107 protein-coding genes, 2 tRNA genes, 1 pseudogene and 1 riboswitch (1 of these 111 running past the window's edge) are annotated in these 113,522 nt (G+C 70.3%); of the genes and pseudogenes, 47 read left to right on the forward strand and 63 right to left on the reverse strand.

Translation table 11 applies throughout. The features are described 5' to 3' along the window. Positions 1-337: 337 nt before the first annotated feature. From ABTZ59_RS06710 to ABTZ59_RS06725, 4 genes are all read right to left on the reverse strand, one after another. Complete coding sequence (locus ABTZ59_RS06710) at positions 338-667, reverse strand: hypothetical protein (protein ID WP_351391769.1); 330 nt, start codon at positions 665-667, stop codon at positions 338-340. A 69-nt stretch (positions 668-736) separates the two neighbouring features. Next, positions 737-1,498: a metallophosphoesterase family protein gene (locus ABTZ59_RS06715; protein ID WP_351391772.1), complete on the reverse strand. Its 762-nt coding sequence runs from the start codon at positions 1,496-1,498 to the stop codon at positions 737-739. A gap of 160 nt (positions 1,499-1,658) precedes the next feature. Next, the gene (locus ABTZ59_RS06720) at positions 1,659-2,057 is read right to left on the reverse strand and encodes a RidA family protein (RefSeq protein ID WP_351391775.1); all 399 of its coding nucleotides are present in this window, start codon (positions 2,055-2,057) and stop codon (positions 1,659-1,661) included. Positions 2,058-2,207: 150 nt separating this feature from the next. Next, the gene (locus ABTZ59_RS06725; RefSeq protein ID WP_351391778.1) at positions 2,208-3,254 is read right to left on the reverse strand and encodes a LysR family transcriptional regulator; all 1,047 of its coding nucleotides are present in this window, start codon (positions 3,252-3,254) and stop codon (positions 2,208-2,210) included. Between the two features lie 190 nt (positions 3,255-3,444). On the opposite strand from ABTZ59_RS06725, the gene snpA reads away from it, so the two are divergent. After that, positions 3,445-4,101 (forward strand): snapalysin, encoded by a 657-nt coding sequence (snpA, locus tag ABTZ59_RS06730; RefSeq protein WP_351391781.1) that lies wholly within the window; start codon positions 3,445-3,447, stop codon positions 4,099-4,101. A gap of 106 nt (positions 4,102-4,207) precedes the next feature. Beyond that, positions 4,208-4,894 carry a hypothetical protein gene (locus tag ABTZ59_RS06735; RefSeq protein ID WP_351391783.1) on the forward strand — a complete coding sequence of 229 codons (687 nt, stop codon included), beginning with the start codon at positions 4,208-4,210 and terminating at the stop codon, positions 4,892-4,894. A gap of 21 nt (positions 4,895-4,915) precedes the next feature. On the opposite strand, the gene ABTZ59_RS06740 is transcribed toward ABTZ59_RS06735, so the two are convergent. The 3 genes from ABTZ59_RS06740 to ABTZ59_RS06750 all read right to left on the reverse strand — a co-directional run bounded on the left by ABTZ59_RS06740 (position 4,916) and on the right by ABTZ59_RS06750 (position 8,168). Beyond that, on the reverse strand, positions 4,916-5,359 hold the full coding sequence (locus tag ABTZ59_RS06740; protein WP_351391786.1) for a DUF6304 family protein: 444 nt from the start codon (positions 5,357-5,359) through the stop codon (positions 4,916-4,918). Between the two features lie 244 nt (positions 5,360-5,603). After that, positions 5,604-6,644 (reverse strand): family 2 encapsulin nanocompartment cargo protein polyprenyl transferase, encoded by a 1,041-nt coding sequence (locus tag ABTZ59_RS06745; protein WP_351391789.1) that lies wholly within the window; start codon positions 6,642-6,644, stop codon positions 5,604-5,606. Positions 6,645-6,761: 117 nt separating this feature from the next. Then, entirely contained in the window at positions 6,762-8,168 is a 1,407-nt protein-coding gene (locus ABTZ59_RS06750; RefSeq protein ID WP_351391794.1) for a family 2B encapsulin nanocompartment shell protein, read from the reverse strand. A gap of 247 nt (positions 8,169-8,415) precedes the next feature. Between ABTZ59_RS06750 and ABTZ59_RS06755 the strand changes: the two genes are divergently transcribed. Beyond that, entirely contained in the window at positions 8,416-9,444 is a 1,029-nt protein-coding gene (locus tag ABTZ59_RS06755) for a 1-aminocyclopropane-1-carboxylate deaminase/D-cysteine desulfhydrase (protein ID WP_351391798.1), read from the forward strand. Here ABTZ59_RS06755 and ABTZ59_RS06760 read toward each other — a convergent pair. Next, positions 9,426-11,021, reverse strand: coding sequence for a Na+/H+ antiporter (locus ABTZ59_RS06760; RefSeq protein WP_351391800.1), 1,596 nt, complete (start codon positions 11,019-11,021; stop codon positions 9,426-9,428). The genes ABTZ59_RS06755 and ABTZ59_RS06760 overlap by 19 nt on opposite strands. 35 nt (positions 11,022-11,056) lie before the next feature. Here ABTZ59_RS06760 and ABTZ59_RS06765 point away from each other — a divergent pair, with 35 nt between their 5' ends. The 3 genes from ABTZ59_RS06765 (at position 11,057) to ABTZ59_RS06775 (ending at position 12,970) form a co-directional block, all read left to right on the forward strand. Continuing rightward, on the forward strand, positions 11,057-11,317 hold the full coding sequence (locus ABTZ59_RS06765) for a UBP-type zinc finger domain-containing protein (protein ID WP_351391803.1): 261 nt from the start codon (positions 11,057-11,059) through the stop codon (positions 11,315-11,317). Between the two features lie 259 nt (positions 11,318-11,576). Further along, entirely contained in the window at positions 11,577-11,990 is a 414-nt protein-coding gene (locus tag ABTZ59_RS06770; protein WP_249953912.1) for an ATP-binding protein, read from the forward strand. After that, positions 11,987-12,970, forward strand: coding sequence for an RNA polymerase sigma factor SigF (locus ABTZ59_RS06775; protein WP_030352799.1), 984 nt, complete (start codon positions 11,987-11,989; stop codon positions 12,968-12,970). Before ABTZ59_RS06770 ends, ABTZ59_RS06775 begins: the two co-directional genes overlap by 4 nt. Before the next feature lie 138 nt (positions 12,971-13,108). Here the strand turns inward: ABTZ59_RS06775 and ABTZ59_RS06780 are convergent, their stop codons facing one another. Continuing rightward, positions 13,109-13,546, reverse strand: a complete 438-nt coding sequence (locus ABTZ59_RS06780) for a hypothetical protein (protein ID WP_351391807.1) — start codon at positions 13,544-13,546, stop codon at positions 13,109-13,111. Between the two features lie 103 nt (positions 13,547-13,649). Between ABTZ59_RS06780 and ABTZ59_RS06785 the strand changes: the two genes are divergently transcribed. Both ABTZ59_RS06785 and ABTZ59_RS06790 read left to right on the forward strand, forming a co-directional pair. Beyond that, positions 13,650-14,618 carry a diacylglycerol/lipid kinase family protein gene (locus ABTZ59_RS06785; RefSeq protein WP_351391810.1) on the forward strand — a complete coding sequence of 323 codons (969 nt, stop codon included), beginning with the start codon at positions 13,650-13,652 and terminating at the stop codon, positions 14,616-14,618. A gap of 317 nt (positions 14,619-14,935) precedes the next feature. Next, a complete protein-coding gene (locus ABTZ59_RS06790; protein WP_004937597.1) occupies positions 14,936-15,193 on the forward strand; it encodes a WhiB family transcriptional regulator in 258 nt (85 codons plus the stop codon). A 236-nt stretch (positions 15,194-15,429) separates the two neighbouring features. On the opposite strand, the gene ABTZ59_RS06795 is transcribed toward ABTZ59_RS06790, so the two are convergent. Further along, positions 15,430-16,926, reverse strand: coding sequence for a sensor histidine kinase (locus tag ABTZ59_RS06795; protein WP_351392303.1), 1,497 nt, complete (start codon positions 16,924-16,926; stop codon positions 15,430-15,432). Positions 16,927-17,254: 328 nt separating this feature from the next. Beyond that, a complete protein-coding gene (locus ABTZ59_RS06800; RefSeq protein ID WP_351391813.1) occupies positions 17,255-18,325 on the reverse strand; it encodes an SIS domain-containing protein in 1,071 nt (356 codons plus the stop codon). A gap of 212 nt (positions 18,326-18,537) precedes the next feature. Here ABTZ59_RS06800 and nagB point away from each other — a divergent pair, with 212 nt between their 5' ends. Next, positions 18,538-19,320: a glucosamine-6-phosphate deaminase gene (nagB, locus tag ABTZ59_RS06805; protein WP_351391816.1), complete on the forward strand. Its 783-nt coding sequence runs from the start codon at positions 18,538-18,540 to the stop codon at positions 19,318-19,320. 131 nt (positions 19,321-19,451) lie between these two features. Here the strand turns inward: nagB and ABTZ59_RS06810 are convergent, their stop codons facing one another. The 4 genes from ABTZ59_RS06810 to ABTZ59_RS06825 all read right to left on the reverse strand — a co-directional run bounded on the left by ABTZ59_RS06810 (position 19,452) and on the right by ABTZ59_RS06825 (position 24,374). Beyond that, positions 19,452-21,032: a glycoside hydrolase family 3 protein gene (locus tag ABTZ59_RS06810; RefSeq protein ID WP_351391819.1), complete on the reverse strand. Its 1,581-nt coding sequence runs from the start codon at positions 21,030-21,032 to the stop codon at positions 19,452-19,454. An 8-nt stretch (positions 21,033-21,040) separates the two neighbouring features. Continuing rightward, the gene (locus ABTZ59_RS06815) at positions 21,041-21,952 is read right to left on the reverse strand and encodes a carbohydrate ABC transporter permease (protein WP_351391822.1); all 912 of its coding nucleotides are present in this window, start codon (positions 21,950-21,952) and stop codon (positions 21,041-21,043) included. Then, the gene (locus tag ABTZ59_RS06820; protein ID WP_351391825.1) at positions 21,949-22,944 is read right to left on the reverse strand and encodes a carbohydrate ABC transporter permease; all 996 of its coding nucleotides are present in this window, start codon (positions 22,942-22,944) and stop codon (positions 21,949-21,951) included. The genes ABTZ59_RS06815 and ABTZ59_RS06820 overlap by 4 nt, the downstream gene beginning before the upstream one ends. A 131-nt stretch (positions 22,945-23,075) precedes the next feature. Beyond that, a complete protein-coding gene (locus tag ABTZ59_RS06825) occupies positions 23,076-24,374 on the reverse strand; it encodes a sugar ABC transporter substrate-binding protein (protein WP_351391828.1) in 1,299 nt (432 codons plus the stop codon). A 289-nt stretch (positions 24,375-24,663) separates the two neighbouring features. On the opposite strand from ABTZ59_RS06825, the gene ABTZ59_RS06830 reads away from it, so the two are divergent. From ABTZ59_RS06830 to ABTZ59_RS06850, 5 genes are all read left to right on the forward strand, one after another. Further along, a complete protein-coding gene (locus ABTZ59_RS06830) occupies positions 24,664-25,428 on the forward strand; it encodes a GntR family transcriptional regulator (RefSeq protein WP_351392309.1) in 765 nt (254 codons plus the stop codon). Positions 25,429-25,611: 183 nt separating this feature from the next. Further along, positions 25,612-25,869, forward strand: coding sequence for a DUF3311 domain-containing protein (locus ABTZ59_RS06835; RefSeq protein WP_351391831.1), 258 nt, complete (start codon positions 25,612-25,614; stop codon positions 25,867-25,869). Continuing rightward, complete coding sequence (gene mctP / locus ABTZ59_RS06840) at positions 25,866-27,500, forward strand: monocarboxylate uptake permease MctP (RefSeq protein ID WP_351391834.1); 1,635 nt, start codon at positions 25,866-25,868, stop codon at positions 27,498-27,500. The genes ABTZ59_RS06835 and mctP overlap by 4 nt, the downstream gene beginning before the upstream one ends. Positions 27,501-27,643: 143 nt before the next feature. Next, a riboswitch (cobalamin riboswitch) is annotated at positions 27,644-27,768 on the forward strand. A 152-nt stretch (positions 27,769-27,920) separates the two neighbouring features. Continuing rightward, positions 27,921-30,293, forward strand: a complete 2,373-nt coding sequence (locus tag ABTZ59_RS06845; RefSeq protein WP_351391838.1) for a ribonucleoside-diphosphate reductase subunit alpha — start codon at positions 27,921-27,923, stop codon at positions 30,291-30,293. Next, the gene (locus ABTZ59_RS06850) at positions 30,284-31,306 is read left to right on the forward strand and encodes a ribonucleotide-diphosphate reductase subunit beta (protein WP_503002241.1); all 1,023 of its coding nucleotides are present in this window, start codon (positions 30,284-30,286) and stop codon (positions 31,304-31,306) included. Before ABTZ59_RS06845 ends, ABTZ59_RS06850 begins: the two co-directional genes overlap by 10 nt. On the opposite strand, the gene ABTZ59_RS06855 is transcribed toward ABTZ59_RS06850, so the two are convergent. Then, complete coding sequence (locus ABTZ59_RS06855) at positions 31,303-31,806, reverse strand: ATP-binding protein (protein ID WP_351391846.1); 504 nt, start codon at positions 31,804-31,806, stop codon at positions 31,303-31,305. The two genes, ABTZ59_RS06850 and ABTZ59_RS06855, sit on opposite strands and share 4 nt — an antisense overlap. 130 nt (positions 31,807-31,936) lie before the next feature. Between ABTZ59_RS06855 and ABTZ59_RS06860 the strand changes: the two genes are divergently transcribed. Both ABTZ59_RS06860 and ABTZ59_RS06865 read left to right on the forward strand, forming a co-directional pair. Continuing rightward, on the forward strand, positions 31,937-32,818 hold the full coding sequence (locus tag ABTZ59_RS06860; RefSeq protein WP_351391849.1) for a helix-turn-helix domain-containing protein: 882 nt from the start codon (positions 31,937-31,939) through the stop codon (positions 32,816-32,818). After that, entirely contained in the window at positions 32,815-33,012 is a 198-nt protein-coding gene (locus tag ABTZ59_RS06865) for a DUF397 domain-containing protein (RefSeq protein ID WP_503002244.1), read from the forward strand. The genes ABTZ59_RS06860 and ABTZ59_RS06865 overlap by 4 nt, the downstream gene beginning before the upstream one ends. A gap of 60 nt (positions 33,013-33,072) precedes the next feature. On the opposite strand, the gene ABTZ59_RS06870 is transcribed toward ABTZ59_RS06865, so the two are convergent. The 3 genes from ABTZ59_RS06870 to ABTZ59_RS06880 all read right to left on the reverse strand — a co-directional run bounded on the left by ABTZ59_RS06870 (position 33,073) and on the right by ABTZ59_RS06880 (position 34,312). Then, entirely contained in the window at positions 33,073-33,243 is a 171-nt protein-coding gene (locus ABTZ59_RS06870) for a Scr1 family TA system antitoxin-like transcriptional regulator (RefSeq protein WP_351391852.1), read from the reverse strand. A 165-nt stretch (positions 33,244-33,408) separates the two neighbouring features. Further along, positions 33,409-33,933, reverse strand: coding sequence for a DUF6879 family protein (locus tag ABTZ59_RS06875; RefSeq protein WP_351391855.1), 525 nt, complete (start codon positions 33,931-33,933; stop codon positions 33,409-33,411). Then, on the reverse strand, positions 33,902-34,312 hold the full coding sequence (locus ABTZ59_RS06880; protein WP_351391858.1) for a hypothetical protein: 411 nt from the start codon (positions 34,310-34,312) through the stop codon (positions 33,902-33,904). Before ABTZ59_RS06880 ends, ABTZ59_RS06875 begins: the two co-directional genes overlap by 32 nt. A gap of 215 nt (positions 34,313-34,527) precedes the next feature. Between ABTZ59_RS06880 and ABTZ59_RS06885 the strand changes: the two genes are divergently transcribed. Continuing rightward, positions 34,528-34,740, forward strand: coding sequence for a hypothetical protein (locus ABTZ59_RS06885; protein WP_351391861.1), 213 nt, complete (start codon positions 34,528-34,530; stop codon positions 34,738-34,740). Between the two features lie 19 nt (positions 34,741-34,759). Here ABTZ59_RS06885 and ABTZ59_RS06890 read toward each other — a convergent pair whose 3' ends face one another. Further along, positions 34,760-34,975 carry a hypothetical protein gene (locus ABTZ59_RS06890; RefSeq protein WP_351391864.1) on the reverse strand — a complete coding sequence of 72 codons (216 nt, stop codon included), beginning with the start codon at positions 34,973-34,975 and terminating at the stop codon, positions 34,760-34,762. A gap of 100 nt (positions 34,976-35,075) precedes the next feature. On the opposite strand from ABTZ59_RS06890, the gene ABTZ59_RS06895 reads away from it, so the two are divergent. The 4 genes from ABTZ59_RS06895 (at position 35,076) to ABTZ59_RS06915 (ending at position 37,421) form a co-directional block, all read left to right on the forward strand. After that, on the forward strand, positions 35,076-35,309 hold the full coding sequence (locus ABTZ59_RS06895; protein ID WP_351391867.1) for a hypothetical protein: 234 nt from the start codon (positions 35,076-35,078) through the stop codon (positions 35,307-35,309). Further along, positions 35,290-35,811, forward strand: a complete 522-nt coding sequence (locus tag ABTZ59_RS06900) for a DUF6879 family protein (protein WP_351391869.1) — start codon at positions 35,290-35,292, stop codon at positions 35,809-35,811. Before ABTZ59_RS06895 ends, ABTZ59_RS06900 begins: the two co-directional genes overlap by 20 nt. Positions 35,812-35,844: 33 nt before the next feature. Further along, positions 35,845-36,693 (forward strand): helix-turn-helix domain-containing protein, encoded by an 849-nt coding sequence (locus ABTZ59_RS06910; protein WP_503002322.1) that lies wholly within the window; start codon positions 35,845-35,847, stop codon positions 36,691-36,693. A 65-nt stretch (positions 36,694-36,758) separates the two neighbouring features. After that, entirely contained in the window at positions 36,759-37,421 is a 663-nt protein-coding gene (locus tag ABTZ59_RS06915; RefSeq protein WP_351391872.1) for a DUF5753 domain-containing protein, read from the forward strand. Positions 37,422-37,692: 271 nt separating this feature from the next. Here the strand turns inward: ABTZ59_RS06915 and ABTZ59_RS06920 are convergent, their stop codons facing one another. Continuing rightward, positions 37,693-38,721: an aldo/keto reductase gene (locus tag ABTZ59_RS06920; protein ID WP_351391875.1), complete on the reverse strand. Its 1,029-nt coding sequence runs from the start codon at positions 38,719-38,721 to the stop codon at positions 37,693-37,695. A gap of 113 nt (positions 38,722-38,834) precedes the next feature. On the opposite strand from ABTZ59_RS06920, the gene ABTZ59_RS06925 reads away from it, so the two are divergent. The 3 genes from ABTZ59_RS06925 (at position 38,835) to ABTZ59_RS06935 (ending at position 41,110) form a co-directional block, all read left to right on the forward strand. Further along, positions 38,835-39,458, forward strand: a complete 624-nt coding sequence (locus tag ABTZ59_RS06925) for a TetR/AcrR family transcriptional regulator (protein ID WP_351391878.1) — start codon at positions 38,835-38,837, stop codon at positions 39,456-39,458. A gap of 22 nt (positions 39,459-39,480) precedes the next feature. Next, entirely contained in the window at positions 39,481-39,987 is a 507-nt protein-coding gene (locus ABTZ59_RS06930) for a ribosomal maturation YjgA family protein (protein WP_503002249.1), read from the forward strand. Positions 39,988-40,144: 157 nt separating this feature from the next. Continuing rightward, entirely contained in the window at positions 40,145-41,110 is a 966-nt protein-coding gene (locus tag ABTZ59_RS06935; protein WP_351391881.1) for a helix-turn-helix domain-containing protein, read from the forward strand. Between the two features lie 75 nt (positions 41,111-41,185). Here the strand turns inward: ABTZ59_RS06935 and ABTZ59_RS06940 are convergent, their stop codons facing one another. The 10 genes from ABTZ59_RS06940 to ABTZ59_RS06985 all read right to left on the reverse strand — a co-directional run bounded on the left by ABTZ59_RS06940 (position 41,186) and on the right by ABTZ59_RS06985 (position 50,788). Then, positions 41,186-41,923: a D-Ala-D-Ala carboxypeptidase family metallohydrolase gene (locus tag ABTZ59_RS06940; protein WP_351391884.1), complete on the reverse strand. Its 738-nt coding sequence runs from the start codon at positions 41,921-41,923 to the stop codon at positions 41,186-41,188. 199 nt (positions 41,924-42,122) lie between these two features. Then, a complete protein-coding gene (gene def, locus ABTZ59_RS06945) occupies positions 42,123-42,782 on the reverse strand; it encodes a peptide deformylase (protein ID WP_249953935.1) in 660 nt (219 codons plus the stop codon). A gap of 176 nt (positions 42,783-42,958) precedes the next feature. Then, a complete protein-coding gene (locus tag ABTZ59_RS06950) occupies positions 42,959-43,963 on the reverse strand; it encodes a tetratricopeptide repeat protein (protein WP_030352828.1) in 1,005 nt (334 codons plus the stop codon). Between the two features lie 93 nt (positions 43,964-44,056). Further along, positions 44,057-45,358 (reverse strand): HD-GYP domain-containing protein, encoded by a 1,302-nt coding sequence (locus ABTZ59_RS06955; protein ID WP_351391888.1) that lies wholly within the window; start codon positions 45,356-45,358, stop codon positions 44,057-44,059. After that, positions 45,355-46,896, reverse strand: a complete 1,542-nt coding sequence (locus ABTZ59_RS06960) for an HD-GYP domain-containing protein (RefSeq protein WP_351391891.1) — start codon at positions 46,894-46,896, stop codon at positions 45,355-45,357. The genes ABTZ59_RS06955 and ABTZ59_RS06960 overlap by 4 nt, the downstream gene beginning before the upstream one ends. Positions 46,897-47,135: 239 nt before the next feature. Then, entirely contained in the window at positions 47,136-47,456 is a 321-nt protein-coding gene (rsrA, locus tag ABTZ59_RS06965) for a mycothiol system anti-sigma-R factor (RefSeq protein WP_351391894.1), read from the reverse strand. Then, positions 47,453-48,112, reverse strand: a complete 660-nt coding sequence (locus ABTZ59_RS06970) for a sigma-70 family RNA polymerase sigma factor (protein WP_249953940.1) — start codon at positions 48,110-48,112, stop codon at positions 47,453-47,455. The genes rsrA and ABTZ59_RS06970 overlap by 4 nt, the downstream gene beginning before the upstream one ends. A 264-nt stretch (positions 48,113-48,376) precedes the next feature. Then, positions 48,377-49,060, reverse strand: coding sequence for an alpha/beta hydrolase family protein (locus ABTZ59_RS06975; protein ID WP_351391899.1), 684 nt, complete (start codon positions 49,058-49,060; stop codon positions 48,377-48,379). A 114-nt stretch (positions 49,061-49,174) separates the two neighbouring features. Next, on the reverse strand, positions 49,175-49,990 hold the full coding sequence (locus ABTZ59_RS06980; RefSeq protein WP_351391902.1) for an SOS response-associated peptidase: 816 nt from the start codon (positions 49,988-49,990) through the stop codon (positions 49,175-49,177). 150 nt (positions 49,991-50,140) lie between these two features. Next, positions 50,141-50,788, reverse strand: a complete 648-nt coding sequence (locus ABTZ59_RS06985; RefSeq protein WP_351391904.1) for a class I SAM-dependent methyltransferase — start codon at positions 50,786-50,788, stop codon at positions 50,141-50,143. A gap of 220 nt (positions 50,789-51,008) precedes the next feature. On the opposite strand from ABTZ59_RS06985, the gene ABTZ59_RS06990 reads away from it, so the two are divergent. The 4 genes from ABTZ59_RS06990 (at position 51,009) to ABTZ59_RS07005 (ending at position 54,657) form a co-directional block, all read left to right on the forward strand. Further along, the gene (locus tag ABTZ59_RS06990) at positions 51,009-51,731 is read left to right on the forward strand and encodes a M50 family metallopeptidase (protein ID WP_351391906.1); all 723 of its coding nucleotides are present in this window, start codon (positions 51,009-51,011) and stop codon (positions 51,729-51,731) included. A 124-nt stretch (positions 51,732-51,855) separates the two neighbouring features. Continuing rightward, positions 51,856-53,220 carry a 3-phosphoshikimate 1-carboxyvinyltransferase gene (gene aroA, locus ABTZ59_RS06995; RefSeq protein ID WP_351391910.1) on the forward strand — a complete coding sequence of 455 codons (1,365 nt, stop codon included), beginning with the start codon at positions 51,856-51,858 and terminating at the stop codon, positions 53,218-53,220. Between the two features lie 4 nt (positions 53,221-53,224). Further along, a complete protein-coding gene (gene rsgA, locus ABTZ59_RS07000; RefSeq protein ID WP_351391913.1) occupies positions 53,225-54,235 on the forward strand; it encodes a ribosome small subunit-dependent GTPase A in 1,011 nt (336 codons plus the stop codon). Between the two features lie 98 nt (positions 54,236-54,333). Continuing rightward, positions 54,334-54,657 (forward strand): DMT family transporter, encoded by a 324-nt coding sequence (locus tag ABTZ59_RS07005; RefSeq protein WP_351391916.1) that lies wholly within the window; start codon positions 54,334-54,336, stop codon positions 54,655-54,657. Here ABTZ59_RS07005 and ABTZ59_RS07010 read toward each other — a convergent pair. Then, the gene (locus tag ABTZ59_RS07010; RefSeq protein WP_351391920.1) at positions 54,623-55,312 is read right to left on the reverse strand and encodes a TetR/AcrR family transcriptional regulator; all 690 of its coding nucleotides are present in this window, start codon (positions 55,310-55,312) and stop codon (positions 54,623-54,625) included. The genes ABTZ59_RS07005 and ABTZ59_RS07010 overlap by 35 nt on opposite strands. 132 nt (positions 55,313-55,444) lie before the next feature. On the opposite strand from ABTZ59_RS07010, the gene hisN reads away from it, so the two are divergent. Both hisN and ABTZ59_RS07020 read left to right on the forward strand, forming a co-directional pair. After that, positions 55,445-56,245, forward strand: coding sequence for a histidinol-phosphatase (gene hisN, locus ABTZ59_RS07015; RefSeq protein WP_351391924.1), 801 nt, complete (start codon positions 55,445-55,447; stop codon positions 56,243-56,245). Positions 56,246-56,435: 190 nt separating this feature from the next. Further along, complete coding sequence (locus ABTZ59_RS07020; RefSeq protein WP_351391928.1) at positions 56,436-56,840, forward strand: CBS domain-containing protein; 405 nt, start codon at positions 56,436-56,438, stop codon at positions 56,838-56,840. Between the two features lie 111 nt (positions 56,841-56,951). Here the strand turns inward: ABTZ59_RS07020 and ABTZ59_RS07025 are convergent, their stop codons facing one another. Then, positions 56,952-58,421, reverse strand: coding sequence for a catalase (locus tag ABTZ59_RS07025; protein ID WP_351391931.1), 1,470 nt, complete (start codon positions 58,419-58,421; stop codon positions 56,952-56,954). Positions 58,422-58,548: 127 nt separating this feature from the next. Here ABTZ59_RS07025 and ABTZ59_RS07030 point away from each other — a divergent pair, with 127 nt between their 5' ends. Then, a complete protein-coding gene (locus ABTZ59_RS07030) occupies positions 58,549-58,965 on the forward strand; it encodes a Fur family transcriptional regulator (RefSeq protein ID WP_351391934.1) in 417 nt (138 codons plus the stop codon). Positions 58,966-59,090: 125 nt separating this feature from the next. Here the strand turns inward: ABTZ59_RS07030 and ABTZ59_RS07035 are convergent. From ABTZ59_RS07035 to ABTZ59_RS07050, 4 genes are all read right to left on the reverse strand, one after another. Further along, positions 59,091-59,164: transfer RNA gene (locus ABTZ59_RS07035), tRNA-Met, on the reverse strand. An 88-nt stretch (positions 59,165-59,252) separates the two neighbouring features. Continuing rightward, positions 59,253-61,220 carry a tetratricopeptide repeat protein gene (locus tag ABTZ59_RS07040; RefSeq protein ID WP_351391937.1) on the reverse strand — a complete coding sequence of 656 codons (1,968 nt, stop codon included), beginning with the start codon at positions 61,218-61,220 and terminating at the stop codon, positions 59,253-59,255. 201 nt (positions 61,221-61,421) lie between these two features. Further along, positions 61,422-61,495 (reverse strand) — tRNA-Met (locus ABTZ59_RS07045). Positions 61,496-61,537: 42 nt separating this feature from the next. After that, the gene (locus ABTZ59_RS07050) at positions 61,538-64,456 is read right to left on the reverse strand and encodes a UPF0182 family membrane protein (RefSeq protein ID WP_351392320.1); all 2,919 of its coding nucleotides are present in this window, start codon (positions 64,454-64,456) and stop codon (positions 61,538-61,540) included. Positions 64,457-64,606: 150 nt separating this feature from the next. On the opposite strand from ABTZ59_RS07050, the gene ABTZ59_RS07055 reads away from it, so the two are divergent. Then, complete coding sequence (locus ABTZ59_RS07055; protein WP_351391939.1) at positions 64,607-65,164, forward strand: PPA1309 family protein; 558 nt, start codon at positions 64,607-64,609, stop codon at positions 65,162-65,164. Positions 65,165-65,242: 78 nt separating this feature from the next. On the opposite strand, the gene ABTZ59_RS07060 is transcribed toward ABTZ59_RS07055, so the two are convergent. From ABTZ59_RS07060 to ABTZ59_RS07075, 4 genes are all read right to left on the reverse strand, one after another. Next, positions 65,243-66,331 (reverse strand): YlbL family protein, encoded by a 1,089-nt coding sequence (locus ABTZ59_RS07060; RefSeq protein ID WP_351391942.1) that lies wholly within the window; start codon positions 66,329-66,331, stop codon positions 65,243-65,245. Positions 66,332-66,504: 173 nt separating this feature from the next. After that, positions 66,505-66,693, reverse strand: a complete 189-nt coding sequence (locus ABTZ59_RS07065) for a hypothetical protein (RefSeq protein WP_351391945.1) — start codon at positions 66,691-66,693, stop codon at positions 66,505-66,507. Between the two features lie 165 nt (positions 66,694-66,858). Next, positions 66,859-67,317, reverse strand: a complete 459-nt coding sequence (locus tag ABTZ59_RS07070) for a molybdenum cofactor biosynthesis protein MoaE (RefSeq protein WP_351391948.1) — start codon at positions 67,315-67,317, stop codon at positions 66,859-66,861. A gap of 77 nt (positions 67,318-67,394) precedes the next feature. After that, positions 67,395-68,507: an SDR family oxidoreductase gene (locus ABTZ59_RS07075; RefSeq protein ID WP_351391951.1), complete on the reverse strand. Its 1,113-nt coding sequence runs from the start codon at positions 68,505-68,507 to the stop codon at positions 67,395-67,397. A gap of 309 nt (positions 68,508-68,816) precedes the next feature. On the opposite strand from ABTZ59_RS07075, the gene ABTZ59_RS07080 reads away from it, so the two are divergent. Then, the gene (locus ABTZ59_RS07080) at positions 68,817-70,286 is read left to right on the forward strand and encodes a zinc-dependent metalloprotease (RefSeq protein ID WP_351391955.1); all 1,470 of its coding nucleotides are present in this window, start codon (positions 68,817-68,819) and stop codon (positions 70,284-70,286) included. Beyond that, positions 70,283-70,810, forward strand: coding sequence for an NUDIX hydrolase (locus tag ABTZ59_RS07085; protein WP_351391958.1), 528 nt, complete (start codon positions 70,283-70,285; stop codon positions 70,808-70,810). Before ABTZ59_RS07080 ends, ABTZ59_RS07085 begins: the two co-directional genes overlap by 4 nt. Before the next feature lie 150 nt (positions 70,811-70,960). On the opposite strand, the gene ABTZ59_RS07090 is transcribed toward ABTZ59_RS07085, so the two are convergent. From ABTZ59_RS07090 to ABTZ59_RS07105, 4 genes are all read right to left on the reverse strand, one after another. Further along, on the reverse strand, positions 70,961-71,719 hold the full coding sequence (locus ABTZ59_RS07090) for an AIM24 family protein (RefSeq protein WP_351391961.1): 759 nt from the start codon (positions 71,717-71,719) through the stop codon (positions 70,961-70,963). 16 nt (positions 71,720-71,735) lie between these two features. Next, positions 71,736-72,416, reverse strand: coding sequence for an AIM24 family protein (locus ABTZ59_RS07095; RefSeq protein ID WP_351391964.1), 681 nt, complete (start codon positions 72,414-72,416; stop codon positions 71,736-71,738). A 13-nt stretch (positions 72,417-72,429) separates the two neighbouring features. After that, positions 72,430-74,079, reverse strand: coding sequence for a TerD family protein (locus ABTZ59_RS07100; RefSeq protein WP_351391967.1), 1,650 nt, complete (start codon positions 74,077-74,079; stop codon positions 72,430-72,432). A gap of 135 nt (positions 74,080-74,214) precedes the next feature. Next, positions 74,215-74,838, reverse strand: a complete 624-nt coding sequence (locus ABTZ59_RS07105; RefSeq protein ID WP_351391969.1) for a M48 metallopeptidase family protein — start codon at positions 74,836-74,838, stop codon at positions 74,215-74,217. A gap of 226 nt (positions 74,839-75,064) precedes the next feature. On the opposite strand from ABTZ59_RS07105, the gene ABTZ59_RS07110 reads away from it, so the two are divergent. Then, positions 75,065-76,213 (forward strand): TOMM precursor leader peptide-binding protein, encoded by a 1,149-nt coding sequence (locus tag ABTZ59_RS07110; protein WP_351391972.1) that lies wholly within the window; start codon positions 75,065-75,067, stop codon positions 76,211-76,213. Positions 76,214-76,255: 42 nt separating this feature from the next. Beyond that, positions 76,256-77,677, forward strand: coding sequence for an ABC1 kinase family protein (locus ABTZ59_RS07115; RefSeq protein WP_351391975.1), 1,422 nt, complete (start codon positions 76,256-76,258; stop codon positions 77,675-77,677). Between the two features lie 292 nt (positions 77,678-77,969). Here ABTZ59_RS07115 and ABTZ59_RS07120 read toward each other — a convergent pair whose 3' ends face one another. The 4 genes from ABTZ59_RS07120 to ABTZ59_RS07135 form a co-directional block, all read right to left on the reverse strand. Beyond that, positions 77,970-78,293: a putative WhiB-interacting protein gene (locus ABTZ59_RS07120; protein WP_249954279.1), complete on the reverse strand. Its 324-nt coding sequence runs from the start codon at positions 78,291-78,293 to the stop codon at positions 77,970-77,972. Next, entirely contained in the window at positions 78,290-78,658 is a 369-nt protein-coding gene (locus ABTZ59_RS07125; RefSeq protein WP_351391977.1) for a WhiB family transcriptional regulator, read from the reverse strand. Before ABTZ59_RS07125 ends, ABTZ59_RS07120 begins: the two co-directional genes overlap by 4 nt. A gap of 172 nt (positions 78,659-78,830) precedes the next feature. After that, entirely contained in the window at positions 78,831-79,175 is a 345-nt protein-coding gene (locus ABTZ59_RS07130; RefSeq protein ID WP_351391981.1) for a hypothetical protein, read from the reverse strand. Between the two features lie 167 nt (positions 79,176-79,342). Further along, on the reverse strand, positions 79,343-81,562 hold the full coding sequence (locus ABTZ59_RS07135) for an ATP-dependent DNA helicase UvrD2 (protein WP_503002265.1): 2,220 nt from the start codon (positions 81,560-81,562) through the stop codon (positions 79,343-79,345). Positions 81,563-81,804: 242 nt separating this feature from the next. Here ABTZ59_RS07135 and ABTZ59_RS07140 point away from each other — a divergent pair, with 242 nt between their 5' ends. Continuing rightward, positions 81,805-82,047 carry a mycoredoxin gene (locus ABTZ59_RS07140; RefSeq protein WP_249954276.1) on the forward strand — a complete coding sequence of 81 codons (243 nt, stop codon included), beginning with the start codon at positions 81,805-81,807 and terminating at the stop codon, positions 82,045-82,047. 125 nt (positions 82,048-82,172) lie between these two features. Here the strand turns inward: ABTZ59_RS07140 and nudC are convergent, their stop codons facing one another. From nudC to ABTZ59_RS07165, 5 genes are all read right to left on the reverse strand, one after another. Next, positions 82,173-83,135: an NAD(+) diphosphatase gene (nudC, locus tag ABTZ59_RS07145; protein WP_351391985.1), complete on the reverse strand. Its 963-nt coding sequence runs from the start codon at positions 83,133-83,135 to the stop codon at positions 82,173-82,175. Between the two features lie 59 nt (positions 83,136-83,194). Beyond that, a complete protein-coding gene (locus tag ABTZ59_RS07150) occupies positions 83,195-84,598 on the reverse strand; it encodes a dipeptidase (protein ID WP_351391989.1) in 1,404 nt (467 codons plus the stop codon). Positions 84,599-84,617: 19 nt separating this feature from the next. Next, the gene (locus ABTZ59_RS07155) at positions 84,618-88,274 is read right to left on the reverse strand and encodes an ATP-dependent helicase (protein WP_351391992.1); all 3,657 of its coding nucleotides are present in this window, start codon (positions 88,272-88,274) and stop codon (positions 84,618-84,620) included. Between the two features lie 142 nt (positions 88,275-88,416). Further along, positions 88,417-91,911, reverse strand: a complete 3,495-nt coding sequence (locus ABTZ59_RS07160; protein ID WP_351391995.1) for an ATP-dependent helicase — start codon at positions 91,909-91,911, stop codon at positions 88,417-88,419. A gap of 206 nt (positions 91,912-92,117) precedes the next feature. Further along, positions 92,118-92,555, reverse strand: coding sequence for an MGMT family protein (locus tag ABTZ59_RS07165; RefSeq protein ID WP_351391998.1), 438 nt, complete (start codon positions 92,553-92,555; stop codon positions 92,118-92,120). 251 nt (positions 92,556-92,806) lie between these two features. On the opposite strand from ABTZ59_RS07165, the gene ABTZ59_RS07170 reads away from it, so the two are divergent. The 3 genes from ABTZ59_RS07170 to ABTZ59_RS07180 all read left to right on the forward strand — a co-directional run bounded on the left by ABTZ59_RS07170 (position 92,807) and on the right by ABTZ59_RS07180 (position 98,893). Then, positions 92,807-95,539: a lysylphosphatidylglycerol synthase domain-containing protein gene (locus tag ABTZ59_RS07170; RefSeq protein WP_351392001.1), complete on the forward strand. Its 2,733-nt coding sequence runs from the start codon at positions 92,807-92,809 to the stop codon at positions 95,537-95,539. A 98-nt stretch (positions 95,540-95,637) separates the two neighbouring features. Next, a complete protein-coding gene (locus tag ABTZ59_RS07175; RefSeq protein ID WP_351392004.1) occupies positions 95,638-97,257 on the forward strand; it encodes an alpha/beta hydrolase in 1,620 nt (539 codons plus the stop codon). Positions 97,258-97,303: 46 nt separating this feature from the next. After that, positions 97,304-98,893, forward strand: a complete 1,590-nt coding sequence (locus tag ABTZ59_RS07180) for an alpha/beta hydrolase (protein ID WP_351392007.1) — start codon at positions 97,304-97,306, stop codon at positions 98,891-98,893. 126 nt (positions 98,894-99,019) lie between these two features. Here the strand turns inward: ABTZ59_RS07180 and moeZ are convergent, their stop codons facing one another. The 6 genes and pseudogenes from moeZ to ABTZ59_RS07210 form a co-directional block, all read right to left on the reverse strand. Then, positions 99,020-100,198, reverse strand: coding sequence for an adenylyltransferase/sulfurtransferase MoeZ (moeZ, locus tag ABTZ59_RS07185; protein ID WP_351392009.1), 1,179 nt, complete (start codon positions 100,196-100,198; stop codon positions 99,020-99,022). A gap of 320 nt (positions 100,199-100,518) precedes the next feature. Beyond that, a pseudogene (locus tag ABTZ59_RS07190) lies at positions 100,519-101,184 on the reverse strand (spherulation-specific family 4 protein); the annotation flags it as partial. Beyond that, complete coding sequence (locus ABTZ59_RS07195) at positions 101,172-102,146, reverse strand: NAD-dependent epimerase/dehydratase family protein (protein WP_351392326.1); 975 nt, start codon at positions 102,144-102,146, stop codon at positions 101,172-101,174. The gene ABTZ59_RS07195 and the pseudogene ABTZ59_RS07190, both read right to left, overlap by 13 nt. Positions 102,147-102,235: 89 nt before the next feature. Next, entirely contained in the window at positions 102,236-102,382 is a 147-nt protein-coding gene (locus ABTZ59_RS07200) for a hypothetical protein (RefSeq protein ID WP_351392012.1), read from the reverse strand. A 754-nt stretch (positions 102,383-103,136) separates the two neighbouring features. Further along, positions 103,137-104,510: a DUF3152 domain-containing protein gene (locus tag ABTZ59_RS07205; RefSeq protein WP_351392015.1), complete on the reverse strand. Its 1,374-nt coding sequence runs from the start codon at positions 104,508-104,510 to the stop codon at positions 103,137-103,139. 8 nt (positions 104,511-104,518) lie between these two features. Continuing rightward, on the reverse strand, positions 104,519-105,478 hold the full coding sequence (locus tag ABTZ59_RS07210) for an alpha/beta fold hydrolase (protein WP_351392018.1): 960 nt from the start codon (positions 105,476-105,478) through the stop codon (positions 104,519-104,521). A gap of 111 nt (positions 105,479-105,589) precedes the next feature. On the opposite strand from ABTZ59_RS07210, the gene ABTZ59_RS07215 reads away from it, so the two are divergent. The 4 genes from ABTZ59_RS07215 (at position 105,590) to ABTZ59_RS07230 (ending at position 107,473) form a co-directional block, all read left to right on the forward strand. Next, positions 105,590-105,814: an Rv3202a family protein gene (locus ABTZ59_RS07215; RefSeq protein ID WP_351392021.1), complete on the forward strand. Its 225-nt coding sequence runs from the start codon at positions 105,590-105,592 to the stop codon at positions 105,812-105,814. 156 nt (positions 105,815-105,970) lie between these two features. Next, a complete protein-coding gene (locus tag ABTZ59_RS07220; protein ID WP_351392024.1) occupies positions 105,971-106,612 on the forward strand; it encodes a TetR/AcrR family transcriptional regulator in 642 nt (213 codons plus the stop codon). Between the two features lie 121 nt (positions 106,613-106,733). After that, entirely contained in the window at positions 106,734-106,961 is a 228-nt protein-coding gene (locus ABTZ59_RS07225) for a DUF3107 domain-containing protein (protein ID WP_030352887.1), read from the forward strand. 239 nt (positions 106,962-107,200) lie between these two features. After that, positions 107,201-107,473, forward strand: a complete 273-nt coding sequence (locus ABTZ59_RS07230; RefSeq protein ID WP_351392027.1) for a hypothetical protein — start codon at positions 107,201-107,203, stop codon at positions 107,471-107,473. Between the two features lie 74 nt (positions 107,474-107,547). On the opposite strand, the gene ABTZ59_RS07235 is transcribed toward ABTZ59_RS07230, so the two are convergent. Further along, positions 107,548-108,294 carry a ferritin-like fold-containing protein gene (locus tag ABTZ59_RS07235; protein ID WP_030352889.1) on the reverse strand — a complete coding sequence of 249 codons (747 nt, stop codon included), beginning with the start codon at positions 108,292-108,294 and terminating at the stop codon, positions 107,548-107,550. A 516-nt stretch (positions 108,295-108,810) separates the two neighbouring features. Between ABTZ59_RS07235 and ABTZ59_RS07240 the strand changes: the two genes are divergently transcribed. Together ABTZ59_RS07240 and ABTZ59_RS07245 are read left to right on the forward strand one after the other, a co-directional pair. Then, positions 108,811-110,799, forward strand: a complete 1,989-nt coding sequence (locus ABTZ59_RS07240) for a DEAD/DEAH box helicase (protein WP_351392031.1) — start codon at positions 108,811-108,813, stop codon at positions 110,797-110,799. Between the two features lie 138 nt (positions 110,800-110,937). Beyond that, positions 110,938-111,780 (forward strand): alpha/beta fold hydrolase, encoded by an 843-nt coding sequence (locus tag ABTZ59_RS07245; RefSeq protein WP_351392034.1) that lies wholly within the window; start codon positions 110,938-110,940, stop codon positions 111,778-111,780. Positions 111,781-111,837: 57 nt separating this feature from the next. Here ABTZ59_RS07245 and ABTZ59_RS07250 read toward each other — a convergent pair whose 3' ends face one another. Next, positions 111,838-112,761 (reverse strand): NYN domain-containing protein, encoded by a 924-nt coding sequence (locus tag ABTZ59_RS07250; protein ID WP_351392037.1) that lies wholly within the window; start codon positions 112,759-112,761, stop codon positions 111,838-111,840. Positions 112,762-112,951: 190 nt separating this feature from the next. Between ABTZ59_RS07250 and ABTZ59_RS07255 the strand changes: the two genes are divergently transcribed. Further along, positions 112,952-113,104: a DUF8834 family protein gene (locus ABTZ59_RS07255; RefSeq protein ID WP_165840668.1), complete on the forward strand. Its 153-nt coding sequence runs from the start codon at positions 112,952-112,954 to the stop codon at positions 113,102-113,104. Positions 113,105-113,197: 93 nt separating this feature from the next. On the opposite strand, the gene ABTZ59_RS07260 is transcribed toward ABTZ59_RS07255, so the two are convergent. Then, a protein-coding gene (locus ABTZ59_RS07260) for a MarC family protein (protein WP_351392041.1) crosses the window boundary here: on the reverse strand, positions 113,198-113,522 show its 3' portion. 281 nt of this gene lie beyond the right edge of the window; the window shows 325 of its 606 coding nt (coding positions 282-606); the start codon falls outside the window, past its right edge; its stop codon occupies positions 113,198-113,200.

Raw genomic sequence — 113,522 nt, forward strand, 5'->3', positions numbered from 1 at the left:
ACCCCGGACACCCCAAACACACAGACCCAACACCAACACGACCAAGAGACCACCACGACTCAAACCCGCACCCCCTAAAGTTCCTGGCATTGGGACCCCTCCCCCCGGGCCGCCCCCCTCAAAGCAGCACTTGCGGTGGAGGGGCGGGGGTCAAGGGTGACCGAAGGTCATCGGCTTGCCGACGCGACGAAGGAGCGCCCTTGACGCCCAACCCGCAACCGCGAAACTGAAACCCAGGGGCGGCCCCCACCCGACACCACACCCCCCGGCCCACCCCAACTACCCCTCGGCACGAACCCGCACCCACACCCACGCGACTGCGCAACGCAGAGTTCGCTCAGGCGTCGAACGGGGTATCGCTCCAGCGGAACCAGGCACGCGCGTCGCGGATGTGCAGAAGGAATTCCGGCACCGGGCCGTCCGGGGACACCAGGGCCACCGCTCGTACGACGTCGTCGCACGCCGCCTCCCAGGCGTGGGGCTCTTCGCTCACGCGGTCCAGCAAGGACAGCTCGCGGTCGAACAGGGGCTTCACCGCGGCGAATCCGGGGCCCGGGGTGAAGTGGCCGCTGAGCCAGGGGAAGTCCGCCTCGTCGATGGTGATGTCGCCTACCGGCTGTGCGTCGTGGCGTGAGACGACGTGCCAGATCTCGTCCGTAAAGCCCATCGGTACCTCCTGCCGTCCGTCTGCCGTCCGTCTGCCGTCCGTTCGGCGCGCGCCGATGGGGGCAGCATCTCAGACGGGACCGACAACGGCCGTCGTACGGCCGTCGCGGGGGCCGAAGGTCGTGAGCGCTTCGGTGTCGGTGGCGCGGGCGTGGAGGTAGTAGTCCGCCCACTCCTCGATGTCCGGGTAGCCGGATTCCGCCGTGAGCCGGGCGATCGCCGCGTCGATGTCGTAGTGGGTGACGCGCAGTTCGACGCCGGGGCCGAGGAGCGCCCAGTGTGCGCCGGGGCGGCCGTAGGGCATACCGACGCTGCCCGGGTTGATGACCTGACGGCCGTGGGCGAGGCGTACGAAGGGCATGTGGGTGTGTCCGCAGACGACCGTACGGATCTGCTCGCCGAGCCCTTCGAAGACCTCGCTCCAGCGGGCGAGCCGGGAGTCGACGAGGACGACCTCTTCGTCGTCGCGCGGGGTCGCGTGGCAGAACAGGATGTCGCCCAGCCCGGCCACGGCCAGGCATCGCGTGCGCGGGAGACCGGCCAGCAGTGCGATGTGGTCGTCGCGCAACCGGTCGGCCGCCCAGGCGGTGATGGCGTCGGGCGGCGCGGGGCTCTTTCCCGTGCGCGGTTCGACCAGCTCGCGGTCGGCGTTGCCGCCGATCAGTACGGCCCGGTCGCCGAGATCCGTCAGCAGGTCCAGTACCTCGGCCGGCTGGGGGCCCGCCGCGATGTCGCCGGTGATCACGACGCGTTCGGCGGCCGAGACCTCCGGCTCGGCGAGCACGGCCTCCAGTGCCGGGAGGACGCCGTGGATGTCGGAGAGGACGGCCACGCGGCCGGATCGTGACGGGGTCGACGGGGTCGACGGCGTCGACGGGGGCGGCGCGGGTGGCCCGGCCGGTTTGGATGACATGGGTGGCATGTCATCCACTGTCCCGCCAGTCGACGCCGGGTCACGTTCCGTTCGCTCCCCGCGCAAGCCCGGCCCGGCGTCAGGGGACCTCGGCCACCGCCGTGATCTCCACCAGCTGTCCCGTGTATCCCAGGCAGGTGACCCCGAGCAGCGTGGACGTGTGCGGTCCCAGGGCGAGGCCGCCCTCGCGGACCACCTCCCAGACCCGGCTGAGTTCGGCCGGTTCCGTCGCGGCCACATACACCGTGGTCGCCACGACATCGGACAGACCGCAATCGATCGCGCGCAGGGCGGTCTCCAGATTGGCGAGAACCTGCTTCGTCTGGGCCACGAGATCGCCGGGTCCGACGAGCTTGCCGTCGGCGTCGAGCGGTACGGAGCCGGCGAGGAAGGCGAGGCGTCGGTCCGTTTCAACGATCGCCGTGTGCGCGTAGTCGGGCGGCGGGAACAGGGCAGGCACGGTCATACGGTGAGCCATCGTCACTCCTCGGGGACAACCCGCCGGATACGGATACGGATACGGATTCAGGCACGGATACAGGCGCGGGCACGGGCTCCTGCCTACCCAGTCGGGCCGGATCCGATCAACCGGTTTTCCTCCCGGCCGCCCCGTCGGAGCAGCCCCATGTCAGGCCGCCCGCGCGTGCAGCAGTGGGCTCTTGTGGGCGGTCAGCCATCTGCGGTAGTCGACCGCGCGCAGCGCCGCCTCCCGGTACGACGCCTCCAGGTCCGCGAACACCGCGTCGCCGCCGGAGCGCTCCGCACCTCCCACCCGCTCCGCGCCGCCGACCCGCTCCGCATTCCCCACCCGCTCCACGCCCGCCCACTCCGCGCCCGCCCCCAACCCGTCCGGCCGCGAGAACAGCAGCAGCCGTACCGCCAGCGGATCGTCCCTCAGTGGCCGGATCGCCATGTCGTCGCGAGGGCCCGATGTCGGCTGGCAGGGGGCGACAGCCTCGCCGACCGCGATCAGGGAGGCCGCCGTGAGGTAATCCCCGTGCAGCACAGGCGGGTCGAGCCCGGCCGCGCCCAATACCCTGCGCAGCCCGTCCCATTCACCGTCCACCGTCGGATCGACCATCCAGCGGTCCTCGGCGAGATCCGCGAGTTCCACCACCGGGCTGCCGGCCGCCGGATGGTCCCGGGCCATGGAGATGAACTGCGGTTCCCGTTCCACCAGTACGCGCCGCTCCAGCCCCTCGGGAACGAGCAGCGGGCAGCCCTCCACCTCATGCACGAAGGCCACGTCCAGCTGACCCGCGGCGAGCATTCGCAGCAACACGTTGGCGGAGACGTCCATATGGAGCGAGATGTCCGTACCCGGCAGCCGGTTTCTGAGTCGGCGCAGCCACCCCACCAGCGCACGGCTCGCGGTGGAGCCGATCCGCAGCCTCGGCCCGTCGGCCAGGCCGGCGACCACCCGTGCCTCGGCGACGAGCGCGGCCATCCCGGAGACGAGCGGGCGGGCCCGGCTCAGTACCGAGCGGCCCAGCGGGGTGGGCCGGCAGCCGGTACGTTCCCGGGAGAACAGCTCCGCGCCCAACGCGTGCTCGATGCGCCGCAGTTGCGTGGTCAGGGATGGCTGGCTCATCCCCAGCTGTCGCGCCGCCTTGTGCAGACTGCCGGCATCGGCAATGGCACACAGGGCACGCAGATGTCTCACCTCCAGCTCCATGCCCAGAGAGTAGAGCGGCCTCCCGCACCACACCAGATGTCCAAATCCCTGTAATTGGAGGCGCATTCGAAGATTTGCGGCCAGGGTGATGCGCTCGTGTTATCGGTCTTTGACATCATCCGCACAGGGGCGGTCTCCCCGAGACTCTGCGGTACCGAATCCGTTCAACGGACGAGTAGGAGCCCCCCACATGAGACACCCCAGGACCGCCATTTCCGCCATCGCCGGTATCGGTCTGGCCGTCGCCGCACTCGGTGTCGCGCCCACCGCCACCGCCGCCCCGGCCCCGGTCGGCGAGGCCCCCACCTCCTCGTACGCCGCCTACGAGGGCTCGAAGGCCGAGGCCGCGGGCACCAAGGCGTTCTTCGACGCCGTCCTGAAGTCGGTCGCCGAGAAGCGTGCCGCCAACCCCGGTGCCCAGGCGGTCACCGTGATCTACAACGCGTCGAGCGCGCCCACGTTCGCCAGTCAGATAGCCAGCTCGACCTCGATATGGAACAGCGCCGTCACCAATGTGAAGCTCCAGGCGGGCAGCGCCGCGGACTTCACGTACCGCGAGGGCAATGACCCGCGTGGCTCGTACGCGAGCACCGACGGTCACGGCCGCGGCTACATCTTCCTGGACTACCGGCAGAACCAGCAGTACAACTCCACCCGCGTCACCGCCCACGAGACCGGTCACGTCCTCGGCCTCCCCGACAACTACTCCGGCCCGTGCAGCGAGCTGATGTCCGGCGGCGGTCCCGGCACCTCCTGCCAGAACGCCCAGCCGAACGCGGCCGAGCGCGCCCGGGTCAACGCCCTGTGGGCGAACGGCCTCGCCGCCGCGATGGCCAAGGTCTCCTGACCTCCCGCACGGAGAACACACGCCTGACCTCCCTTGTGTGACGAAGGGGCGCCCCGAACCGACCAAGGGGCGCCCCTTTCCGTGTTCCCCTTGGTAACGTCGCGCGGTGGACTTCAGTACGGAGACCGGCGCTTCGCCCGAACTCGGCCGGTCCATCGAGGGCGATTTCAAGACACTTCTGACCGTACGGGCCGACCGCCCGGACCAGGTCGCGTGCCTCCATGACTGGGCCGCCGCCCATGGCCTCGCGGTCACGCTCGTCGTCCTGGACCGGGGTCGCACCCCGTCCCGGCCGACGCTCACCCTGCCCGGCGCGGGCACACTCGACGAGCGGCGCCGCGCCGCCGAGCGGTGTGCGGAGCGCCTCGCGGAGGCCGGGCTCCCCGTCGTACGGACCAGGCTGGTGGCGGCGCCCTGGAACGAGGGCGTGCCGGGGACCGACGCCGAGGCCGCGTCGCTGCCCGCGTACTGCCACTTCGAGCACCAGGTCACGGTGCGGCTGCCGATCCCGTACGACACCCAGCGCCTGGCGGCGGTCGCCGAACGGCACAGCGCGCATGTCTCGCGCGCCGCGCGCCGGGTGCCGGCCCGCGGGGTCCAGGAGCGCTCCGTGACACAGCGCGCCCGCGGTGTCGGCAGACCGGCGGCGCGCGCCCGGCTGAACGCGCTGCTCGACGGTCTGATGGTGGCCGGTTTCCAACCGGCGGACATCGCGGAGGAGTTCGTCCTCCACGACGACGCCCCGGTACCGGATGAGGTCCTGTGCCGGCCCCGGCACCGAGCGGGTGAGTGAGTGCGTGAGGGTGTCAGCTCGTCAGGACGCTCCCACCAGCGGCCGGTCGCCCAGTTCCGTTCCGCTCGGCAGCTGGCGCCTGATCCGACCAAGCGCCTCCTCGAAGGCGCCTCCGGCGATCCCCGACGCGTAGGCGGCCCCGTCGCAGTGCAGCGTCAGGCTCAGCTCCGCCCGGCCGACCGGCCCCTCGGCCGCTCGCTCACCGAGCGTCAGCAGACAGCTCAGCGTGGCCTGTTGGACCGCGCCGGCCGAACTGACGGGCATCGGTATGTCCCATTCCATGACGCAGGACGACAGGAGCTCGCCCGCCCCCACCGCTTCCAGGTCGGCGAAATCCGCCCCTTCGTACGCGACTCCCCTGATCTGAGTGCGCACTTGCTGCCCACCCACGCTCAGGGTGATCGCTTCCGCGCCCAGGCGGTCCCGGTACCAACCCGCCCATGAATCCGTCGACTCCGCTGTCATGGCGCGGACTGTAGCGGTACCGGATCTTCCGCCGCAGCAGGGGTCACGGCTTCCGGTCATACTTCCTCACGAGCACACTGCTCCCGAACACCCTTACGGACTCCCAGGTGACCTCGGCGAGGGCGGAATCCGCCCCGCACACCGGCATCCCCGAGCCGAGGACCAGCGGATTCGTCGTGGTGATCAGGTCGTCGGTCGCACCGGCCGACTGCCCGGCCGGAGCGAGCGGGGCCGGGCGCCCGCCTCAGCGGGTACGGCGCGTCACGAACTCCGCCAGGGCCAGCAGATCGTCAGCCGCCGACATGTCGGGGACCGCCCGGGACAGTTCGTGCACGGCCCGGGACATCCGCTCGGCCGCCTGGAGCTGCGCCCAGTCGCGCCCGCCCGCCCGTTCGACGGCGGCGGCCGCGCGCACCACGGCTTCGGCGTGCATCGGCCCCCGGTACAACTCGGCCAGCTCCGCGGCCGCCGGGGTGCCCGAGGCCAGGGCCGCGACCACCGGCAGGGACTTCTTGTGGGCGGCCAGATCGGCGCCGGCCGGTTTGCCCGTACGGTCGGGATCGCCCCAGATCCCGATCAGGTCGTCGATCAGCTGGAAGGCGAGCCCCGCCTCCCTGCCGAAGGCGTCCAGCGCGGCGACCTGCTCCTCCCGCGCGCCCGCGTACAGCGCGCCGAGGGCACACGAGGCGCCCAGCAGGGCACCGGTCTTGGCCGTCGCCATGGCGACGCACTCGTCCAACGAGACCTCGTGCGGATCGCGCTGCTCGAAGGAGCAGTCCGCCTGCTGGCCCGCGCACAGCTCGATGACACAGGCCGCGAGCCTGGCCGAGGCGGCGGCCGACGCCGGGTGCGGGTCCTCGGCGAGCAGTCGCAGCGCGAGGGTCATCATGGCGTCGCCCGCGATGATGGCGTCGGGGATGCCGAAGACGGTCCAGGCGGTGGCGCGATTCCGCCGGGTCAGGTCCTCGTCGATCACGTCGTCGTGGAGCAGCGTGAAGTTGTGGGCCAGCTCGACGGCGGCGGCGGCCCGTACCGCGTGGTGCGGATCCCCGCCGAGCGAGCGCGCCGCGGCGAGGACGAGCGCGGGTCTGATCGCCTTGCCCGTCCGGCCGGAGGCGGGGGTGCCGTCGGCGTGTTCCCAGCCGAAGTGGTACATCGCGACCCGGCGCAGGGAGCCGGGCAACGACTCGACGCTGGAGCGGAGTTCGGGATGGACGGCGGTGCGGGTGCGCTCCAGGAGTGCCACGGCCTCGTGGCCCCCGGGGGCGGTATCCGTGCTGGTCATGGTCACGGTCACTTCCTCTGCGGTGGAGACCGGCTGACGGGCACCGGATGCCGGTGCCCGGGTGCCCGGAGGGGCGGCCGTACGGTCGGCACGGCCGGCCCACCCGGGCCGGTCACCTCATCCCCAGCGGCCCACTTCCACGTTCTCCAGCACACCGACGGCGTCCGGCACCAGAATGGCGGCCGAGTAGTACGCGGTGACCAGGTACGAGATGATCGCCTGCTCGTCGATGCCCATGAAGCGGACCGACAGGCCCGGCTCGATCTCGTCCGGGATCCCGCTCTGCTGGAGGCCGATCACACCCTGCTCGGACTCGCCCGTACGCATACAGATGATCGAGGTCGTCCTGGCGTCCGAGACCGGGATCTTGTTGCACGGGAAGATCGGCACCCCGCGCCAGCCGGGCACATGCTCGCCCGCCACCTCCACACTGGCCGGATAGAGCCCCCGCTTGTTGCACTCACGTCCGAACGCGGCGATGGCCCGGGGGTGCGCGAGGAACATCTTCGAGCCGCGGCGGCGCGAGAGCAGCTCGTCCATGTCGTCCGGGCTCGGCCCGCCGTCGTGCGGCTGGATCCGCTCTCCGTAGTCGCAGTTGTTGAGCAGACCGAACTCACGGTTGTTGATCAGCTCATGCTCCTGGCGTTCACGCAGCGCCTCGACCGTGAGCCGCAACTGCTGCTCGGTCTGGTTCATGGGCTGGTTGTAGAGGTCGGCGACCCGGCTGTGCACCTTCAGCACGGTCTGCGCGACGCTCAGTTCGTACTCGCGCGGCGCCACCTCGTAGTCGACGAACGTATGGGGCACGACGCTCTCGCCGACATGACCGGCGGAGAGATCGATCTCGGCCTCGCCGTACTTGTTGGTGCGCTGATGCGGTACGGACACCACCGCCGCCAGATGGTCGCGCAGCGACTCCTCGCGCTCCGCGAGGCTGAGTACGTCCCGCCTGCTCAGCACCAGCACGGTGCAGGCCGTGGCCGCCTTCGCGGTGTAGTTCCAGGTGGCCTCCCCGTCCACCAGGGCCTGGTCGCCGAAGTACGCTCCGTCGGCGAGCACTTCGAGCACGGCGTCACCCCCGTAAGGCCCCGAGCCCACCTTCTCGACCCGGCCGTGCGCCAGCAGGAAGACCTCGTCCGCCGCGTCACCGGAGGACACCATGACCTGGCCCGCCGCGAACTCCCGCTGCTCGCAGCGGCGGGCCAGCTCGGACAGCACACCGTCGTCGCCGTACGCGCGCAGCGCCGGCAGCTCGCCGAGCTCGGCGGGGACGACCGTCACCCGGTCCCCCGTCTGCACGAACGTGACACGTCCGTCGCCGACCGCGTAGCTGAGCCTGCGGTTCACCCGGTACGTACCGCCCTGAATCTGCACCCAAGGCAGCATCCGCAGCAGCCACCGCGAGGTGATCTCCTGCATCTGCGGTACCGACTTGGTGGTGGTCGCCAGATTCCGGGCGGCGGCCGTCCCCAGACTCTGCTGGGACGGCGGTTGAGCTGCCAGAACCTCGTTACCAACCGACATGAACTCTCCCCTTCGATCATGTACCGACCTGCGAGAAGAATGGTTCCATCACGTGGCGTGCATTCGCCATTACACATATGAGTGGGACTGGATCACCCAGAACGGGGAATTACACGCGCACATTCCTCGCATCCAGGACACGCCATGCCCCGGGGGACACGTCACCCCCCGGGGGGGGCACATCACGCCCCGGGGACACGTCACGCCCCGGAACACCGCGCGCCCGGGTTGGCGCCACAATGAAGGGGTGCCCAGCCACCACGCGCCCGACCTCGCCGCTCTGCGGCCCCGGCTGCCCTCGCCGCTGGTGCCCGCCGACGACGAGCGCTTCGCGCGCCACGGCGTACGGCTGCTGCTCAAACGTGACGATCTGATCCACCCCGAACTGCCCGGCAACAAGTGGCGGAAACTCGCGCCCAATCTGCGGGCCGCGGTCGTGAGCGGCCGGCGGACCCTGCTGACCTTCGGTGGCGCGTACTCCAACCATCTGCGCGCGACCGCCGCCGCGGGCCGGCTCCTCGGCTTCACCACCGTCGGTGTCGTACGGGGCGAGGAGCTGGCGGAACAGCCGCTCAATCCGTCGCTCGCCCGGTGTGCCGCCGACGGGATGCGGCTGTGTTTCGTGGACCGCGCGGCCTACCGGCGCAAGGCGGAGCCCGAGATGGTGGCCACCGTACTCGGCCGGGCCGGGCTGGAGCGCGACAGCGTGTACGTCGTACCGGAAGGCGGCAGCAACGCGCTCGCGGCCCAGGGCTGCGCCGAGTTGGGCCGGGAACTGCGCGGCGTGGCCGGGAGCGTCGCCGTGGCCTGCGGCACCGGCGGGACGCTCGCGGGGCTCGCCGCCGGGCTCGGGAGCGGTCAGCGGGCCCTGGGCTTCCCGGTGCTCAGGGGCGACTTCCTGGAGCGGGGGATACGCGAGCTCCAACAGGCCGCGTTCGGCGGCCCCGTCGGCGACTGGCGGCTCGACGGACGCTTCCACTTCGGCGGCTTCGCCCGTACCACCCCCGCGCTCGACGCGTTCGCCGAGGAGTTCGGGGAGCGGCACGGGCTGCGGGTGGAACGTCTCTATGTCGCCAAAATGCTGTACGGCCTGACCGCGCTGGCCGAGGAGGGCGCCTTCCGGCCGGGCACGACCGTCGCCGCCGTCATCACGGGCCAACCGGAGCCGACCCGCGCCGAGCCGTCCGAGCCGGAGCCGACCGGCGCCGAGGCGTCCGAGCCGCAGCGGCCGGAGCCGGAGCCGTCTCGGTCCTCCTCTCACTCCTCCTCGCGATAGGCCGCCGCTTCCTCCAGGTCCAGTCTGCGCAGCAGCGTCCGCATCATCTCGTCGTCGATCCGCCGCCGGTCCCGCAGCTCCACGAACACCGCGCGCTCCGCCGCGATCATCTCCCGCGACAGCCGACGGTAGGTGTCGTCCGCCGACTCCCCCGTCACCTCGTTGACCGACCCGAGCCGCTCCCAGACGGCGTTGCGGCGGCGCTCCAGCACGTGCCGGAGCCGTTCGGCCAGTGGCGGCGGCAGTGCGTTGCGCTCATCGGCCAGCAGCGCGTCCAGCCGCCGTTCCGCCGCCCCCGAGGCCTCGCTCTGCGCCTGCGCCTCGGCAAGGGTCTCGGCCTGCCGGTCGCGCCCCGGGATCTTCAGCAGCCGGATCAGCGGAGGCAGCGTGAGGCCCTGCACGACCAGGGTGCCGATCACGGTCGTGAACGTCAGGAACAGGACGAGATTGCGCCCGGGGAACGGCTGTCCGTCGTCCAGCGTCAGCGGGATCGAGAACGCGATCGCCAGCGACACCACTCCGCGCATCCCGGCCCAGCCGACGATCAGCGGCGCCGTCCAATTGGTGTCCGGTTCGCGCTCCCTGATCCTCCGGGACAGCGCGCGCGGCAGGAAGGTCGCCGGATAGACCCAGACGAATCTGATCGCCACCACCACCACGAAGACGCCCACCGCGTACAGCAGCGATTCCCCGACCCCGTACTCCCCCAGCCCCTTGAGCACATGAGGCAGTTGGAGCCCGATCAGCGCGAACACCGCCGACTCCAGGACGAACGCGATCATCTTCCACACCGCCGCTTCCTGGAGCCGGGTCTCGAAGTCCACCTGCCAGGAACGGTGTCCGAGATACAGCGCGACCACGACGACGGCCAGCACCCCGGACGCGCCCACGTGTTCGGCCAGCGCGTAGGCGAGGAACGGGATGAGCAGCGAGAGGGTGTTCTGGAGCAGCGCCTCGGTCAGATGGGTACGCAGCCAGTGCAGTGGCACCATCAGGAGCAGCCCCACACCGATGCCGCCGAGCGACGCCAGCGCGAACTCCCCGATCCCGCCGGCCCAGCTCGCGCCCGCGCCGACCGCCGCGGCCAGCGCCACCTTGAACGCGGTGATGGCGGTCGCGTCGTTCACCAGGGACTCGCCCTGGAGGATGGTGGTGATCCGGTTCGGCAGCCCCAGTTTGCGCGCGATGGCCGTGGCCGCGACCGCGTCGGGGGGCGCGATCACGGCACCCAGCACCAGCGCGGCGGTCAACGGGAGATCGGGCACCAGCAAATACACCAGCCAGCCCACCGCGACCGTCGCGAAGAGGACATACCCCACCGAGAGCAGCGCGACCGGCCTGATGTTCGCCCGCAGATCGAGATACGAACTGTCCACCGCGGCCGTGTACAACAGCGGCGGCAACACCAGTGGCAGCACGATATGCGGATTCAGTGTGTAGTCCGGTACGCCCGGCACATACGAGGCGCCCAGCCCCACGGCGACCAACAGCAACGGCGCCGCCACCGGTGTCCTGCGCGCCGCGCCGGCGATGGCCGCGCTCCCCGCCACCAGCGCGATCAGCGGCAATACGTCCATTCCACGTCCTCTGCACCCGTCGTAACCTGGTCATCATGAGCGAGTGCCCCCACGTTGCGGAACTGCCGCGCCCCGAGCCCGCGCCACGCACCGACACCTGCCGCGAGTGCGTCGCGGCCGACAGCCACCCCGTACAGCTGCGGATCTGTCTCGTCTGCGGCGAGATCGGCTGCTGTGACTCCTCGCCGTACCAACACGCGACACAACACTTCAAGGACACGGGTCATGCCGTGATGCGGAGTTTCGAGCCCGGGGAGAGCTGGCGGTGGTGCTACGTGGACGGTTCGATCGTATGACGACTGGGTACGTCAACCCTCCGCCGGTTCTTCGTAATTGAACGTCAGGAACCTCTAGCCACTTTCTGTGTTCATATGCTTACCATGAGTGACAGTCGCTGGGTGGGGGTCCCGGCGACACAGCACCACGGATCGCGATAGCGTCGCCACTCCAGAGCGGCTACGTACCGACCGGCTACGTACCGACTACGTACCGCAAGGCTCCTGGACACTCCTTGTCCCTGAGCCCAGAAGAGCTTGTGCCACCTTGGAGGTGAGGGTGTCCCAGATCGCAGGCGAGCCCGGGACCGAGGACTTCGTGGAAGTCCGGCTGCCCGCTGCGGGTGCCTACCTGTCCGTGCTGCGTACGGCCACAGCCGGCCTCGCGGCGCGCTTGGACTTCACCCTCGACGAGATCGAGGACCTCCGCATCGCGGTGGACGAGGCCTGCGCGATCCTGCTCCAGCAGGCCGTACCGGGCTCCGTACTCAGCTGTGTCTTCCGGCTCATCGAGGACGCGCTCGAAGTGACCGTGTCGGCGCCCACCACCGACGGACGCGCGCCGGAGCGCGACACCTTCGCCTGGACAGTGCTCTCCGCGCTGGCCGGCAAGGTCGACTCGACGGTCGCGGAGGACCGTACGGTCACGATCAGCCTCTACAAACAGCGCGGCGCGGGACCCGGGCCGGCGTGAGGAACGGGGACGGTCCGGTGCGTGACGAGGGGCGCATCCCACGGGAGCCGCGGGAAGGGCACGAAGCTCCGTCGGAGCCGGCGCCCGCCCCCGCGGGCATCCCTGAGCAGCAGGCCCGACCCCACCCGGAGGACGGACTTGACGGCCAGACGGCCGCGGCGGAGCAGGCGCAGGCAGAGCGGGCGGCCACTATGAGCGAGCAGCACAACGACAAGCACCACGATCCACATGACCGCAGCGGGGCGCGGGCGATGTTCATCGAGCTGCGCAAGCTGCCTGACGGCTCGCCCGAGAAGGCGGATCTCCGCAATCAGCTGGTGCGGATGCATCTGCCGCTGGTCGAGCATCTGGCGAGACGGTTCCGCAATCGCGGCGAGCCGCTGGACGATCTGACCCAGGTCGCCACCATCGGTCTGATCAAGTCCGTCGACCGGTTCGATCCGGAGCGTGGTGTCGAGTTCTCGACCTATGCGACGCCGACGGTCGTCGGGGAGATCAAGCGGCACTTCCGGGACAAGGGCTGGGCGGTCCGGGTGCCGCGCCGCCTCCAGGAACTGCGGCTCGCCCTGACGACCGCCACCGCCGAACTCTCCCAGCAGCACGGCCGTTCACCCACGGTCCATGAACTGGCGGAGCGGCTGGGCATTTCGGAGGAAGAGGTCCTGGAGGGTCTGGAGTCCGCCAACGCGTACTCCACGCTGTCACTGGACGTCCCGGACACGGACGACGAGTCCCCGGCGGTCGCGGACACACTGGGCGCGGAGGACGAGGCGCTGGAGGGCGTCGAGTACCGCGAGTCGCTGAAGCCGTTGCTGGAGGATCTGCCGCCACGGGAGAAGCGGATTCTTCTGCTCCGGTTCTTCGGCAATATGACGCAGTCGCAGATCGCGCAGGAGGTCGGCATCTCGCAGATGCATGTCTCGCGACTGCTGGCCCGCACGCTCGCGCAGCTGCGCGAGCGGCTGTTGGTCGAGGAGTAGAGCGGCAGGGCGCGGGAGTGGAACGGCAGGGGCGGGCGCGGGGGCCCGCCGCCGGGTGTCGCTCCACGGCTACCGGCCACCTGCCGCGGGCCGACGGGCCACGGCTACCTGCCGCGGGCTACGGGCTACCTGTCGGCGCTATCGCCGGGAGTCGGCGGGGCCTCGGATACCGAGGGCTTCCGTGGTGGTCGGGTTGACCAGCAGGACCAGCCCCGTCACCGCGACCACCGCGAGCGCGATACCGGCCGGGATCATGCCGCCGGTGGAGGTCAGCAGCGTATAGGCGACGGGCAGCGCCATGATCTGGGTGATCAGCGCGGGCCCCCGGCTCCAGGCGCGCCGCAGCAGCAGCCCGCGCGCGGCGATCAGCGGGATGACACCGAGCGCGATCAGGGTGACCCCGCCCATCTCGGCCTGCTCCGGGCTGTCGGGTTTCCCGAGCAACCCCATCACCAGCAGATACACACCGCCGACGATCAGCGCCAGGGCTTCGAGCCCACAGGCGCCGGCCGCCGCGGTCAGGCGCGTGGGGCGCGGGGAGGACGCGGGGGAGGTCTGCTCGCTGCTGCTGCTCACCCTTGCAGGGTAACCACCCGGCCGCCCCTCACCCCCCGACAGGCCCCGCCGCCCCGGGCTCCCGGGGGCGGGCCCGCGGCGCCCGGCCGGTAATCTGCTCGGCATGCGCGCACTCCTTGTGGTCAATCCGGCAGCAACCACCACCAGTGCCCGCACACGAGACGTACTGATTCACGCGCTCGCCAGCGAGATGAAGCTCGAAGCGGTGACCACCGAATACCGCGGACACGCCCGTGACCTGGGAAGACGCGCCGCCGACTCGGACGACATCGAGTTGGTCGTCGCCCTCGGGGGTGACGGCACCGTCAACGAGGTCGTCAACGGACTGCTGCACAACGGCCCCGATCCCGAGCGGCTGCCGCGTCTCGCGGTGGTCCCCGGCGGTTCGACCAATGTCTTCGCCCGTGCGCTCGGACTTCCCAATGACGCGGTCGAGGCGACCGGCGCGATCCTGGACGCGCTCGCTCTGCGGAGCGAACGTACGGTCGGTCTGGGACTGGCCGCCGGAACACCGGGAACCGAGGACGAATCCGTGCCCGCCCGCTGGTTCACCTTCTGCGCCGGTTTCGGTTTCGACGCGGGGGTGATCGGGCGGGTCGAACAACAACGGGAGCGCGGGAAACGTTCGACGCACGCCCTCTATGTGCGCCAGGTGGTACGGCAGTTCCTGGAGGAGCCGCACCGGCGAGGCGGGCTGATCACACTGGAACGCCCCGGTGAGGATCCGGTGAAAGATCTTGTTCTCTCCATAATCTGCAACACCGCCCCCTGGACCTACCTGGGCAATCGTCCGGTGTACGCGTCTCCCGCGGCCTCTTTCGATCTGGCTCTCGATGTCCTCGGGTTGACGAGGATGTCGACTCCCGCGGTGGCCAGATATGCGACCCAATTGCTCACTTCTACCCCTGATCGGGGCCCCCGCGGGCGCCATGCGGTGTCACTTCATGACCTGACCGACTTCACCTTGCATTCCAAGGCGCCCCTCCCCTTCCAGATGGACGGCGACCATCTTGGACTGCGCACGAGCGTGACGTTCACAGGCGTACGCCGTGCACTGCGTGTGATTGTGTGAGTGGAAGGGGCCAAAGTCCTTTCACTCGAACGTTTAGGCTGGCATCCACCCCATGGAAGTACGGCTGTGACCTAGTCGACACCGAGGAATCAAAAAAAACTTTCCAGAAGGGGTTGTATCCGCCGCCGAGGTTTGCGAATCTCTACGTGGCGCTCGGGACGGCCCGCAACATCGGCCTCCCTGAGAGCCAGAACCCCTCCTCAAACCAAGGACCCCACCAGTTTCCGCTGGCGGTTGACCCTTCCCTTGTCGAGGGATTCGTGAAAGCGTTCACATTCACAAGCAATCTGCATGTAATACCAAGAGAGGTAGCAGCCATGGACTGGCGTCACAACGCCGTTTGCCGCGAGGAAGACCCCGAGCTGTTCTTCCCCATCGGCAACACCGGTCCTGCGCTGCTGCAGATCGAGGAAGCCAAGGCCGTCTGCCGTCGCTGCCCCGTCATGGAGCAGTGCCTGCAGTGGGCACTTGAGTCCGGTCAGGACTCGGGTGTCTGGGGTGGCCTCAGCGAGGACGAGCGCCGCGCTATGAAGCGCCGCGCCGCTCGTAACCGGGCGCGTAACGCGACCGCCTGAAGCACCCCGCCACGAGCCCTGGCCGGCGGAGCGTACAGCGTGTACGCATAGCCCCGCCCCCGAAACGCAGCGCGCAGTACCCCCCGATGCGCATCGCAAAGTGAGCTTCGAGCCGAGCCCCGGACCGTCACCACGGTCCGGGGCTCGCTGCTGTGCCGGGCGGTACGAAGATATGCCCCCGGCCCCCGGACTCCCGGACTCCCGGACTTCCCGACTCCCGGACTTCCCGACGACAGCTACTTCTGGGGCTCCACCGGAATGTCCAGCATGACGCGCGTACCGCGCACCGGCGCCGGCACCATGTCGAACCCACCGCCCAACTCCCCTTCCACCAGGGTCCGTACGATCTGGAGCCCCAGATTCCCGGCGCGCTGCGGATCGAACCCCTCGGGCAGCCCGCGCCCGTCGTCCTGGACAGTGATCATGAGGCGGGCGTCCGAGCGGGCCCCCTCGCCCCGCTTGACCCCGGGCGAGTCGCCGCTGCGCACCGCCGAGACATCGACCCGGCCCTCCTCCCCCGGCGCGAAGGCGTGTTCCAGCGCGTTCTGGAGAATCTCGGTGAGCACCATCGAGAGGGGCGTGGCCACTTCGGCGTCGAGCACGCCGAACTTCCCCGTACGGCGGCAGACGACCTTGCCGGGCGAGATCTCGGCGACCATCGCCAGCACTCGGTCGGCGATCTCGTCGAACTCGACGCGCTCGTCCAGATTCTGAGACAGCGTCTCGTGGACGATCGCGATGGATCCGACGCGCCGTACGGCCTCGTCGAGGGCTTCCCTGCCCTGCGCGGACTCCATCCGCCTGGACTGGAGCCGGAGAAGCGCGGCGACTGTCTGGAGGTTGTTCTTCACCCGGTGGTGGATCTCCCGGATGGTGGCGTCCTTGGTGATCAACTCACGCTCGCGGCGCCGTAGTTCCGTCACATCGCGGAGCAGCACCAACGAGCCGATCCGGGTGCCCTTGGGCTTGAGGGGGATGGCGCGCAGCTGGATGACTCCGCCGCTGCCCTCCACCTCGGTCTCACGGGGCGCGTAACCGCTGGCGAGTTTGACCATGGCCTCGTCCACCGGGCCGCGCGCGGGGGCCAGTTCGTCGGTGGTGCGGCCGAGATGGTGTCCCACCAAGTCGGACGCGAGTCCCAACCGGTGATACGCGGACAGGGCGTTGGGGCTCGCGTACTGGACGACTCCGTCGGCGTCCAGCCGGATCAGCCCGTCTCCGACACGCGGGGAGGCGTCCATGTCGACCTGCTGGCCGGGGAAGGGGAAGGATCCGGCGGCGATCATCTGGGCCAGATCGGAGGCGGACTGGAGGTAGGTGAGCTCCAGCCGGCTGGGGGTGCGGACCGTGAGCAGATTGGTGTTGCGCGCGATGACCCCGAGGACGCGGCCGTCGCGCCGTACGGGGATGGACTCGACCCGTACCGGCACCTCCTCACGCCACTCCGGGTCGCCCTCCCGGACGATCCGCCCCTCGTCGAGCGCCGCGTCCAGCAGCGGCCGGCGGCCACGCGGGACGAGATGGCCGACCATGTCGTCCTGGTAGGAGGTGGGTCCGGTGTTGGGCCGCATCTGGGCGACGGACACATAGCGGGTGCCGTCTCGGGTGGGGACCCAGAGCACGAGATCCGCGAAGGAGAGGTCGGAGAGCAGCTGCCACTCCGAGACCAGCAGATGGAGCCATTCGAGGTCGGACTCGCTGAGGGCGGTGTGCTGGCGTACGAGGTCGTTCATGGAGGGCACACAGGCGAGCGTACTCGCGGCGCGAACCCGGACGAACCGTGGTCTGTACTGGAGGGTTCGGGGGAAATAGGCTCGGTACACGCATGGACAGCCAGAATGGTCTAGTCCACAATGCTGTATGAGCCTCCGCCCTCCCCGCACAGGAGGGTGGACCGAGGTACCGGCGCTCTCTGCCCTGACTGCGACGGGACCTCTCCCAACGGCCACGCGGGACCGCACACCCGTCGGCCGTAGCAACTCCGGGCTGCGGTGCCGGACGGGTTGAGGGTCCCGTCGCGGCGCCGCGGCCCGCGGGTACAGGACCCCTCCGGGAGCGCGGTCAGCCGGTCTCCGGCGTCTTCGCCATCGTCCGCGGCGCGTCCGGATCCTGGCCCCTGGCGATGGCGACCTCATGGGCCAGCAGCTGGAGCGGCAGGATCTGCAGGATCGGCTGAAGCTCCTCGGGAACCCCGTCCGTCGGCAGTACGAACCCCGCGGACGCCGCATCGACCTCCGGCCGGGACCCCACGACGAACAGGTCGGCTCCCCGCGCCCGCAGCCGGGCGAGGACCGGCTGAAGGGCCTCACCGCCCTTGCCCTCGGGGACGATCGCGATCACCGGCGAGATGTTGTCGACCATCGCGAGCGGGCCGTGCAGCAGATCCGCGCCGGAGTAGGAGAGCGCGGGGATGTAGCAGGTCTCCATGACCTTGAGCGCCGCCTCCTTCGCCGTCGGATAGCCGTAGCCCCGGGAGATGATCACCATCCGCTCGGCGAAGCGGTAGCGCGAGGCGAGCGTCCGTACCTCGTCCGTGCGCGCCAGCACCCGGTCCGCGAGGTCCGGCAGACGGCGGGCCGCCGCGCCGTCACGGCCGCCGAGCGCCTCGGCGAAGAGATAGAGCGCGAGCAGTGAGGCGGTGTACGACTTGGTGGCGGGCAGCGCACGCTCCTCGCCCGCCAGGACGTCGAGATGGAACTCCGCCACGGCGGTCAGCGCGGAGTCGGGGTTGTTGGTCACCGCGAGCGTCGTCGCGCCGGCCTCCCGGGCGGCCCAGGTGGAGGCCACCAGGTCGGGCGAGCCGCCCCACTGGCTGACCCCGATGACCAGCACATCGGTGAGGTCGGGCTTCGCGCCGTACGCCGTCGTGGTGGACATGGAGGCCAGTCCGCAGGGCAGTCCGCACCGGATCTCCAGCAGATACTTCGCATAGAGCGCGGCGTGGTCGGACGTGCCCCGGGCGGTGAGCAGGACGAAGCGCGGCTCGCGCGCGGCGATGGCGGCCGCCACTTCGCGGATGCCGGGCGCGCCGTCCCGCAGGATCCGCCGCAGTACGGTCGGCTGCTCCGCGACCTCGGCGTACATGAGGGCGCCGGCCCGCTCGCACGACTCGCCCGACGACGCGGCAGACATGCTCGGTGCCCTCCAAAGTCGGTGGTGCCCCTCGGCCCTCCCAGTCGACCATGGCCCGCCGTGCCTCCGCCACCGGGCCGCCCCCGGATCGTTCCCCGCCCATTCCCCGCCCGTTTCCGGCCCTTTCCCACACGTTGGGGGACGATCCGGCCCCCTCTGATAGAATTGGTCTATACCACAAAAGTCTCATTTCCAGATTGGCAGGGTCCAGCGTGGAAGTTGTCATCGTCCAGAACGCCGCGGCAGGTGGCGAGCTCATCGCGGACAGCATCGCCGGCCTGCTGCGCCGCAAGCCCGACGCTCTGCTCGGTGTGGCCACCGGCTCGACCCCCCTGCCCATCTACCAGGCGCTGACGGCCAAGGTGCGCTCCGGCGAGGTGGACGCGTCGCGCGCGCGGATAGCCCAGCTGGACGAGTACGTGGGACTGCCGGCGGGCCACCCCGAGTCGTACCGTTCGGTGGTCCTGCGCGAGGTCGTCGAGCCGCTGGGGCTGAGCGAGAGCGCCTTCATGGGACCTGACGGCACCGCCGAGGACGTCCAGGCGGCGTGCGAGGCGTACGACCGTGCGCTGGCCGAGGCCGGCGGGGTGGACCTCCAGCTGCTCGGCATCGGTACGGACGGGCACATCGGCTTCAACGAGCCCTGCTCCTCGCTCGCCTCACGCACCCGCATCAAGACGCTGACCCGGCAGACCCGCGAGGACAACGCGCGCTTCTTCGACAGCCCGGAGGAGGTGCCGCACCACGTCATCACGCAGGGCATCGGCACCATCCTGGAGGCCCGCCATCTGGTGCTGCTCGCCACCGGCGAGGGCAAGGCGGAGGCGGTCGCACAGGCCGTAGAGGGCCCGGTCGCCGCGCTCGTACCGGCCTCCGCGCTCCAGCTCCACCCGCACGCGACGGTCGTGGTGGACGAGTCGGCGGCGTCCCGGCTGAAGCTCGCCGACTACTTCCGCGCCACGTTCGCGTCCAAGCCGGACTGGCAGGGCATCTGAGCCCCGGGGCACCCGCGCGAACACGACGGTGCCGGGCCGCCCCCCGCGAGGGGGTGACCCGGCACCGTCCGTTTCAGCGTGGCCCGGCACCGTCGTTTCGGCGGCTTTCCCGGGCGCTCACTTCCGGGCGGTCACTCCCGGCGGCCCGTGATGACCTCCGCGGCGGCCCGTCCGCAGACCCGCGCGGCGCCGTGGGTCGCGATGTGCAGCGCGCCCCTGGGCTCCGCCTCGTTCACGCCCATCTCCACCACGATCGTCTCCGGTCGGGCGGCCAGCACGGCGTCCAGCGCGTCGGACATCCAGCGGTGCCGGTGCGCGTCGCGCACGACGGCGACGATCGTACGGTCGCCCGCCGCGGCGAGCAGCTCGCCTGCCAGCGCGGCCGGGTCCGTGCCGGCAGCTTCGGCGCCGCTGTACGAGCCCGTCTCCGTACCGGGCAGCAGCCGCCCCAGCTCCGCCGCGACGCCCCACGGGGTCTCGTCCCCGACGGCGATGTTCGCGACGGGGGTGAACGCGGCGACATAGGGCGCTTCCGTGAGGGGCCCCGCGCTGCCGGTCACCCGCACGGCGCGACGGGCCGCGAGCAGGCCGATCTCGGTACGGGACTCGACACCGGTCCCCACGCCGGACGCGCTGCCCGGTGCGGTGCCGGGCGCGGTCCCCTCCTGCGCATCCGCGCCCGGCTCCGAAGCCCCCCTGACCCGCAGCGTCCAGTCGGCGAGTCCGCGCACCCGCGCGGCCGCGTCGGCCAGTCGCTCCTCGGGCAGTTCGCCGTTCCGTACCGCCGCCACCAGCGCGTCGCGCAGCCGCAGCACGGTCTCCTCGTCCGCCAGGCCGCCGCCGACGCAGATGGCGTCGGCGCCCGCGGCGATCGCGAGGACGGAGCCACGCTCGATCCCGTATGTCGAGACGATGGCCTGCATCTCTATGCCATCGGTGACGATCGGGCCCTGGAAGCCCAGCTCCTCACGGAGCAGACCGATGAGGATCTGCGGGCTGAGGGTCGCCGGGTGGTCCGGATCGAGCGCGGGAAGCAGGATATGCGCGCTCATGACCGATTTGGAACCCGCCGCGATGGCCGCGCGGAAGGGCAGCAGGTCGCGGGCGTGCACGGTGGCCAAGTCCACGTCGATACGGGGCATCGCGTGGTGCGAGTCGACGGAGGTGTCGCCATGGCCGGGGAAGTGCTTGGTGCAGGCGGCGACCCCGGCGCTCTGGAGACCTTCCACATACGCGGCGGTGTGCCGGGCCACCAGTGCCGTGTCGGCGCCGAAGGAGCGTACGCCGATGACGGGGTTGTCCTGGTTGGAGTTCACATCGGCCGAGGGGGCCCAGTTGAGGTTGACCCCGCACTCGGCGAGCCGCCGGCCCAGCTCACGCGCGACGGCCCGGGTGAGGTCCACGTCGTCGACGGCGCCCAGGGCGTAGTTGCCGGGGAAGGAGGAGCCGTGCCTGACCTCCAGCCGGGTGACGTCGCCGCCCTCCTCGTCGATCGCGACGAGGACGTCGTCCCGTTCCGCCCGCAGCCGCTCGGTGAGCGCGGCGAGCTGCTCGGGGGAGGCGATGTTGCGGCCGAAGAGCCCGACGGAGGAAAGGCCCTCACCGAGGCGGCGCAGCAGCCAGTCGGGGGCGGTGGTGCCGAGGAATCCTGGCTGGAGCACGGCGAGTGCGTCGCGGGTGAGGGTGTCCGTACTGCTTACGAGCGTCGTCATCAGAGGCCCTAACCCTTCACTGCGCCTGAGGTGAGGCCGGTTGCCATGTACTTCTGTACCAGGAGGAAGAAGGCCACGACCGGGATGGCGATCAGGGTCGATGCGGCCATCAGGGCTCCGTAGTCGATACCGCGCGAGGTGGTGAAGTTCATCAGCCACACGTTCAGCGTGTACTTGTCGTTGTCCTGAAGGACGACGTAGGCGAGGAGGTACTCGTTCCACGCCGTGATCAGGGAGAAGATCGCCGCCGCCGCGAGACCGGGGGCGAGCAGCGGGAAGGTCACCCGCCAGAAGGCTCCCATCCGGCTACAGCCGTCCACCATCGCGGACTCCTCCAGCTCCGGCGGGATGTTGACGATGAAGCCGCGGATCATCCAGGTCGCGAAGGGCAGCGTCGAGACCAGATAGATGACGATGACGCCCCAGTACTCGTTCAGCCCGCCCAGGTCGTTGAGCTGGATGTAGATGGGGATCAGCATCGCGGTCGGCGGCAGCAGCTGCACGACGAGCAGCACGATCATGAAGAACTTGCGGCCGGCGAAGCGGAAGCGGCCGATGGCGAAGGCGGCGATGGTGGCGAGCAGCATGCCGCCGATGACCGCGACACCGCAGATGATCAGGCTGGACTGGATGGCCGTGCCGAAGTTCGGCTGGTCGATGGCCCGCTGGAAGTTGTCCCAGGAGATCGACGAGGGCCAGAGGGTCTGGTCGTAACTGCGGATCTCGTGGTTCGGCCGCAGGGCGCTGATGATCAGCCAGTACACCGGGAAGGCCATGAGGACGAACACGGCCAGGCCCACGATGTTGTAGACGAGCCGGTTCTTCTTGCGGTCCTGGCGCAGGACCTGCCGGCCGCCCGGCCCGGTGTCCCGGTCGGTGTCCGGGCGGCGGGCCCCGGTGGTGGCGGTGGAGGCGCTCATTCGACCTCTCCGATCTTGAGCAGCTGACGCAGGTAGTACACGGCGACACCGGAGAGCAGCAGGACCGTGATGAGGGAGATGGCCGCACCCTGGCTGAACGAGTTGGACTCGAAGGCCTTCTCGAACGAGTAGATCCCGAGGACCGAGTACTCCGGCTCCGGCTTGTTGCCGCGGATCAGGAAGATCTGGCCGAAGATATTGAAGTCCCACAGGACGGACAGGGTGGCCACCATCTGGAACACCGGCTTGATGACCGGCCAGGTGACAAAGCGGAAGACCCCGGCGACGCCCGCGCCGTCGAGTGCCGCGGCCTCCTCCAGCTCCCGGGGGACCTGGGTGAGCGCCGCGTAGAGCGTGACGGCGACGAAGGGAATGGCGCCCCAGACGACGACGGCTCCGATGATGAGGAAGCCCTGCTTGGGGTCGAGGAACCAGTTGTGGCCCTGGGCGTCGATCCCGAGGTACTTGGTCAGCACCATGTTCAGGACGCCGTAGTCGGAGTCGGCGAACCAGCGGAAGATGGAGGTCGCCACCAGCAGCGGCATCGACCAGGCGGCCACCAGCGCGCCGGTGAGCAGCAGCCGTACCCAGGTGTCCATGCGCTGCATCAGCATGGAGATGCCGAGCCCGATCCCCATCGTGGCCACCACACAGGCGACCATGAAGATGATGGTCCGCCAGACGACGGCCCAGAACTCGCCGTCGCCGAGGATGTTGGTGAACTGCTCGAAGCCCACCCAGGGTGCGGCCTCCCCGGTCCACAGCTCACGGCGGCCGACGTCCTGGAAGGACATGAGGATCGTCTTGATGAGCGGCCAGACGAAGACGGCGGCGATCGCGACGAACGCGGGGGCTATCAGGAGGTACGGCAGCAGCGCGCCGGCCTTGCGCCGCTTACGGGGCCCGCCCGCTGGCGGCTGGGAGCCGGATCTCTCGGGGACGCGTGCGACGGCTACCGGAGGGTCGGCTGCTTTCATGTCGGCGGCACTCACTGTGCTGGCCTTCCGTTCGGACCTGGTACCGGAGTACGGGGGGCGGCGGAGCCCTCGCGGGCCCGCCACCCCCCGTAGGCGATCAACAGAGTCGGAGACAAAGGAGTCGGAGACTCAGAGGCTCGTCGGACTCAGGACTCTTCGTTGATCAGCTGGTTGATCTCCGCGTCGGCGGCCTTCGTGGCGTCGGCGACCGACTTGCCCTTGATGATGTCGAGCAGCATCACCTCAAGGGTTTCCTTCTTCTCGATGGCCGTCCAGCCGGGGGCGATCGGGGTGAACCAGGCGTCCGGGACGGCGTTGGCGATCGGCGCGGTCTCCGGCTTCGCCTTCAGCGGCTCCAGCTGCTTGGTGTTGTTGGGCAGGATGTTCTTGGAGGCGAGGACCTCCTGCGACTTGGCGCTGGTGAAGGCCGCGATCCACTCCTCGCCGAGGTCCTGGACCTTGGACTTGGAGATGGTGGCGAGGTCGGAGCCACCGATGAAGGACGGCAGGGCCTTGCCGTCGGGGCCGGGCATACCGGCAGTGAGGATCTTGTCCTTCAGCTTCGGGTTGCCGTTCGCGGCCGAGTCGACGACGCTGCCGGCCTCCCAGCCGTTGCCGTAGAGAAGCGCGGTCTTCTCGTTGGCCATGACGTTGGCGTGGTCCGCCTCGTCCTTGGTCTTGTCGCCGTGGTTGTACTTGTTCACCAGGTCGACGAAGTGCTGGATGCCCTTCTGGGCCTCGGGGGTGGAAAGGGTGGCCTTCCACTCCTTCGCGCCCTCGTCGTACTCGGCTATCTGGCCGCCGTACGCCGCTACGTAGGACATGGCCGCGTACCAGTAGCGGCCCGGCAGGTAGAGCGGCGAGAACGCCTTGTCCTTGCCGTACTTGGCGCCGACCTTGTCGAGCGCCGTGGCGAGCTCGGCCTCGGTGGTGGGCAGCTGGGAGGAGCCGGTGCCGGCCTTGAACATGTCCTTGTTGTAAATGGCCACACGCGCACCGGCGTAGTAGGGCACGCAGTACTGCTTGCCCTCGAAGGAGCAGGTGTCCTTCAGACCCTTGATCCAGGTGTCCGAGTTCTCGTACTTCTTGGGGTCGATCTCGCCGAGCGCACCGTTGAGGATGTACGTCATGGTCTCGGTGTTGCCGAGCTCGACGACATCGGGGTACTTGTCGCCGGCCAGCGCCGCGTCGAGCTTCTTGGCCTTGTCCGCCCACTGCTGGTACTGGACCTTGACCGTCACATTCGGATACTTCGTCTTGAACTGCGCGTTGACATCCTTGACCAGCTCCGGCCAGGTGCTCTGCGCGTCCGACATGAGCCAGACGGTCAGCGTCTCCTTACGGTCCTTGGGATCCTTGGACGCCGAGCCTTCATCCGAACCACACGCGGCAATACCGACCATCATGCCCGCGACGCCGACCGTCGCGATGAGCTTGCGCTTCACGCCACCCTCCTCAGGGATGCCTGCAACCCCTGCCCACCGCGAAGACCGCGAAGACTTACGACGAGTACTGCTGGGGCTGGGACCTGGTCTTTAATGGTTTAGACCAGTACGGGGAGCTTGGCCTAGACCTTTAGGGGTGTCAAGGGTGTATAAGAAGGGCAGTCGTGTCCGTTATCGGACCGACACCTGAGGCAGGGCGACGACCCGTGGCCGGACCGTGCCACCATGTGAGCCGCGACAGACGGAGGAGCCGGTGACGGCAGCAGCACAGGACTCGGGAAGGCAGACCATGGCCACGGACGGGGGCGGAACGGAGACCGAGAGCGGCCCCGCCACCCGTACCGCACGCGTACCCAAGTACTACCGGTTGAAGCGGCACTTGCTCGATATGACGGAGACGCTGCCGCCGGGTACGCCGGTGCCTCCCGAGCGCACGCTCGCCGCCGAGTTCGACACCTCACGCACCACCGTGCGCCAGGCGCTCCAGGAGCTGGTGGTCGAGGGCCGGCTCGAACGCATCCAGGGCAAGGGCACGTTCGTCGCCAAGCCCAAGGTCTCGCAGGCGCTCCAGCTCACCTCGTACACCGAGGACATGCGGGCCCAGGGCCTGGAGCCCACCTCGCAGCTGCTGGACATCGGGTATGTCACCGCCGACGACACCCTGGCCGGGCTGCTGGACATCACCACCGGCGGGCGCGTGCTGCGGATCGAGCGGCTGCGGCTGGCCAGCGGCGAGCCGATGGCCATCGAGACCACACACCTTTCGGCCAAGCGCTTCCCCGCGCTGCGCCGCTCGCTCGTCAAGTACACGTCGCTCTATACGGCGTTGGCGGAGGTGTACGACGTACGGCTGGCGGAGGCCGAGGAGACCATCGAGACCTCGCTCGCCACCCCGCGGGAGGCCGGGCTACTCGGTACGGATGTCGGGCTGCCGATGCTGATGCTCTCGCGGCACTCGCTGGACGCGGCCGGTGAGCCGGTGGAGTGGGTGCGGTCCGTCTACCGCGGCGACCGCTACAAGTTCGTGGCCAGACTGAGGCGCCCGGCCCACTGAGCCCCGCTGCCGACCACCGCTGACAACCACCGCTGCCGACAACCGCTGCCGACAACCCTCCGCGCACCCCTGTTCGCATACCGTTGACGTAACGACATTCGGACAGGGGCTTACGCTGACCAGCGCCTTCGCTTAGATTTCCTGCTCATTACCACAGGCGATCAACGAGGGAACGGAGCCGCGGTGCCCGAAGTTCCGGAAGAGAATCCGCCCCCCACAGTCACCCCCGCGCGGGTGATCATCGCTCTCTGTCTCGTCGCGCCCTTCGTGGCGCTGCTCTGGGTCGGGTCCTACGCGAAGCTCGAACCGACGTTCATCGGTATCCCCTTCTTCTACTGGTACCAGATGCTCTGGGTCCCGGTCTCGGCGGTGCTCACGATGACCGCCTACCAGCTGTGGAAGCGTGACCAGCGCTCCCGCAAGGGAGGTGCGTCGAAGTGAAGGACGGCGTGAACGGCGTAGCACTCGCCGTCTTCATCTTCTTCTTCGTGGCCGTCACGGTCATGGGGTTCCTGGCGGCCCGCTGGCGCAAGGCCGCCAATGAGAACAGCCTCGACGAATGGGGCCTGGGCGGCCGGTCGTTCGGCACCTGGGTCACCTGGTTCCTGCTCGGCGGCGACCTCTATACGGCGTACACCTTCGTGGCCGTACCCGCGGCGATCTACGCGGCGGGCGCGGCCGGCTTCTTCGCCGTGCCCTACACGATCCTGGTCTACCCGCTGATCTTCACCTTCCTGCCCCGCCTCTGGTCGGTGTCGCACAAGCACGGCTACGTCACCACCTCGGACTTCGTACGGGGCCGGTTCGGGTCGAAGGGGCTGTCGCTGGCGGTCGCCCTCACCGGCATCCTCGCGACCATGCCGTACATCGCGCTTCAGCTCGTCGGCATCCAGGCCGTGCTGGACGTGATGGGCGTCGGCGGCGGCGAGAACACCCACTGGTTCATCAAGGACCTGCCGCTGCTGATCGCCTTCGGTGTGCTCGCCGCGTACACCTACTCGTCGGGGCTGCGGGCGCCCGCGCTGATCGCCTTCGTCAAGGACACCCTGATCTACATAGTGATCGTCGTGGCGATCATCTACATCCCCATCAAACTGGGCGGGTTCGACGACATCTTCGCCAAGGCGGGCGACGCCTTCGCGCAGACCAACCCGGCGACCGGCCAGCCACGCGGCGCCCTCGCGCCGGGCGACGCCGGGCATTGGGGCTATGCCACGCTGGCGCTCGGTTCGGCGCTCGCGCTCTTCATGTATCCGCACTCCATCACGGCGACGCTCTCCAGCCGCAGCCGTGAGGTGATCCGGCGCAACACCACGATCCTGCCGCTCTACTCACTGATGCTGGGCCTGCTGGCGCTGCTCGGCTTCATGGCGATCGCCGCCGGGGTCAAGGTGGACAACGGACAGCTGGCGATCCCGCAGCTCTTCGAGACGATGTTCCCCGACTGGTTCGCGGGGGTGGCCTTCGCGGCCATCGGCATCGGCGCGCTGGTGCCCGCCGCGATCATGTCGATCGCCGCGGCGAATCTCTTCACCCGCAATATCTACAAGGACTTCATCAGGCCGGACGCGACCCCCGAGCAGGAGACCAAGGTCTCGAAGCTGGTCTCGCTGCTGGTGAAGGTGGGCGCGCTGGTCTTCGTGCTGACCATGGACAAGACGGTCGCGATCAACTTCCAGTTGCTCGGCGGGATCTGGATCCTCCAGACGATGCCCGCGCTGGTCGGCGGCCTGTTCACCCGCTGGTTCCACCGCTGGGCGCTGCTCGCGGGCTGGGCGGTCGGCATGATCTACGGCACGGCCGCGGCGTACGGCGTGGCCAGCCCGACCCAGGCGCACTTCGGCGGCTCCTCCAAGGAGATCCCCGGGCTGGGTGAGATCGGCTACATCGGCCTCACCGCGTTCGTGCTCAATCTGGTGGTGACGGTGGCGCTCACCTTCGTCCTGCGCGCGGCCAAGGCGCCGGAGGGCACGGACGAGACGAGCCCGTCCGACTACACGGCGGACGCGGGCGATCCTGGCGTGAAGGTCGACCTCCCGGCCGCGACCTCGGGCGGCTCCGGAGGCCACTGACCGGTCACCGCCCGGCTCCACGGGCCGCCGGATCCCCGGGAATCACGGGGATCCGGCGGCCTTTTCGCTGTCCGCGCGGGCCCGAACGGAATGACGCACGACACAACATCTGGGGGGTGGTTCCCGAGCCAGCCCCCACATGTATGCTCGACCTCGCTGTCGACGCAGGGGAATCCGGTGCGAATCCGGAACTGTCCCGCAACGGTGTGATGTGGTGTGCTTTGCCATACCCACGAGTCCGAACACCTGCCGGCGGTGCGTCCGGTTCGACCGAATCGGACGCCGAGACGTCCGGGCCTCGTGGATGGGCCGGTGGGCGCCGTACGCCGTGCCGCCCGGATCCGGGCCGTACGCTCCGTACCGCGAGAAACAGCCCGCTCCCCTCCCGACGGTCCAGAGCCGAGCGAGGGAGAGCACCACGTGACCATCGCGCCAGCCGATCCGGCTTCAGGCATCTCCGAGGCCGCCGCACGGGCGGCCGACGGACCAGGGACCGCACTGCTGCGGACCCTGACCGACCTGACCGCCGATCTGCCCGACGCCGACCCCGGCAGAGTCGCCGCCGCAGCCCTGCGCGGCCGTAACGCCCGGTCGGACGAGGCCGAGCTGCGCGAGCTCGCCACCGAGGCGGCCGCGGGGCTCATCTCCGAGGACCCCGCCTACTCCCGGCTCGCGGCCAGGCTGCTGACCCGCACCATCGCCGACGAGGCCGCAGGCCAGGGCGCCGTGGCGTTCTCCGCGTCCATCGCCGTCGGCCACCGCGAGGGCCTGATCGCGGACCGTACGGCCGGCCTCGTCTCGCTGCACGCCGGCTTCCTCGACGCGCTCATCGACCAGGAAGCCGACGACCGCTTCGGCTACTTCGGGCTGCGGACCCTCTACAGCCGCTATCTGCTCCGCCATCCGATCACCCGCCGGGTCATCGAGACCCCACAGCACTTCATGCTGCGCGTGGCCGCCGGACTCGCCGAGGACCAGAGCGTCCGCGCGCTCGACGAGGTCGCCGCGCTCTACCGGCTGATGAGCCGGCTGGACTATCTCCCCTCCTCCCCCACCCTCTTCAACTCCGGTACGCGCCACCCGCAGATGTCCTCCTGCTATCTGCTGGACTCCCCGCTGGACGAGCTGGACTCGATCTACGACCGGTACCACCAGGTGGCGCGGCTCTCGAAGCACGCGGGCGGCATCGGCCTCTCGTACTCCCGTATCCGATCGCGCGGTTCGCTGATCCGGGGCACCAACGGGCACTCCAACGGCATCGTCCCGTTCCTGCGCACCCTCGACTCCTCGGTCGCGGCCGTCAACCAGGGCGGCCGGCGCAAGGGCGCGGCCTGCGTCTACCTGGAGACCTGGCACGCGGATCTGGAAGAGTTCCTGGAGTTGCGCGACAACACCGGCGAGGACGCGCGCCGTACGCACAATCTGAATCTCGCGCACTGGATCCCGGACGAGTTCATGCGCCGGGTCGAGTCGGACGGCGACTGGTCCCTGTTCTCCCCCGTCGACGTGCCGGAACTGGTCGACCTGTGGGGCGACGCGTTCGACGCGCGGTACCGCGAGGCGGAGGCCGCAGGACTGGCGCGCAAGACGATCCCGGCCCGCGAGCTCTACGGCCGGATGATGCGTACCCTCGCCCAGACCGGCAACGGCTGGATGACCTTCAAGGACGCCTCGAACCGCACGGCGAACCAGACCGCCGAGCCCGGCCGCGTCGTCCACTCGTCCAATCTCTGCACGGAGATCCTGGAGGTGACGGACGACGGGGAGACCGCCGTCTGCAACCTCGGCTCCATCAACCTCGGTTCGTTCGTACTGGCCTCGGGCGACCTCGACTGGGAGCGGCTGGACGAGACCGTCCGCACGGCCGTGACCTTCCTCGACCGGGTCGTGGACATCAACTTCTACCCGACCGAGCAGGCAGGCGCCTCCAACGCGAAGTGGCGCCCGGTGGGCCTGGGCGCGATGGGCCTCCAGGACGTCTTCTTCAAGAAGCGGCTGCCCTTCGACTCCGCCGAGGCCAGGGCCCTTTCCACGAAGATCGCCGAGCGGATCATGCTCGCCGCGTACGAGGCGTCCTGCGCGCTCGCCGAGCGCAACGGCCCGCTCCCCGCCTGGTCCGAGACGCGCGCCGCGCGCGGGGTGCTGCACCCCGACCACTACGACGTGGAGCTGAACTGGCCGGAGCGCTGGGACGCGCTGCGCGCCCGGATCGCCACGAGCGGCATGCGGAACTCCCTGCTCCTCGCGATCGCCCCGACAGCGACGATCGCCTCGATCGCGGGCGTCTACGAGTGCATCGAGCCGCAGGTCTCCAACCTGTTCAAGCGCGAGACGCTCTCCGGGGAATTCCTCCAGGTCAACTCGTACCTGGTGGACGAGTTGAAGCGGCTCGGCGTCTGGGACGCGCAGACCCGCGAGGCGCTGCGCGAGTCGAGCGGCTCGGTGGCGGGCTTCGGCTGGATCCCGGCGGAGGTGCGTGAGCTGTTCCGTACGGCGTGGGAGATCCCGCAGCGCGGCCTGATCGACATGGCGAGCGCGCGTACGCCGTTCCTGGACCAGAGCCAGTCGCTGAACCTGTTCCTGGAGACGCCGACCATCGGAAAGCTCAGCTCGATGTACGCGTACGCCTGGAAGAAGGGCCTGAAGACGACGTACTACCTGCGCTCGCGCCCGGCGACACGGATCGCGCGGGCGGCGCGGGCGACCGTGCCCGTACCCGCGCAGATGACGCCCGACGAGGACGCCATCGCCTGCTCCCTGGAAAACCCCGAGTCCTGTGAGGCATGCCAGTAATGACCACTTCGGACAAGAATCTCCTGGACCCGGGCTTCGAGCTGACGCTGCGGCCCATGCGCTACCCGGACTTCTACGAGCGCTACCGCGACGCGATCAAGAACACCTGGACGGTGGAGGAGGTCGACCTGCACTCCGACGTCGCCGACCTCGCCAAGCTCTCCCCCGGCGAACAGCACATGATCGGCCGGCTGGTCGCGTTCTTCGCGACGGGCGACTCGATCGTGTCGAACAACCTCGTGCTCACGCTCTACAAGCACATCAACTCCCCCGAGGCGCGGCTCTATCTCTCGCGCCAGCTCTTCGAGGAGGCCGTACACGTCCAGTTCTATCTGACACTGCTGGACACGTATCTGCCCGATCCGGAGGACCGCGCGGCGGCCTTCGACGCGGTGGAGGAGATCCCGTCGATCCGTGAGAAGGCCCAGTTCTGCTTCAAGTGGATGGACTCGGTCGAGACCATCGACCGCCTGGAGTCGAAGGCGGACCGCCGCCGCTTCCTGCTGAATCTGATCTGCTTCGCGGCCTGTATCGAGGGACTGTTCTTCTACGGCGCTTTCGCGTACGTCTACTGGTTCCGCTCGCGCGGTCTGCTGCACGGCCTGGCCACCGGCACCAACTGGGTGTTCCGTGACGAGACGATGCATATGAACTTCGCGTTCGAGGTCGTGGACACGGTCCGCAAGGAGGAGCCCGACCTCTTCGACGACGCCCTCGAACAGCAGGTCACGGACATGCTGAAGGAGGCCGTCGACGCGGAACTGCAATTCGGCCGGGACCTGTGCGGCGACGGTCTGCCGGGGATGAACACCGAGTCGATGCGCGAGTACCTGGAGTGCGTCGCGGACCAGCGCCTCCAGCGGCTGGGCTTCCCGGCGGTCTACGGCTCCCAGAACCCGTTCTCGTTCATGGAACTCCAGGGCGTCCAGGAGCTGACGAACTTCTTCGAGCGCCGCCCGTCGGCGTATCAGGTCGCGGTCGAGGGCACGGTCGGGTTCGACGACGACTTCTAGACCCGCCGGTGGTCCACCTCGGCCCAGACGGTCTTGGTCGTATAGGCATCACGCACGCTCCACCCCCACCGGTCGGCATACGCGGCGACGAGCAGCAGCCCGCGCCCGTGCGTCGCGTCCGGTGGGGGTGGCGGCGAAATGCCCGGGGCACGGGGGAGCCGGTCGGGCCGGGTGTCGAGGACCTCGACCCGGACGACGGCGGACGAGAGAGCCAACCGCACCTCGAAATCCCGCCCGGGGGTACGGCCATGCGTCACGGCGTTCGCGGCCAACTCCGCGACGACGGCGACGACCACGGCGGCGGTGGGCGTCGTACGCGGAATCCCCCACTCGTCCAACTGCTGCGCGGCGAGCAACCGCGCGAGACGGGCACCGCGATGGCTGGAACTGAGCCTGATCCGGGACGGCGGATACAGGGGCGAAAGCGGCGGAGGAGCGGCGAGTTGGGCGGGGGCGGCCGGCTCCGTCGGTGCGATGAGGGAGGCAATTTCCGACTTCATAGAGTAACGGTCCCGTTACGCGGATAGCCTGACCAGGGCGGACGGGCGTACCTGTACGGCGTGTACGGGGCGGCTGCGTTTTTGTACGGGTCACGCGCGGTGACCGGCGCTCCACGACGCGCGTTCGCACATGAACCACATTCGCATATCGGCGCGTTGGGGCGTGAGGCGTATGGGAACCAGCCGACAGAAGAAGCAGCGAGCCCAGGACGACGACCGGCCGGGCGTGTGGGTCGCCTACGGGAAGCTGGTCAAGCTCTGGCGTAACAAGTCCGGCCTGACACAGCAGGAACTCGCCGATGCGGTGGGCTACTCATGCGATCAGCTCGCCTCGATCGAGCAGGGCCGAAGGCCGGCGAAGTCCGCGTTCACGGACGCGGCGGAGGTGGTCCTGAAGGCGGGCGGGACGCTGGAGGTGCTTCAGGAGGACGTCGACTTGGCGAAACTTCCGGCGTTCTTCTACGACTTCGCGAAGATCGAGACGGAGGCGGCCAGCAGGTTCTCCTTCGATGCGCTGGTGATCCCGGGACTGCTCCAGACGCCGGAGTACGCGGAGGCGTTGATCTCGGAACACTGTCCACCGCTCAGCGACGAGATCATCGAGCAGCATGTGGAAGCCAGGCTCAGCAGGCAGAAGTTGCTGACGCGGACGCCCATGGTGGAGACGTGCTTCATCATCGGTGAAGCGGCCCTGAGGAACACGGTGGGCAGTGCTGACGTGATGCGGTCACAGCTTCAACGCCTGCTGAAACAGGGGCAGATGCGCAATGTCGAGATCCAAGTCATGCCCTCGGACTGCGGCTTCCACCCGGGCCTCAACGGACCTATGGTGATTCTGGAGACCCTGGAACACCGCCGGGTCGGCTACATCGAGTCCCAGGATGTGGGACTGGTGATCACCGATGCCGCGACTGTGAGTGCCTTCGGCCTCCGCTATGGCAAGCTGCGGACGCAGGCGCTGAACGTGGAAGAGTCTGCGGATTTGATCGAGATTCTGGCAGGAGCATTGTGAGTACTGAGCTGGCATGGTTCAAGAGCAGCTACAGCGGCTCGGGCGGCGGCGACTGCGTAGAAGTAGCCATCGCCCCCACCACCGTCCACATCCGCGACTCGAAGAACACCAAGGGCCCCATACTCCACATCCCCGCCGCCCCCTGGACCGCCTTCACCGCGTTCGCCGGCACCCAGTCGACCACCCCGGCCTGAGATCGGCCCACCCGCCCACGAGTCGGGCCTCTGCCTTCTCCGGGAACTCATCGCCGGCCCTCAAGCGAGATCGTCGAGGGCCGACCTGATCACGGCAAGGACCCGGTCCAACTGGCCTCTCATCGCGTTCGGGCCACCAAAGTTGGTGTACAGAGCCTGCTCCACCAGCAGAACGTTGAAGGCGCGGTCGCCTCGGTAGGGGTACTGCTGACGCTCCAGTCGCTTCGCCACCGCGGACTCGGTGTCCTCCGGGATCTCTGGGAAACCTTCGACTCTTGCCACTGCGTGGCGGCGGCGAATGCCCGGCCGCTCGCGAAGCCGCCGTCCTTGCGCAGTCCTCGCAACCGGGCACCCAGCGCCTCACGGAGCTTCTGTGCTTCGTTGTTCACCGATGGGTCAGGGCCGGTAATCGACGTGTGGGATGGCAGCGGCCCAGAGCCGATTCCTCACCCGGACACACTCCGCCACGGTCTCGGGGTCCTCGATCAGTTCAGAGCCGAGTACTCGGCCCTCGCTGTCGAAGTGGCCGACGGCCAAAAGCTGGTCGTCGAAGAGCCACCAGTCATTGCCCGCCACCGGCAAGGTGATGCCTTCGGGCAGTTGATGCCGAGGCAACCACCGAATGTCCTCCCCGGCCTCCAGGTTCAGCCGGGTGAGCGAGTGCTCCCATCCGACGTACCGAGAGTGCGGTTCGGAGACGACTCGAACCCTGCGGACCGTCCTGCCTTCCGCGATGGCGCGCTTCATGAGCGCCATCCAGGGGTCGAGCCAGCGAAAATCGTCCGGCTCCCCCCTCTGCCACCGGGCGTAGGGCGTGTCCTCGACGGGCGAGCCGTAGTCGTCTCTCAGTTCCAGATGGAAGGCATCGTGTGTGAAGCTGTCGAAGAGTTCATCGCGCTGGGCGCTGGTGATCAGATCCACCGTTCTCCTCCAGCAGGGCCATGATCGCGGACTTGGGAACCTCGACGCAGGTCTCGTAGTCGGGCATCCGCATCTGACTCAGAGCCTCGGCATCACACATCTGCGGCCCCTGGACGATGCACGTTCCCTGTTCGGTCACGAGCATGATCGGGTCCGTGAAAACCCTGATCCCGCCGATGGGCCCTCCGTCCTTGACGAGGTGCTCGAAGAGCTCAGTGGGCACCTCCACTACGGAGTGGCCCTCGGGTACTTCGAGTTGAACGAGAAGATCTTGCGCATAGACCCTCCAGCCCTGAACAACGTAGCTGTCCCGGTCACTTGCGTACAGCGTGGGGCTGTCCCCGGGCGTGGAGTTCTTACCGAGAAACCGTAACCTCATGGCCGTTCTCCCGTCCGCCAACTTGCTTGAGATTGTGCGGTGTTTCGATCGTCAGGCATGCGTTTGGCATCGTCAAAGCGCCTGCCGCAAACTCGCGCAATCTCCTTGGGGACCAATCGAGTCGCGCCCTACGGTCCTGTCATGGGGCAGCCGCCCCGTAACCCGCGCCACCGGTCCGGAGTTCCGGACCGGTGGCCCAAGGAAGGAGAAACTCCATGGGCGTTGCCGACGCCGAGAACGTCGAGACGTACGAAACACGCACACCCGATCCCGAGGGGTGGCGCGGCGTACCGTTCCGGCATCCCGCGAACAGGACGGCCGACGACGACGGCAAGCACGACGGCGGCCCCATGCCGCCCGAGGCCCCGCGGGCTCCTCAGCCTCAGGGAGGGGGCGGCGGCGGGGACAGCGGGAAGCAGTCCGGCTGACCCGCCCCGGCCGCACCGGTCAGGCGGCGGAGCGCTCGTCGGGGAGACGGCGGCGCAGGCGGGACTCTTCGACGGCGGGTGACTTGTAAGCCATGTCGAGCGCTCCGACATCCATGCCGGGGGCGCGCTCGAACAACGCCCGGGGCCCCATACTCCACATCCCCGCCGCCCCCTGGACCGCCTTCACCGCGTTCGCCGGCACCCAGCTGACCACCCCGGCCTGAGATCGGCCCACCCTTCGGCTCACTCCATCTGCAAGACTCTGCAAGCTCGTTGAGGACGGCCCTGCGGAAGCCATACCGTCGATGGCCTCGCCCACATGAAGTGAGGTCACCATGGATTTACGGTTCATCGGGATCGACCCCAACACCAATGGCGGCAACTGCCCAGCAGTGTGGATCGACGATGCCGCACGGGAGATCCTCGTCCAGGGGTTGAAGCCGGACAAGGAGACCCAGGCGCGCTGTGGGGAGAACAGTCCCATGCCTGACACCGAGGGAATCGTCCGGCTGCCGTTCCGCATGATCGAGATCATCAGGAGGGCGTGCGATGAGGCCGAAGGTTCCTAGCTTCGAGGAACTCCTCAGCTCCGCAGAGCACACCGCCGTCCACCTTGAGATGCGGGACACCTACGCCGTCGCCGAGGAGCGCGAGGACGTGGCCCGCTGGTCCGGCGGGCAGTGGACAGTGGAGGACGGGCGGCGTTCGCTCGCCGGGTGGCTGGCACTGGTTTCCACGACTGCGGCCCGTGGGGTGGTGCTCCGCAGAGCGCGCATCGTGTCCGAGCCGGTAGCGGATTACATCCGGTTCGAGCATTTCACCACGCCTCTGAACATCGAGGCCGGGGAACAGGTCCGCTGGCTGCCTCGCCGTCAGGCTTTGGGTATCGCCTTGCCCGCCAACGACTTCTGGCTCATCGACGGCAGGCTCGTGCGCTTCAACCACTTCTCCGGCGTCGGCGAGGCCGCAGAACCCGAGATGTCCGACGATCCGGCCGTGGCCGGCTTGTGCGCTTCGGCCTTCGAAGCGGTGTGGGAAAAGGCTGTCCCGCACGACGAGTACAAGATCTGACCGATGCAGGAAGTGCCCGTACGCCACACCCCCGTGTCTCACTCACCGTCTTCGAGTGTTCAGGAAGCACGCAAGGCCCTGGCCACCCATCTCGGGGAGCTACGTCGGACCGCCGGGCTGACAGGGCGCCAACTGGCACTCCTCTGCGGGTGGAACCCTTCCAAGACATCGAGGATCGAGAACGCCCGTACTCGGCCGTCCGACGACGACATCCGGGCCTGGTGTCGAACGTGCGAGGCCGAGGACCAAGCACCGGACCTCATCGCGGCCTTGCACACCGCGGACTCGATGTACAAGGAGTGGCGGCATCTTCAACGTACCGGCCTGAGGCGAAACCAGACCTCGGCTGTTCCGCTCTACCAGCGCACCCGGCACATGCGCGTCTACTGCTCGAATGTCATCCCGGGCCTTTTGCAGACCCGGCGTTACGCGGAAGCCCTGTTGGGCACGATCGCCGAATTCGAGCGGGCCGTGAACGACGCTCCCGCCGCCGCCGCGGCGCGCGTCGAGCGATCGCGAGTCCTCTATGACAGAACGAAACGATTCGCCCTGCTCGTCGAAGAGGACGTGCTGTATTTCCCCCTGGGCGACGCCGAAACGATGTCCGAACAGCTCGATTTCCTGCTGAGCGTCATGCCGCTTGCGTCGGTCTCGCTCGGAGTCATTCCGCGCACTGCCCCCCGGCAGATGTGGACGCTTGAGGGTTTCCTCGCCTTCGATGACTCACAGGTGCAGGTGGAGACCTTGTCAGCCAATATCACCATCACTCGCCCGAGCGAGATCACCCTCTACCTGCGGGCGTTCGAGCGCCTCTCGGAGATGGCCGTATACGGAGCGCAGGCACGCCGCCTGATCCAGACTGCGGCTACCACCCGCAGATAGGGCGCATGCAATCCTCCCATACCGCGACTTGTCGGACCCATCGACCACTTGGAAAACGAAGAGCCATGCCGACTGTCGAGTACGAAACGAAATTCGAGGACCTGGTGGCAGCCAAGCGGATCGCCGATTCGATGTATGTCCAGTGGAAGCGTCGACACCGAGCCGGAATGCGCAGAGCCCAGGCCGATCTTCTGCCGTTGTACGAGCGGACGCGGGCCTTTCGAATGTACTGTTCGAATGTCATCCCGGGCCTCTTGCAGACGCCACCGTACGCGGCGGCCCTGATGACGATGATCACGAAATTCCAGGGCACGCCCGACGATCTGGCCGAGGCCGTGGCCTCGCGCATAGAGCGATCTCGCGTGCTCCATCAGGGAGAACACACCTTCGCGATCCTCCTGGAGGAGGCGGTGCTGCGGTACCGCCTGGGGAACGCCGAGGTGATGGCCGGGCAGCTCGCCCATCTGCTCTCGGTCCTGTCACTGCCTTCTGTGTCCTTGGGGGTCATTCCCGCGGCGGCGGAACGCACGATGTGGCCTCTGGAGGCGTTCTACGTGTTTGACGGCGAGTTGGTTGCCGTCGAGACGCTGACCGCCGAGGTCAATGTCACCGCCCCCGGCGAGGCCCGCGACTACGTGAAGGCATTCGGTGAATTGACCGGTTCAGCCGTCTTCGGCGCTGCCGCGCGCACGCTCATCACCGATGCCATGAGTGAATTTCGCCGCTGAGTCAGGGGCTGTACTCGACGTGCGGCGCATCGACCGCCCGGCACGTATTCGGGGCCGTCGGAGCGAATGCGCAAACTCGCGCAATCTCCTTGGGGGCCAGTCGAGCCGCGCCCTACGGTCCTGCCATGGGGCAGCCGCCCCGTCGCCGACGACGGCAAGCACGACGGCGGCCCCATGCCGCCCGAGGCCCCGCGGGCTCCTCAGCCTCAGGGAGGGGGCGGCGGCGGGGACAGCGGGAAGCAGTCCGGCTGACCCGCCCCGGCCGCTCCGGTCAGGCGGCGGAGCGCTCGTCGGGGAGGCGGCGGCGCAGGCGGGACTCGTCGACGGCGGGTGACTTGTAAGCCATGTCGAGCGCTCCGACATCCATGCCGGGAGGCGCGATGGCGTCGATTCGGTCGAGGATCTCGTCGTTCAGTGTGACCTCCGCGCCCGCGAGGAGGTCATCGAGGTGGTCCATGGTGCGCGGGCCGATGATCGCGGAGGTGACGCCGGGGTGGGCGATGACGAAGGCCGTCGCCATGTGCGTCAGTGGCATCCCTGCCTCTTCGGCGACGGGAATGAGCTGTTCGACCGCGTCGAGCCGCCGCTCGTCGCTCATGTGCTTGAAGCCGAAGGCGGCGCGGTGGGTGTCGGGCTGCCGGCCCTTGCGGTAGCGGCCGGTGAGCAGACCGCCCGCGAGGGGGCTCCAGACCAGGGTGCCCATGCCGTACCGCTCGCAGACGGGCAGCACCTCGCGCTCGATGCCGCGGTTGAGGATGGAGTACGGCGGCTGCTCGGTGCGGAACCGCTCCAGGCCCCGGCGCTCGGAGACCCACTGCGCCTCGATGATGTCGGAGGCGGGAAACGTGGAGGCGCCGATGGTCCGCACCTTCCCGGCGCGCACGAGGTCGGTGAGTGCCGAGAGTGTCTCCTCCACGTCCGTGTCCGGCGCGGGCCTGTGGATCTGGAACAGATCGACGTGGTCGGTCCCCAGGCGGCGCAGGGAGTCTTCCAGCGCGCGGATCACCCAGCGCCGCGAGTTGCCCTGCTGGTTGGGGTCGTCGCCCATCGGGAGGTGGGCCTTGGTGGCCAGTACGACGTTGTCCCGGCGGCCCTTGAGAGCCTTCCCGACGATCTCCTCGGACTCGCCGCGTGAGTAGGCGTCGGCGGTGTCGATGAAGTTGATGCCCGCGTCCAGCGCCTTGTGGATGATCCGGGCGGAGTCCTCGTGGTCGGGGTTGCCCATGGCGCCGAACATCATGGCGCCGAGGCAGTATGGGCTGACCTTGATACCGGTGCGGCCCAGTGTGCGGTACTTCATGGATCTCCTTGTGCGTTGGCCGACGCCCCACGCGGGGCGCTACGCTGACCAAGCGGAACAGCGTTCGACTTAGACAATACGGAACAGTGTTCCGTTTAGCAAGGGGAAGCACCGTGAGCGAGGACACGACTGGGGAGGCCGGCACCGGCGCGGCGGAGCGACAGCCCCCCAAGCGCATACGGGCCGACGCGCGGCGCAGCACCGACGCCCTGCTCACCGCCGCCGCGGAGGTCTTCATGACCTCGGGAGTGGACGCGCCCGTACGTGAGATCACCACGAAGGCGGGAGTGGGAGCGGGCACCCTCTACCGCCACTTCCCACAACGCTCGGACCTCATCGCCGCGGTCTTCCGCCACGAGGTCGACGCCTGCGCCGACGCCGCGTCATCCCTCGCGGCGCGACACGCGCCGGTCGAAGCGCTCGCCGGATGGTTGCAGCGCTTCGCGGTCTTCATCGGCACGAAACGCGGGCTCAGCGCCGCCCTGCACTCGGGGGACCCGGCGTACGACACCTTGCCCGGCTACTTCCAGCAGCGCTTCGTGCCCGTCCTCGGCGCGCTCCTCGACACCGCGGCGAGAGCGGGCGAGATCCGCTCCGACGCCGATCCCGAGGATCTGCTGCGCGCCACAGCCAATATGACCCTTCCCGCCCAGGACGACCACGGCCATACGGGACGGATGGTCGCGCTGCTCATCGACGGACTCCGCTACCGCGCCCACACCCCGGAGGCCCGCTGACGAGCGCATAGGGTTTCGCCCCATGGGATCTCTCGCGCGTACGCGCTGGGTGGCGAGTGGGGCGGCGCTGGTGACCGTGGGGGCCGGGCTCGGCATCAGGAGTGTCGGGGCGGGGACCGGCGCGGTCGCCAAATACGGCGGGGACGCGCTTTACACCGTGCTCGTGTACACGCTGGTGGTGCTCGTCGCTCCCCGTGTGCGGCCCCTCGTCGCCGGGGGTGTCGCGCTCGGGTTCAGCTGGGCCGTGGAACTGCTCCAGCTCACCTCCGTGCCCGCCGAGCTGGCCGCGCGCAGTGTGCTCGCGCGGCTCGTGCTCGGCTCCACTTTCAACGCGCCTGACCTGCTGTGGTACGCGGTCGGTGCGCTCTGCGCTGGGCTCGGGCACGCGGGGATGACGCGGCGGGGCGCGAAGCGGTCTCCGGGCGCACCGGCTGCCCCGGCCGCCCCGGCCGCACCGAGCGCTCCGGGCGCTCCGGCCGCTCCGGGTATCCGGCGCGGCGCAACTGGCGGTCGATCGCCCGGTCCTTGAGGTGCCAGATCATCGGCGGCAGACCGAGCAGTACAAACAGGCCGATAAGGGCGATAACTGTCAGGAAGGTGTCCATGCCCCCACTGTCGCCGGTTTCCGGCACGGAAAGCAGTGGCAGGGCTGTCATCAACCATCGAATTACTGCCACACTTGATTCATGCTGAACAATGTGGCCGCCGTCCTGCTGGACGGAGTACATCCCTTTGAACTCGGCGTCCTCTGCGAGGTGTTCGGCCTCGACCGGAGCGACGAGGGTCTTCCCGTGCACGATTTCGCGGTGGTGTCGGCCGAGGGGCCCCAGCTGCGGACCCACGCGGGGTTCACGATCGGCACCCTGCACGGCATGGACCGGCTCGAAGAGGCCGATCTGATCGCCGTACCGGCCGGCGAGTCGTACATCGGCCGCGACTACCCGCCCGAACTGCTCGCCGCCCTGCGCCGGGCCGTGGACCGGGGCTCGCGGGTGCTGAGCGTGTGTTCCGGGGTCTTCGTGCTCGGCGCCGCCGGGCTGCTGGACGGGCGCCGGTGCGCCGGGCACTGGCGGCACGCGGCGGAGCTGGCCCGCACCTATCCGCGGGCCTTCGTCGAGCCGGATGTGCTGTACGTGGACGAGGGGCCGGTCATCACCTCGGCCGGTACCGCCGCCGGGATCGACGCCTGCCTCCATCTCGTGAGGACGGAGCACGGCCCCGAGATCGCCAACGCGATCGCGCGCCGCATGGTCGTACCGCCGCACCGCGACGGCGGCCAGGCCCAGTTCATCGAGCGCCCGCTGCCCCGCAGCCGCTGTGACACCGTCGGCGACGTCCTCGGCTGGATGGAACGGCATCTGGACCGCGAGATAACCGTCGAGCAGCTGGCAGAGCGTGCCCATATGTCACCGCGCACGTTCGCCCGCCGTTTCCAGCAGGAGACGGGGACGACCCCGTACCGCTGGCTGCTGCGTCAGCGGGTGCTGCTGGCACAGGAGTTGCTGGAAGCGACGGACGAGACGGTGGACAGCGTCGCCGGCCGGGCCGGGTTCGGGAACGCGGCCGGGCTGCGCCATCACTTCCTGCGGACGCTCGGGACGACCCCGAACGCGTACCGCCGTACGTTCCGGGGCCCCTCGCACGCGGCGTGAGGCCCCGGAACACGACGCGCGCTCACACGACGCGCGCTCACACGATGGTCCGCTCTGACAGATCCGTCGGATTCGTCAGATCCCGCAAGTCGGCGCCGACCAGTAGCGGCTCGGCCGGTGATCGACATGCGCGTGGTCGTCGTGACCCGGGTAGCCCGGGCCGAGGATCCCGTTGAAGCCGTGGTTACGGGCCGCCTGCGCCAGCGTGCAGAGCGAGTGCGGACCGGCGCCGATGTCGGCCGCGTCCCCGTACAGATGGCGGCTGCTCGCCGCCCCGCCGACCGCGTTGTTGCACGCCTGTGAGCGGAAGCCGCTGGTGACCCGGAGCGGCTGGTCGCCCAGCGCGTGGCGCATCGCCTCCAGCTTCCACATCGTGCGCAGGGCATTGGACTTGGCGGTGGCCGCGTCCACCGCACCGCCCGCCCATGTGCTGTTGCAGTTGTTCAGCTCGGCGTAGGTGAAGTGGATCGGGGTGCAGTCGTCGTCCTGGAGCGCGTAAAGCTTGCTGAAGGTCGCGGGTCCCGCGACCCCGTCGGCCGCCAGCCCGTACGCGGACTGGAAGCGCTTCACCGCGGCGGTGGTCGCCGGGCCGTACGCGCCGTCGATGGCGAGCACGGCGCCGGTGCCCGGATAGCCGGCCACCCGGATCTGGAGCTGGGTGACATCGGCGCCCGAGGCGCCCTGGGAAAGGGTGCGGGACCACGTGTAGCAGCCGTCGGCGTGTGCCGTACCGGCCGTGGCGAGCGCCCCCGCCCATGCGAAGGACATGGCCATGACAAGGCTGAGCAACAGTCGGGCGGTGCGTCTGAGCATCGGATCTCCCTTTACCGGGGCTGGGTTGTACGCAGAGATTGGCGTACGGGTCGACGCGCGTCAACCAGTCCCCTGCGCGGTGAAACGGAAACGAAAGAGAGCCGATCCGGATCTGGAGATTCCATGAACGAACCAACCGCGACCGCCCGAGGCGCTCCAGCAGGTGGGCCGGAGCGCCCTCAGGAACGGATCCGCTTCTTCAGGAAGGGTTGGGAACGGTCTCGTAGCGCGGCGTGTTCTCCGCCATCTGCCGGAGCGCGTCCTTGCGGTCGCGCTTCGAGAGACGGTCGATGTACAGATACCCGTACAGGTGGTCCGTCTCGTGCTGGAGGCAGCGGGCGAAGTAGCCCGTGCCGCGCACCCTGACGGGCTTGCCCTGAGCGTCCTGACCACGCACCACCGCGTAGTCGGGGCGCGGCAGCGAGGCGTACGCCGTCGGTACGGAGAGGCAGCCCTCGTTGGAGTCGTCGAGATTGCGCTCGGCGGGCGGCAGTTCCTCCAGCACCGGGTTGCAGATGGCGCCGACGTGCCGTACGCCGTCGTCGTCCGGGCAGTCGTAGACGAAGACCTTCAGGTCCACACCGATCTGGTTGGCGGCCAGGCCCACGCCCTCGGCGGTGTGCTGGCTGGCGAACATGTCGTCGATCAGCGCGGCCAGCTCGTCACCGAACTCCGTGACGTCCTTGCACTCCTTGTGGAGCACCGGGTTCCCGACGACGGTGATCGGGCGGGACGTCCCGCGCTCGCGGTGCGCCAGCTCGCGCGCCTCGGCGTCCTCCGTGTCCACGACGAACCCGTCCCCCGGCTCCGCCACCGGGGTCCCGCTGTCGATCCGCTGGTCCGTCTCCTGCTGCGCCATGTCCGCAGTACGCCTTCCTCGGTACCCGATGCTGCCTGCACGATCCGTGCGATGTGCCCGTACAGCCTAAGGGCAGGCCTCGGGGGGTCTCAGCATGTTCTCGGCAGACGCACGCGCGGATCTCCCGCCACCGACGGTGTCCGGCAGGTGTCCCGGGAGGGACGAGGGCGTAACCGTCAGCAGACCTCTTCGAGATCGCGCCACTCGCGGGTGTCCGGGCTGTCCGCGACCCAGCCGTCCAGCAGGCCCCGCACCAGCGCCGCCGGGGCCGCGATCCCGCACTCGCGCTCGGGGGCCCACAGATCGCCGGCCGTACGGTGGCCGAGCGGCCCCGGATGGCCCGGCTCGCTGTGGTCGTGCGGATCGAGATGCTCGCCGTCGCCCTCGGCGCTCGGCATCCGGGACTCGGAGCAGGCCCGGCACAGGAGCCGTACGGACGACGACCAGTCCTCGGCGGCGAATCCCGCGTCCGCGGCCAGCCGCTCCAGGGCGTCCCTGTCCTCCTCGGTCGCCGCCTCAAGAAGCACCACCCAGGTGGGCACCGGCGAGGGGGCCCACAGCTCGATCTCGTCGAAGACCGGATAGGCGCGGGTGGTGCCGTCCGGGCTGGACGCCGTCGTACGCTCACCGTTCGGTACGCCGTCGTGCAGGACGACCTCGCCCCAGCGCCTGCCCGACGACGGCAGCGGGATCGAGAGCACTTCTATTCTGGCCGGGTCGAGTCGGCGGCCCCAGACCACCTCGGCCTCGCCCTCCGGCGAGAGCCTGACGGCGGCGCTGCCCAGCTCCATGCCGTCGGGCTCGCCATTGGCCTCGACGGTGTGCGGATTGCCGGGCACCCGCAGTCCGTACGCCTGCCAGGCGCGGCGGGCCAGCGGCCAGTCCTGGAGCGCGGTGGCGGCGATCCCGACGTTCCACCAGTCGGGCGCGCCGGTCTCCTTGTCCAGCAGCGCGACGGCGCGCAGCCCGGCGGCGCGCGCCTGCTCCCAGTCGTGCCGGAACTTGTGCAGCAGCGCCAGATTGAACCAGGACTCGGAGAGCCAGGGCTCCAGATCGGCGGCGCGCGTCAGCAGCGCCCCCGCGTCCTCGTACCGGCCGTCACCGATCAGCGTGAACGCGCGGTCGGTGGCCTGCCGCCACGAGGCGGAGGGCCGATGCCGTACCTTCCCGAAGATCCTCACGATTCCCGCCTGCCGGTCGTTCGGGTCAGTGCCCCCGGACACCACATCTTGCTCTTCTTCGCATCCAACCATGCTCGGTCGGACGCCCGCTCATTACCCATGGGTTACCCCGTGGGACCAGGGTCCCGACCGCCCTCGGGAGAGCACCCGCGCCAGGGATTCCACCACCTCGGGCTGGTAGTCGTACGCCGTCCCGAGCCGGAGCCGCTCCAGCGCGCTGAGCGGTCCACTCGCAGTGGCACATTCCCCTGTCAGATCGTCGTACGCATTGACGGCACGGACAATCCGGGCGGACATCGGCTGTTCCCGGTACGGATCCGCCTGCCGCTCCACCACCACGGCGACGGCGGCGGGCACTCCGGTCTGCCGGACCACGGCGCCGCCGAGCAGGGCGATCCGCCGCTGCTCGGCGACCGGCAGCAGGGCGGTGGCGCCGTCGGGCACCGGGTCGACGAGGGACAGCTGGCCGATGTCGTGCATCAGGGCGGCATACTCCAGAACGGTCAGTTCGGGACCGGAGAGCCCCAGCTCACGGCCGACGGCCAGGCTCAGCTCGGCGACCCTGCGGGCATGGCCCTGGGGGGTGTAGCCGGCGATCTCGGTGGCGCGGGCGAGGGAGGCGATCGTCTGCCGGTACGTCGTACGCACCGCGGCGTACCGCCGGAAGGACAGCTGGGTCAGCAGCAGCGGCACGGAGAACACCGGCAGCGCCCACAGCCCGGCGACGGTGACCCCGAGCGCGATCACCGCTCCGGTGGCACAGACGGCGGAGCCGATGTGCAGCAGCGCGCGCAGCTCGTCACGGAGCAGGGGCCCGAAAGGGTGGCGGGTGCGGGCCCGCAGGACGAGCGCGGCCAGTACGGCGTCGCAGAGCGCGGTGAGCACCAGCAGCAGGAGCAGGAGGATCGCGTAGCCGGGGCCCGCACCGAACCGTTCCCGCAGCTCGGCCGAGTCGTAGAGCGGCTGGAAGCAGCAGGCGGCGAAGCCGACGGCGAGAACGCGTCTCACCATGTGGTCGAGCGCGGGCCCGCGTCCCCGGGCGACATGCGGTACGGCCCCGACGAGCGCGGCGACGAGGACGACGGTGACGGTCTGGAGCACGCCATGGCCGACCGGCTGTCCGGCGTTCTCGCCGAGCAGCGCGTACGCGAGGGCGCCGGCGGCGGCGACCGGCGCGGGCTCCCGCTCACCGGGCAGCGCGCCCCAGCGGGCCAGCTCACCGACGGCGATGAGTACGCCGAAGGCCAGCGCGATCCCGGGGTCGGCGAGGCCGCGCGGGATCGTGGAGCCGAGCCCGGCGGCGGTCAGCAGCGCCGCCGCGCCGTACACCGCGACGACGGTGCGAGGGACGGGACGGCGCCGGGCGGCCGGCGACCCGACCGCGGCCGAGGTCATCTCCCGCCACTCCCGCCACTCCACCCGTTCCCGCCACTCCCCCGATTCCCGCCGCTCCACCCGTTCCCGCCGCTCCACCCGTTCCCGCCGCCGCCTCCTCCGCTCCGGCCCCTGCCCGCGGGGCGGCCTGCATGGGGCGCACGGCCGACACCGCTGGTCCTGGCAGGAGGGACGTTTCCGCGCCCGGCCGTGGCAGGCAGGGGAAGGGCGGCCGGGGCAGGGGGTGGCGCGGCCTCGTCCGCCGTCACCACCGTCTGCCAGCCGTGCCGGTCGAGCGCCCGCGCCAGGGCCCTTACCACCCGCGGATCGAACTGCGTCCCCGCGCACCGCTCCAGCTCCGCCAGCGCGGTGGGCACCGGGCGCCCTCGCCGGTACGAACGGGTCGAGGTCATCGCGTCGAAGGCGTCGGCCACGGCCACCACCCGGGCGAACTCGGGGATCCGCTGCCCGGCGAGTCCGTACGGATAGCCGGTGCCGTCGAGCCGTTCATGGTGGTGCAGGATCGCGGATCGCGCCTCGCCGAGGAATCCGATGCCGCGCACCATCTCGTGCCCGTACTCGGGGTGCAGTTCGATCACCCGGCGCTCCTCGGGTGTCAACGGGCCGTCCTTGCGCAGCACCCGGGTCGGGACGCCGAGTTTGCCGACGTCGTGCAGGATCCCGGCGAACCGGAGCACTTCGATCCGTTCTCTCTCCATGCCCATCTCATGGGCGATCATCACGGAGGCGTGCCCCACCCGCTCACTGTGTCCGCGGGTGTACCGGTCCTTGATGTCGACGGCCTGCACGAGCGCTCGGATGGTGGCCTGGTGGGCGGCGCGCTCGCGGTGATACTGGGCGAAGACCCAGCAGGAGATGTACATCGGCAGCAGGACGAAAAGCGCGGAGAGCGGCCCGAAGGGGCTGCGCCACAGGACGGCCATCATCAGCCCGGCGAGCCCGTGCGCGCCGAGCGGGGCGAGCGAGCGCCCCAGCAGCCCGCGCCAGGCGCCGCGCGGTGGCAGCCGCTCGGCGGTGACCAGGATGGCGCCGTCCAGCGCCGAGAGCACCAGGCAGAAGGCGAGAGCCGCGGCGCCCGTGGGCAGCAGCACATACGGGAAGTCGGGCGTCGTGAGTCCGTACCCCCCGCCGCCGAGCGCGACGGGACCGCCGAAGAGCAGCTGCGCACGGGCCGCTGCCCAGGTGGCGACGGTGAGCTGCGCCGCGCGCCAGATCCGCCGCGCGCCGCTGGGCCGCTGCTCGATCCGGCCGAGCAGCGCGCCCGGCACGGCGACCAGCGCGGCGGCGGCGGGCGGCAGCAGCAGCGCGGCGGCGAGCAGCACGGGAAAGAACGATCCGGCGACAACCGGTGCGGCACCGCTCACCGAGCGTCCCCGACCGCGGAACCGCGCGGGCAGTTCACAGCAGGCGTAGAGCGCCGCGAGCAGCGCCACCGCTCCCCAGGGGGTGTCCGGGCCCAGCGCGGGACGGACACAGAGGGCGGCGCAGAGCGCGACACCCAGAACGCAGACGCGCGCCGCCACCGGAATGGCCCTCACGGCGTATTCCCCCCTTCTCGGCCCGGCCCAAACAGACGGTCAGGCTAGCGAGTTGGAGGGCGACCATCCGGCGCTTGTCGCCGATTAGCACCTTCGGGTGACAGCGGTGATATACGCGGACATACGGTGGGTGCGTGGGCCAGAGTCATGCGCGGGGGTGCGCGCGTACGCGCGCATGCGTGAAGGCGTACCGCGCCCCGCGCGATACGCCCTCTCGTCTCTTGGACAGGGCCTGCGCCCTACTCCTTGGCCACGCCCGGGAGGTCCACTCGCGCCGCCGACACCTCATGCTCGGGCACGGCCTGTCCGGACCTGATCAGATCGATCCGTCCCATGACCTTGGCCCGTAGATCGGCCGGTACGTCGTCCTGCCCGCAGCACCGTTTGACCAGCTTCTTCACGGCCTGCTCAAGGCCGTACTTCTCCAGGCACGGGGAGCACTCCTCGAAATGCACCTCGAACTTGGTGCAGTCGCTGTCGGGCATCTCGTGGTCGAGGAACTCGTAGAGATGATCGAGGACCTCGGCGCAATCCGTCTCATGCGGCTCTCCGCAGCTCATGAGTCCGAACCTTTCCGATCGTCCAACGACTCTCCGACACCCGCCGGGACGAGCCCGCGCTCACGGGCGTAGTCCTCCAGCATGCCCCGCAGCTGGCGGCGGCCCCGGTGCAGTCGTGACATGACCGTACCGATAGGGGTTCCCATGATGTCCGCGATCTCCTTGTACGCAAAGCCCTCTACGTCGGCGAGATACACGGCGATACGGAACTCTTCGGGAATCGCCTGGAGCGCGGACTTCACGTCGGAGTCCGGAAGATGGTCGAGCGCCTGCGACTCGGCGGAGCGCAGACCGGTCGACATGTGCGACTCCGCGCGCGCCAGCTGCCAGTCCTCGATCTCCTCGGCGGCACTGCGCTGGGGCTCGCGCTGCTTCTTGCGGTACGAGTTGATGAATGTGTTCGTGAGGATGCGGTACATCCACGCCTTGAGGTTCGTTCCCTCGCGGAACTGGTGGAAGGAGCCGTACGCCTTGGCGTAGGTCTCCTGCACCAGGTCCTCGGCATCGGCCGGGTTGCGTGTCATGCGCAGGGCGGCCGAGTACATCTGGTCGAGGTAGCCCAGAGCGTCCCTCTCGAAACGGGCATTGCGCTCGGCGGTGGTCTCTTCGATGTGGCCGTCGTCGGTCGCTCCGTCGGTCCCAGTGACCGGACCCACCTCCTCCAACGATGTGGCGGGGCCGAATGCGGACCCACTCGAATCGGAGAATAGTCGACCTTGATGCGACGGGGCCTGCCGGTCCGCCCCGCCGGCCGCCAGAACGGAAGCGGTCTTGGCCGCGGAAAGCACCGTCCACTCCAGGTCAGTGGCGTCTGAGCGGCGCGGGCAGATGGTCGAACCCATACGACGGACTCCCTCTCGTGCTCTGTCTACCGATGTCCTCACAACAGCGAACTCGCGCCAGTCATTCCCCCGGAGGTTTCACCGGGTCCCGTCCGGCACGGCGAGCCAGGCGGCGACGCCCTCGGTGAGGATGTCCAGGGCCTCGTCCTGCGACAGGGGCGCCCGCTTGGGCACGGCGAACCCATGGTCGGCGCCCGGCACCTCCAGCAGCTCGTACGCGCCCCCCGGCGCGCCCCCGGGCAGCTCGGCGTACTCGGCGGGCTTGCCGAAGGGGTCGTTCCCGCCCTGGACGACCAGGGTGGGTACGCCCGAGCCCAGCAGCTCGGCGACGCGGGACTTCTCCGGCCTGCCCGGCGGGTGCAGCGGGAAGCTCAGGGCCAGTACGGCGTGCGCGCCCAGCTCACGCGCCGTACGGCAGGCCACGCGCGCCCCGGCGCTGCGCCCGCCCGCGACGACCGGCACGCCCGGCTTCTCCAGCGCGGGCCAGAGCGCGCGCCAGCCGGTGTCGAGGGTCTTCGGCGCGGGCGCCAGCTTCTTGCCCGCCACCCGCCAGGGCTGCTCCACCAGAGCGACGGTGACCCCGAGCGGAGGCAGCGCGGCGGCCAGGGCCCTCAGATCGCGCGCCTCGATCCCGCCACCGGCGCCATGGCCGAGGGCGAGGACGCGGCGGGGGCGCTTCGCGGCATGCCAGGTGATCCGGGCGTCCCCCGCGGGGGTCTCGACGGTCTGCTGGTCCGGCTCGGCTGTCGTGTCGCTTGTCACAGGGCCATCCTCCGTCACACAGCCACTTCGCCGCGCGAACGCCCGCGCGAACGGCGCCAGAGGCCGTCGTGTCAGAAGCACCAGAGGCCGTCGCGAGCGCCAGAGGCCGTCGTGTCAGAAGAGCGTGCTCTCCTCCGGCGCCGGCAGCTCCTCCAGCAGCTCGGGCCCGTTGTTACGGACATTGCTGACGGCCGTCGTGACCGGATACGCCCGCATCAGCCCGGCCGGCGGCGGGGCAAGCAGCTCCCGCAGCTCGTCGGGGTCCGTACGGGCCGGGTCCAGCCAGGCGTCCCAGCGGTCCGGCGTCAGCATCAGCGGCATCCGGGGATGGATCTCCGCCAGCGTTCCGGGGCCTTCGGCCGGAGCCACCGCCAGCGGGGTCGTCTCCGCCTCGGTGGTGATCACCGAGCAGGTCGCCCACCAGGCCGACGGATGATCGTCCGGCAGCGTGCGGTCCCGCCAGAACTCGTACAGTCCGGCCATCGCCATGACCGAGCCGTCGGCCGGGGTGACGAAGTACGGCTGCTTGCGTGGCCGCTTCTTCTTGCCCCGCTCCTCCAGCTGCCGCTCATCGGATCCGGTGACCCACTCGTAGTAGCCGTCGGCGGGGAGGATGCAGCGCCGTGCGACGAAGGGCCGCCGGAACGACGGCTTCTCGTGCACCGTCTCGGCGCGCGCGTTGATCATCCGCGCCCCGCCCTCGGGCGTCTTGGCCCAGGACGGTACGAGTCCCCACTTGAGTCTGCGCAGCTGACGGACAGGACCGGGGTCCGCCGCCTCCTTCACGGGGCGTTCCAGAACCGCGTAGACCTCTTTGGTCGGAGCCACGTTCCAGTCGGGCGCGAGGGTCTCCTCGGGCTCCCACTTCTCGATGCCGAAGACTCCCTGAAGGTCCTCGGGCCGACGGCTCGCCGCGTACCTGCCGCACATCTCAACCGCTCCTCTGGCCTGCGATGGCCGCCAGGTTACGCCGAACAGGGAGGGGTCCGTGGGGCCGTCCTGGACGGACCGTCCGCCACCTGGATCGAGGAGGGCCGCCGCGCCGTACGCCCGGAGCCACCGAGGCGGCCGACACAGGACCTAGATCCTTTCGGCCAGCAGATATATCGCTTGGAACTGGCGCTGGTCGGTGGGCCGGGGCTCGCGAACCAGCCGCGCCACCTCGGCCAGCCCGGACTCCCGCAGCATCGCGGCGAGATGATCGGGCGACCACCGATACGCCTGAGCGACTCGGTGGTCGAAGACCTGCGTCGGGTGAGACGGATGATCGGTGGCCGAGAAGCCGAGCAGAAGATGGCCGCCGGGTGCCAGCACGCGGTGGAACTCCGCCAGGATGACGGGAAGTTCGCGCGGCGGAGTGTGGATGAGGGACCAACGCGAGAGTACGCCGCCCAGCACGCCGTCGGCGATGTCGAGCGCGGCCATCGAGCCCACGTCGAACCGCAGGTCCTGATACGCCTGTCGAGCCAGCTCGATCATCTCCGAGGAGGCGTCGACGCCGAACGCCGCCAGCCCCAACTCGCCCAGATGGGCCGTGATATGGCCGGGCCCACAGCCCAGGTCCGCGACCTGACCGTTTCCATTCGCACGCACGAGTTCGGCGAAAGCGCTCAGGATCGCGCGGTCCAAGGGCATGTCACGCAGTTCGTCGCGGAACAGCTGTGCGTACAGGGCGGCGGCTTCGTCGTAGGCCTGGCGGGTGGCGCTGAGGGCATCGTGTTCGACCATGCCCGCGACAGTAGTTCCCGGCCCGGCGGCGTGCCCGGGAAATCCGTACCCAGGAAATCTCCGCCGACGAAGCCGCCCGTGCGGGACGACTCACAGGTCTCCGGCGGAACCGGCATGAGGGATGGCGGCGTTTTCGTACGTATGGCACGTCGGTGCCACACTGCCACGACACCGCCACGCCACCGCCACGATGCCACCGAGCTGAGGAGCCGCCCGAGCAATGGCCAGTTTCGACTCCGCCTCCATCGGCGATCTGTGGGATCGCGTCTTCGGTACCCAGCCCGCCCCCGACGACTGGCTGGTGGTCGTGACGGCGGTCGTCGCGCTCGCCGCGGTCGTACCGCGTCCACTGTGGCGGCTCTCCCGTAACGCGATAACCATCGCGCACGAGGGCGGCCACGGGCTGATAGCCCTGGTCACCGGACGTCGGCTCGACGGCATCCGGCTGCACTCGGACACCTCGGGCCTGACCGTCAGCCGGGGCAGGCCGACCGGCCCCGGCATGATCCTCACCGCGGCCGCGGGCTACACCGCCCCGCCCCTGCTGGGTCTCGGCGGCGCCTGGCTGCTCTCCGCGCACCACATCACCCTGCTGCTCTGGCTGGCGACGGCGCTGCTGCTCGCGATGCTGGTGATGATCCGCAACGCCTACGGCGCGCTCACGGTGATCGTCACCGGGGCGGCCTTCCTGCTCATCTCGGGGCTCACCGGTCCTGACGTCCAGTCGGCGTTCGCGTACACCGCCGTCTGGTTCCTGCTCCTCGGCGGCGTACGTCCCGCCTTCGAGCTCCAGGCGAAGCGCCGGTACGGCGACGCGGGGGACTCCGACGCGGACCAGCTGGGCCGGCTGACGCACGCGCCGCCCGCGATGTGGCTGTTCCTCTTCCACGCCGTCTCGCTCTGCTCCCTGGTCGGCGGCGGACGCTGGCTGTTGGGCCTCTGACACCGACGGGCACGGACAATTCGCCCGCTCATCCTCCAGCCCTCTTATCACCCTCTGATTACGCCCTGGTTTCTCCGTATTTGATCAGGATCGAGGTCCCTCAAGAACCACTAAAGTGTTGGCCATGACCGAAAGCTCCGTGCAGCCCGCCCTCTGGCCCGCCCCCTACGCAAACGGGGCCGTCGAAGCGACGGTCACCGTGCCCGGATCGAAATCGGTCACCAACCGCGGTCTGGTCCTCGCCGCGCTGGCCGCCGAGCCCGGCTGGCTGCGCCGCCCGCTGCGCTCCCGCGACACCCTGCTGATGGCCGACGCGCTGCGGGCCATGGGCGTCGGCATCGAGGAGACCGTCTCGTCGTCCAGCTCCGCCGCCGGGGCCATCCCGGGTCCGAGCGGCGAGGCATGGCGGGTGATCCCCTCGGGCCTGCACGGCCCGGCGTCCGTCGATGTCGGCAACGCCGGCACGGTCATGCGCTTCCTGCCGCCCGTCGCGACGCTCGCCGACGGCGCCGTCCGCTTCGACGGCGACCCGCGCTCCCATCAGCGTCCGCTGCACAGCGTCATCGACGCCCTGCGCGCGCTGGGCGCCCGTATCGACGACGACGGACGCGGCTCGCTGCCGCTGACCGTGCACGGCGGCGGCGCCCTGGAGGGCGGTGCGGTGGAGATCGACGCCTCCGCGTCCTCCCAGTTCGTCTCGGCGCTGCTGCTCTCCGGGGCGCGCTTCAACCAGGGCGTGGAGGTACGGCACGTGGGCTCCGTACTGCCCTCGCTGCCGCACATCAGGATGACGGTCGACATGCTGCGCGGCGCCGGCGCCCAGGTCGACGAGCCCGAGACCGGTGGTGAGCCGAATGTCTGGCGGGTCTCGGCCGGCGCGCTGCTCGGCCGCGATCTGACCGTGGAGCCCGATCTCTCCAACGCCCAGCCGTTCCTGGCCGCCGCGCTGGTCACCGGTGGCCGGGTCACCGTCCCCGACTGGCCCGAGCGAACCACTCAGCCGGGTGACGCGCTGCGCGAGATCTTCACCGAGATGGGCGGTTCCTGCGAGTTCGCCGAGACGGCCGAGGGCACCAGCCTGACCTTCACGGGCACCGGCCGGATCCATGGGGTCGAGCTGGATCTGAGCGAGGTCGGGGAGCTGACCCCCGGCATCGCCGCGGTCGCCGCGCTCGCCGACTCGCCCTCCACCCTGCGGGGCGTGGCCCATCTGCGGCTCCACGAGACGGACCGGCTGGCCGCTCTCACCAAGGAGATCAACGAGCTGGGCGGCGATGTCACCGAGACCGCCGACGGGCTGCACATCCGCCCGCGCCCGCTGCACGGCGGGGTGTTCCACACGTACGACGACCACCGCATGGCCACGGCGGGTTCGATCATCGGCCTCGCCGTCGAGGGCGTGGAGATCGAGAACGTCGGGACGACCGCCAAGACGCTGCCGGACTTCCCACGGATGTGGACGGACATGCTCGCGGGAGCGGGAGCCTGACGCGATGCGCCGCTACGGCAAGAACCCCGACGAGGACGACATCCGCCACCGCCCCAACCCCAAGGGCAACCGGCCGCGTACGAATATCCGGCCCAAGCACGAGGACGCGTCGGAGGGCATGGTCCTGACCGTCGACCGGGGCCGGCTGACCTGTCTCGTCGAGGATCGTGTCGTGCTGGCGATGAAGGCGCGCGAGCTGGGCCGCAAGGCCGCCGTGGTGGGTGACCAGGTCTTCCTGGTGGGCGATCTGTCGGGCAAGAAGGACACGCTGGCGCGCATCGTACGGATCGAGAAGCGCCGCTCGGTGCTGCGGCGTACGGCGGACGACGACGATCCGTACGAGCGGGTGGTCGTCGCCAACGCCGACCAACTGGCCGTGGTCACCGCGCTCGCCGACCCGGAGCCGCGCCCCCGGCTGATCGACCGCTGTCTGGTCGCGGCGTACGACGGCGGGCTCGAACCGCTGCTCGTGCTGACGAAGTCGGACCTGGCCCCACCGGACGAACTCCTGGAGACCTACCGGGCGCTGGGCATCCGCCATGTCGTCACGCGCCGCGACGAACTGGCGAGCGGCCACGCGGCGGACCTCGTACGCACCTACCTCGACGGCCGGGTCACCGCCTTCGTGGGCCACTCCGGCGTCGGCAAGACGACACTCGTCAACGCCCTGGTCCCGGAGGACCGTCAGCGGATCACGGGAAACGTCAACGCGGTCACCGGCCGCGGCCGGCACACCACCACCTCGGCGCTGGCGCTGCCGCTGGCGAAGGCCGACGGCTGGGTGATCGACACCCCCGGTATCCGGTCCTTCGGACTCCACCATGTCGATCCGTCCCGGGTCATCCTCGCCTTCCCCGATCTGGTGCCGGGTACGGAGGGCTGCCCCCGCGCGTGCAGCCACGACGAACCGGACTGCGCGCTGGACGCCTGGGTGGCCGAGGGCCACGCCGATCCGGCCCGCCTCTACTCGCTGCGTCGGCTTCTCGCCACGCGGGAGCGGCGCGAAGGTGACTGACTCGTACACGTTTGCCACTTGTCTGCTCCGGTAAGGGCATAATCACACCGGACATCGGGCGGTACCGGGCAGTCACCGACGCGGGAGGCTCTTACACAATGGCGTGGCTGCTGGTTGTGGTCGCCGGGATTCTGGAGACGGGCTTCGCCGTCTGTCTGAAGCTCTCGCACGGATTCACCAGGCTCTGGCCGACGATCGCGTTCGCGGCCTTCGCGCTCGGCAGCTTCGGTCTGCTGACACTCGCGCTGAAGAAGCTCGACGTCGGACCCGCGTACGCGGTGTGGACGGGCATCGGTGCGGCGGGCACGGCGATCTACGGGATGGTCTTCCTCGGCGACCTGGTGTCCGTACTGAAGCTTGTCTCGATCTCCCTGGTGATCATCGGCGTCATCGGGCTCCAGCTCTCGGGCTCGGCGCACTGAGCGGTGCGGTGACGACCGTACGGACCAGCGGCCCCACGGACTCGGCGCCGGGCGCGACGACATGCGCGAGCGCGAGCCGGACGGCCAGCTCACAGCGGTACAGCAACGCGTCACGGTCATGATCGCGCCGGTCGCGATCCCGAGGACCGGGAGGGCGGGAACCGGGATCGCGCGGACCGGAATCACGTACGTCCTGGCGCAGCGCCGCCGCCGATCTGTCCCGTACCAGCGCCACCAGATCCGCGGTTCCCGGCGGCCCCACGTCCGCGCGGCGCTGTGCCGGGACGGCGGACATGGCGGTGGCCGCCCGCGCGGGCGGCGGCGCCGGAAGCCACTCCCCCCAGCAGCCGGTGAGCAGCGCGCGCAGCAGCGGTCTGGCCCGTGCCTCGCCGACCGTCCACTCGGCGACCGCGACCAGCCGGTCCGCGGCGTCCGCCCGCTCGCCCAACAGCCGTTCCACACCGTGCAGATACCGGTCGGCCTCCCGCCGCGTCAGCGCGCGGGCGAGACCGTCCTTGCTGCCGAACTCGTTGTAGAGGGTCTGCCGGGACACCCCGGCGCCCGACGCCACATCGACCATTCTGATCGCGGACCAGGGCAGCTCGGCGAGCGCCGAGAGAGCGGATCTGAGCAGGGCTTCACGCGCTGTAGGCATCGTCGCCTCCGGGGCCGTGCGGCTCTGTGCACAGAGTTGACGGACCCTCGCGCACTGTCAAGGCCGCGGGGCGCCTTCTCGCCGACCGGACCCCGTGGCCAGGCATCCTTCACGGTGGATACTGTGATGACCATGCCCGATTACCACGATGATCTGCGTCTCGCCCATGTCCTCGCGGACGCCGCCGACGCCGCGACCATGGACCGGTTCAAGGCTCTGGACCTCAAGGTCGAGACCAAACCGGACATGACTCCGGTGAGTGAGGCGGACCGGGCGGCCGAGGAGCTGATCCGTGGCAATCTCCAGCGGGCGAGGCCGCGTGACGCGATCCTGGGCGAGGAGTACGGCGTCGAGGGCACGGGCCCGCGCCGCTGGGTCATCGACCCCATCGACGGCACCAAGAACTATGTCCGCGGGGTGCCCGTCTGGGCCACGCTGATCTCTCTGATGGTGGCCGCCGAAGGCGGTTACGAACCGGTCGTCGGTGTGGTGTCCGCGCCCGCGCTCGGCCGGCGCTGGTGGGCGGCGAAGGGCGGCGGCGCCTATACGGGCCGGAGCCTGTCCTCCGCGACGCGGCTGCGGGTCTCGGACGTCTCCCGTGTCCAGGACGCGTCGTTCGCGTACTCCTCGCTGACCGGCTGGGAGGAGCAGGGCCGGCTCGACGGCTTCCTCGACCTGACCCGCGCCTGCTGGCGCACTCGCGGCTATGGCGACTTCTGGCCGTACATGATGGTCGCCGAGGGCTCGGTGGACATCTGCGCGGAACCCGAGCTGTCCCTCTGGGACATGGCGGCGACGGCGATCGTCGTCGAGGAGGCGGGCGGCAGCTTCACCGGCCTCGACGGCCGCCCGGGCCCGCACAGCGGTAACGCGGCGGCCTCGAACGGAATCCTCCACGAAGAGCTGCTCGGCTATCTCAACCAGCGCTATTGATTTTTTCGCGCGCCCCGCGCTCTGCGCCGGGCGCCCCCTTGTTCACTCCGCGCAACAGTGTCACTCTAAGAGTCCCCCCACTTGTGAACTTGTGAACCGTTTCTCTAGGGTCGGCCCTCTGATCCGCTCGGTCCCCCATCGACCCCCGAGGGCCCCCGGAAACCGGTTCACCGAGGAGGTGACTCCATCCATGCTCGTCCGTGACGCGATGAGTTCGGTGGTCCTGACCATCGGGCCCACGCATACGCTCCGCCAGGCGGCCCGCCTGATGTCGGCACGCCGCGTCGGCGCCGCCGTCGTCCTCGATCCCGACCACTGCGGCATTGGAATCCTCACCGAGCGCGACATTCTGAACTCGCTCGGTGCGGGCGAGAGCCCCGATTCCGAGACCGCCTGCACCCACACCACGACGTCCGTCGTCTTCGCCTCGCCCGCCTGGACGCTGGAGGAGGCCGCGGCGGCCATGTCCAGCGGCGGGTTCCGCCATCTGATCGTGCTCGATGAGCACGAACCGGTCGGCATTGTCTCCGTACGCGACATCATCCGCTGCTGGGCTCCGGCCCGGCGGGAGACGGCGGTACTGGCCGGGGCCTGAGCCGCTCGAATTCCCGCGGCCCGCACAATCCCGCGGCCCGCAGACCCCGGGACGGCGTCAGGGGCCGAATCCCGAAGGACCCGGCCCCTGACGTCTCGGCGCGAGAGGCTGTCAGCCGCGAAGGGCCTGGACCGCGGCCTCCAGCCGCTTGCCGAAGTCACCGTCCGCCTGACGGAAGTTGTTCACCGCGCGCTCGGCGATGTCGTCGCGCGAGACCTTGGAGATGAACCCGGCGAGGTTGTCGATCAGCCGGCCCTTCTCGTCCTCGGACATCAGCCGGTACAGGTTGCCCGCCTGCACGAAGTCCGTGTCCTCGGCGTGGCTCGGGGCCTCGTGGTTGCCGGTGGGACCGGTGACCGCGACGGACTGCCACAGCGGCTTGTCCGTCTGGAACGGGCCGCCGAAGCTGTTCGGCTCGTAGTTCTTGGCGCCCTTGTGACGGCCGTCGTACAGGAAGCCGTCCCGGCTGTTCGTACGCGCCTCGGTGGCGTGCGGACGGTTCACCGGCAGGTGGTCGGCGTTGATGCCGACGCGGTAGCGGTGGGCGTCGCCGTACGCGAACAGCCGGCCCTGGAGCATCTTGTCCGGGGAGGGACCGATGCCCGGCACGAAGTGCGCCGGCGAGAAGATGGACTGCTCGACCTCCGCGAAGATGTTCTCCGGGTTGCGGTTGAGCTCCAGCTTGCCGATCTCGATCGGCGGGTAGTCCTCGTGCGGCCAGACCTTGGTCAGGTCGAACGGGTTGAAGCGGTACGTGGCCGCCTCGGCCGCCGGCATGACCTGGATCTGCACCGTCCAGGACGGGAAGTCACCGCGCTCGATGGCCTCGCGCAGATCGCGCTGGTGGCTGTCCGGGTCCTGGCCCGCCAGCACCGCGGCCTCTTCCGAGGTGAGGTTCTTGATGCCCTGGTCGGTCTTGAAGTGGTACTTGACCCAGAAGACCTCGCCGGCCTCGTTGTTCCACTGGTACGTGTGCGAGCCGTACCCGTTCATGTGACGGAGCGTGGCCGGGATACCGCGGTCACCGAACAGCCAGGTCACCTGGTGGGTGGACTCGGGCGACAGACCCCAGAAGTCCCAGACGTTGTCCGCCTCCTGCGAGCCGGTGTACGGGTCGCGCTTCTGGGTGTGGATGAAGTCGGGGAACTTGATGGCGTCCTTGATGAAGAACACCGGCGTGTTGTTGCCGACGAGGTCGTAATTGCCCTCTTCGGTGTAGAACTTGAGCGCGAAGCCGCGCGGATCGCGCACCGCGTCCGCCGAGCCGAGGTTGCCCGCGACGGTGGAGAAGCGCAGGAACGTCTCCGTCTGCTTGCCGACCTCGGAGAGGAACTTCGCCCGCGTCCACTCCGACACATCACGGGTCAGCGTGAACGTGCCGTACGCGCCGGCGCCGCGCGCGTGCACGATGCGCTCCGGGATGCGCTCACGGTTGAAGTGCGCGAGCTTCTCCAGCAGTGCCTGGTCCTGGACCAGAACGGGACCACCGACGCCCGCGGTCTCGCTGTTCTGGTTGTCGGCGACCGGAGCTCCGGCCTCCGTGGTGAGCGGTCCCTGCGTCACGTGCGCCTCCTGCGTCATTACTGCTCGGTCCTGGTCCCTTGGCGGGTGCCGATTCCGATCCTACGATGGACTTTGTCTAAGTCAAGCAGCCATCCAAAGTCACACACGTTCGGGACCTGGGCCCCTTCACTGTTAGGCTGGTGCCATGAGTGACCTGTTGGAACGACTTCGCGAACGCGGCTGGCGCATGACGGCCCAGCGGCGCGTCGTGGCCGAAGTCCTCGACGGGGAGCATGTGCATCTGACCGCCGACGAGGTGCACGCGCGCGCCGTCGCCAGACTTCCGGAGATCTCCCGGGCCACGGTGTACAACACCCTGGGCGAGATGGTGACGCTCGGTGAAGTGATCGAGGTGTCCACGGACCGCAGGGCCAAGCGGTACGACCCGAACGCGCACAGGCCGCACCACCACCTGGTGTGTGCGCAGTGCGGCGCCATACGCGATGTCCATCCGTCGGGCGATCCACTGGCCGATCTGCCGGACGGGGAGCGCTTCGGGTTCACGATCTCGGGTGTCGAAGTGACGTACCGAGGGACCTGCCCGAACTGCGCGGCCGCGTAACCACTTCGCGCGTCATCGCTACGAGGAAGGGCTTCGGGGGCCGTGGCTTTGGCGCATACACCGGAGGCTTTGACGCACACACCGGAGGCCCGGACCTCTTTCGAGATCCGGGCCTCCGGTTTCAGTAGCGGGGACAGGATTTGAACCTGCGACCTCTGGGTTATGAGCCCAGCGAGCTACCGAGCTGCTCCACCCCGCGTCGATGAACGCAACATTACGTCACGCCACCGACCAGAGCAAATCCCTTTCCGCGCGCCCCGCGCGGACGTACGCGGTGGGCCTCCGAGCTACGCGGTGAGCTCCTGGTGCAGCGCCTCGCGCAGCCGGGCCGCGCGCTCCGCGACCTCGGCCGGGCCCAGTTCGACGGCGCGGGCGCACCACCGCTGGCCCTCGGTCAGCTCGCCCCGGCGCGCGGCGAGCAGCGCCAGGCGCAGCGCGGCCCGGCCGTGCCCGGCCTGCGCGGCCCTCGTCCACCACAGCGCCGCCTCCCGCTCGCCGCCCTCGCGCGCGAGCAGCAGCCCGAGGTTGAAGGCTCCGTTACGGCTGCCCGCCTCCGCCGCCTCGCGGTACCAGCGCGCCGCGTCCGCGACGTCACCGCGCCCGGCGGCGAGCATGCCGACCCGTACCTGGGCGCGCCGGTGCCCCTGCTCGGCCGCGCGCTCGTACCACTGCTCACACTCGGTCTTCACGCCGTGCGGCTCACCGAGCGCGGGCGGTCCCGGCGGCGGGAGACGCGAGTCGAGGACCGTGGCCAGCCGGAAGGCCGCCTCGGCGCTGCCACCACCGGCGGCGCAGCGCAGATGGCGCTCGGCCGACCGCTCGTCGCCGTCCCTGAGGCAGGCGATTCCGACCTGGAGGGCCGCTTCCGTGTGCCCGGCCGCCGCCGCGCGCTCGTACCAGCGCAGGGCGGTACCGTCGTCGTCGCGTCCCGCGTAGAGGATGCCGAGATTGAACGCGGCGTCCACACTGCCCGCCTCGGCGGCCTTGGAGAACCAGGGCTCGGCGCCGGTCGGGTCGTCGGCCTGGAGCAGCAGCACGGCGAGGGCGTTGGCGGCCTCGCGGTGGCCCGCGTAGGCGGCCCGGCGGTACCACTGCTCGGCCTGGACGGTACGGTCCTGGGCGGCGCAGAGCAGCCCCAGGTTGTAGGCACCGTTGACATCGCCCGCGTCCATGGCGGCGCGGTACCAGCGCTCGGCCGTCTGCTGCTCGCCGCGCGCGGCATGCAGCGCGCCGAGGGCGTTGGCCGCGTTCCCGTCGCCCTCCTGCGCGGCGCGCAGCCACCAGACGGCGGCGCTCTCCTCGTCACCGGCGTCGCGCAGCAGGAAGCCGAGGGCACAGGCGGCCCGTACCTCGCCGTCCTTGGCGGAGGTCAGATACCAGCGGCCGGCCTCCTTGAGCTCCCCCCGCTTCTCCAGGATCGCGCCGAGATACAGCGCTGCCCGTCGGTGGCCACGGGCCGCGGCCTGCCGGTACCACTGCGCGGCCTCGCTGATCAGCGACGGTCCGCCGGGGGCTTCCTCGGCACCGCCCTTCTTGCTGCCACTGCCCTCTCCCCCGTCACCGCGCGGGATCGCGTCGGCGACCGGGCGCGGACGGCCACCCGCGGTCGGGGGGCCCGTACCACTGCGGTAGATCGCGTCGGCTCCCGGGCGCGCGGTCTCGCGCGCCCGTTCCTCCAGGGCGCGGGCGAGCCGGTAGGCCGCCTCCCGGTGCCCCTGCTCGGCGGCGGCGCGCAGCCAGCGCTCGGCCCCGACATCGCTGCGGTGCTCCAGCAGATCGGCGAGGGCGTACGCGCCCAGGGCGTGGCCCTGCTCCGCGGACTGGCGCAGCCAGTACTCGGCGGCGGGCTCGTCGCCCAGCTCGCGGTAGTGCCGTCCCAGCGCGTGGGCCGCGGCGGCCGATCCGGCGACCGCGGCGACCCGCCACCAGCCGGCCGCCTCGTCGAGATAACCGCGCTGGTGGAGCAGGACGCCGAGGTTGTTGGCGGCGGCGCGTTCGCCCGCGCCGGTCGCGGCACGCAGATACGGCTCGGCGGCGTCGAGATCACCGCGGCGCAGCAGCATCGCGCCGAGGACGCTCATCGACGCGATGTCGCCCGCGTCCGCGGCGCGCCGGTGGCGCTCCTCGGTCTCGGCGTCGGCGGCGCACTCGGCGGATCCCGCCGTGCCGCTCCCGGCCCGGACGTCATCCTCTACGTGCTGCCGCACATACCGCCCTGTCTCCAACAGAGTTGTCCTATCCCCCATATTTTCCATCGTCGCACCGCTGACCACCCGCGTACAGCCGGTATACAGCGGCCGGTGGTCACTTCAGCGTTTTGTCGACATGCCCACAGAGAGACAAGTCAAACACGCTTGCCGTCAACTCACAGGACCTGAGACACAGTTGGCACATGTGGCGCGGCGCGCATGGCGAGGGCCCGGATCCTGGTAAGGATCCGGGCCCTCGACTTCGCGTAGCGGGGACAGGATTTGAACCTGCGACCTCTGGGTTATGAGCCCAGCGAGCTACCGAGCTGCTCCACCCCGCGTCGTTGTGTCCCAACCGTACCACGGGGTGGAGTGCCGCCTGCTCAGCCGCTGTTGTCGCCGCCGGTCCCGCTGTCGCCGCCGTTTCCGCTGGTCGAGCCGGATCCGGTCTCCGCGTCCGCGGCCCGCTGGAGCGCGTCCTGAAGGTCCTTCTGGGCCTTGCCGTACGCCGTCCAGTCCTGCTTCGCCAGCGCCGCCTCACCGTCCTCGTACGCCTTCTGGGCGTCCGCGATGGCCTGTTGCAGCTTGTCGCCGGTGGCCGGCGGTTTGGTGGTCTCCCCCGGTGGCGGCGGGGTCGTGGGTGGCGTCGAACCCTCCGCCCCGAACACCGCGTTGAGCGCCTCGGGGAGGCTGTCCTTGAAGACGGGCTTGCCGCCGTACGAGACCGCCACCTTCTTCAGCAGCGGATAGTTCGCGCTGCCACCGCGCGCGTACACCGGCTCGATGTACAGGAAGCCCCCGTCGAGCGGCACCGTCAGGAGATTGCCGTACTCGATGTCCGAGTCCGTGCCTCTCAGGTTTCTGACGAACTCGGCGACTTCGGGCACACCGTTCAGCTCGCTCTGCACCTGTTGCGGGCCCTGCACGGTGGACGTGACTCTCAGGACTCTGATCTTGCCGAAGTCCGAACTGGTCGCATCGGCGTCCACCGCCATGAACGCACCCAGGTTGGGGCGTCCGTTGGGCGTGAAGGTGGTGGTCAGCGAGAACTTCTGCTCGTCCTGACCGGGCATCTTCAGGCTCAGGTAGTACGGCGGGACGGAGTTGCTGTCCTTGTTGGTCGGGTCGTCCGGCACCTGCCACGCGTCACTGCCGCTGTAGAACTGCGCGGGGTCCTCGACGTGATAGCGGGTGAGCAGCTCACGCTGCACCTTGAACATGTCCTGCGGGTAGCGCAGATGGGCAAGCAGGTCGGGCTTGATCGCGGACTTCGGCTGGACCGTGTCCGGGAACGCCTTCATCCAGGTCTTGAGCACCGGGTCCGCGGTGTCCCACTCGTACAGCTTGACCGTGCCGTCGTACGCGTCGACGGTGGCCTTCACCGAGTTCCGGATGTAGTTGACCTGGTTCTGCTGCGCCACGACCGCGCGCTGGCTGTCGGTCAGCGAGTCGGCCGTGGTGTCGCCGAGCGTCGTACGGGACGCGTACGGATAGCCGTTCGTCGTGGTGTACGCGTCGACGATCCACTGGATACGGCCGCCGACCACGGCGGGATAGGCGTCGCCGTCGATCGTCAGCCAGGGCGCGACGGCCTCGACGCGCTCCTTGGGCGTGCGGTTGTAGAGAATCCGCGAACCGTCGCCGATGGCGCCGGAGTAGACCATCTGGGGCTCGCTGAAGGCCACGGCGTACGCCGCGCGGTTCAGCGGGTTGGAGAGATCGACTCCGCTCTTGCCCTTGTAGCTCGTCGTCCGCTCGCCGTTCTTCTCGTAGTCCAGCTCCTTCTGGGGGCCGCCCACGATCGAGTACTGCTCGGTCTTCTCCCCGTAGTAGACGCGCTGTTCGTACGTGGGGAGCTGGCCGGTGGTCGGCAGGCCGGACTCGGTGAAGTCCGGGGCGCCGACGGTGCCGTTGTTCTCGTCCGTCACCGTGTTCGTACCCTTGGCGGCGATCACACCGTACCCATGCGTGTACGTGAAGTGATCGTTGATCCAGTTGCGCTTGGGGATACCGGTGATGTTCAGCTCGCGCAGACCGACGACCGTGTCCTGCGGCTTTCCGTCGGGGCCGGTGTACCGGTCGACGTCCAGCGTGGCGGGGAACTGGTAGTACTTGCGCTCCTGCTGGAGCTGCTGGAACGCGGGCGAGACCACATTGGGGTCGACCAGCCGGTAACTGGCTGCGGTGTCGGCCGCCTTGCGCTGCTCGGCCTTCTTGTCCGGGTCGCCCTTGCCGCCGTAGTTCTGCACATCGGCGTCGTCGATGCCGTACGCCTCACGCGTGGCGTCGATGTTCTTCTTGATGTACGGCGCTTCCTTGGCCTGCTCGTTCGGCTGGACCTGGAACTTCTGCACGATCGCCGGGTAGAGGCCGCCGATGAGGATCGCCGACAGCACCATCAGACCGAAGCCGATCACCGGCAGCTGCCACGTACGGCGCCAGAGCGTCGCGAAGAACAGCAGGGCACAGATGACGGCGATACAGAAGAGGATCGTCTTCGCCGGAAGGTAGGCGTTGGCGTCGACGTACCGCAGGCCCGTCCAGTTGCCCGCCGCCTTGAAGTCACTGGACTTCACGGCCAGCCCGTACCGGTCGAGCCAGTACGCCACGGCCTTCAGCGAGACGAAGACACCGAGCAGCACCGACAGATGGCCGGTGGCCGCGGCGGTGGCCCGCGCGCCGGGGCTGGTGATCCGCAGCCCGCCGTACAGGTAGTGGGTGAGCGCGGCGGCGATCAGCGACAGCACGGTCGCCGCGAAGCCGAAGGCCAGCATGAAGCGGTACCAGGGAAGATCGAACGCGTAGAACGACACGTCCATCTTGAACTGGGGATCCTTCTGGCCGAAGGCCACCCCGTTCACCCACATCAGCCACGTACGCCACTGCCCCGAGGCGGAGGCCCCGGAGATCAGCCCGACCAGCGCGGTGATCGCCAGCAGCACCCACTTCTTGTACGGGGCGATCCCCATCCGGTACCGGTCGAGGTTCTGCTGCTCCATCGACATCGCGCTCAGCGGCGGGCGCAGCCGGTGGGCAAGCCAGATGTTGAGTCCGACGGCGCCGGCCATCAGCAGCCCGAAGACCGCGAACAGACCGATCTTGGTCACGAGTGTGGTACTGAACACCGAGGAGTACTTCACCGAGCGGTACCAGAGCCAGTCGGTCCAGAACCCCGCGAACATGACGAAGAGCATGGCCAGTACGGCCAGCACGCCCAAGGTCATGAGCAGGGTCCGGACCCGCCGAGAGGGCCGGCCCACTCTCATCCGTGGCCCGGCTGGGCCTCCGCCGCGGTCCGGCATCTGGAAAGCCAACGTGCGCACCTCTAAGTTCGCGGTCGTGTGATTCAGCGTGTGAAAAGCGGGCCCCGCGATCGTAGAGCCCACTCATGCAACTTACTGAGGCTTTACCTAGTTCCCGCACCCGGGTCCGAAGGAGGCAGGATATTGACCATGTCCAACGTCTCTCCCTCAGGCACACCCATGGCCGCGAGCCCGCTGACCCGTGCGGTGCTCGAAATCGACGAGTACGCGTCCGGGCTCGGCTGGGACCAGCCGGCCAGGCTTTTCGCGCTCGTCGACACCGCGCGGCTGCGCGCCGACGAACCGGAGCTCGCGGCCCAGCTGGGTCTCGACGACGCCGGGTCGGTCGCGCCCCTCACCCCTGTCGAGCAGGACGAGATCCCGTCCGGCACCCCGCTGGACGAGTTCCTCGGCACCATCGCGTGGCCCGGGGCGGTGGCGGGTTGCGCGATGACGGTCGAGCGGCTGATGCTGCCGCCGTCCGCGGAGGCGTCCGTACCGGAAGGCCTCGACGAGGCCGGACTCGCCTCATGGGTCTCCGCCCACCCGGAACGTCAGGAGGTCCGGATGACGGTGGCAGTGCTGCGTGACGGCGCCAGGGAGTCGGCGCTGCGGCTGCGGGAGAAGGACTCCCCCAGCGAGGTCCTCACCGGCTCCGGTCTGGTTCCGGGGCTCGCCGAGGCGCTCTCCGCCACGTTCGAGTCGTAAGCCCGCCCCCCCTTCAGACACTCGTCTTCAGATACCCGTCAGGCACTCATCAGGCGCTCGTCCCCGGGGCACGGCCGGTCAGCTCGCCGAACAGCTCGGCAGGCCGGCCGTGTCCCCGGTGCGGATCTTGTCCAGGGACTTCGTGGCGTCCGCGATGTTCTTCACCCGGACCAGGGTGAGGCCGCTGGGGATGTCGGAGACCGCCGCGGCGCAGTTCTGGTCGGGTGTGAGGAAGTACTCGGCGCCCGCGGCACGCGCGCCGACGAGCTTCATCTCGATACCGCCGATCGGGCCGACCACGCCCTTGTCGTCGATCGTGCCCGTACCGGCGACGAATTTGCCGCCCGTCAGAGAACCGGGGGTGAGCTTGTCGACGAGGCCGAGGGAGAACATCAGCCCGGCGCTCGGACCGCCCACATCGGCCAGCTTGATGTCCATGGTGAACGGGAACGTGTGGTCGGTCCCGGCCTGGATGCCGACGATCGCCCGGTCGCCCTCCGGAGACTTCTCCGTGGTGACCGTGACCTTCTCGCCGCCTTCGGGCTCCTTGCCCGCCTTCTCCGCCGCCTTCGCCGCGTCGGCGGGAATGATGGTGAAGGAGACGTCCTCGCCGGGCTGGTGCTGGGTGACGAGCTTCGCGACGTCCTGGGGCTCCTCGACCGCCGTACCGTCCACGGCCTTGATCACATCGCCGGCGTGCAGCCTGCCCTCGGAGGGACTGCCCTTGATCACGGAAGAGACGATGATCCGCGACGACACGGGGATGTTCAGCTGCCGCAGGGCCGCGACCTTGGCGCTCTCCTGGGACTGGCTGAACTCTTCGGCGTTCTCCTGCGTGGACTGCTCTTCCGTCTTGCCGTCCGGATACAGGGTGTCGTGCGGCACCACCACATTGTCATGGGCCAGCCAGCCGTAGACCGCTTCGACGATATTCATGTTGTAGTCCGCGCCGGTGACCCTGACCGTCGTCATATTGAGATGACCCGAGGTCGGATACGTCTTGCGGCCGGAGATCTGGAGTACCGGCTCACCGCCCGCGTCGCCGAGTGTGTTCACCGTCGGCCCGGGGCTCATCTCCGAATACGGCACTTTGATCAGCACACCTGCGCAGAGCAGCGCGATGAGGACGAGGGTGGAGGCGAGCATCGTCGCGGTGCGGCGTGGCATGGAACGACAGTACGGGAAGGGTCTGTCAGTGCACCCCCGGGGCCGGTCCGTACGAGGCGGCGCTCCAGGTGCTCCTTGGGGCCGGTCCATACGGGACGGTGCTCCTGGGGCTGGTCCGTACGGGGCCGAGGGCGGCGGGGCCGCGCAGCGACGGCGTACGGACCGCGACGACGTCAGACGACAGCGTCGGATCCGGCGGAAGCCGTGCCGGAGGGCGCCCTCTCCATCGCGTCACGGAACCGGGCGTAGCCGTTGAGCTCGGCTATGTCCCCGATCGTGCGGTCCCTGGAGACCCAACTTCCCCATATGCCCGCGCCTATCGCGGCGAAGAGCGGAATCAAGAGCCAAACCAACGCTGCCATTACCATCTCCCTACCTCAAGTGAGCGTCTGTGACTGCCCGATCAGCAGATAACCATCTGCTGAGACAACGCTGCTGGCCTGGGGACGGTTACGCAAATCGGACCGTAGGTGTACTGACCGGGTTTCAGACCGCGCCGGTCGTGCGAAGCGCGCGTGCGCCCTGCCTCAGACGCCGACCCACTCCTCCGTGCCGTCCGAGAATTTCTGGTGCTTCCAGATCGGGACCTCGTGTTTGAGGGTGTCGATCAGCTTCCGGCAGGCCTCGAACGCCTCCCCCCGATGCGGGCAGGAGACCGCCACGACGACCGCCAGATCTCCGACCGCCAGATCACCCACACGGTGGACAGCGGCCAGCGCGCGCACGGGATACTCGGCCACGACCTTCTCCGCGACACGTCGCAGCTCGGCCTCGGCCGTGGGATGGCTGGAGTAGCCGAGGGTGTCGACATCGGCGCCGCCGTCATGGTTGCGCACCGTGCCGACGAAGAGCGCCGTGCCGCCGGCCGCGTCGTCGCCGACCGCGCGGAAGACCTCGTCGACGGTCAGCGGGGTGTCACGTATCGCCAGCAGCCGGATCGGATCCTGCGCCGCCCGCTCGCCGGGGTGGGAATGGGTGCTCGCCATGGCCCCATCGTGCCGTACGGCACCGACATCGCGGAACGGCGACCGGACAAGGGCCCGGGGTCGGTCCGGCAAGGGCCTCAGAGCCTGCGCCGTGCCTTGCGGGCCCGGCGTACCAGCGCGGCCGTACCGAGCAGTGCGACCGTCGCGCCCGCCGCGCCCGCCGCGGTGGCGTCCTTGCGGCCGAGTCGGCGGCCGGCGACCGTGTGGCGGCCCTCCACCTCCTCCAGGAGCGCGGCGAGCACCTCCTCGTTGGTCCAGCGTGGCCGCCAGCCCGCGTCGTGCAGCCTGCTGACGCTGACCACCCAGGGATGCATGGTGTAGGCGAGGTCGCCGGCGGGCGAGGGGGTGAGACCGATCCGGTGCAGCCGGGCCGCGGCACCCAGGGCGACCGCCGACGGCAGTTCCATCCGGCGGATGCCGCTCAGCTCCTCGACCTCCTCCTGCTCCAGCCAGCCGTCACAGCCGACCGCGAACTCCCCGTCGACCTTCTCCAGCGCGGCGTACTCCAGTGCGCCGACCAGATCGTCGACATGACAGAACTGCCAGGTGGGGCGGGATCCCGCGACAACGAGCAGCCGCGGCGACTCGAAGTAGCGGGTGAGCGCCGTGTCCGTACCGCCGACCAGGACGGTGGGGCGTACGACCGTCACATTGAGGCCGGGGTGGGCGCGGGGCGCGCGGCGGCCGAGACGTTCGATCTCCAGCAGATCACCGACGCCGGTCGCCTCGGCGGTCGCGCGCAGCTCCGCGTCCTCGGAGAGCGGGATGTCGTTGTCGGGCAGCGCTCCGTAGACCATGGCGGAGGTGCAGAGCACGACCCGGTGCACCCCCGCGGCGGCGGCCGCCGTGAGCACGGTCTGCGTGCCGCGCACGTTGTACGCCGTACGGGCGGTCGCGTCGGTCTCCAGGTCGAGATCGAGTGCGAGATGTACCACGACATCCGCACCGCGCAACTTCTCCGCGATCGCCGGGTCACGGACATCGAGGACGTGCCACTGGGCCTCGGAGACCTCACCCCTGCGCTCGTCGATGGCGATGACCTGCTTGATCTCCTCGGACGCCGCCAGACGGCGGGTGAGCAGGTCACCCACGCCGGAGGCGGCGCCGGTGACCGCGACGACGGGGCCGCGGGACGGGGGCGGGGTTGAGCGGTTTCGCGCTGCGCGAACCTGCGGATCTGGGGAACTCACCGGGCGTCTCCAGCGGTTGTCTTCAATACGTACGAGAACGACGCGTACGTACCAGGTGATGTCCATCCTGCCGCAGGCCATGGTCCGGCGGAGCAGCGAGCCCGGAAGCCGCCCGGGTGTCGAAATGGTATGCGGCCGTCGAAGGCGGGAGACGCAGCAGGTCGAAGGCAGGTTCCCGGGTGGTACGGCCGGGCGCGGCCCGCGGCCCGCTGAGCCACCCTCACCCGCCCGGTGCCGCTTAGGCTGGGTGGTGTAGTCGGGCAGCCGCCGCCGGCAGCAAGCCGGTGGCCCTACGAGCCGAGGAACCCCGTGAGTGACACCCCATTCGGATTCGGCCTTCCGCCGGAGGAGCCGGAGGACGGCGACGGCAAGAAGAAGGACCCCGCCGGAGGTGGTCAGGGTGCCGGTGGCGGTCCCGTGAACCCCTTCGCGGGGTTCGGGCTGCCGGGCGGCGCGGGCGGCGGGGACAATCCGTTCGCCGCGGTGTTCGGCTCGCTCAACCCCAACGACCTGGGCGCGGCCTTCCAGCAGCTCGGCCAGATGCTGAGCTATGAGGGCGGTCCCGTGAACTGGGACATGGCCAAGCAGATCGCCCGCCAGACGGTCGCCCAGGGCACGCCGGACGGCACGAAGGACGCGAGCGTCGGGCCCTCCGAGCGCGCCGCTGTCGAGGAGGCCGTACGGCTGGCCGACATCTGGCTGGACGGTGTGACGTCCCTGCCCTCCGGGTCCAATACGGCGGTGGCGTGGAGCCGCGCCGAGTGGGTCGAGGCGACGCTGCCCGCGTGGCAGCAGCTCGTCGATCCGGTGGCGGAGCGGGTCGGTACGGCCATGGGCGAGGTGCTGCCCGAGGAGATGCAGTCCGTGGCGGGTCCGCTGATCGGCATGATGCGCTCCATGGGCGGCGCCATGTTCGGCCAGCAGATCGGACAGGCCGTGGGCGTCCTCGCGGGCGAGGTGGTCGGTTCGACGGACATCGGGCTCCCGCTGGGCCCGGCGAACAGGGCCGCGCTGCTGCCGCTGAACATCGAGGCGTTCAGCAAGGACCTCGGAGTGCCCAAGGACGAGATCCGGCTGTATCTGGCGCTGCGCGAGGCCGCCCACCAGCGGCTCTTCGCCCATGTGCCCTGGCTGCGGTCGCATATGTTCGGCGCGGTCGAGGGCTATGCCCGCGGGATCAAGGTGGACACGACCAAGCTGGAGGACGTGGTCGGCCAGTTCGACCCGACCCATCCCGAGGAGCTTCAGGAAGCGCTCCAGCAGGGCATGTTCCAGCCCGAGGACACACCCGAGCAGAAGGCCGCGCTGGCCCGTCTCGAAACGGCGCTCGCGCTGGTCGAGGGCTGGGTGGACGCGGTGGTGCACGAGGCCGCCAAGTCCAGGCTCACGGGCGCCGACGCACTGCGCGAGACGCTGCGCAGGCGGCGCGCCTCCGGTGGTCCGGCGGAGCAGACCTTCGCCACCCTCATCGGTCTCCAGCTGCGCCCGCGCCGGCTGCGGGACGCCTCGCGGCTGTGGGCCTCGCTCACGGACGCGCGGGGCGTCGATGGCCGCGACCGTCTGTGGGAACACCCGGACATGCTGCCGACGGCCTCCGACCTGGACGATCCGGACGGGTTCGTCCACCACGAGCAGCTGGACTTCTCCGAGCTGGACAAGATGCTCGGCGAGGCCGCGGACGGCAAGCCGGACCTGCGCAAGGGCGACGGCGCCAAGGATGACGACGACAAGGCTGACGGCGACAAGCGCGACGACGACAAGGGCGACAGCGACAAGTGAGCCTGCACGACAACGCGGTCCTCGCGCTGAAGGGCTACGAGGACCAGCATGAGCTGCGCACGCACTATCTGGACCATCTGGCCGCTCATCCCGACGCGATGTGGAAGTCCTGCGGCGCCGGGCATCTGACCGCCAGCGCGCTGGTGATCGATCCGGAGCGGGGCCGGGTCCTGCTGACCCTGCACAAGAAGCTCCGCATGTGGCTCCAGATGGGCGGGCACTGCGAGCCGGGTGACACCTCGCTGGAGCGGGCGGCGCTGCGGGAGGCCACGGAGGAGTCCGGGATCGAGGGGCTGACGCTGCTGGCGGGCGGTCCCGTACAGCTGGACCGGCACGCGATCCCGGCGCCGTGCCACTGGCATCTCGATGTCCAGTACGTGGCGCTCGCGCCGTCCGGTTCGGTCGAGGCGATCAGCGAGGAGTCACTGGATCTGCGCTGGTTCTCCTACGACGAGGCCGCGGCGATGGGCGACGGCTCGGTCGTACGACTGGTGGAGCGCGGCCGGGCCGCGCTCCACCGTTGAGGCCCGCTCCACCGCCGAGAGCGGGAGAGCGCTCTTTGAGGGCCGGAGGGCCGGAGAGCCGCAGAACGGCTGAGAAGGGGCGGCTCCATGCAGGCCGCCCCCTTCCGTCGGCCCGGGATCAGGTCCCGGACCTGTCAGGTCCGACCCGCGTCAACCGCCCCAGACGTTGTTCTGGTTCTGGCCGTGGGCGCCCTGCCGGCCGACCCCGTACTGAGCCCCGAGGCCCTGTCCGATCACCGCGTGCTGCGGCGGCATCACCTCGCTGGGCTGGACCAGCGCGTACCCCTGGCCGAGGAAGCTCAGCTCCCAGCCCTCGCCGGTGTTGCCGCGTCGTCGCATGACTCCCGAGGAGTGGGTCTGCGCCTGCATCTGCACCCGCAGGCCGGAGGACCACGCGACGACCGCGTCGGCGTCCGCGTTGACATAGGTCTCCGGCGTGACCCGCATCATCAGCGGCTGGCCCGAGGTCATCAGCGCGACCTTGCCCCGGCCCGAGATGTTCAGCTGGTACTTGCCCGAGCCGGAGATCCCGTACTGGCTGTCCACCGCGATCACTTCGGTGTGCAGCGTGGAGTCGAGCGCGAGCACATAGGCGCTGTCCACCGTCATTCCCTCGTGGTCGACGTCCACCACATGGATGTACTGGGCGAGATTGGCCAGAAAGACCGTGCCCTGCCCGGTGCAGCGCATCAGCTCCAGTCCCTCACCGGTGTGCGCGCGGGACTGTCGCCGGCTCTGCGACTGGTACTCCCCGTCGAAGTCGATCAGCCCCTGGTAGGCGACCATCGCGCCCTTGCGGGCGAGGACATCGTCCTGTCCGGTGAGCGCGACCCGCAGCAACTGCGGGTTCTGTACCGCGTAGCGGTCCTGGGACTGCTGCTCTGTGTAGGCGAAAAGCGGACTCTGCATGGTGTGTTCTCCCCCCTCAGCCCTGGACCCGCAGGCGGTCGGTGCTGTCCTCGCTGGGCTGTACGACCACGATTCCCGAGCCGGAGAAGGCCATCTGGTAGGCCTCCCCGCTGCCGCGCCCGATCAGCGCCGACGCCTTGAAGCTGCGCTTGCCCTTCACCTTCAGAGCGGGTGACCAGGCGACGAGGGCGTCCGGGTCCACATAGGTCTCGTCCTCGCCCCGGCCGCAGTCGACGACGATCGGAGTGCCGCGCGAGGTCAGGGCGACCCAGCCGGTGCCGGAGACCTGTACGTTCCACAGCCCCTGGCCGGCGAATTTGGCCAGCCCCTTCACGCGTTCGACGCCCAACTGGAGGTGCGCGTCGAAGGCCAGCAGATTGGTGCCGTTGACCGAGAGCGCGTCGTTGTCGAGATTGACGACGACGACATCCGCGCCATAGTCGGCGAGATAGAGCAGACCGTCACCCGAGCACTTCATCAGGGGCGTGCCCTCGCCGGTCACCCACTGGGAGGCGAGCTGGCGGATGGCGGGCGGATTCGGCTCGTACTGGATGAAGCCCTCGTAGGCGATCATCGAGCCGGTGCGTGCGAACAGGTCCTGGCCCGAGGCCATCGCGACCTTGAGCATGGCGCGGCCGTGGTTCTCCATCCGGGCCGCGACGGGGGTGGGGGCAAAGCCCGCGAGCTGCTGGTTCATGGTCCGGGCTCCCTCAGACCTCGTACGGCTGGACGACGATGAAGTTGCCGGGGGCTCCCCGGAACTGGAGGTTCACGGTCTCCCCGCTGTGGCCGGGATACGCGTTGCGGCGCAGTCTGACCTGACTGGAGATGATCACCTGGGACGCGGCGGACCAGGCGACGACGGCGTTGGAATCGGCGAAGGTGGTGGGCGTGACGGGCAGGACCACCGGGATCCCGTGGGTCTTCACCACCACCGTGCCCGTCCCCTGGAACAGCATGGTGAACAGCGCGCCGCCGGGGATGCCGTGGCCCTCGATACGACGGACCTCGTACTGAAGGCTCTCGTCGAAGGCGAGGACGTTCTCGGCGGAGACACAGATGCCGTCGCCCTGGAGCTCGACGGGGTGCAGATGCGCGCCCTCTTCGGCGAGGAAGACCTGTCCCTTGCCGGTGCAGCGCATCAACTGCATCTCCTGGCCGGTGGCGTTGCCGACAAGACGGCCGGCGAAACCGGCGCTCTTGTAGCCGAAGTCGACCTTGCCCTGATACATCACCATGCTGCCCTGGCGGGCGAGGACCGGACTGCCGCCCTCGCCGAGATCGACGCGCATCAGCTGGCCGTTCTGCGGGGTCCACCGCTGCCCCGTGGGCAGTTCCCGGTACGGCTGAAGGGCCGCCTGGAGACCCGCGCCACCGGGAGGCACGCCCTGCGGGACACCTTGGGGGACGCCCTGGGGCGGTCCCGGCGGCTGCTGACCGAAGGGCGCCTGGACCGGCTGCCCGAACGGGGCGGCGGCGGGCTGACCGAAGGGAGCGGGGGCAGGGGCGGGCTGACCGAAGGGAGCGGGGGCAGGGGCGGGCGCCGGCTGACCGTACGGGGACGGTGCGGGCGCCGGCGGTGGGACCGTACCGCCCGGCGGGGTCATCGGCGCCACGATAGTCGGCGCGCTGTGCACGGGCGTCGGCGCCGGGGCGGGCGTTGGGGCGGGCGGCGGACCAGGGGCGGGCATCGGCGCCGGGGCGGGCGCCGGCGCTCCGGCCGGGGCGCCGAAGGCGGGGGGCGGGGTGCTCTGCGCGGGCGGCGCGAAGGGGGGAGGGGCGAAGGCGGGCGGCGCGCCACCGGCCTCCGGCTCCGGCGCGGCCGGTTCCTCCTCCGCGACCTCGCCGCCGAAGTTCCTCAGCAGCGCGTCGAGACCGCCGTCGAAGCCCTGGCCGACGGCGGCGAACCGCCATACGTCCTTGAGATAGAAGTCACCGAGCATCACGGCACGCTCGGTGGTGAACTCCGCGCCGGTGAAGGCGTATCGGACGACTTCCTCGCCGCCGGCGACAATACGGATGTATCCGGGGCCGACCTGGGACATCTGTCCGGCGCCGTCAACGGTGGCGGTGAACGAGAGCTTGTGGATATTCGCCGGAATACGGTCCAGGGTCACCCGGAACGACTCGGTGTCGCCGGCCTGCGCGCCCAGCAACTGAAGGGATTCCTCAGGGGACTTCGGCTGATTGAAGAAGATGAAGTAACGGTCGTCCGAAAGCTGCTCGTCGGCGTCGAGGCCGAAACAGCTGATGTCGAAGCTCAGCCCGGGGCCGGCGATCTGCACACCTACGTACAGATCCGTCCCCGCCGTGAGATCACTGATCTTGGCCTTGTGGCCGCGCTGGAATTCCCTGGCCATGCGTAACGACCGTCCCCCATCCGGATGCTGATTGCGTCGCGTCAGGCTAACGGCTGGCGGTGACAATCGGCCAAGTCGGTACACAGTCGGTACAGGATCGCCGAATGGGACGGAGGTCCCGACAGCCGGCGGCCGTCATTCCCCACGTGCGACAGGCAGATAGGGCAGCCGTTCGGCAGCGACCACGCCTTCGAGATAGCCACGGGCCCGCTCGGTGCGAGGGTAGGCCTCCAACAGACGCCAGAAACGCGGGCCGTGTCCCGGCACGAGCAGATGGGCCAGCTCGTGGACGAGCACGTAGTCGACGACGTACTCCGGCATGCCCTGCAACCGGTGCGACAACCGGATGCTGCCCTCGGCGGGGGTGCAGGAGCCCCAGCGGGTGTTCTGGTTGGTGACCCATCTGACCGACGCGGGCCTGGCCCTGCCGCCGAAGTACTGGTCCGACAGCCGCTCGGCCCGCTCCGTCAGCTCGCTGTCGCCGAGGACGCGCTTGCTCTCCTGCGCGGCGAGCTTGTCGAGCATCACCGTCACCCAGCGCCGCTCCTCCGCCTCCGACATCCGGGCGGGGATGAGCACGATGGTCCGGTCGCCCTCCCGGTAGGCCGAAACCGTTCTGCTGCGGCGGGTGCTCCTGCGGACCTCGACAGCGCTGGTCCCCGGGCCGCGGGGCGGGCGGCCCGGCACGCGCCGCTCGTCACTTCCGGCGCTGTGCGATGGGGGCTCCCCCGCGAGGCGAGGGGAAGGATCGGCGGACACGCCACGACGTTACCCGCTGGGTGTGGAGGAAGTCCCGCCTCCGCGAGGGTTCTCACTTGATCCACTTCTTGCGCGGTGGGATTTGAACGACTAACGCCGCCCGCTGTGGATAACTTTCCGCACCGTCGACCGGCGCCCCGCATTCTGAGAACACGAATCCGGGGGTCCGGGACATTTCGGAGTGATCAGAGAACACGAGAGAAGAAGGAAGAACGGGGAGGCCGATATGCATCCGACGGTGAAGCCCGCGTTGCGTCGTGCGTGGCGGGAGCGGCAGACCGTGCAGTTCGGGATCACCCCCGCGCACGCGGTGCTGGTGGGTCCGGTCGATACGGCCACGGGCAGCTTTCTGGAGCTGCTGGACGGGACGCGCGGGCTGCCACTGCTGCGGGAGGAGGCGCGCGCGATGGGGCTGCCCGACGGCCTGGCCGATTCACTGGTGACGCGACTGACCAGGGCGGGGCTGATCGACGATCGGGACGCGGGCGGCGGGGCGGCCGACGCGCTGCGGAAGCGGACAGCGGTGCTCGACCGGATGCGGGCCGATCTGGCGTCGCTCTCCGTCATCCATCCGGAGCCGGGGGCAGGGGCGCGACGACTGGCGGCGCGTCGCACGATGCGCGTGCAGGTCCGGGGTGCCGGGCGAGTGGGGGCGGCCCTCGCGGCGGTGCTCTCGGCCTCCGGGGTCGGACGGGTCGATGTGCTGGACAGCGGGTGCGCCCAGGTGTGGGATGTGTCACCCGGCGGGCTGCCCGCACGGTCCGTGGGCGAGCGCCGGGACACGGCGGCCCGGCAGTTGGTACGGAAGTCGGCGCCGGGACGGGCGCCGCGGGCCGCGGAGTTGGCGGAGTCGGCCGGTGAGGGTGAGCCGGGTCTCTCGCTGGTGATCGCCGCTCCTCGGGACGGGCTCGCGGCCTACGCCCCCGATCCGGCGTCGGCCGAGGTCTGGATCTCCACCGGAACTCCCCATCTCTATACGGGGGTGATCGAGGCCACGGGGGTAGTCGGACCGCTGGTGCTGCCGGGCAGCACGGCCTGCGCGGGCTGTATCGCCGGGGAGCGCGCGGATCGCGATCCGGGGTGGCCGAGGATGCTGGCGCAGTGGCGCTCGGGGCGCGGCACCGACGCCGTACCCCCCTGTGATCTGGGGCTGGCCACGGCGGTGGCGGGGCTGGCGGCGGCTCATGCCCTGTCGTTCCTGGACGGGGAACTGCCGGCCAGTACGGGTGCGCGGTGGGAGGCGTCACTGCCGCTGCTGGACTGGCGATCGGAGCGGATCGCGCCGCATCCGGAGTGCCCCTGCGGGGCCGCGGGCCAAAGAGAGGGGGAGCGCATGGCCGGGGCGGGGGCGTCACACGACACAATGGCGGGGTAATCGCCGTCCGCGGCATGGCTGTCTGGGATTAGGAGGGGCTCAATGTCTGATCTTCCCCGGAAGGCGGTCACCCGTACCGCGAAGCTGGCCACGCTGCCGCTGGGCTTCGCAGGCCGGGCCACCTGGGGGCTCGGCAAGCGGATCGGCGGGAAGTCCGCGGAGATCGTCGCGCGCGAGCTGCAACAGCGCACGGCCGACCAGCTCTTCAAGGTGCTCGGGGAGCTGAAGGGCGGGGCGATGAAGTTCGGGCAGGCTCTGTCGGTCTTCGAGTCCGCACTGCCCGAGGAGATCGCGGGGCCTTACCGGGCGGCGCTCACCAAGCTCCAGGAAGCGGCGCCGCCGATGCCGACCCGTACGGTGCACGCGGTGCTGGCGGAGCGGCTGGGCGAGGAGTGGCGGGAGCTGTTCCTGGAGTTCGAGGACAAGCCGTCGGCCGCGGCCTCGATCGGCCAGGTGCACCGGGCGGTGTGGCACGACGGGCGCGAGGTCGCGGTCAAGGTGCAGTATCCGGGGGCGGGTGAGGCACTTCTGTCGGATTTGACCCAATTGAGCCGTTTCGCCAGGCTGCTGGGACCGCTCGTCCCGGGGGTGGACATCAAGCCGCTGATCCATGAGTTGCGCGACCGGGTGTCCGAGGAGCTGGACTACGGCCTGGAGGCCGAGGCTCAGCGGGAGCACGCGGCGGAGTTCGCGGACGACCCGGATGTGGTGGTGCCCGACGTCGTGCACCAGGGCGATCAGGTGCTGGTCACGGAATGGATCGACGGGACACCGCTGGCGGAGGTGATCTCCGACGGCACACCCGAGGAGCGCGACCGGGCGGGGCAGTTGCTGGCGCGGTTCCTCTTCTCCGGCCCGGCGCGCACAGGTCTGCTGCACGCCGATCCGCATCCGGGGAACTTCCGGCTGCTGCCTGCGGCGGATGGTGACGAGGACGGCCCGAGCGGTGAACTGCGGCTCGGGGTGCTGGACTTCGGCACGGTGGACCGGCTGCCCGGTGGGCTGCCCGACACGATCGGTGAGGCGCTGGGGATGGCGCTGGAGGGCGATGCCCAGGCGGTGTACGGACTGCTGCGGGACGAGGGCTTCGTCAAGGAATCCATCGATCTCGACCCGGACGCGGTGCTTGAGTATCTGCTGCCGATCATCGAGCCCGCGGTGGTGGAGGAGTTCACCTTCACCCGTGGCTGGATGCGCGCCCAGGCGGCACGGATCGCTGACCCGCGCTCCCCCGCCCATCAGTTGGGCAAGCAGCTGAATCTGCCGCCGTCGTATCTGCTGATCCACCGTGTGACGCTGAGCACCATCGGTGTGCTCTGTCAGCTGAGCGCGACGGTGCGGCTCCGGGAGGAGCTGGAGGCATGGCTGCCCGGGTTCCTGCCCGAGCCGGGCGAGGAGGAAGAGGCGCTGTCACCACCAGTCGGAGTCGAGCCTGCCCTCGATGGCTCTGATATGGGCGCGTGAGCAGTCGCCGCAGTAGTACTGGCGGCTCCCGTGCTCGACCGAGCAGCTCCAGGTGACCGGCGGGCCCTCGTCCTTGGCACCGCACCGGGCGCACACCACGTGCTCGGGGCCCGGCGGTTCGGGGCGATCAGGCTGTTCCGGTGTGGGGGGATCGTCCCCGCGAGAACTGAGCACGGGGCGACGATAGCCCCGCCCCGCTCCCGGTGGGAGGGAAAACGCACCGCGGGGGCCGGTCCGTTGGGACCGGCCCCCGGGCAGTGACGGCGCTGACTCGCGCCGGCTGGGGTGTTGCCTACTGCATGACGGCCATGGCGAGCGCACGGCGGGCGCGCATCGATACGCGCTCGGCGCGGCGCTGCATCCGCCGAGCGGCGACCAGGCGCACGGCCCGGCGTTCCGCGTCGGCTTCCCGCATGCGCTCGTTCATATGCGCGCGTGCCAGGGCTTCTGGAATGAGTTGCATCTCGCGGGTCCTGTTCTGACGCGAGTCGTTCGCGCCCATGGTGGTGACGACTGGGGTGGCGGAGCCGGACGGCTCGCTCGGGGAAGAGGTCATCGGAGCCTGCTTCTGGGGATCGTGCGTGAGGGGGCGGTCGATGGTTCCGGAGACGTTCATGCCGTGACCGGGTTCTTGCGCGGACGGCCACGAGGCCGCTTGCGGGCAACCACGACGCCCTGGACGAAGAGCTCCCCACCCCAGACACCCCACGGCTCGCGCCGCTCCTTGGCGCCGGCGAGGCAGGCCTCGATCAGCGGGCAGGTGCGGCAGAGCGCCTTGGCGTACTCGACATCGGCCGGGGACTCGGCGAAGAAGACCTCCGGGTCGTAGGCACGGCAGGGAACGGGTACGCCGAGGTTCTCGATGGCGTCGTCGAGCGCGGTGAGCGCGGTCAGCGGGGTCAAGGTGGAGTCCTCCGTGGGGCCGGGCGGGGCGATCGTCTCGGAAGGCGGTACGGACGGGGCGTGCGCTTCGAGTTGCACGGGGTGTCGTTCCTCGTCTGGTCGGTCCGGCCTGTTGGCCGGGTGTCGGCTGGTACCGGGTGGTGCGTGTCCCGAGGCCCCTTCGCTCTGTCTCTCCCGTTCGGGACAAACAGAAGGGCCGCGGATCCCGGGTGGGGTTCCGCGGCCCTGAAGGCGCCGGCCTGATGGTGAATCAGGCTGGATCACTCCAGGGTTCGAGCCCACGGAAGGCCCACATCATGTGGTGCTGCGTCTGCTTCTTCGTTTCGGCACCGGTCGCCGCAAAGGCATAGGCCTTGGCCTCTGCCGCCGCTACTCCTGCTTCCAGTGCCTTGGTCGGTCGCTCATTGCGCTCCAGGACAACCCCGGCGCGCTTCCGGACGGGAAGGGCCGAGATACCTGCGGGACGAACGGCGGAGGCGCCGGACAGACCACTGGCGATGAGTTCGGAACCGGAGAAGCCGAGCGGGCAGACGGAGACGACCGAGAGATCGGTCATTTTGGCGGTGCTGATGAAGCTGGCGTTGATGCTGATCACTGGAATCGCCTCCTCTCGGCGTCTCAAGGACCGGCCCGAAGGCCCGTCACACGTATGCGGACAAGTAGAGCACGGTAACAGGGCTTCGGAGAAGCCGTTGTTTCCGTGGTTAAGAACCTATGGGGATTCCCGGGGCGGGCGCAAACTATTTTTGGGTCGAGTTTGCCTCAGCTGTCCCGATCGGCTTCCGCGCGCTCCTCACCTGCGCAGATGGCCAGCACATCGGCTCCGAACCGGTCCAACTTGCGGCTGCCGACACCGGCGATCCCGGCCAGCTCGCCCGCGCTCGCGGGCACCGCCTCGGCGATCGCCATCAGTGTCTTGTCGGTGAACACACAAAAGGCGGGCTGGCTCAGCCGCTGTGCCTGGCCGGCGCGCCAGTCGCGCAGCCGCTCGTACAACGCCTCGTCCATGTCCGAAGGACAGTCCTCGCAGCGCATCAGCTTCATCTCGCCCGCGTCCGTGAGCGTCTTGCCGCAGACCCGGCACAGCACCGGGCCGCGCCGCTTGCGCGGGGAGGTGCCCGTGCGCTCCACGGCCCCGCTCCCGCCCGCGCCGGCCCCCGCCCTCGCGCCCCGGGCAGCCGATGCCACGGAGCCCGGACGCAGCCCCTGGAGAAAACGGGTGGCCCGCCGGGAGGCCCGGCCGCCGGGAGAGCGGGAGAGCGCCCAGGAGAGGGAGAGATGCGAGCGCGCCCGCGTGACACCGACATAGAGGAGCCGGCGCTCCTCCTCGATCTGCTCGTCGGTCTTGGCGTAGGTGATCGGCATCATGCCCTCGGTGAGACCGACCAGGAACACCGCGTCCCACTCCAGGCCCTTCGCCGCGTGCAGCGAGGCGAGCGTGACACCCTGCACGGTCGGCGCGTGCTGCGCGGCCGCGCGCTCGTCCAGCTCGGCCACCAGATCGGCGAGCGTCGCCGACGGCTTGGCCCGTACGAAGTCCTCGGCGAGCCGGACGAGGGCGGCCAGCGACTCCCAGCGGTCACGGACCGCGCCGGAGCCCGCGGGAGGTTCGGTGGTCCAGCCCTTCGTGGAGAGCACCGCCCGCACCTGCGACGGCAGCTCGACCACATCGTCGAGCAGGGAGTCGTTGCCCCCGAAGCGGGCCGCGCCGCGCAGCGCGGCGCCCGCTTCCCGTACCTCCTGGCGCTCGAAGAACCGCTCGGCGCCGCGCAGCTGGTAGGGCACGCCCGCGTCGGCGAGGGCCTGTTCATAGACCTCCGACTGGGCGTTGATCCGGTACAGCACCGCGATCTCGCCGGCCGGGACGCCCGCGGCGATCAGATCGCGGATGCGGCGGGCGGTGCCCTCGGCCTCGGCGGGCTCGTCCGCGTACTCCGTGCGGACCGGCTCGGGGCCCGGCTCGCGCTGCGAGATCAGTTCGAGTCGGTGCTCGGCGGCCCGGCCGCGCGCCTGGTTGAGCAGGCCATTGGCGAGATGCACCACCTGGGGGGTGGAGCGGTAGTCACGGACCAGCTTCACGACGGTGGCGCCCGGATGCCGGGTGCGGAAGTTCAGCAGATGGTCGGGGGTGGCGCCGGTGAAGGAGTAGATGGTCTGGCTGGCGTCTCCGACCACACACAGGCTCTCCCGGTCCCCCAGCCACAGGTCGAGCAGTCGCTGCTGGAGGGGGCTGACGTCCTGGTACTCGTCCACCACGAAGTGCTGGTACTGACGGCGGATCTGGTCGGCGATGTCATGGCGGTCCTGGAGGATGCCGACCGTGAGCAGCAGGACGTCCTCGAAATCGATCACCGAGCGCTCACGCTTCAGCTGCTCGTACATCCCATAGATCTGGCCGATCTCGGCCGCGTCGCGCGGGGCCTCGCGGGAGGACTTGGCCACGGCGGCCGGATAGTCGGCCGGCACGGTCTGGGTGACCTTCGCCCACTCGATCTCACCGGTGACATCGCGCAGTTCATTGCGGTCGAGCCGGATCCGGCAGCGGGCCGCGGCCTCGGCGACCAGCTGCACCTTGCGGTCCAGCAGCCGCGGCAGCTCGCCGCCGACCGCCTTGGGCCAGAAGAACTGGAGCTGGCGCAGCGCCGCCGAGTGGAACGTGCGCGCCTGCACCCCGCCCGCGCCGAGCTGGCGCAGCCGGCCCCGCATCTCCCCGGCGGCGCGGTTGGTGAAGGTGACGGCCAGCACGCTGGCGGGCTGGAGGATCCCCGCGCGCACGCCGTACGCGATCCGGTGCGTGATCGCGCGGGTCTTGCCCGTGCCCGCGCCGGCCAGCACACACACCGGACCGTGCAGGGCCGTCGCCACCTCGCGCTGCTCGGGGTCGAGCCCGTCGAGCACCGCGTCGGCGTCGCGCGGCGGGGTCACGATCTGGCCGCCGCCGGATTCCCGCGGGAACAGTGGGGAGTGCGTTGCTGCTGTCACCCCGCCATGCTGCCAGGTCTCCCGGGACTGGTGCGGCGGTTGTCCACAGGGGTGGCATACCGGTCGTACCGATGCGTTCGTACGACCGGTCCTGTGGAGGGCCTTGCGACGCATGGGAGACCTACGGGACACCTGTGGGTGAGACGCAGGGGAATGGTGGCCGGGTCACGCGCGTTCGACAGGGTGCGGGCGACGCATTCAGCGGGACCCTCCGAGATATCGAGGCAGAGGAGCCGAAGGACATGCCGGGCACTGTGACGATGTACAGCACCACGTGGTGCGGATATTGCCGTCGACTCAAGGGCCAGATGGACCGTGAGGGCATCGCGTACACCGAGATCAACATCGAGCAGGACCCGGAGTCGGCGGCCTTCGTCGAGAAGGCGAACGGCGGCAACCAGACAGTGCCGACCGTGCTGTTCCCCGACGGCTCCACGCTGACGAACCCCTCGCTGGCGCAGGTCAAGCAGAAGGTCGGCGTCTGAGGACACGGCCCGTGCACGACACGAGCCCCCGCGGAACCGCTGTCGACACGAGCCCCCGCCGGACCGCTGTCCGCGGGGGCTCTGTCGTCGCTGACCGGTGACCGGCGGTACGGGCAGGCGCGTGCTCAGGGCTGACGCTGCGGCTTCGGCAGAGGCCTCGGCAGAGGCTTGCCGTACCAGAGTTCCACCAGGCGCGCGGCGATCGAGATACCGGCCGGGGGAAGGATCTCGCCCGTCTCGATGGCGTTCCGCAGATCCTCCCGGGAGAACCAGCGGGCCTCCTCGATCTCCTCGCCGTCCACCGTGATGTCGGACGAGGTGGCGCGGGCCATGAAGCCGAGCATCAGACTCGACGGGAACGGCCATGGCTGGCTGGCGATGTACTCGACCTCGCCGACGGTGATGCCCGCCTCCTCGAAGACCTCGCGGGCCACCGACGTCTCGATCGACTCGCCGGGCTCCACGAATCCCGCCAGCGTGGAGAAGCGGCCCTCGGGCCAGTGGACCTGGCGGCCCAGCAGCGCGCGGTCGTCCTCGTCGGTGACGAGCATGATCACCGCGGGGTCGGTACGGGGGTAGTGCTCGGCGCCGCAGGCCGGGCAGCGCCGGATATGGCCGGCCGCCGCGATCACGGTGCGCTCACCGCAACGGGAGCAGAAGCGGTGCAGCCGCTGCCAGTTCTCCAGCGCCACCGCGTGCGCCATCAGGCCCGCGTCGCGCGGGGAGAGCAGCATCCCGGCCTCGCGCAGCCCGGCAGGCCGCGCCGACTGGTCCATCCGCCCCGGAAGCGAGTCCTTCTGGAGCGCGAAGTAGCGCACGCCCTCCCGGTCCGTACCGAGGAAGTAGCGGTGGGTCTCGGTCAGGGGCGCCTCGAAGGACGGGGTCATGACCAGTTCGGTACGCCCGTCAGGGGTGTCGTCGATCAGCACCTGGCCGCCCGACACCACGAAGACGCGGGTCGTGGGATGGCTCCAGGCAGCCGCCAGCCAGGCCTCGTCGAGACGGTGGTGCGCCGCGCGGTCGATACCGCTGGGGGCGGTGAGGCCGATGGGTCGGTGTGCGGTGGCGTCACTGCTGATGGTGCTCACAGGTACTTCCAACTCCCCCGGATGGATTGGGTTTCTGATCAGCGGAGTGTGCGGCGGGCCTACGTCGTGCGGCGAGAGTCCCCCCTGGGGGCGCCCAGCTCGGTCCAGAGGTGGGCGGTGGTCTCCGCACCTTTGAGAAGCAGGTCGAGCTCCACCTTCTCGTTCGGCGCGTGCCAGCCGTCGGACGGTACGGAGATGCCCAGGAAGAGCACCGGGGCACCGAGCACGTCCTGGAGGTCGGCGGCCGGTCCCGAACCGCCCTCCCTGGTGAACCGGATCTTCTGGTCGAAGGCGCGGCCCATGGCCCGGACGAGGGACTGGAGGGCGGGGTGGTCCAGCGGGGTCAGACAGGGACGCGTGGCCGCGCCGAAGCTGATCTTGTGCCGGATGCCGGCCGGGATCCTGGCCGCGGCCCAGTCGCGTACGGAGCGCTCGACATGGTCCGGGTCCTGGCCCGCGACCAGCCGGAACGAGAGCTTCAGTTGGGCGGAGGACGGAATGATCGTCTTGCCGCCGGGGCCCTGGTAGCCCCCGCCGATGCCGTTGACCTCGGCGGTCGGGCGGGCCCAGACCCGTTCCAGGGTGGAGAATCCCGTCTCGCCGAGCGTGCCGTGCGACTTCGCCGTACGCAGCCACTCCTCCTCGTCGAACGGCAGCTCCGCGATCAGGGCGCGCTCGGCCTCGGTCAGCTCGGCCACACCGTCGTAGAAGCCGGGGACCGTGACGCGCTCGTCCTCGTCGTGCAGGGCGGCGACGAGGCGAGCGGCGACGGTGGCCGGGTTCGGGACGGCTCCGCCGAAGGACCCGGAATGGATGTCCTGGTCGGGGCCGTACAGCTCGATCTCGCAGTCGGCGAGTCCGCGCATACCCGTGCAGACGGTCGGGGTGTTCTCCGACCACATGCCCGTGTCCGAGACGATCACGACATCGGCGGCGAGGCGGCCCGCCCGCTCCTCGGCCAGCGCCCGGAAGTGCGGGGAGCCCGATTCCTCCTCGCCCTCGACGAGGAGCTTGAGGTGGACCGCGGGTGTGGTGCGGCCGGTGGCGGCGAGATGCGCGCGTACGCCGAGTGTGTGGAAGAAGACCTGCCCCTTGTCGTCGGCGGCGCCGCGCGCGTACATCCGGCCGTCCCGTACGACCGGCTCGAAGGGGTCGGTGTGCCAGCCGTCCTCGCGGGCGGCGGGCTGGACGTCGTGGTGGCCGTAGACCAGCACGGTCGGGGCGTCCGGATCCTCGGAGGGCCACTCCGCGAAAACGGCGGGGGCGCCCGGGGTGTCCCAGATCTCGGTGACCGGAAACCCGGTCTCCTTGAGCTTCGCGGCGAGCCAGTCGGCACTGCGCCGCACGTCAGCGTCGTGGTCGGGGTGGGCGGATACGGAGGGGATGCGCAGCCAGTCGGCGAGGAAGGCGGGGCGGTGGGTCTGGATGTACGTACGGACGACGCTGTCCGGGGTGTCGCTCATGATGTCGAGCCTAACGGGCTCAGAGCGTGGTCCCGTCTGCCGGTTGTGAGGATCGCTCTTCCGTGGGTGTGTCCCCGGTCTCGTGCATACCTTCCGGGGCCCTCCCCTCCGGGCCATTCACGCCGTCCGGGCCGTCCGGGCCGTCCGGGGCCTCGGTGAGAAGCCGCTCCAGCTCCGGGCGGCCGGGGAGGCGTTCGGGGCGGACGACCTCCCCTGTCCTGACATACAGGAAGGTCGCCGTGACGGCGGCCGGCGGGAGGCCGTGCCGCTCGGCCCAGGCCAGCCGGTAGACGGCGAGCTGGAGGGGGTCCGCGGTCCCGGCGCGACCGGTCTTCCAGTCGACGATCTCGTAGGAGAAGGTCTCCGCGCCGGTCTCGGGGTCGGTCGTGACATCGCGGTAGACGGCGTCGATACGGCCCCGGATCACCCGGCCGGCGAGGGTGAGCTGGAACGACGCCTCCACGCGGTACGGCGTGCGCCGGGCGTACGGCGTGAGCTCGAACGCTTCCTTGAGCGCGGCCAGATCACGTTCGTCCGCGATCTCCGGCTCGTCGTCCTCACCACCGGGCAGTTCGTCGGGGCCGAGCATCGGGAGCGGCAGTTCCTCGAACCGCGACTCCACCCAGGCGTGGAAGCGTGTACCCCTGCGGGCTGCGGGCCGCGGCCGGCGCGGCATGGGCCGGGCCAGCTCATGGGCGAAGCCGTCGGGGTCGGCGGCGAGCCGCAGCAGCTGGGAGGCGGAGAGCGACGGCGGTACGGGGACATCGCGGACGGTGGTGCGTGCACGGCGCAGCTCACCGGCGAGGGCGTCGAGATCGCGGTCCCAGGAGGCGAGGGTGCGGATCTCTTCCGGGGTGAGGCGGGGGCGGTCGGGGGAGGTCTCCTCGGGCCGCCGGGGGCCGGGGACGGCGACGGAAGGGACGGCAGCAGTGGATTCGGCGGCCGTGGGTACGGCGGCGGCGGGTTCCGCGCCCGTGGGTACGGCGGCGGGAGCGGTCGTCCAGGCGTCCCAGTCGGACAGATCCCCGTCCGCGTCCGGCGGATCCCCGTCGAACGGCTCGGCGAGATCCGCGACGTACCGCTCGGGATCGTCCGGATCCGGAACATCCGGATCCGGAACGTACAGCGCCGGATCGTCCGGCTCGTCGATCGAGTCGGACGGCCCCTCTCCGTCGCTCCCCAGCTCCTCCAGATACGCCAGCACCGTGTCCGCCGCCGCGCGCCGACGGGTCAGGGACGGCCCGTCCAACGGAAGCGGCCAGGCGTGGGACACCCCCTCCGTCCACAGGGCGGGGTTGTCCTCCGACTCCTCAGGTTCGTCCGCCCACACCTCGATCTCGCCGAAACCCGCCGCGCAGTGGTCGTACAGCGCGTGCAGGAAATCGGACGGACCCCTCGGGCGCTTCTGCGTGGGCCCCCACCAGTGGCCCGAGCCGAGCAGCAGCGAGCGCGGGCGGGTGAAGGTGACATAACCGAGGCGCAGTTCTTCGGTGTGCTGATGCGCCTTCATGGCCTCCTTGAAGGACTTGAGCCCCTTCGCGTCCCAGGACGTGATCTCCGGCAGGGTCGGCGCGTCGCCGCGCAGCGCGTGCGGAAGGACCTTCGGCTGGGACGTCCAGGCCTCGCGCGCCTTGGTGTTGGGGAACTGCCCGGCGACCAGCCCCGGCACGGCGACGACGTCCCACTCCAGGCCCTTGGACTTGTGGGCGGTGAGGACCTTTACCGTGTTCTCGCCGCCGGGCAGCGCGTTGTCCAGGCCCTTCTCGTACTGCGCTGCCGTACGCAGGAACCCCAGGAAGGCCAGCAGCCCCGCCTCACCGTCCAGCGCCGCGAACGACGCGGCGATGTCGAGGAAGTTGCCCAGCGTCTCCCGGCGGCGGGCGGCCAGCGCGTGCGGGGAGGCGGAGAGCTCGACCTCAAGGCCGGTCGTGGCCAGGACCCGGTGCAGGACATCCATCAGGGGGTCGGCGAGCGAACGGCGCAGCTCGCGCAGTTCGGTGGCGAGCCGCGCGAACCGGACCCTGGCGGAGGCCGAGAAGGGCAGTCCGTCCTCCGGCGCGCCCGCCGACTCCAGGAAGGTGTCCAGGGCGTCGGCGAGCGAGACCACCTCGGCGGGGTCGGTGCCCTCGACCGCCGCGGCCAGCCGCGCGTCGGGATCGTCGTCCCCGTCGGGGCCCGTACCCCGGTGGACCAGCAGCCGGGCCCGGCGGCCGAGCAGCGCCAGATCACGCGGACCGATGCGCCAGCGAGGTCCGGTGAGCAGCCGTACGAGGGAGGCATTGGCGCCCGGGTCCTGAAGGACCTCGCACATCGCCACGAGGTCGGCCACCTCGGGAAGATGGAGCAGCCCGGAGAGGCCGACGACCTCGACGGGCACATCACGGGCCACCAGGGCGCCCTGGATCCGCGGGAAGTCCCCGGCCGTACGGCACAGCACGGCGATCTCCGCGGGCTCCTTGCCCGTACGCACCAGATGGGCGATCGAGTCCGCGAGCCAGTCGATCTCCTCCGCGTGCGTACGCAGCAGCGCGCAGCGCACCCCGCCGTCGCGCTCGGCGCCGGGCGCGGGCCGCAGCGCCTCCACGCCCTCGTGCATCGCGCGCAGCGGTGCCGCGAGGCCGTTGGCGAGGTCCAGGAGACGGCCGCCGCTGCGGCGGTTCTCGCTGAGGGAGAAGCGGGCGGCCGGGCGGCCGTCGCCGTACGGGAAGTGGGCGGGGAAGTCGTCCAGATTGGCGACGGAGGCGCCGCGCCAGCCATAGATCGCCTGACAGGGGTCGCCGACGGCGGTGACCGCGTGTCCCGTGCCGCCGCCGAAGAGCCCGGAGAGCAGGAGCCGCTGCGCGACCGATGTGTCCTGGTACTCATCGAGCAGGACGACCCGGAACTCCTCCCGGAGGAGGGCGCCGACCTCGGGTCTGGTGGTGGCGAGTTGGGCGGAGAGGGCGATCTGGTCGCCGAAGTCGAGGACGTCACGGGCGCTCTTGGCGGCGCGGTAGCGCCCGACCAGTTCGAGCAGTTCGGCACGGGCGACGGCGGTCTCGGGGACCTTGCGCAGCTCGGCGTTGCTGAGCCTCGCGCTCTCCAGGGTGCGCAGCAGGTCGGTGTCGTACGCGCCGAGCCGGGCGGGCCCGACCAGATGCTCGGCCAACTCGGCGTCGAGCGCCAGCAGATCGCTGACCAGCGCGGGAAGCGTCTTGGTCAGGGCGGGATACGGTCCAGGCGCGTCCCGCAGCACCCGCGCGGCGAGCTGGAAGCGGGTGGCGTCCGCGAGCAGCCGGGCGGTGGGCTCCAGACCGATCCGCAGGCCGTGGTCGGTGAGCAGCCGGCCCGCGAAGGCGTGGTACGTGGAGATGCTGGGCTCGCCGGGAGGGTGCTCGGGGTCGATGGCGTCGGGGTCGGTGACCCCGGCCCGTACGAGCGCCTTGCGCACCCGCTCGGCCAGCTCACCGGCCGCCTTGTTGGTGAACGTCAGCCCGAGGACCTGCTCGGGGGCGACCTGTCCGCTGCCCACCAGCCACACCACCCGGGCGGCCATCACCGTCGTCTTCCCGGAACCGGCTCCGGCCACGATGACCTGCGGGGCCGGCGGCGCGGTGATGCAGGCCGTCTGCTCCGGGGTGAAGGGAATCCCCAGAAGCTCCTTGAGCTGCTCGGGATCGGTGAGATGTACGGACACCTCAGGGAGGCTATCGGCCACCTCTGACAACGGGGTGGGGCGGCCTCGCGCGTGGCCTCAGGTGACGCGGCCCCCGGTGAGGCGGCCCCAGGTGACGCGGCCCCAAGTGAGGCGGCCCCCGGTGACGCGGCCGACCTCGATCTCATTCCACGACCTGCTGCCCCTCCGGCTGCGCGCTGCACGACGCGCGGAACGCACAGTGGCCGCAGTGCTGGCCCGTGGTCGGGGTGAAGCGTTCGTCGAGTACGCGGCCGGCCGCCGTCGTCAGGAGTTCACCCACCCACTCCCCCGCCAGTGGCTCCTGTGCCTGGATCTTGGGAAGTTCCTCGCCGCCCTCCTTCTTCGGCGCGGCCTGGCGCAGTTGGACGAGTTCCGCGCCGCCCGGCTCCGGGCGGCGGCCGTCGAAGAGCTCGTCCAGCGCGCCTTCGCGCACCGCCAGCTGGTAGACGGCGAGCTGGGGGTGGTGGGCGACCTCGTCCTTGGTCGGGGCCTGCTTCCCGGTCTTGAAGTCGACGACATAGGCGCGGCCTTCCGCGTCCTGCTCGACCCGGTCCATGGAGCCCCGGACGCGCACCTCGTACGCGCCCGCTTCGAGGGTGACGTCGAATCCGTGCTCCGTGGTGGCGGGCGTACGGCCGCGGTCCATGACATGCCAGCGCAGAAAGCGTTCGAGCGCGACCCTCGCCTGCGTCTTCTCCTGCTGGGATTTCCAGGGTGCGTCGAAGGCGAGCGCGTCCCATACGGAGTCCAGCCGCTCCATCAGGACGTCGAGATCGGCGGGGGTACGGCCGGACGCCACCTCGTCCGCCAGGACATGGACGACATTGCCGAAGCCCTGCGCGGCGGTGGCGGGCGCGTCCGCCTTCACCTCGCGTCCCAAAAACCACTGGAGCGCGCAGGTGTTCGCCAGTTGGTCGAGGGCGCTGCCGGAGAGCGCGACGGGCTGGTCACGGTCGCGCAGCGGGACCGTGCTGTGAGTCGGCTCGTACAGGCCCCACCAGCGGTGCGGATGCGCGGCCGGGACGAGCGCCTGGTCGTCCTCGTCGCTGAGCGCCGCGAGCCGGGCGAGCCGACGGGCGGCGGCATCACGGAGCGCCGGGGACGCCTCCGGGTCGACCGTGGTGGCACGCAGTTCGGCGACGAGCGCGGCGACGGCGAGCGGGCGGCGGGGGCGGCCGGTGATGTCCCTGGGCTCCACGCCGAGTTCGGTGAGGAAGCGGGAGGGCTGGTCGCCGTCGTCGGCCGGTGCCTTGACGGCGGTCACGACCAGCCGGTCGCGGGCACGGGTCGCCGCCACGTAGAACAGCCTGCGCTCCTCCGTGAGGAGCGCGCCGGGGGAAAGGGGCTCGGCCAGTCCGTCGCGGCCGATCCTGTCCGCCTCCAGGAGGGAGCCGCGCCGCCGCAGATCGGGCCAGAGCCCCTCCTGCACACCGGCGACGACGACAAGGCGCCATTCGAGCCCCTTCGAGCGGTGCGCCGTCATCAGCCGTACGGCATCGGGGCGTACGGCCCTGCGGCTGAGCGTGTCGGCGGCGATGTCCTGGGCGTCGAGCTCTTCCAGGAAGTTCAGCGCGCCCCGGCCGCCGGTGCGTTCCTCCGCGCGCGCGGCCGCGTCGAAGAGGGCGCACACGGCATCGAGATCGCGGTCGGCGTTACGGCCGCCCGCGCCGCCGCGCAGCGCGGAGCGTTCGAGCCGGCCCGGCCAGGGCGTGCCGTCCCACAGCTCCCACAGGGCCTCCTCGGCGGTGCCGCCGCCTTCGAGCAGTTCGCGCGCCTTGCGCAGCAGCGCGCCGAGCCGCTGCGCGCCACGGGCGTACGCGGGGTCGTGCGCCACCAACCGCTCGGGCTCCGCGAGCGCCCGCGCGAGCAGCGCGTCCGACGCGGCGGGCAGCCGGTTGCCGCCGGCCCGCTCCTCGTCGCGCAACGCCCGCCCGAGCCGACGCAGATCGGCCGCGTCCATACCGCCGAGGGGAGAGGTGAGGAGGGCGAGAGCCGTCTCGACATCGAGCCAGGAGGTGACGGGAGCGACGAAAGCAGGAGCCTCGGCCGCTTCGACGACCCGAGCCCCGCCGTCGACCCCGCCGTCGACCCCGCCGTCGGCCTCGGCGTCGGCGTCGGTCTGCGCGCCGGTCCGTGCGCCGGCCTCGGTGTCTGTCTGCGCGCCGGTCCGTGCGTCGGGCACGACCGTCTCCGCGGCGACCACCGCCGTACCCACGCCCTTCGCGTACCGCGGCGGCCGGCGGATCGCCGCCTCCGCCACCGCGCGCAGCGCCGTCAGCAGCGGGGCCACCGCCGGTTCATGGCGCAGGGGAAGATCGTCGCCGTCGATCTCCAGGGGAACGCCCGCCGAGGTCAGGGCCCGTCGGATCGACGGGATCGTACGGCCGCCCGCGCGCACCAGCACCGCCATGTCGCGCCACGCGATGCCGTCCTCCAGATGCGCGCGGCGCAGGATGTCCGCGATGTTGTCCAGTTCCGTCGACGGCGTCGGGAACGTGTACGTCTCGATCGTGCCGCCCTCGCGCACCGCCGTCGGCTCACGGTGGACCCGTACCTTCTCCGCGGGCAGCCGGGGAAGCGGCATACGGCGGGTCAGCAGCCGGGTCGCCGCCAGCAGTCGAGCACCGGAGCGCCGGGAGACGGTCAGGACCTCCACCGGAGCCGGCCGGCCGTCCCGCCGGGGAAAGGCGTACGGGAAGTCCAGGATGCCGTTCACATCGGCACCCCGGAACGTGTAGATCGACTGGTCGGGATCGCCGAAGGCGACCAGCGTGCGCCCCCCGCCCGCCAGCGCGCGCAACAGCCGGACCTGCGCCGGGTCGGTGTCCTGGTACTCGTCGACGAACACCGCGTCGTACCGCTCCGTCAGCCGCGCCCCGACCTCCGGGCGGGCCGCCAGCAGTACCGCCCGGTGGACCAGTTCCGCGTAGTCGAGCACCCCTTGCATATCCAGGTTGTCCAGATATTCGGCGAGGAAGGCCGCCGCGGCCGACCAGTCGGGACGGCCCGTGCGCCGCGCGAAGACGGCCAGCGCGTCGGGGCCCAGGCCCAGTTCCCTGCTGCGGGCGAGCACGGCCCGTACCTCGTCGGCGAAGCCTCGCGTGGTCAGACACGCGCGCAGTTCGTCCGGCCACCGGACGCGCCCGCGCCCCGCGCGCTCCAGGTCGAGCTGGCCCGCGAGGAGATCGCGTACGGCGACGTCCTGCTCGGGACCGGAGAGCAGCCGCAGAGGCTCGGTGAAAAGTTCGGCCTCCTGATGGGCGCGGATCAGGGCGTAGCAGAAGGAGTGGAAGGTGGTCGCCTGCGGGCCGCGCCCGCCACCGAGTCTGACCGCCATCCGGTCGCGCAGTTCCACGGCGGCCTTGCGGCTGAAGGTCAGCACCAGGATCCGCTCGGGGTCGACGCCCCTGCCGACCCGCGCGGCGACCGACTCCACGAGCGTCGTGGTCTTGCCCGTACCGGGACCGGCCAGCACAAGCAACGGTCCGGTCTCGTGGTCAACCACCCCGCGCTGCGCTGCGTCCAGCCAAGGAGGGTCCACCGGGACCGGCGGGGTACGCACCAGTCGGTATGCGCCCGGAGTCCGCTGCCGTACCCGACGGTGCGGGGTACGCCCGGTGGAAGAGGAGGAGCTCACGTGGTTCGCCGGTCCTGGAGAAGGTGCTGGTGGTGATGGTGCCGGGGGCGCTGACAGGGGCCCGTGTCCCGGCCGGGGCACGGGTGGCGCGTGCCGGTGACGCTACGCCGTCGGGCGACCGGGGCGCATGCGCTCCGGTCCGTCGTCCTCACCGGCGGCCGCGGGGGCGGCGGTCCGCCCTTCGGGCGCCCGAAGGGCGGAAGCTGTCATATGTGAGCCCCCTCGCCCGTGTCCGCGCCGTCCCATCGCGCCCGCTTCATGTCCAGGCGCGGCACATGCCCCTCCGCGCTCCGGGCGGCCTCGCGCAGGGGCGTGCCCTCCTCGCGGTAGTGGTCGAGCGCGCTCAGTTCGTGTCCCGGCAGCAGCACGCCGTCGGATCTGACCACGCGCCACCACGGCACGGCGCCGCCGTAGAGCGCCATGGCGCGGCCGACCTGGCGCGGTCCGCCCTCGCCGAGCCACTCCGCGATATCGCCGTAGGTCATGACCCGGCCGGGCGGGATCAGCTCGGCCACGTCCAGCACGCGCTCCGCGTAGTCGGGCAGCCGCGCCGCCTCGTCCTCCGCGCCCGCGCCCGCGATCGCGTCCACGCTCGCTTCGGCGCTCGCCGGCACGGTCGGCTTCCGGGACTCCTCGCTCCTCATCCGGTCCATCCTGCCGCACCCCACCGACAGCGGCCCCGCCCGCCCGAGCGGCCCCGCATCGCCCGTGCGTCGGAGCGCGTACGCGCGGTCACCGTGTGTACGTACGCACACAAAGGGACGCATCTCACGCGCACGCGGTCCCCGCAATGCACCCTGATGCCCCCGTCTGTCGGCGGCTCGTGCCACCATCATCCGGGCGGTGACTGGTGATACGAGATCAAGAAGAGACGGATTCGACAGAGGAGCGGGACGTGCGGCCTCCGGCGGCGACGCCCACCTCTGGCGCTGAGTCGCGCCCGGACGCGGACGGGACCGGCACCGGCGCCGGTCCTGGCCCGGGGCGGGGCCCCGGCCCCGGCCTCGTACCGGACAGCGAGCCCGGCGCCACCGGCGCCACCCGCGCCGACCGGGTCTCCGGCGACGAGCCGCTGCTCTCCGCCCGTGTCCACCGCCCCTCCGATCTGCTCCGGCTGCTCATCGGCGTCCTCGCCATCGCACTCGTCCTCGGCCTCTCCGCCTTCGCCCATGGCACGACCTCCGGTCTGGAACAGGACATCAGCAAGGGCACGGGCCAGGCACCCGACCTGATGGTCAAGGTGGCCGGCCTGGTGTCGAGCATCGCCGTGCTGCTCGTCCCGGTCGCCTTCGCGATCGAGCGGCTGATCAAACGTGACGGACTACGGATCGCGGACGGGGTGCTCGCCGCCGTCCTGGCACACGGCGTCACCCTCGCCATCGATCTCTGGGTCGCCCGGGCCGCCCCGGAGTCGATCCAGGACGCGCTGACCCGCCCCCAGGGGGCCGCCGGGCTCACCGACCCCGTCCATGGCTATCTGGCGCCTGTCATCGCGTATATGACGGCCGTCGGGATGGCGCGCAGACCCCGCTGGCGGGTCGTGCTGTGGGTGGTGCTGCTGCTCGACGCCTTCGCGATGCTGGTCGCGGGCTACACCACACCGTTCTCGATCATCCTGACCGTACTGATCGGCTGGAGCGTCGCGTACGGCACGCTCTACACCGTCGGCTCGCCCAACGTACGCCCCACCGGGCAGACTCTGATGGCGGGTCTGCGCCATGTCGGCTTCCGTCCGGTCAACGCGATGCGCGCCGAGGATGCCGCCGACTCCGCCGAGCAGGGCGACCGGGGCCGCCGTTATCTGGTCTCCCTGGAGGACGGTCCACCGCTCGATGTCACCGTCGTCGACCGCGAACAGCAGGCGCAAGGCTTCTTCTACCGCGTCTGGCGGCAGCTGACACTGCGCTCCATCACCACCCGCCGGTCCATCCCCTCCCTGCGCCAGGCGCTCGAACAGGAAGCGCTGCTCGCGTACGCGGCCATCGCCGCCGGGGCCAACGCCCCCAAGCTGATCGCCACCTCCGAGCTGGGTCCCGACGCCGTCATGCTCGTGTACGAGCACCTGGGCGGCCGATCGCTGGACTCGCTGCCGGACGAGGAGATCACCGACGAGCTGGTACGGGGCGCCTGGCACCAGGTCAAGGCGCTCCAGTCGCGGCGTATCGCGCACCGCAGGCTCACCGGCGACGCGCTTCTGGTGGACCGCTCCGGCAAGGTGATCCTCACCGAGCTGCGCGGCGGCGAGATCGCCGCGGGCGATCTGGTCCTGCGGATGGACACCGCCCAGTTGCTCACGACGATGGGGCTGCGGGTGGGCGCGGAGCGCTCGGTGGCCGCGGCGGTCGAGGTCCTGGGGCCCGACGCCATCGCCGACTGTCTGCCGCTCCTCCAGCCGATCGCGCTCAGCCGCTCCACGCGCGCGACGCTGCGCAGGCTCGCCCGTGAGCGGTCGCAGCGCGAGCGCGAGGCCGTGCTCCAGGCATCCGAGGCGAACAAGCGCGCCAAGGTGGCGGAGGCCGCCGCCGTGGACGGCGACCGCAAGGCCGTACGGAGATCCCTGCGCGCGGAGAAGCAGGCGGAGAAGCGCGCCATAGACGAGGCCCTCGACGAGGCGCGCGAGGAGGATCTGCTCTCCCAGATGCGCAAGCAGGTGCTGCGGATCCGACCGCAGGCGCCGGTCGAGCCGGTCCGGCTGGAGCGCATCAAGCCCCGTACGCTGCTCAGCTTCATCGCCGGGGCCGTCGCCGCGTACTTCCTGCTCACCACCATCACGCAGGTGGACTTCGGCACGGTCATCGGCCGGGCGCACTGGGGCTGGGTGGCCGCTGCCGTGGCGTTCTCGGCGCTCAGTTATGTCGCGGCGGCGATGAGCCTGCTGGGCTTCGTACCGGAACGGGTGCCCTTCCGGCGCACGGTCGTCGCGCAGGTCGCCGGCTCCTTCGTCAAGATCGTCACGCCCGCCGCGGTCGGTGGCGTGGCGCTGAACACGCGCTTCCTCCAGCGCGCGGGGGTACGCCCGGGGCTCGCCGTCGCCAGTGTCGGCGCGTCACAGCTCTTCGGGCTCGGCGCGCACATCCTGCTGCTGCTGTCCTTCGGCTATCTCACCGGTACGGAGAAGTCGACATCGCTCACCCCGTCCCGGACGGTGATCGCGGGTCTGCTGACGGTCGCGGTGCTGGTGCTGGTCGTGACCGCGATCCCGTTCCTGCGGAAGTTCCTGGTGACGCGGCTGCGCTCGCTGTTCGCCGGGGTGGTGCCCCGCATGCTCGACGTACTCCAGCGGCCGATGAAGCTGCTCACCGGCATCGGCGGGATGCTGTTGCTGACGGGTGTGTTCGTGATGTGTCTGGACGCCTCGATCAGGGCGTTCGACAACGGCAACCAGCAGCTCAGCTACGCGAGCATCGCGGTGGTCTTCCTGGCGGGCAACGCGCTGGGCTCGGCCGCGCCGACGCCGGGCGGTGTGGGCGCGGTCGAGGGCGCGCTGACGCTGGGTCTGCTGGCGGTCGGACTGCCGAAGGAGGTCGCCGCGCCCGCCGTGCTGCTCTACCGGCTGCTCACACTGTGGCTGCCCGTGCTGCCCGGCTGGCTGAGCTTCAGCCACCTCACGCGCAAGGGAGCGTTGTAGGAGTTGGAGGAAGAGTCTTCGAAGGGGCGCCTGTCCGCCGCCACCCGCATGGACCGCGGCCCCGAGCGGCCCATGCCCCCGGGGCGCACGATGGGTGCATGTCACACTCCCCCGCCGCCGCCCTGTCCGTCCTCTCCCCGCGGCGCGTCCCGGCCCTGGCGGCTGTCACCGCCGCCGCCCTGCTGGCCGTCACGGGATGCTCCGACAACAGCGACGCCTCCGCGCCGGGCAGCTCCCACGGCGGGAACACCCGGAGTACGGACAGGCCCAAGGATCTGGCGACGCAGCGGCTGACCTGGAAGGCGTGCAAGGCCCCGTCGGTCGCGGAGGGCGGCGGTACGGCGCCCTCCCCGCTGCCCGGCGGCGCCACGTGGGAGTGCTCCTACATGAAGGCGCCGCTCGACTACGCCAAGCCGGACGGCGACACGATCGATCTGGCGCTGATCCGGGCCAAGGCCCGCGACACGAAGCAGCGCATCGGCTCGCTCATCTTCAACTTCGGTGGCCCCGGCGGCTCCGGCATCACAGGACTGCCGTCCTTCGCCCAGGACTACGAGAAGCTGCGCGCCCGCTACGACCTGGTCAGCTTCGACCCGCGCGGGGTCGGCGACAGCGACGGCGTGAAGTGCGAGGGCGACAGACAGCTCGACGCCTACTTCGCCCAGGACGCCACCCCCAGCACGCCCGCCCAGGTGAAGACCTTCACCAATGGACTCGCCACCTTCGCCGCCGCCTGCGAGAGGAACTCCGGCGACACACTTCCGTATGTCGGTACGACGAACGCCGCCCGCGACATGGAGCTGATGCGCCAGGTCCTCGGCGACAGCAAGCTCCACTACTTCGGCATCTCGTACGGCACCGAACTGGGCGGCGTCTACGCCCATCTCTATCCGAAGTCCGTCGGCCGGGCGGTCTTCGACGCCGTCGTCGACCCGACCCAGAACTCCGAACAGGGCTCGCTCGGCCAGGCGAAGGGCTTCCAGCTCGCGCTGGACAACTTCGAGAAGGACTGCATCGCGCGCGGCGACGCCTGCGTACTGCCCGGCACCACCCCGAAGGAGATCGAGGGGTTCATCACCAAGCTGCTCGCCCGGCTCGACAAGCGGCCGATCGCGGGCATCGGCGACCGCAAGCTGACCCAGACACAGGCCACCAACGGCATCGCCCAGGCGCTCTACTCGAAGGACTTCTGGCCGTATCTGGAACAGGGGCTCGACGAGGCCGACGGCGGCAACGGCGCTCTGTTGCTCGCGCTCTCCGACTCGATGAACGGCCGTGACCAGTACGGCAGGTACAGCAATCTCCAGGCCGCCAACGTGGCCATCAACTGCGCCGACTCCAAGGAGCGCTACACGGTGGCGCAGACCCAGGCGAGGCTCCCCGAGTTCCGCAAGGCGTCGCCGGTCTTCGGGGAGTACCTGGGCTGGGGAATGATGAGCTGCACCAAGTGGCCGGTGCCGGGGCAGTGGTCCACCCCCGACGTCAGCGCGAAGGGCTCCGCCCCGATCCTGATCGTCGGCAACACCGGTGACCCGGCGACCCCGTACGCGGGCGCCAGGGCGATGGCCAAGGCGCTGGGCGAGGGGGTCGGCACCGAGATCACGTACCACGGCCAGGGGCACGGTTCCTACGACAGCGGCAATCCCTGCGTCCAGGGGGCGGTGAACGGCTATCTACTGAACGGAAAAGTGCCGCCCGCGGGTACGGTCTGCCGCTGAGCCGCCCTCGGTTGTCCTCGCCCGCCGGACCGGATTGAATGACGCCATGTCTCGCCGTACTCGGATATCCGCCCTGCTCACGGTGTCATTCCTGCTGACCGTCACCGGGTGCGGGGGTGGTACGGGGAACCCTCCGCCCGACGCCAAGGCGACCGCTTCCCCATCGGCCCAGGCCAACGCCGAGGGCGCCGCGCCGGAGCCCGCCTCCCTGCCCCGACTGCCCGCCTCGCTCACCGGACAGCGGCTCGACTGGAAGCGCTGCGAAGCGCCGACGAAGGCGTGGGGCAGCGCGGCGAAGGCCCCCGGAGACGGCTGGAAGTGCGCCACGATGCTGGCGCCGCTCGACTACCGCGCGCCGGACGGCGAGACCATCGGGATCGCCCTGATCCGCTCCGCGGCCGAGGACAAGGCCAGCCGGATCGGCTCGCTCCTGTTCAACTTCGGTGGACCCGGCGGCTCGGGGGTGGCCTCGCTCCCCGCCTTCGCCGACTCGTTCACCGCGCTCAGGACCCGGTACGACCTCGTCGGCTTCGACCCGCGCGGGGTCGCGGAGAGCTCCGGTGTGGTGTGCCGTAACGACCGGCAGACGGAGAAGGCCCTCCGTATCGACACGACCCCCGACACCCCGGCCGAGGAGAGGACCTACCTCGCCGACTCCGCGGCCTTCGGAGCGGACTGCGCGCGCGGTTCCGGGCAGTTGCTGCCCCATGTCGGCACCGCCAACGCGGCCCGTGACATGGATCTGATGCGCCAGGTCCTCGGCGACGACACGCTCAGCTATCTGGGCTTCTCGTACGGCACAGAACTGGGCGGGGTCTACGCCCACTTGTTCCCGGCGAAGGTCGGACGGTTCACCCTGGACGCGGTCGTCGATCCGACGGCCGACTACGTGGCGCACTCGCGCAACCAGGCGCTCGGCTTCCAGCGCGCCCTGGAGAACTACTACAAAAGCCGGGGCGTCAGCGCGCAGGCGGGCACCGCACGGATCGTGCGGCTGCTCGACCGCCTCGACCACGAGCCCCTGCCGACCGGTACGGGGCGCAGGCTCACCGAGAACCTCGCGCTCACCGGCATCATCAGCACGCTGTACAGCGAGGACAGCTGGCCGGATCTGACCGACGCGCTGGACGCGGCCGAGGGCGGCGACGGCGGCGAGCTGCTGCGGCTGGCCGACTCGTACAACGACCGCGACGCACAGGGCCACTACGGCACGGCGCAGCAGTCGCAGCGCGCCATCTCCTGCGTGGACGCGAAGGGGCGCGTCACCGCGGCGGAGGTCAAGTCCGGGCTGCTGGCGGACTTCCGGAAGGTGTCACCCGTCTTCGGCCCCTATCTGGCCTGGGATCTGGCCGGCTGGTGTGCCGACTGGCCGGTGGCCGGCGAGCACGAGACACCGGAGGTGGCGGCGCCGGGCGCGGCCCCGATCCTGGTCATCGGCGGCAAGGGGGATCCGGCGACGCCGTACGAGGGCGCGCGGCGGATGGTGGAGGAGCTGGGCGACGGGGTCGGGGTCCTGATCACCTTCGAGGGCGAGGGCCATGGCGCGTACACCACGGGCAACCGCTGTATCACCGGCGCGGTGGACGACTACTTCCTGCACGGCACGGTCCCGGCCGCCGGGACGAGCTGTTCGTAGCGGGTCCGCGCATGACGAAGGGGCCGGCCCACGCGCGTGGGCCGGCCCCTTCGTTCGTACCGACGAGGCACCGGGTCGTGTCGGACGTACCGACGCGGCGCCGGGTCGTGTCGGACCGTGCCGGGCTCAGTAGATCGGCTTCTCCGGCTCGATCTGGTTGACCCAGCCGATGACTCCGCCGCCGACATGCACCGCGTCCGAGAAGCCCGCCGACTTCAGCACCGCGAGGACTTCCGCACTGCGGACACCCGTCTTGCAGTGCAGGACGATCTTCTTGTCCTGCGGCAGGGTCGCCAGGGCGGTCCCCATCAGGAACTCGTTCTTCGGGATCAGCTTGGCGCCGGGGATCGAGACGATCTCGTACTCGTTCGGCTCGCGCACATCGATGATCTCGATGTTCTCCTTCTCGTCGATCCACTCCTTGAGCTGCTTGGGAGTGATCGTCGAGCCGGCCGCCGCCTCCTGGGCCTCCTCGGACACGACGCCGCAGAAGGCCTCGTAGTCGATGAGCTCGGTGACGGTGGGGTTCTCGCCGCAGACGGCGCAGTCGGGGTCCTTGCGGACCTTGACCTGGCGGTACTGCATCTCCAGGGCGTCATAGATCATCAGCCGGCCGACCAGCGGCTCGCCGACGCCCGCGAGGACCTTGATCGCTTCGGTGACCTGGATGGACCCGATGGAGGCGCAGAGCACACCCAGCACGCCACCCTCGGCGCAGGAGGGAACCATGCCCGGGGGCGGCGGCTCCGGGTAGAGGCAGCGGTAGCAGGGGCCGTGCTCGGACCAGAACACGCTGGCCTGACCGTCGAAGCGGTAGATCGAACCCCAGACGTACGGCTTGTTCAGCAGCACACAGGCGTCATTGACCAGATAGCGGGTGGCGAAGTTGTCCGTACCGTCCACGATCAGGTCGTACTGCGAGAAGATGTCCATCACGTTCTCGGCCTCAAGCCGCTCTTCGTGGAGGATCACCTTCACATAGGGGTTGATTCCGAGAACGGAGTCACGCGCGGACGCGGCCTTGGACCGGCCGATGTCGGCCTGGCTGTGGATGATCTGACGCTGTAGGTTCGACTCGTCGACCTCGTCGAACTCCACGATGCCGAGTGTGCCGACACCGGCCGCGGCCAGGTACATCAGAGCCGGGGAGCCGAGGCCACCGGCACCCACACACAGCACCTTCGCGTTCTTCAGCCGCTTCTGCCCGTCCATCCCGACGTCCGGGATGATCAGATGACGGGAGTACCTGCGGACCTCGTCGACGGTGAGCTCGGCAGCGGGCTCGACCAGGGGTGGCAGCGACACAGGGACCTCAACAGGGGGTTGGTCGGTCAATCAGTACGGTTGTTCTGCCTGTAACACTGCCACGGCCCTTCTCATTCCGAGACACCTGGTCCGACTCGCGAGACGATTTCGTCCCAGAAGCCGGGCAGTGTCTCGAATGACCCGTTGCGGGCGCTCCGGTCGACGGCATCAGCCCTGTCGGTGCGGTCGGTCCGGCCGGTCCGGTCAGCCCAGTCGGTGCGGTCGGTGCGGTCGGTGCGGTCGGTGCGGTCGGTGCGGTCGGTGCGGTCGGTGCGGTCGGTGCGGTTAGCTCGGTCGGTGCGGTCGGTGCGGTCGGTGCGGTCGGTGCGGTCGGTGAAGAAGATCGTGCCCGCCCCCTGCCAGCGGGCGATCCGTATCGCCTCTTCCAGATGGCCGCGCGGCACCCCGTGAACGAGATGGGCGAAGCGCTCCGGCGGGTGCTCCGCCGTCCATTCCGCCGCCTGCGACCAGCGGTAGTCCGCCCACGCCCCGGTGAAGGTCACCAGCTGATCGGCGACCTCCGCGTATCCGGGGTACGGATGGACCCCGTGCCCCAGGACGAGGAACCCGCCGTCGAGCACCGCCCCGAGGGCCGCCGCCAGCCGCCGTGTCGCGGGAAGTCCGGCGGGGCCCGCCGGGCACCGGTCGAGAAAGAACCCGTCGACGCGGTACCAGTCGAAGAACCGCCGCGCCTCGGAGACCAGCTCGCCCGCGGAGCGGGTGCCGTACGCCAGGTCGAGATGGCCGAGCACCCTGGATCCCGCGTTGGTGAGCCGGCCCGCCGCCGCCAGACAGTGCGGATCGGGGCAGTCGCCGGGGCCGTCCGCGACATTGAGGACGGTCCAGTGCAGCGGAGTTCCGGGGCGGGTCAGTTCGGCCCACTCGACGGGGGCGAGCAGCGGATGCGCGTACCCGGGAACGCCGATGCCGAGCCGGCCCTCCTCGGTGGCGGAGAGCCGGCCGCCGGTTCTGGTCAGATGCGGCACGCCGCCTCCATCCAGATATCGGCGAGTGACTCCTCCAGATTGATCCGGGGCCGCCAGCCGAGCCGGTCACGGGCGGTCCGTACGTCGGCCTGCTGCCAGCTGCCGCAGCCGTCGGGGTACGGGAAGGGGGCCGTGCCCAGGTGTTCGGGCGCCGACTCGCCCCGGGGCGCGCCGATAGTGGCGTGGCCGGCCCGCATCGGCCCGGGGGGATGGTCCAGTTCGTGCAGGGCGCCCGCGTACCCGGCGACCCGCGCCAGTACGGCGGCGGCGTCCCGCAGCCGCACCGCGCGTCCGGTGCCGATATTGACGACGCCCTGGGCGGCGGAGAGGGAGGCGGCGTGCACGGCGCGCGCCACGTCGCGTACGTCGACGAAGTCGCGCTGCACTCCGAGGCCGCCGAGCTTCAGCTCACCGTCGCCGGACTGCATGGCGCGGCGCATCGCCTCGGCGAGCCGGCCCAGCGGGGAGCCGGCCGGGGTGCCGGGGCCCACGGGCGAGAACACCCGCAGCACGATCGCGTCGAGTCCGGATCCCAGCACCAGTTCGGAGGCGGCGAGCTTGCTCACGCCGTACGGGCCGCCGGGGCGCGGTACGGCGTCCTCGGCGGTCGACGAGCCGTGCTGGGACGGGCCGTACTCGGAGGCGCAGCCGAGCTGGACGAGCCGCGCGCCGCAGCGGCTGCGGCGCAGGGCCTCGCAGACCGTGGCGACGGCGACCGTGTTGTGCCGGGTCAGCTCGCGCGCGCCGCCGCGGGTGGCTCCGGCGCAGTTGATGATGACCCCGGGGTGGACGGCGTCCAGGAAGCGGGTGAGGGCTCCCGGGGAGCCGCCCGCGAGATCGAACCGTACGTCGGCGTCGTCGCCCCGGCCGAGCGCGGTGAGGTGCACGGCGGGATCGGCGAGCAGCCGGTCGGCCACGAAGCGGCCGAGGAAACCGTTGGCACCGAGCAGCAGGACCCTCATCGCGCGGCCCCTCTCTGCCGACAGGCCGGTACGGGGGCCGGTGCGGCGGCCCGTGCCGCGGATCGCGGAGTCATCTCTGTTCTTCTCCTTCACGAGGTGGTGCTGAGGCACGAGGTGGTGCTGAGGGTGACGGTGGGTGCGAGTGCGCCGCCCGGAGTGGGGGCGAGTGCGCCGTGTGCGCCGGGCGCGCCGTCGTTCTCCTCGCCGAGGACAGCGGTGGCGAGAAGGTCGGACATCGCGCTCCCCCGCTCCGGCGTACGCCCCCGGAGAGACCGCGTTGGCGCACACCGGCGCATCGCCCCACTCCCCGGCTCGCCCGCCCACGGCGCGCGGGCCGTCAGCGGGCAGCACCCGTGCGGCCCTACGCCGTACCCCGTGACCAGCGGCGACGCTCCGAAGAAGCGTTTGGCCAGCGGCCCGCGCGGCGCGGTGGAGCCGCCGGACGCGGCGCGGCGTAGATCGGGCACGGGCGCGGAGTGCGCACTCCGGCGTGCGCCGGGGGTACGGCAGGACGCCACCGGCGGCCGTACGGCGGTTCGCCGCCCGGCGAGGTCGCCGAGGAGGCGATGCCCCGCCGCGAACCGGCCGTGGTCGCACCGGGGCCAGAACCCACCCGGCGCATACGGACAGCCACTGTCCGTAAGCAGTCCGACCCGCACGCGGGCACCCCCGATCTCCCTTGTGGGCGGCCGCCGTTGATCCGGCGACTCGCAGCGGGACGACCGTAAGCGGATAAGCCGGTGGTGCGACGGACGGTTGTCCGTCGCACCACCGGAAGGGGTGAATGCACGTAACTTTCCCGTACCGGTAGCGTTCTGTCGCGCTACGGAACGGACCGACTACATGAGGTCAGGCCACGGCCAGGTGCTCGCGGGCACGGGGAGGGCCCGACGCGGCGACATGCCGACGTACAAGAGACGACCCCGGGTTCGATGTCGACGAGGCGCAACGAGGCGCAACGGGGTGCGCGGCAGTCATGAGACGGTCGTCTCAACTACGTGGAAAGACCCAGGGGTTCGGCTTGCACTTGATCCCCCCGATGTCCAGCGACTTGGTCTGCTGCTGCATCACCGGAGCGAGCGCCCCGGGCGTGTGGCAACTCACATGATTGTGTCCGAGCCGGTGTCCGACCTCGTGGTTGATCAGCATCTGCCGGTAGGCGAGCATCGCCTTGTCACCGAAGGTCTTCGCGCCCTGTGCCCAGCGGAACGCGTTGATCATGACGCGGTCGGTCGAGGCCGAGTCGCAGGACACATTGTCGATGGTCGTGTCCAGACCGGACTTGGCGCACCAGACGCCGGTGGTCCCCGGGCTCGCGAGGGTGATCACGAAGTCGGCCTCGCCGCTGGAGACCCGTTCGAAGGTCATGGCGCCGTTGTGGGCCCAGCTCCGGTCGTCGTTCAGGGTCTTCTGGACCGCTTCGGCGAAGAGCCCGCCGTCCAGCCCGAGCCCCTTCTCGACGTCCACGCGGTAGCGGAACTTCTGCCCCTTGCCCGGCGCCTTGGCGAGACCGGGTACGGCGGTGAAGTCGCCCGAGGCCGTCAGTTCCGGATCGAGCGGGAACTGGCGGGTCATCAGCTGCGCGTAGGTGGGCGCCGGGGCCGCCGCCGCGGCGGCGGACCGTGTCGGGGTGGGCCGGCCCTTGTTGCGCGAGGTGTCATCGCTGTCGGCACGGTCGGTGCCGCCGGCGGCCCGCGCGTCGGCCCGGTCCGTACCGCCGTCGGTGACCTGCCCGGCGACGACGACCACGAGGACCGTGGTCACCGCGGCGGCGGCGATCCCGGTGAGCGTGCGTCCCTTGCCGCCTCTGGCGGGCTCCGCCGATACCGGCTCCGTATCGCCACCGCCGCCGGGGCCGTCGGCGCCGCCGTCCTGGTCACCGAGGGGGCCCGGCCCGGGGGCGCCGTCCTTCGAGACGGCCGTACGGGAAGCCGGGGCGCTGAAGGCGTCGAACGCGTCGTCGTCGAACGCCTCGACGAACTCCCGTCGCGGTCCCGGGATCCGCGGCGCGGCCGGCGCCGGCGCCGTGGGCGTCGAAGTCCCGGGCGCACCGGGCTGCTTGGGCGGGGCCGCGGCGCGCGGAGCGGGGTCGCGCGAAGTGCCCCGGCGCTGCTCACCGCCCCAGCCGCCGCCGGCCTCACGCTGCTCGGGGTGACCGCCGCGCACCTGCGGCACGCCCTGCGCGGGGGTGGTGTAGGCCGGGCCGCCGTGCTGCTGTTCCGGGTCCGCGTCCTGGCCGTCCGGTCCCCGCCCGCGCCGTCCCTTGCCCGATCCGGCCCGCGCCGACGCCGGTTCGCCCGCCGCGACCGGGGCCGTGGACCGCGTGCCCTGGGGTACGGGGCCCTTGCGGCTGTGTCGTCCCACGGCCCGGATCAGCTCCTGTCGTAGTCATCGATGAGTTCCCGGCAGGCCTGCGCGACCTGCCGCGGGTACTCCATCATGGCAACATGTCCGGCGTCGGGGAGGGTCAGCAGCCGGGAACCGCGGAACGCGGCCGACGCTCTGCGGGCCATCCGGTACGAAACGAGCAGGTCCCGCCCACCGTAGACGAGCAGCGTCGGGGCCAGCACCCGCTCGGCCTGCCGCCACAGCCCATGTTGACCACCCAAGGTGTACGCGTTGACGATACCGCGCGCCGAGTTGGTCATCGCGTCCCAGAAATAGGGCAGTTGCAGTCGCCGCTCCATCTCCTGTACGGCGTGGCGCAGTTCCTCCTCGGTCACCGACGAGGGATCGCCGTACGTGATGTCCATCGCACCCCGGGTGCGCTGCTCCGGTGTCCAGTGCCGGGTCAGCCGGCCGAACAGCGAGGCGACACCGGGCAGCGCGAGCAGCGCGGTGGGCAGCGCGGTGCGCTGGACCAGGAGCTCCGGCAGCGCGGGCGAGACCAGCGTCAGGGTCCGCACCAGATCGGGTCTGGCCGCCGCGACGCGGGTGGCGACGGCGCCCCCGAGGGAGTTGCCGAAGAGATGGACGGGGCCGCGCCCCGTCACGTCCAACAGCCGGATCACCGCGCGGGCTTGGCCGCTGACCGAGTAATCGCCGTTGTCCGGCGGTGGCGAGTCCCCGAAGCCGGGCAGATCGACGGCCTCGCCGTCGACGATGTCCGCCAGGAGCGACATGAGCGCCGACCAGTTCTGCGACGAGCCGCCGAGCCCGTGCACATACAGCGCGGGCGGCGCGCCGGACCGGGATGCCGGCCGGCACCGTACGTTCAGCGTCAGTCCCGGCAGCGTGACGGAACGGAGCCGCTCCCCGTCCGCGACCCGTACGGGACTCACCTTCGGCGCCATGGCGGCGGCGACGGCTTCCGGCAGCTCGGTCGACGACATGCCGCAATGTTACGAGACGATCACGCCCCGGTCCGTGTGTTCGGCGTCACAAGCCGCATGGCGTCTCACACCCCCGGCTTCTAGGCTCGTAGGGGAGAGAAAGGGCACGCCATGGCGGTTGACCCCAGGGATCCCGAGACCTTCGAGACGAACGACGAGGACGCCGAGCTGGACGAGGAGGTCCCCGAAGCCGACGCCGCGGAACAGCACACGGACGTACGGCCCGGGGGCGACGAGCCCCTGACGCGTACCGACCCGGACAGGGCCGACGAAGCGGACGCGGCCGATCAGGCGCGGGCGGTCGGCACCGACGAGGACGACGACTACCGTCAGTGACCGAGCGCCGAGGGTCCAGCGACCAAGCGCCGGGTACGCCCGCCGGAGGCTGCCGGACCCCAAAAAAACGGGTCCTCACCACGCACAGCCGGGTTACCCAAAAGTACGATGGCCAGGCGGCGCACAGCGCGCACGGAACGAATTTTGGGAGGCGGCGTGACAGCCATAGAGCAGACAGAGGCGGCGCGCCCGCGAGGCACGCGCCTGCCGCGTCGCGCCCGACGCAATCAGCTGCTGGGCGCGGCTCAGGAAGTGTTCGTCGCACAGGGCTATCACGCGGCCGCGATGGATGACATCGCCGAGCGGGCCGGCGTCAGCAAGCCCGTCCTCTATCAGCACTTCCCCGGCAAGTTGGAGCTGTACCTCGCCCTGCTCGACCAGCACTGCGAGAGCCTGCTCCAGGCGGTCCGTACGGCGCTCGCTTCCACGACGGACAACAAGCAGCGCGTCGAGGCCACCATGGACGCGTACTTCGCCTATGTCGAGGACGAGGGCGGCGCCTTCCGGCTGGTCTTCGAGTCCGACCTGACGAACGAGCCCGCGGTGCGCGAGCGCGTGGACCGGGTCGCGCTCCAGTGCGCGGAGGCCATCTCGGATGTGATCGCCGAGGACACCGGGCTCTCCAAGGACGAGTCCATGCTGCTGGCCGTGGGGCTCGGCGGCGTCTCCCAGGTGGTGGCCCGCTACTGGCTCTCCAGCGAGTCCGCGATCCCCCGTGATCAGGCGGTCCGGCTCCTCACCTCGCTGGCCTGGCGCGGGATCGCCGGCTTCCCGCTGCACGGCAGTGAGCCGCACTGAACGGCGGGTGTTCGCTGCGGGCGTTGCCCCGCGGCGCCTTCCGGATGGTCACTCCGGGCTAATGTGTGCTGCGTACCGCGCGGCTGGCCGCGCAACGCAGACCGTTCGGAGGGACATAGCCGTGGAGGTCAAGATCGGCGTGCAGCACACGCCCCGCGAGATCGTTCTGGAGAGCGGGCAGACCGCCCAGGAGGTCGAGCGCGCCGTCGCCGACGCGCTGGCCGGCAAGGCGCAGTTGCTCAGTCTCACGGACGACAAGGGGCGCAAGGTGCTCGTACCGGCCGAGCGGATCGCGTACGTGGAGATCGGTGAGCCGGCCACCCGACGCGTCGGGTTCGGCGCTCTGTAGTCACTGTCGACTCACCGTCGTCACGGACATCCGGGAATGGCCCGGCGGGACACCCGCCGGGCCATTTCGCTGTCCATTCCGCTGTCCATTCACCTGTCCGTACCCGCGAGTTCCGCTGTGCGCGTAGCCGCGCTCTCCCGGGGGTCCGTCGGGGTTGCGTCCCGCGCCCTCCGGGTAGTGACGTGCTGGGCCCAAAGCCCTGACCACATGTCACTTTCGGCGTCGTGAGGTGATCAGCAGTGATCTGGGAAGTTCTCGGATCGGTCCTGCTCGGACTCGGTCTTTCGTGGGCCGCCGCGAGCCGGCTGTCCCACCGGCTGCCGGCTCACCGGACGGTGTTCACGGCCGGCCCCGTCGGCGCGCTCTTCGGCGCCTATGTGACGCACATGGCGCTCGGCGCCGGTCATATCGCCGCGACGCTCATCGGCGCCCTGCTGGTGGGGGCGGTGCTGCTGTCGCTGTTGCTCCGCCCCACGCATCGGGCGCTGCGGCGCCCCCAGATCTCCTCCTGAACCGTGCCCGACCGATCCCGGCCGTTCCCGGCCCTTCCCGACCGATCCCGTTCCCGTCCCGGAGGGCCGCCGGCTCAGGCGGCCAGTCCGAGAGCGGCCATCCGCTTGGTGTGCGCCTCGGTGATCCGGGAGAACATCCGGCCGACCTCCGCGAGATCGAACCCGTCCGCCACCCCGCCCACGAGCATCGTGGAGAGCGCGTCGCGCTCGGCCACCACCCGCTGCGCCTGGGAAAGCGCTTCGCCCATCAGCCGCCGCGCCCAGAGCGCCAGACGCCCGCCCACTCGCGGCTCCGCCTCGATCGCGGCGCGGACCTTCTCCACGGCGAAGTTGCCGTGTCCCGTGTCGTCCAGCACGGCGAGCACCAGCGCGCGGGTGTCGGTGTCCAGCCGCGCGGCCACCTCGCGGTAGAAGTCGCTGGCGATCGAGTCGCCCACATACGCCTTGACAAGACCCTCCAGCCAGTCCGACGGCGCGGTCAGCCGGTGGAAGTCGTCGAGCGCCTTCGCGAAGGGCTCCATCGCGCCGGTCGGCTCGGCGTCGATCGCCCGCAGCCGGTCGTTCAACCGCTCGAAGTGGTGGAATTCGGCGGCGGCCATCTTCGCCAGGGCGGCCTTGTCGGCGAGGGTCGGCGCGAGCTTGGCGTCCTCGGCCAGCCGCTCGAAGGCCGCCAGCTCCCCATAGGCGAGCGCTCCCAGCAGATCCACGACGGCGGCGCGGTACTGCGGCTCGGCAGAGGCCGTGTCCCAGTCCTGGGCGGCGATCCCGGTGGGTTCCTCGGCTGCGGATGCGGGCGTGGTGGCGTTGTCGGGCGTCTCCATGGACCGCACAATAGCCCGCTCTTCGCGCCGCGTAAGGCCCTGGTCAGACACTGTGGCCACACCGTTCCGACGAATTCGCCCAACACACATGCGCGATTCCGGGGTACAGTGGTAATGGCGCCTGCCGAATATTCGGCGGGCGATCGCAGTGTTAGACAGTGTTTGAACGAGGGTCGTCCCTCGTGCAGGCCCCATGAGGATGCCCGGTCGGTGGCCCGATCGGCTCCGACCCGACCGCCCTCCACGCGGATCGTACGCACAGCAGCGTACGGCCGCAGATGAGGGGCCCCCTCAGCGGTTCGAGCGCTCGAGCGACGGCAGTGGTCCCGCGCCATCCGGCCAACCCACGGCCGGCCGAGTACCCAGGTGCGGTACGACCCCCAGCGTTCGCCTCGCGCCGCGTCTCACAGAAGAGGCAGCACCCTGACTACGACTTTCCGAGACCTCGGAATCCTCCCCGAGACAGCCGAAGCGCTAGAAGCCGTCGGCATCCTGTCTCCGTTCCCCATCCAAGAGATGACGCTCCCCGTCGCGCTCTCCGGCAAGGACGTCATCGGACAGGCCAAGACCGGCACGGGCAAGACGCTCGGCTTCGGTCTGCCGCTCCTGGAGCGCGTCACCGTCCCCGCGGACATCGAGACCGGCCGGGCCGGGCCCGAGAAGCTCACGAACGCCCCGCAGGCGCTCGTCGTCGTCCCCACCCGCGAGCTGTGCACGCAGGTCACCAATGATCTGCTGACGGCCGGCAAGGTGCGTAACGTCCGGGTCCTGGCGATCTACGGTGGCCGTGCCTACGAGCCGCAGGTCGAGGCCCTCAAGAAGGGCGTCGATGTGATTGTCGGCACCCCGGGCCGGCTGCTCGACCTGGCGGGCCAGAAGAAGCTCGATCTCTCCCATGTGCGCGCGCTCGTCCTGGACGAGGCCGACGAGATGCTCGACCTGGGCTTCCTGCCCGACGTCGAGAAGATCATCCAGCTGCTGCCGCCCAAGCGGCAGACGATGCTGTTCTCCGCGACGATGCCGGGCGCGGTCATCGGTCTCGCCCGCCGTTACATGTCGCAGCCCACCCACATCAGCGCCACCTCGCCGGACGACGAGGGCGCGACCGTCGCCAACACGACGCAGCGCGTCTACCGCGCCCACTCCATGGACAAGCCGGAGATGGTCGCCCGCATCCTCCAGTCCGAGGGGCGCGGCCTGGCGATGATCTTCTGCCGTACGAAGCGTACGGCCGCGGACATCGCCGACCAGCTCGCCCAGCGCGGCTTCGCCTCCGGCGCGGTCCACGGCGACCTGGGCCAGGGCGCCCGCGAGCAGGCGCTGCGCGCCTTCCGCAACGGCAAGGTCGATGTGCTCGTCTGCACCGATGTCGCCGCGCGCGGTATCGATGTCGAGGGCGTGACCCATGTGATCAACTACCAGTCGCCGGAGGAGGAGAAGACCTACCTCCACCGCATCGGCCGCACGGGCCGGGCGGGCGCGTCGGGCACCGCCGTCACGCTGGTCGACTGGGACGACATCCCGCGCTGGCAGCTGATCAACAAGGCGCTGGACCTCGGCTTCCCCGACCCGCCGGAGACGTACTCCACGTCCCCGCACCTGTTCGAGGAACTGAACATCCCCGCCGGGACCAAGGGCGTCCTGCCGCGCGCGGAGCGTACGCGCGCCGGTCTGTCCGCGGAGCAGGTCGAGGACCTCGGCGAGACGGGCGGCCGCGGCCGTAAGTCCGCCGCCCCCGCGGCGGCGGTACGGGAAGAGCGCCCGGCGCGTACGCGCACTCCGCGCCAGCGCCGCCGAACCCGTGGCGGGACCCCGCTGGGGGCGGCCGGTACGGCGGCCGAGCCGCAGTCCCCGAGCGCGGAGCCGCGGTTCCAGGCCGCCGAGCCGCAGTTCCAGACGGCCGTGCCGCGGTTCCAGAGCGCCGAGCCGCAGTTCCAGACCGCCGTGCCGATGGACGTGCCCGAGCGCGTGGAGCGGGCCGCCGAGCCGCGTACGCCGCGCCGTCGCCGCCGTACCCGCGGCGGAGCCGGCTCCGTTGCCGAGACACCGGCCGTGGAGACCCCGGCCGCCGTCACGGCCCCGGATGTCGTGGCGGAGCCGGCCTTCTCCGACCCGGAGGCGGAGCCCGTGGCCAAGCCGCGCCGCCGTCGCACCAGGGCCGCGAAGCCCGCGGCCGACCCGGCCACGACGGTCGAGACGGCCGCGGTCACCGAGCCGGGCGACGCCCCCGAGGCGCCGGTCGCCGAGACCAAGCCGCGTCGCCGTACCCGCGTCGCCAAGTCCGTGGCCGAGGCCGCGGAGTCGGTGGTGGTGGAGTCGGCGGACGCCAAGGCCGAGGCCCCCGTCGCGGCGACCAAGCCCCGTCGCCGCACCCGCGTCGCCAAGCCGGCCGCCGAGGCCGTCGAGACCGCCGCGACCGCGGAGGCACCCGAAGCGGAGGCGGAGGCCACGACCAAGCCGCGCCGCCGCCGTACGCGCACGACAGCGGCGAAGACCGAGAGCTGACGTAGGCGCAGCACAGCCGGATGGCCCGACGCCCCCAGACGGGGGTGCCGGGCCATCGGCGTTCCCGGCCCTGCCCCGCCCCCCCCACCGGACCTACCCCACCCCCCCCCAAGGCACCGCAGGGCCTAACCTCTTCGCATGAGTCGGCCGCCCACGTTCGTCCCGCCCTCCTGTGCCCGTGCCCATACGCTCGCGACCCGTCGCGGCCCCTTCGCCACGCTCGACGCGCGGCCGGCCGGGGAGCCGCGCGGCACCGCGCTGATGCTCCCCGGCTTCACCGGGAGCAAGGAGGACTTCATCGCGCTGCTGACGCCCCTCACGGAGGCCGGCTACCGGGTCGTCTGTGTGGACGGCCGCGGCCAGTACGAGACCGGGGGCCCGGACACCGAGGACGGCTATGCGCAGAGCGAGCTGGCCGCCGACGTACTGGCGCAGACAGAGGCGGTCGGTTCGCCCGTACATCTGCTCGGGCACTCGCTCGGCGGTCTCATCGCCCGCGCCGCCGTGCTGCTCGACCCCGGCCCGTTCGTGACGCTGACGCTGCTGTCCTCCGGGCCCGCGCGGGTGTCCCCGGTCCAGCGGGAGCGCGCCGAGCTGCTGAGCGGGGCGCTCAGGGCCATGACGATGCAGCAGGTCTGGGACATCATGCGCTCGATGGATCCCCCTGAGGAGACCGCGATCGACGGGGAGGATCTGCACAGGCGCTGGCTCCTCACCCGGCCGGCCCAGCTGATCGCCACCGGCCGGCAGCTGACCGAGGAGCCGGACCGGGTGGACGAGCTGGCCGCCGTACAGCCGCTGCCCAAGCATGTGATGTCCGGCGAACGGGACGACACCTGGCCGGTGCCGCTGCTGGACGAGATGGCGCTGCGGCTCGGCGCTCGCCGGACGGTCATCGAGGGAGCCCAGCACTCACCCAACACCGACCGGCCACGGGAGACCGCCGCGGCGCTCAGGGACTTCTGGGACACCCACGGCTGACGGCCGCCACGGAAACGCCGGTCGCCGGGCCGGGCCGGTCCGGGCCGGTACCGGCTGTCAGTACCGCGCCTGCAAGTGCTGCCAGAATCCGTCCCGCAGCGACCGCCGCAGCATGGCATGGCCCCTCAGCGACCGCTGGAGCAGCTTCTCCGCCTCGATCAGCAGATCCTGGTCCACCGGGCCCGGCAGATACGGATGGCCCGGCAGCAGCTCGGACATGGCTTCCCTGCCCCGCTCCGCCAGCCATGTCGCGGCGATCTGCGCGCCGATGAACCGCACCTGGTCGCGGGAGGGCGGCGGCTCGCCCTCGTGCTCGTACGTGGTGACCGGGCGGCGGGTGACATACGGCTTGCAGAAGTCCAGGTCGAAGGTGCGCTGGCTGTCGACCTCCCACAGCAGCGGCTCGGCCTGGTTGCGCCCCTCGCCCGCCTCGATGCCCCAGAGGTGCACGCGCGCGCCGTACCCCTGGGCCGCCTCGACGGCCGAGACCAGGTCCTCGTCGCCGCCGACCAGCGCCGCGTCACTGATGGCGCGGTGCCGGGCGAGCGATTCGAGATCCGTACGGATCAGGGAGTCGACGCCCTTCTGCTGGTTGTTGGCGTTGAGGTTGCCGAGCCTGACCTTGACGTCGGGCAGTTCGGCGATGGACTGCTGCTCCGAGGTGTGGATCCGGCGCCTGGCGCCGTCGTACCAGTAGACGCGGAGCAGTCGGCTGTCCGCGAAGATGGTCCGCGCCTTGTCGATGAAGGCCTCGATGAGCCCCTCGGCGTCCAGATCGAAGGCGCGCCGGTCCTCGGTACCCGCCACAAGCAACCCGGCCGCAGCATAGACGTAACCGGCGTCGACGAAGATGGCATGTGTGGACGGAGTCTTGGCGACCTCGGCGAGCATGCGCTGGAGCAGCTCGTTGGTGCGCTCCAGACGGGCGCCGATGTCGGCGATCTCCGGGGTGATCTCCGGGTTGATCTCTGCCTCTCTCATACAGCCTCGCTCATACACCGTTCATTCTCCGCGGACGCGGCTGCACCCGCCAGTACTTAGCCACCCGAAAAATTTCTTTAGCGTAGGGAATGTTTGCAGAGGGCAAGGCGTTGCAGCCAGATGTAACCGCCGACGGCCCCGCCCGTCACCCATAGTTCTCCAGCAGGAGGATCAGACGAAGGGAGAAGCCTTGCGCTTCGAAATCATGCGACTCGACGATGTTGACGGCTCCGCTGTCGACAGCACCGTCGTGGACGCCGCCTCCGTCAATCGGATCGTGCAGCAGGCCGCCGCGATGGGCCAGCGCATCTATATCCGCCCGGCCGAATCCTCGGCCTCGTAACCCCCCATCCCTTCGCGACGCGCACGCCAGCGACCGACCGCGAACCGACGAAGCGCCCCTGTACGGATCACTCGTACGGGGGCGCTGCCGATGTCAGGCGCCCTGGATCACCTGGGTGACGCCATTGATGATCTGCTGAACGGCAATGGCCGAAAGCATCATCCCCGCCAGCCGGGTCACCAGCACCACTCCCCCGTCCTTGATGAGGCGGATGATCAGCAGCGAGTAACGCATCGTCAGCCAGAGCACCACATGCATCGCGACGATCGCCGCCCAGACCGAGAGCTGCGCCGAGACGCCGTCGGCGTGCTGTACGGCGAGGATGACGGACACGATCGCGCCGGGTCCGGCGAGCAGCGGCATGCCCAGCGGTACGAGCGCCACATTGACGTCCTTCGTCTGCTGGGGCTCGTCGGTC

The sequence above is a fragment of the Streptomyces sp. NPDC094034 genome, assembly GCF_040303865.1.
Classification (GTDB): domain Bacteria; phylum Actinomycetota; class Actinomycetes; order Streptomycetales; family Streptomycetaceae; genus Streptomyces.

Coding starts and splice junctions, on each gene's coding strand:
- ABTZ59_RS07050 (WP_351392320.1), bottom strand. CDS start 64,456: ATGCCGGACCGCGGCGGAGGCCCAGCCGGGCCACGGATGAGAGTGGGC.
- ABTZ59_RS06900 (WP_351391869.1), top strand. CDS start 35,290: ATGAGGCCGAAGGTTCCTAGCTTCGAGGAACTCCTCAGCTCCGCAGAG.
- ABTZ59_RS06765 (WP_351391803.1), top strand. CDS start 11,057: ATGAGCGAGTGCCCCCACGTTGCGGAACTGCCGCGCCCCGAGCCCGCG.
- ABTZ59_RS07020 (WP_351391928.1), top strand. CDS start 56,436: ATGCTCGTCCGTGACGCGATGAGTTCGGTGGTCCTGACCATCGGGCCC.
- ABTZ59_RS07025 (WP_351391931.1), bottom strand. CDS start 58,421: ATGACGCAGGAGGCGCACGTGACGCAGGGACCGCTCACCACGGAGGCC.
- ABTZ59_RS07150 (WP_351391989.1), bottom strand. CDS start 84,598: ATGAGCGACACCCCGGACAGCGTCGTCCGTACGTACATCCAGACCCAC.
- rsrA (WP_351391894.1), bottom strand. CDS start 47,456: ATGAGCTGCGGAGAGCCGCATGAGACGGATTGCGCCGAGGTCCTCGAT.
- ABTZ59_RS06800 (WP_351391813.1), bottom strand. CDS start 18,325: ATGTCTGCCGCGTCGTCGGGCGAGTCGTGCGAGCGGGCCGGCGCCCTC.
- ABTZ59_RS07240 (WP_351392031.1), top strand. CDS start 108,811: ATGACGCTCCCCGTCGCGCTCTCCGGCAAGGACGTCATCGGACAGGCC.
- ABTZ59_RS06790 (WP_004937597.1), top strand. CDS start 14,936: ATGGACTGGCGTCACAACGCCGTTTGCCGCGAGGAAGACCCCGAGCTG.
- ABTZ59_RS06815 (WP_351391822.1), bottom strand. CDS start 21,952: ATGAGCGCCTCCACCGCCACCACCGGGGCCCGCCGCCCGGACACCGAC.
- aroA (WP_351391910.1), top strand. CDS start 51,856: ATGACCGAAAGCTCCGTGCAGCCCGCCCTCTGGCCCGCCCCCTACGCA.
- ABTZ59_RS07175 (WP_351392004.1), top strand. CDS start 95,638: ATGTCACACTCCCCCGCCGCCGCCCTGTCCGTCCTCTCCCCGCGGCGC.
- ABTZ59_RS06750 (WP_351391794.1), bottom strand. CDS start 8,168: ATGTCGGTTGGTAACGAGGTTCTGGCAGCTCAACCGCCGTCCCAGCAG.
- ABTZ59_RS06920 (WP_351391875.1), bottom strand. CDS start 38,721: ATGAAGTACCGCACACTGGGCCGCACCGGTATCAAGGTCAGCCCATAC.
- ABTZ59_RS06990 (WP_351391906.1), top strand. CDS start 51,009: ATGGCCAGTTTCGACTCCGCCTCCATCGGCGATCTGTGGGATCGCGTC.
- ABTZ59_RS06885 (WP_351391861.1), top strand. CDS start 34,528: ATGGGCGTTGCCGACGCCGAGAACGTCGAGACGTACGAAACACGCACA.
- ABTZ59_RS06985 (WP_351391904.1), bottom strand. CDS start 50,788: ATGGTCGAACACGATGCCCTCAGCGCCACCCGCCAGGCCTACGACGAA.
- ABTZ59_RS06745 (WP_351391789.1), bottom strand. CDS start 6,644: ATGACCAGCACGGATACCGCCCCCGGGGGCCACGAGGCCGTGGCACTC.
- ABTZ59_RS06895 (WP_351391867.1), top strand. CDS start 35,076: ATGGATTTACGGTTCATCGGGATCGACCCCAACACCAATGGCGGCAAC.
- ABTZ59_RS07100 (WP_351391967.1), bottom strand. CDS start 74,079: ATGGCCAGGGAATTCCAGCGCGGCCACAAGGCCAAGATCAGTGATCTC.
- ABTZ59_RS07235 (WP_030352889.1), bottom strand. CDS start 108,294: ATGGAGACGCCCGACAACGCCACCACGCCCGCATCCGCAGCCGAGGAA.
- ABTZ59_RS06795 (WP_351392303.1), bottom strand. CDS start 16,926: ATGAACGACCTCGTACGCCAGCACACCGCCCTCAGCGAGTCCGACCTC.
- ABTZ59_RS07140 (WP_249954276.1), top strand. CDS start 81,805: ATGCCGGGCACTGTGACGATGTACAGCACCACGTGGTGCGGATATTGC.
- ABTZ59_RS06760 (WP_351391800.1), bottom strand. CDS start 11,021: ATGGACGTATTGCCGCTGATCGCGCTGGTGGCGGGGAGCGCGGCCATC.
- ABTZ59_RS07005 (WP_351391916.1), top strand. CDS start 54,334: ATGGCGTGGCTGCTGGTTGTGGTCGCCGGGATTCTGGAGACGGGCTTC.
- ABTZ59_RS06850 (WP_503002241.1), top strand. CDS start 30,284: ATGCCAGTAATGACCACTTCGGACAAGAATCTCCTGGACCCGGGCTTC.
- ABTZ59_RS07245 (WP_351392034.1), top strand. CDS start 110,938: ATGAGTCGGCCGCCCACGTTCGTCCCGCCCTCCTGTGCCCGTGCCCAT.
- ABTZ59_RS06855 (WP_351391846.1), bottom strand. CDS start 31,806: ATGAAGTCGGAAATTGCCTCCCTCATCGCACCGACGGAGCCGGCCGCC.
- ABTZ59_RS06710 (WP_351391769.1), bottom strand. CDS start 667: ATGGGCTTTACGGACGAGATCTGGCACGTCGTCTCACGCCACGACGCA.
- ABTZ59_RS07110 (WP_351391972.1), top strand. CDS start 75,065: ATGCATCCGACGGTGAAGCCCGCGTTGCGTCGTGCGTGGCGGGAGCGG.
- snpA (WP_351391781.1), top strand. CDS start 3,445: ATGAGACACCCCAGGACCGCCATTTCCGCCATCGCCGGTATCGGTCTG.
- def (WP_249953935.1), bottom strand. CDS start 42,782: ATGGCGCAGCAGGAGACGGACCAGCGGATCGACAGCGGGACCCCGGTG.
- ABTZ59_RS07180 (WP_351392007.1), top strand. CDS start 97,304: ATGTCTCGCCGTACTCGGATATCCGCCCTGCTCACGGTGTCATTCCTG.
- ABTZ59_RS07115 (WP_351391975.1), top strand. CDS start 76,256: ATGTCTGATCTTCCCCGGAAGGCGGTCACCCGTACCGCGAAGCTGGCC.
- ABTZ59_RS07165 (WP_351391998.1), bottom strand. CDS start 92,555: ATGAGGAGCGAGGAGTCCCGGAAGCCGACCGTGCCGGCGAGCGCCGAA.
- ABTZ59_RS06955 (WP_351391888.1), bottom strand. CDS start 45,358: ATGACCTCGGCCGCGGTCGGGTCGCCGGCCGCCCGGCGCCGTCCCGTC.
- ABTZ59_RS06935 (WP_351391881.1), top strand. CDS start 40,145: ATGCTGAACAATGTGGCCGCCGTCCTGCTGGACGGAGTACATCCCTTT.
- ABTZ59_RS07065 (WP_351391945.1), bottom strand. CDS start 66,693: ATGGCAGCGTTGGTTTGGCTCTTGATTCCGCTCTTCGCCGCGATAGGC.
- ABTZ59_RS07095 (WP_351391964.1), bottom strand. CDS start 72,416: ATGAACCAGCAGCTCGCGGGCTTTGCCCCCACCCCCGTCGCGGCCCGG.
- ABTZ59_RS06940 (WP_351391884.1), bottom strand. CDS start 41,923: ATGCTCAGACGCACCGCCCGACTGTTGCTCAGCCTTGTCATGGCCATG.
- ABTZ59_RS07090 (WP_351391961.1), bottom strand. CDS start 71,719: ATGCAGAGTCCGCTTTTCGCCTACACAGAGCAGCAGTCCCAGGACCGC.
- ABTZ59_RS07055 (WP_351391939.1), top strand. CDS start 64,607: ATGTCCAACGTCTCTCCCTCAGGCACACCCATGGCCGCGAGCCCGCTG.
- ABTZ59_RS07210 (WP_351392018.1), bottom strand. CDS start 105,478: ATGTCGTCGACCGAGCTGCCGGAAGCCGTCGCCGCCGCCATGGCGCCG.
- ABTZ59_RS06725 (WP_351391778.1), bottom strand. CDS start 3,254: ATGGAGCTGGAGGTGAGACATCTGCGTGCCCTGTGTGCCATTGCCGAT.
- ABTZ59_RS06810 (WP_351391819.1), bottom strand. CDS start 21,032: ATGACGACGCTCGTAAGCAGTACGGACACCCTCACCCGCGACGCACTC.
- ABTZ59_RS07215 (WP_351392021.1), top strand. CDS start 105,590: ATGGCGGTTGACCCCAGGGATCCCGAGACCTTCGAGACGAACGACGAG.
- ABTZ59_RS07120 (WP_249954279.1), bottom strand. CDS start 78,293: ATGAACGTCTCCGGAACCATCGACCGCCCCCTCACGCACGATCCCCAG.
- ABTZ59_RS07200 (WP_351392012.1), bottom strand. CDS start 102,382: ATGTCCGACCTTCTCGCCACCGCTGTCCTCGGCGAGGAGAACGACGGC.
- ABTZ59_RS07195 (WP_351392326.1), bottom strand. CDS start 102,146: ATGAGGGTCCTGCTGCTCGGTGCCAACGGTTTCCTCGGCCGCTTCGTG.
- ABTZ59_RS07070 (WP_351391948.1), bottom strand. CDS start 67,317: ATGGCGAGCACCCATTCCCACCCCGGCGAGCGGGCGGCGCAGGATCCG.
- ABTZ59_RS07010 (WP_351391920.1), bottom strand. CDS start 55,312: ATGCCTACAGCGCGTGAAGCCCTGCTCAGATCCGCTCTCTCGGCGCTC.
- rsgA (WP_351391913.1), top strand. CDS start 53,225: ATGCGCCGCTACGGCAAGAACCCCGACGAGGACGACATCCGCCACCGC.
- ABTZ59_RS06860 (WP_351391849.1), top strand. CDS start 31,937: ATGAACCACATTCGCATATCGGCGCGTTGGGGCGTGAGGCGTATGGGA.
- ABTZ59_RS06720 (WP_351391775.1), bottom strand. CDS start 2,057: ATGGCTCACCGTATGACCGTGCCTGCCCTGTTCCCGCCGCCCGACTAC.
- ABTZ59_RS06740 (WP_351391786.1), bottom strand. CDS start 5,359: ATGACAGCGGAGTCGACGGATTCATGGGCGGGTTGGTACCGGGACCGC.
- ABTZ59_RS06830 (WP_351392309.1), top strand. CDS start 24,664: ATGGCCACGGACGGGGGCGGAACGGAGACCGAGAGCGGCCCCGCCACC.
- ABTZ59_RS06880 (WP_351391858.1), bottom strand. CDS start 34,312: ATGAGGTTACGGTTTCTCGGTAAGAACTCCACGCCCGGGGACAGCCCC.
- ABTZ59_RS06915 (WP_351391872.1), top strand. CDS start 36,759: ATGCCGACTGTCGAGTACGAAACGAAATTCGAGGACCTGGTGGCAGCC.
- ABTZ59_RS07040 (WP_351391937.1), bottom strand. CDS start 61,220: ATGGAAAATATGGGGGATAGGACAACTCTGTTGGAGACAGGGCGGTAT.
- ABTZ59_RS07060 (WP_351391942.1), bottom strand. CDS start 66,331: ATGCCACGCCGCACCGCGACGATGCTCGCCTCCACCCTCGTCCTCATC.
- ABTZ59_RS07250 (WP_351392037.1), bottom strand. CDS start 112,761: ATGAGAGAGGCAGAGATCAACCCGGAGATCACCCCGGAGATCGCCGAC.
- ABTZ59_RS06785 (WP_351391810.1), top strand. CDS start 13,650: ATGCGCGCACTCCTTGTGGTCAATCCGGCAGCAACCACCACCAGTGCC.
- ABTZ59_RS06930 (WP_503002249.1), top strand. CDS start 39,481: ATGGGATCTCTCGCGCGTACGCGCTGGGTGGCGAGTGGGGCGGCGCTG.
- ABTZ59_RS07030 (WP_351391934.1), top strand. CDS start 58,549: ATGAGTGACCTGTTGGAACGACTTCGCGAACGCGGCTGGCGCATGACG.
- hisN (WP_351391924.1), top strand. CDS start 55,445: ATGCCCGATTACCACGATGATCTGCGTCTCGCCCATGTCCTCGCGGAC.
- ABTZ59_RS06980 (WP_351391902.1), bottom strand. CDS start 49,990: ATGTGCGGCAGGTACGCGGCGAGCCGTCGGCCCGAGGACCTTCAGGGA.